General features: G+C 37.6%; 97 protein-coding genes, 1 tRNA gene, 1 other RNA gene and 3 pseudogenes. 23 read left to right on the top strand and 79 right to left on the bottom strand.

The genetic code is table 11. From position 1 onward, the window contains the following. From ssrA to JFL43_RS14320, 15 genes are all read right to left on the bottom strand, one after another. Positions 1-287: a transfer-messenger RNA gene (ssrA, locus tag JFL43_RS14390) on the bottom strand; the annotation flags it as partial. Positions 288-471: 184 nt separating this feature from the next. After that, positions 472-939 (bottom strand): SsrA-binding protein SmpB, encoded by a 468-nt coding sequence (gene smpB / locus JFL43_RS14385; RefSeq protein ID WP_200749568.1) that lies wholly within the window; start codon positions 937-939, stop codon positions 472-474. 46 nt (positions 940-985) lie between these two features. Continuing rightward, positions 986-3,379 (bottom strand): ribonuclease R, encoded by a 2,394-nt coding sequence (gene rnr / locus JFL43_RS14380; protein WP_200749567.1) that lies wholly within the window; start codon positions 3,377-3,379, stop codon positions 986-988. A 43-nt stretch (positions 3,380-3,422) separates the two neighbouring features. Then, positions 3,423-4,169 (bottom strand): alpha/beta hydrolase, encoded by a 747-nt coding sequence (locus JFL43_RS14375; RefSeq protein ID WP_200749566.1) that lies wholly within the window; start codon positions 4,167-4,169, stop codon positions 3,423-3,425. Positions 4,170-4,286: 117 nt separating this feature from the next. After that, positions 4,287-4,514 (bottom strand): preprotein translocase subunit SecG, encoded by a 228-nt coding sequence (secG, locus tag JFL43_RS14370; RefSeq protein WP_100796036.1) that lies wholly within the window; start codon positions 4,512-4,514, stop codon positions 4,287-4,289. A gap of 246 nt (positions 4,515-4,760) precedes the next feature. Continuing rightward, positions 4,761-6,056: a phosphopyruvate hydratase gene (eno, locus tag JFL43_RS14365; RefSeq protein ID WP_200749565.1), complete on the bottom strand. Its 1,296-nt coding sequence runs from the start codon at positions 6,054-6,056 to the stop codon at positions 4,761-4,763. 20 nt (positions 6,057-6,076) lie between these two features. Further along, positions 6,077-7,603: a 2,3-bisphosphoglycerate-independent phosphoglycerate mutase gene (gpmI, locus tag JFL43_RS14360; RefSeq protein WP_200749564.1), complete on the bottom strand. Its 1,527-nt coding sequence runs from the start codon at positions 7,601-7,603 to the stop codon at positions 6,077-6,079. Continuing rightward, positions 7,596-8,357: a triose-phosphate isomerase gene (tpiA, locus tag JFL43_RS14355; protein WP_200749563.1), complete on the bottom strand. Its 762-nt coding sequence runs from the start codon at positions 8,355-8,357 to the stop codon at positions 7,596-7,598. The genes gpmI and tpiA overlap by 8 nt, the downstream gene beginning before the upstream one ends. A gap of 15 nt (positions 8,358-8,372) precedes the next feature. Beyond that, positions 8,373-9,557, bottom strand: coding sequence for a phosphoglycerate kinase (locus tag JFL43_RS14350; RefSeq protein ID WP_200749562.1), 1,185 nt, complete (start codon positions 9,555-9,557; stop codon positions 8,373-8,375). Positions 9,558-9,800: 243 nt separating this feature from the next. After that, a complete protein-coding gene (gene gap, locus JFL43_RS14345) occupies positions 9,801-10,808 on the bottom strand; it encodes a type I glyceraldehyde-3-phosphate dehydrogenase (protein ID WP_200749561.1) in 1,008 nt (335 codons plus the stop codon). A 25-nt stretch (positions 10,809-10,833) separates the two neighbouring features. Further along, positions 10,834-11,862, bottom strand: coding sequence for a sugar-binding transcriptional regulator (locus JFL43_RS14340; RefSeq protein WP_200749560.1), 1,029 nt, complete (start codon positions 11,860-11,862; stop codon positions 10,834-10,836). 193 nt (positions 11,863-12,055) lie between these two features. Continuing rightward, entirely contained in the window at positions 12,056-12,289 is a 234-nt protein-coding gene (locus JFL43_RS14335; RefSeq protein WP_100796029.1) for a glutaredoxin family protein, read from the bottom strand. Between the two features lie 12 nt (positions 12,290-12,301). Continuing rightward, complete coding sequence (rpoN, locus tag JFL43_RS14330; RefSeq protein WP_200749559.1) at positions 12,302-13,576, bottom strand: RNA polymerase factor sigma-54; 1,275 nt, start codon at positions 13,574-13,576, stop codon at positions 12,302-12,304. A 103-nt stretch (positions 13,577-13,679) separates the two neighbouring features. After that, positions 13,680-14,489 (bottom strand): TPM domain-containing protein, encoded by an 810-nt coding sequence (locus JFL43_RS14325; protein ID WP_200749558.1) that lies wholly within the window; start codon positions 14,487-14,489, stop codon positions 13,680-13,682. Beyond that, positions 14,486-15,067: a LemA family protein gene (locus JFL43_RS14320; RefSeq protein ID WP_200749557.1), complete on the bottom strand. Its 582-nt coding sequence runs from the start codon at positions 15,065-15,067 to the stop codon at positions 14,486-14,488. The genes JFL43_RS14325 and JFL43_RS14320 overlap by 4 nt, the downstream gene beginning before the upstream one ends. 213 nt (positions 15,068-15,280) lie before the next feature. On the opposite strand from JFL43_RS14320, the gene JFL43_RS14315 reads away from it, so the two are divergent. Then, the gene (locus JFL43_RS14315; protein WP_100798133.1) at positions 15,281-15,862 is read left to right on the top strand and encodes a spore coat protein; all 582 of its coding nucleotides are present in this window, start codon (positions 15,281-15,283) and stop codon (positions 15,860-15,862) included. A gap of 61 nt (positions 15,863-15,923) precedes the next feature. On the opposite strand, the gene JFL43_RS14310 is transcribed toward JFL43_RS14315, so the two are convergent. Continuing rightward, on the bottom strand, positions 15,924-17,435 hold the full coding sequence (locus tag JFL43_RS14310; RefSeq protein WP_200749556.1) for a DHA2 family efflux MFS transporter permease subunit: 1,512 nt from the start codon (positions 17,433-17,435) through the stop codon (positions 15,924-15,926). Between the two features lie 171 nt (positions 17,436-17,606). Here JFL43_RS14310 and JFL43_RS14305 point away from each other — a divergent pair, with 171 nt between their 5' ends. Continuing rightward, a complete protein-coding gene (locus JFL43_RS14305) occupies positions 17,607-18,494 on the top strand; it encodes a TetR/AcrR family transcriptional regulator (RefSeq protein WP_200749555.1) in 888 nt (295 codons plus the stop codon). 130 nt (positions 18,495-18,624) lie between these two features. Here JFL43_RS14305 and JFL43_RS14300 read toward each other — a convergent pair whose 3' ends face one another. Together JFL43_RS14300 and JFL43_RS14295 are read right to left on the bottom strand one after the other, a co-directional pair. After that, positions 18,625-19,446, bottom strand: a complete 822-nt coding sequence (locus JFL43_RS14300; RefSeq protein ID WP_325166685.1) for a DUF2935 domain-containing protein — start codon at positions 19,444-19,446, stop codon at positions 18,625-18,627. 1,458 nt (positions 19,447-20,904) lie between these two features. Next, a tRNA-Arg gene (locus JFL43_RS14295) sits at positions 20,905-20,976 on the bottom strand. Positions 20,977-21,153: 177 nt separating this feature from the next. On the opposite strand from JFL43_RS14295, the gene clpP reads away from it, so the two are divergent. Next, on the top strand, positions 21,154-21,744 hold the full coding sequence (gene clpP, locus JFL43_RS14290; protein WP_100798131.1) for an ATP-dependent Clp endopeptidase proteolytic subunit ClpP: 591 nt from the start codon (positions 21,154-21,156) through the stop codon (positions 21,742-21,744). A gap of 56 nt (positions 21,745-21,800) precedes the next feature. Here clpP and JFL43_RS14285 read toward each other — a convergent pair whose 3' ends face one another. From JFL43_RS14285 to JFL43_RS14180, 22 genes and pseudogenes are all read right to left on the bottom strand, one after another. Then, positions 21,801-22,058, bottom strand: coding sequence for an HPr family phosphocarrier protein (locus tag JFL43_RS14285; RefSeq protein ID WP_100796023.1), 258 nt, complete (start codon positions 22,056-22,058; stop codon positions 21,801-21,803). A gap of 35 nt (positions 22,059-22,093) precedes the next feature. Beyond that, positions 22,094-23,041 (bottom strand): DNA-binding protein WhiA, encoded by a 948-nt coding sequence (gene whiA, locus JFL43_RS14280; RefSeq protein ID WP_100796022.1) that lies wholly within the window; start codon positions 23,039-23,041, stop codon positions 22,094-22,096. A gap of 46 nt (positions 23,042-23,087) precedes the next feature. After that, positions 23,088-24,068 carry a gluconeogenesis factor YvcK family protein gene (locus tag JFL43_RS14275; RefSeq protein WP_200749553.1) on the bottom strand — a complete coding sequence of 327 codons (981 nt, stop codon included), beginning with the start codon at positions 24,066-24,068 and terminating at the stop codon, positions 23,088-23,090. A gap of 4 nt (positions 24,069-24,072) precedes the next feature. Next, a complete protein-coding gene (gene rapZ / locus JFL43_RS14270) occupies positions 24,073-24,957 on the bottom strand; it encodes an RNase adapter RapZ (protein WP_100796020.1) in 885 nt (294 codons plus the stop codon). Continuing rightward, positions 24,950-25,432: an NUDIX hydrolase gene (locus JFL43_RS14265; RefSeq protein WP_200749552.1), complete on the bottom strand. Its 483-nt coding sequence runs from the start codon at positions 25,430-25,432 to the stop codon at positions 24,950-24,952. The genes rapZ and JFL43_RS14265 overlap by 8 nt, the downstream gene beginning before the upstream one ends. A 294-nt stretch (positions 25,433-25,726) precedes the next feature. After that, positions 25,727-26,671, bottom strand: a complete 945-nt coding sequence (gene trxB / locus JFL43_RS14260) for a thioredoxin-disulfide reductase (protein ID WP_200749551.1) — start codon at positions 26,669-26,671, stop codon at positions 25,727-25,729. A gap of 102 nt (positions 26,672-26,773) precedes the next feature. Further along, complete coding sequence (locus JFL43_RS14255; protein ID WP_200749550.1) at positions 26,774-28,300, bottom strand: tetratricopeptide repeat protein; 1,527 nt, start codon at positions 28,298-28,300, stop codon at positions 26,774-26,776. A 74-nt stretch (positions 28,301-28,374) separates the two neighbouring features. Then, positions 28,375-28,995 carry a bifunctional phosphoribosyl-AMP cyclohydrolase/phosphoribosyl-ATP diphosphatase HisIE gene (gene hisIE / locus JFL43_RS14250; protein WP_200749549.1) on the bottom strand — a complete coding sequence of 207 codons (621 nt, stop codon included), beginning with the start codon at positions 28,993-28,995 and terminating at the stop codon, positions 28,375-28,377. Beyond that, entirely contained in the window at positions 28,992-29,750 is a 759-nt protein-coding gene (gene hisF, locus JFL43_RS14245; protein WP_200749548.1) for an imidazole glycerol phosphate synthase subunit HisF, read from the bottom strand. Before hisF ends, hisIE begins: the two co-directional genes overlap by 4 nt. Then, entirely contained in the window at positions 29,750-30,487 is a 738-nt protein-coding gene (gene hisA, locus JFL43_RS14240; RefSeq protein WP_200749547.1) for a 1-(5-phosphoribosyl)-5-[(5-phosphoribosylamino)methylideneamino]imidazole-4-carboxamide isomerase, read from the bottom strand. Before hisA ends, hisF begins: the two co-directional genes overlap by 1 nt. Next, complete coding sequence (hisH, locus tag JFL43_RS14235; protein WP_200749546.1) at positions 30,484-31,137, bottom strand: imidazole glycerol phosphate synthase subunit HisH; 654 nt, start codon at positions 31,135-31,137, stop codon at positions 30,484-30,486. Before hisH ends, hisA begins: the two co-directional genes overlap by 4 nt. Further along, entirely contained in the window at positions 31,134-31,745 is a 612-nt protein-coding gene (gene hisB / locus JFL43_RS14230) for an imidazoleglycerol-phosphate dehydratase HisB (RefSeq protein ID WP_100796012.1), read from the bottom strand. The genes hisH and hisB overlap by 4 nt, the downstream gene beginning before the upstream one ends. Beyond that, positions 31,723-33,018, bottom strand: coding sequence for a histidinol dehydrogenase (hisD, locus tag JFL43_RS14225; protein ID WP_200749545.1), 1,296 nt, complete (start codon positions 33,016-33,018; stop codon positions 31,723-31,725). The genes hisB and hisD overlap by 23 nt, the downstream gene beginning before the upstream one ends. A gap of 15 nt (positions 33,019-33,033) precedes the next feature. Next, the gene (gene hisG / locus JFL43_RS14220) at positions 33,034-33,657 is read right to left on the bottom strand and encodes an ATP phosphoribosyltransferase (protein ID WP_200749544.1); all 624 of its coding nucleotides are present in this window, start codon (positions 33,655-33,657) and stop codon (positions 33,034-33,036) included. After that, positions 33,650-34,819 carry an ATP phosphoribosyltransferase regulatory subunit gene (locus tag JFL43_RS14215; RefSeq protein WP_200749543.1) on the bottom strand — a complete coding sequence of 390 codons (1,170 nt, stop codon included), beginning with the start codon at positions 34,817-34,819 and terminating at the stop codon, positions 33,650-33,652. Before JFL43_RS14215 ends, hisG begins: the two co-directional genes overlap by 8 nt. Before the next feature lie 119 nt (positions 34,820-34,938). Continuing rightward, the gene (locus tag JFL43_RS14210; protein WP_200749542.1) at positions 34,939-35,463 is read right to left on the bottom strand and encodes an acyltransferase; all 525 of its coding nucleotides are present in this window, start codon (positions 35,461-35,463) and stop codon (positions 34,939-34,941) included. Then, positions 35,450-36,115, bottom strand: coding sequence for a pyrophosphatase PpaX (gene ppaX / locus JFL43_RS14205; RefSeq protein ID WP_200749541.1), 666 nt, complete (start codon positions 36,113-36,115; stop codon positions 35,450-35,452). The genes JFL43_RS14210 and ppaX overlap by 14 nt, the downstream gene beginning before the upstream one ends. Positions 36,116-36,156: 41 nt before the next feature. Beyond that, a pseudogene (locus JFL43_RS14200) lies at positions 36,157-36,892 on the bottom strand (nucleoside recognition domain-containing protein). Positions 36,893-36,911: 19 nt separating this feature from the next. Further along, positions 36,912-37,721: a prolipoprotein diacylglyceryl transferase gene (gene lgt, locus JFL43_RS14195; protein WP_200749540.1), complete on the bottom strand. Its 810-nt coding sequence runs from the start codon at positions 37,719-37,721 to the stop codon at positions 36,912-36,914. A gap of 35 nt (positions 37,722-37,756) precedes the next feature. Further along, positions 37,757-38,683, bottom strand: coding sequence for an HPr(Ser) kinase/phosphatase (gene hprK / locus JFL43_RS14190; protein WP_100798130.1), 927 nt, complete (start codon positions 38,681-38,683; stop codon positions 37,757-37,759). Between the two features lie 442 nt (positions 38,684-39,125). Next, a complete protein-coding gene (gene cccB / locus JFL43_RS14185) occupies positions 39,126-39,455 on the bottom strand; it encodes a cytochrome c551 (protein ID WP_100796005.1) in 330 nt (109 codons plus the stop codon). 267 nt (positions 39,456-39,722) lie between these two features. Further along, the gene (locus JFL43_RS14180) at positions 39,723-40,955 is read right to left on the bottom strand and encodes an EAL and HDOD domain-containing protein (RefSeq protein WP_200749539.1); all 1,233 of its coding nucleotides are present in this window, start codon (positions 40,953-40,955) and stop codon (positions 39,723-39,725) included. Positions 40,956-41,229: 274 nt separating this feature from the next. On the opposite strand from JFL43_RS14180, the gene JFL43_RS14175 reads away from it, so the two are divergent. Then, positions 41,230-42,006, top strand: a complete 777-nt coding sequence (locus tag JFL43_RS14175; RefSeq protein ID WP_200749538.1) for an enoyl-CoA hydratase-related protein — start codon at positions 41,230-41,232, stop codon at positions 42,004-42,006. A 42-nt stretch (positions 42,007-42,048) separates the two neighbouring features. Here the strand turns inward: JFL43_RS14175 and JFL43_RS14170 are convergent, their stop codons facing one another. From JFL43_RS14170 to JFL43_RS14155, 4 genes are all read right to left on the bottom strand, one after another. Continuing rightward, on the bottom strand, positions 42,049-42,516 hold the full coding sequence (locus tag JFL43_RS14170; RefSeq protein ID WP_200749537.1) for an S-ribosylhomocysteine lyase: 468 nt from the start codon (positions 42,514-42,516) through the stop codon (positions 42,049-42,051). 157 nt (positions 42,517-42,673) lie between these two features. Next, on the bottom strand, positions 42,674-43,315 hold the full coding sequence (locus JFL43_RS14165; protein ID WP_407701986.1) for a DedA family protein: 642 nt from the start codon (positions 43,313-43,315) through the stop codon (positions 42,674-42,676). Positions 43,316-43,659: 344 nt separating this feature from the next. After that, entirely contained in the window at positions 43,660-44,154 is a 495-nt protein-coding gene (locus tag JFL43_RS14160) for a GNAT family N-acetyltransferase (RefSeq protein WP_234447796.1), read from the bottom strand. Between the two features lie 68 nt (positions 44,155-44,222). Further along, positions 44,223-46,199, bottom strand: a complete 1,977-nt coding sequence (locus JFL43_RS14155) for a S9 family peptidase (RefSeq protein ID WP_200749535.1) — start codon at positions 46,197-46,199, stop codon at positions 44,223-44,225. 217 nt (positions 46,200-46,416) lie between these two features. On the opposite strand from JFL43_RS14155, the gene JFL43_RS14150 reads away from it, so the two are divergent. Beyond that, positions 46,417-47,766: an amino acid permease gene (locus JFL43_RS14150; protein WP_200749534.1), complete on the top strand. Its 1,350-nt coding sequence runs from the start codon at positions 46,417-46,419 to the stop codon at positions 47,764-47,766. Positions 47,767-47,810: 44 nt separating this feature from the next. Here JFL43_RS14150 and JFL43_RS14145 read toward each other — a convergent pair whose 3' ends face one another. The 6 genes from JFL43_RS14145 to JFL43_RS14120 all read right to left on the bottom strand — a co-directional run bounded on the left by JFL43_RS14145 (position 47,811) and on the right by JFL43_RS14120 (position 55,649). Beyond that, positions 47,811-49,364: a fatty acid--CoA ligase family protein gene (locus JFL43_RS14145; RefSeq protein WP_200749533.1), complete on the bottom strand. Its 1,554-nt coding sequence runs from the start codon at positions 49,362-49,364 to the stop codon at positions 47,811-47,813. A 385-nt stretch (positions 49,365-49,749) separates the two neighbouring features. Next, on the bottom strand, positions 49,750-51,687 hold the full coding sequence (locus tag JFL43_RS14140) for an ABC transporter permease (protein WP_234447791.1): 1,938 nt from the start codon (positions 51,685-51,687) through the stop codon (positions 49,750-49,752). Then, on the bottom strand, positions 51,653-52,426 hold the full coding sequence (locus JFL43_RS14135) for an ABC transporter ATP-binding protein (protein ID WP_200749531.1): 774 nt from the start codon (positions 52,424-52,426) through the stop codon (positions 51,653-51,655). The genes JFL43_RS14140 and JFL43_RS14135 overlap by 35 nt, the downstream gene beginning before the upstream one ends. A 479-nt stretch (positions 52,427-52,905) precedes the next feature. Beyond that, the gene (locus JFL43_RS14130; protein WP_200749571.1) at positions 52,906-53,895 is read right to left on the bottom strand and encodes a sensor histidine kinase; all 990 of its coding nucleotides are present in this window, start codon (positions 53,893-53,895) and stop codon (positions 52,906-52,908) included. Positions 53,896-53,897: 2 nt separating this feature from the next. Beyond that, entirely contained in the window at positions 53,898-54,602 is a 705-nt protein-coding gene (locus tag JFL43_RS14125; protein WP_100795994.1) for a response regulator transcription factor, read from the bottom strand. 54 nt (positions 54,603-54,656) lie between these two features. Then, positions 54,657-55,649, bottom strand: coding sequence for a lipoate--protein ligase (locus tag JFL43_RS14120; protein WP_100795993.1), 993 nt, complete (start codon positions 55,647-55,649; stop codon positions 54,657-54,659). A gap of 139 nt (positions 55,650-55,788) precedes the next feature. Between JFL43_RS14120 and yhfH the strand changes: the two genes are divergently transcribed. After that, positions 55,789-55,914, top strand: coding sequence for a protein YhfH (gene yhfH / locus JFL43_RS14115; RefSeq protein ID WP_076034471.1), 126 nt, complete (start codon positions 55,789-55,791; stop codon positions 55,912-55,914). A 207-nt stretch (positions 55,915-56,121) separates the two neighbouring features. On the opposite strand, the gene JFL43_RS14110 is transcribed toward yhfH, so the two are convergent. The 10 genes from JFL43_RS14110 to hemE all read right to left on the bottom strand — a co-directional run bounded on the left by JFL43_RS14110 (position 56,122) and on the right by hemE (position 66,846). Further along, positions 56,122-58,596 carry a YhgE/Pip domain-containing protein gene (locus tag JFL43_RS14110; RefSeq protein WP_200749530.1) on the bottom strand — a complete coding sequence of 825 codons (2,475 nt, stop codon included), beginning with the start codon at positions 58,594-58,596 and terminating at the stop codon, positions 56,122-56,124. Positions 58,597-58,665: 69 nt separating this feature from the next. Further along, positions 58,666-59,235: a TetR/AcrR family transcriptional regulator gene (locus JFL43_RS14105; protein ID WP_100795990.1), complete on the bottom strand. Its 570-nt coding sequence runs from the start codon at positions 59,233-59,235 to the stop codon at positions 58,666-58,668. A 132-nt stretch (positions 59,236-59,367) separates the two neighbouring features. Beyond that, positions 59,368-59,877, bottom strand: coding sequence for a FixH family protein (locus tag JFL43_RS14100; RefSeq protein WP_200749529.1), 510 nt, complete (start codon positions 59,875-59,877; stop codon positions 59,368-59,370). Between the two features lie 2 nt (positions 59,878-59,879). Then, complete coding sequence (locus JFL43_RS14095) at positions 59,880-61,271, bottom strand: sensor histidine kinase (protein ID WP_200749528.1); 1,392 nt, start codon at positions 61,269-61,271, stop codon at positions 59,880-59,882. Next, positions 61,268-61,951 (bottom strand): response regulator transcription factor, encoded by a 684-nt coding sequence (locus tag JFL43_RS14090; RefSeq protein WP_200749527.1) that lies wholly within the window; start codon positions 61,949-61,951, stop codon positions 61,268-61,270. The genes JFL43_RS14095 and JFL43_RS14090 overlap by 4 nt, the downstream gene beginning before the upstream one ends. Next, positions 61,948-62,913: a YncE family protein gene (locus JFL43_RS14085; RefSeq protein ID WP_100795986.1), complete on the bottom strand. Its 966-nt coding sequence runs from the start codon at positions 62,911-62,913 to the stop codon at positions 61,948-61,950. The genes JFL43_RS14090 and JFL43_RS14085 overlap by 4 nt, the downstream gene beginning before the upstream one ends. Positions 62,914-63,023: 110 nt before the next feature. Then, complete coding sequence (locus JFL43_RS14080; RefSeq protein WP_200749526.1) at positions 63,024-63,215, bottom strand: hypothetical protein; 192 nt, start codon at positions 63,213-63,215, stop codon at positions 63,024-63,026. Between the two features lie 179 nt (positions 63,216-63,394). Then, the gene (hemY, locus tag JFL43_RS14075; RefSeq protein ID WP_200749525.1) at positions 63,395-64,819 is read right to left on the bottom strand and encodes a protoporphyrinogen oxidase; all 1,425 of its coding nucleotides are present in this window, start codon (positions 64,817-64,819) and stop codon (positions 63,395-63,397) included. A 6-nt stretch (positions 64,820-64,825) separates the two neighbouring features. Beyond that, on the bottom strand, positions 64,826-65,761 hold the full coding sequence (gene hemH / locus JFL43_RS14070) for a ferrochelatase (protein WP_100795983.1): 936 nt from the start codon (positions 65,759-65,761) through the stop codon (positions 64,826-64,828). A gap of 35 nt (positions 65,762-65,796) precedes the next feature. Beyond that, complete coding sequence (gene hemE / locus JFL43_RS14065; RefSeq protein WP_100795982.1) at positions 65,797-66,846, bottom strand: uroporphyrinogen decarboxylase; 1,050 nt, start codon at positions 66,844-66,846, stop codon at positions 65,797-65,799. A gap of 719 nt (positions 66,847-67,565) precedes the next feature. On the opposite strand from hemE, the gene JFL43_RS14060 reads away from it, so the two are divergent. Both JFL43_RS14060 and JFL43_RS14055 read left to right on the top strand, forming a co-directional pair. Beyond that, positions 67,566-68,084 (top strand): antibiotic biosynthesis monooxygenase family protein, encoded by a 519-nt coding sequence (locus JFL43_RS14060; RefSeq protein WP_100795981.1) that lies wholly within the window; start codon positions 67,566-67,568, stop codon positions 68,082-68,084. Positions 68,085-68,168: 84 nt separating this feature from the next. Next, complete coding sequence (locus JFL43_RS14055) at positions 68,169-69,338, top strand: M20 metallopeptidase family protein (RefSeq protein WP_200749524.1); 1,170 nt, start codon at positions 68,169-68,171, stop codon at positions 69,336-69,338. A 40-nt stretch (positions 69,339-69,378) separates the two neighbouring features. On the opposite strand, the gene JFL43_RS14050 is transcribed toward JFL43_RS14055, so the two are convergent. Together JFL43_RS14050 and JFL43_RS14045 are read right to left on the bottom strand one after the other, a co-directional pair. Further along, positions 69,379-70,560 carry an ABC transporter permease gene (locus JFL43_RS14050; RefSeq protein WP_200749523.1) on the bottom strand — a complete coding sequence of 394 codons (1,182 nt, stop codon included), beginning with the start codon at positions 70,558-70,560 and terminating at the stop codon, positions 69,379-69,381. After that, the gene (locus JFL43_RS14045; RefSeq protein ID WP_200749522.1) at positions 70,553-71,293 is read right to left on the bottom strand and encodes an ABC transporter ATP-binding protein; all 741 of its coding nucleotides are present in this window, start codon (positions 71,291-71,293) and stop codon (positions 70,553-70,555) included. Before JFL43_RS14045 ends, JFL43_RS14050 begins: the two co-directional genes overlap by 8 nt. A 103-nt stretch (positions 71,294-71,396) precedes the next feature. Between JFL43_RS14045 and JFL43_RS14040 the strand changes: the two genes are divergently transcribed. The 6 genes from JFL43_RS14040 to JFL43_RS14015 all read left to right on the top strand — a co-directional run bounded on the left by JFL43_RS14040 (position 71,397) and on the right by JFL43_RS14015 (position 74,614). Continuing rightward, positions 71,397-71,822 (top strand): HIT family protein, encoded by a 426-nt coding sequence (locus tag JFL43_RS14040; protein WP_100795977.1) that lies wholly within the window; start codon positions 71,397-71,399, stop codon positions 71,820-71,822. Positions 71,823-71,972: 150 nt separating this feature from the next. After that, positions 71,973-72,500 carry a tryptophan transporter gene (locus JFL43_RS14035; protein WP_200749521.1) on the top strand — a complete coding sequence of 176 codons (528 nt, stop codon included), beginning with the start codon at positions 71,973-71,975 and terminating at the stop codon, positions 72,498-72,500. 104 nt (positions 72,501-72,604) lie between these two features. Beyond that, positions 72,605-72,988 (top strand): YtxH domain-containing protein, encoded by a 384-nt coding sequence (locus tag JFL43_RS14030; protein ID WP_200749520.1) that lies wholly within the window; start codon positions 72,605-72,607, stop codon positions 72,986-72,988. 144 nt (positions 72,989-73,132) lie between these two features. After that, a complete protein-coding gene (locus JFL43_RS14025) occupies positions 73,133-73,651 on the top strand; it encodes an HTH-type transcriptional regulator Hpr (protein ID WP_100798127.1) in 519 nt (172 codons plus the stop codon). Positions 73,652-73,815: 164 nt separating this feature from the next. Next, the gene (locus JFL43_RS14020) at positions 73,816-74,364 is read left to right on the top strand and encodes a DUF3267 domain-containing protein (protein WP_100795974.1); all 549 of its coding nucleotides are present in this window, start codon (positions 73,816-73,818) and stop codon (positions 74,362-74,364) included. A gap of 67 nt (positions 74,365-74,431) precedes the next feature. Then, on the top strand, positions 74,432-74,614 hold the full coding sequence (locus JFL43_RS14015; protein ID WP_407701985.1) for a hypothetical protein: 183 nt from the start codon (positions 74,432-74,434) through the stop codon (positions 74,612-74,614). A 153-nt stretch (positions 74,615-74,767) separates the two neighbouring features. Here JFL43_RS14015 and JFL43_RS14010 read toward each other — a convergent pair whose 3' ends face one another. Then, complete coding sequence (locus JFL43_RS14010) at positions 74,768-74,866, bottom strand: YjcZ family sporulation protein (protein ID WP_100795972.1); 99 nt, start codon at positions 74,864-74,866, stop codon at positions 74,768-74,770. Positions 74,867-75,017: 151 nt separating this feature from the next. Here JFL43_RS14010 and JFL43_RS14005 point away from each other — a divergent pair, with 151 nt between their 5' ends. Beyond that, a complete protein-coding gene (locus JFL43_RS14005) occupies positions 75,018-75,905 on the top strand; it encodes a peptidylprolyl isomerase (RefSeq protein ID WP_200749519.1) in 888 nt (295 codons plus the stop codon). A gap of 71 nt (positions 75,906-75,976) precedes the next feature. On the opposite strand, the gene JFL43_RS14000 is transcribed toward JFL43_RS14005, so the two are convergent. The 4 genes from JFL43_RS14000 to JFL43_RS13985 form a co-directional block, all read right to left on the bottom strand. Continuing rightward, positions 75,977-76,141: a hypothetical protein gene (locus JFL43_RS14000; protein WP_200749518.1), complete on the bottom strand. Its 165-nt coding sequence runs from the start codon at positions 76,139-76,141 to the stop codon at positions 75,977-75,979. Between the two features lie 290 nt (positions 76,142-76,431). Further along, a complete protein-coding gene (yhaM, locus tag JFL43_RS13995; RefSeq protein ID WP_200749517.1) occupies positions 76,432-77,370 on the bottom strand; it encodes a 3'-5' exoribonuclease YhaM in 939 nt (312 codons plus the stop codon). Beyond that, positions 77,367-80,270: an ATP-binding protein gene (locus JFL43_RS13990; protein ID WP_200749516.1), complete on the bottom strand. Its 2,904-nt coding sequence runs from the start codon at positions 80,268-80,270 to the stop codon at positions 77,367-77,369. The genes yhaM and JFL43_RS13990 overlap by 4 nt, the downstream gene beginning before the upstream one ends. Positions 80,271-80,297: 27 nt before the next feature. Beyond that, positions 80,298-81,518, bottom strand: coding sequence for a metallophosphoesterase (locus JFL43_RS13985; protein ID WP_200749515.1), 1,221 nt, complete (start codon positions 81,516-81,518; stop codon positions 80,298-80,300). 156 nt (positions 81,519-81,674) lie between these two features. Here JFL43_RS13985 and JFL43_RS13980 point away from each other — a divergent pair, with 156 nt between their 5' ends. Then, positions 81,675-81,860: a YhzD family protein gene (locus JFL43_RS13980; protein ID WP_200749514.1), complete on the top strand. Its 186-nt coding sequence runs from the start codon at positions 81,675-81,677 to the stop codon at positions 81,858-81,860. Positions 81,861-81,902: 42 nt separating this feature from the next. Here the strand turns inward: JFL43_RS13980 and JFL43_RS13975 are convergent, their stop codons facing one another. After that, positions 81,903-82,685 carry an enoyl-CoA hydratase gene (locus JFL43_RS13975; protein WP_200749570.1) on the bottom strand — a complete coding sequence of 261 codons (783 nt, stop codon included), beginning with the start codon at positions 82,683-82,685 and terminating at the stop codon, positions 81,903-81,905. Between the two features lie 188 nt (positions 82,686-82,873). Next, positions 82,874-83,121 (bottom strand): annotated as a pseudogene (locus JFL43_RS22625) (FAD-binding protein); the annotation flags it as partial. A 155-nt stretch (positions 83,122-83,276) separates the two neighbouring features. Between JFL43_RS22625 and JFL43_RS13970 the strand changes: the two are divergent. Continuing rightward, positions 83,277-83,675 (top strand): RNA polymerase sigma factor, encoded by a 399-nt coding sequence (locus tag JFL43_RS13970; RefSeq protein WP_200749513.1) that lies wholly within the window; start codon positions 83,277-83,279, stop codon positions 83,673-83,675. Between the two features lie 51 nt (positions 83,676-83,726). Here the strand turns inward: JFL43_RS13970 and JFL43_RS13965 are convergent, their stop codons facing one another. Together JFL43_RS13965 and JFL43_RS13960 are read right to left on the bottom strand one after the other, a co-directional pair. Further along, positions 83,727-86,318, bottom strand: a complete 2,592-nt coding sequence (locus tag JFL43_RS13965; protein ID WP_200749512.1) for a polynucleotide kinase-phosphatase — start codon at positions 86,316-86,318, stop codon at positions 83,727-83,729. Beyond that, positions 86,315-87,661: a 3' terminal RNA ribose 2'-O-methyltransferase Hen1 gene (locus JFL43_RS13960; protein ID WP_200749511.1), complete on the bottom strand. Its 1,347-nt coding sequence runs from the start codon at positions 87,659-87,661 to the stop codon at positions 86,315-86,317. The genes JFL43_RS13965 and JFL43_RS13960 overlap by 4 nt, the downstream gene beginning before the upstream one ends. Positions 87,662-88,226: 565 nt before the next feature. Between JFL43_RS13960 and JFL43_RS13955 the strand changes: the two genes are divergently transcribed. The 3 genes from JFL43_RS13955 (at position 88,227) to JFL43_RS13945 (ending at position 91,739) form a co-directional block, all read left to right on the top strand. Then, the gene (locus JFL43_RS13955; protein WP_200749510.1) at positions 88,227-89,384 is read left to right on the top strand and encodes a pyridoxal-phosphate-dependent aminotransferase family protein; all 1,158 of its coding nucleotides are present in this window, start codon (positions 88,227-88,229) and stop codon (positions 89,382-89,384) included. Between the two features lies 1 nt (position 89,385). Next, entirely contained in the window at positions 89,386-90,972 is a 1,587-nt protein-coding gene (gene serA / locus JFL43_RS13950; RefSeq protein ID WP_200749509.1) for a phosphoglycerate dehydrogenase, read from the top strand. A gap of 407 nt (positions 90,973-91,379) precedes the next feature. Next, positions 91,380-91,739, top strand: coding sequence for a CHASE3 domain-containing protein (locus JFL43_RS13945; RefSeq protein WP_200749508.1), 360 nt, complete (start codon positions 91,380-91,382; stop codon positions 91,737-91,739). 990 nt (positions 91,740-92,729) lie between these two features. Here JFL43_RS13945 and JFL43_RS13940 read toward each other — a convergent pair. The 5 genes and pseudogenes from JFL43_RS13940 to JFL43_RS13920 all read right to left on the bottom strand — a co-directional run bounded on the left by JFL43_RS13940 (position 92,730) and on the right by JFL43_RS13920 (position 97,185). After that, positions 92,730-93,518, bottom strand: a complete 789-nt coding sequence (locus tag JFL43_RS13940; protein WP_200749507.1) for an HAD family hydrolase — start codon at positions 93,516-93,518, stop codon at positions 92,730-92,732. A gap of 166 nt (positions 93,519-93,684) precedes the next feature. Continuing rightward, positions 93,685-94,293, bottom strand: coding sequence for a hypothetical protein (locus JFL43_RS13935; protein ID WP_200749506.1), 609 nt, complete (start codon positions 94,291-94,293; stop codon positions 93,685-93,687). 157 nt (positions 94,294-94,450) lie between these two features. Then, positions 94,451-95,269 carry a DUF2785 domain-containing protein gene (locus JFL43_RS13930; protein ID WP_234447794.1) on the bottom strand — a complete coding sequence of 273 codons (819 nt, stop codon included), beginning with the start codon at positions 95,267-95,269 and terminating at the stop codon, positions 94,451-94,453. Positions 95,270-95,602: 333 nt separating this feature from the next. Beyond that, positions 95,603-96,042, bottom strand: a pseudogene (locus tag JFL43_RS13925) (GntT/GntP/DsdX family permease); the annotation flags it as partial. Positions 96,043-96,048: 6 nt separating this feature from the next. Beyond that, a complete protein-coding gene (locus JFL43_RS13920) occupies positions 96,049-97,185 on the bottom strand; it encodes a glycerate kinase (protein WP_200749504.1) in 1,137 nt (378 codons plus the stop codon). 126 nt (positions 97,186-97,311) lie between these two features. Between JFL43_RS13920 and JFL43_RS13915 the strand changes: the two genes are divergently transcribed. Beyond that, a complete protein-coding gene (locus JFL43_RS13915; protein WP_200749503.1) occupies positions 97,312-98,391 on the top strand; it encodes a CdaR family transcriptional regulator in 1,080 nt (359 codons plus the stop codon). A 339-nt stretch (positions 98,392-98,730) separates the two neighbouring features. Continuing rightward, positions 98,731-100,026 carry a protoglobin domain-containing protein gene (locus JFL43_RS23215; RefSeq protein ID WP_200749502.1) on the top strand — a complete coding sequence of 432 codons (1,296 nt, stop codon included), beginning with the start codon at positions 98,731-98,733 and terminating at the stop codon, positions 100,024-100,026. Positions 100,027-100,094: 68 nt separating this feature from the next. Here JFL43_RS23215 and JFL43_RS13905 read toward each other — a convergent pair whose 3' ends face one another. The 3 genes from JFL43_RS13905 to JFL43_RS13895 all read right to left on the bottom strand — a co-directional run bounded on the left by JFL43_RS13905 (position 100,095) and on the right by JFL43_RS13895 (position 102,089). Then, entirely contained in the window at positions 100,095-100,439 is a 345-nt protein-coding gene (locus JFL43_RS13905; protein ID WP_100795954.1) for a YlbF family regulator, read from the bottom strand. A gap of 21 nt (positions 100,440-100,460) precedes the next feature. Next, positions 100,461-101,603, bottom strand: coding sequence for a DUF445 domain-containing protein (locus JFL43_RS13900; RefSeq protein ID WP_200749569.1), 1,143 nt, complete (start codon positions 101,601-101,603; stop codon positions 100,461-100,463). A 96-nt stretch (positions 101,604-101,699) separates the two neighbouring features. Further along, positions 101,700-102,089, bottom strand: coding sequence for a ferritin-like domain-containing protein (locus JFL43_RS13895; protein WP_200749501.1), 390 nt, complete (start codon positions 102,087-102,089; stop codon positions 101,700-101,702). 69 nt (positions 102,090-102,158) lie between these two features. Between JFL43_RS13895 and JFL43_RS13890 the strand changes: the two genes are divergently transcribed. Then, positions 102,159-102,362: a YheE family protein gene (locus tag JFL43_RS13890; protein ID WP_100795951.1), complete on the top strand. Its 204-nt coding sequence runs from the start codon at positions 102,159-102,161 to the stop codon at positions 102,360-102,362. Positions 102,363-102,767 lie beyond the last annotated feature (405 nt).

The following is a 102,767-nucleotide window of genomic DNA, read 5'->3' as shown; positions in this document are numbered from 1 at the left end:
ATTTAGGATTCACGCAGCAATAGCCAGCAAGCAGGCATCCTGTGCGCTAACTTGGGAATCTCTTGTTACTAGCTCAAGTGGCACTAGTAACCGTATCCCACTATAAGTGAGCCTGAACTATTCTACATGGGCGATAGAGTAGACAGGCAGTTTCAACAGCTTACGCTGCGAAAGCTAAGTTTTGTTGTTGTTTGCCAGTTATTATATAACTTCCGTTGATGACGAAGCCGAGACCTCCGACGCGCAACTCAAGCTCAGACCATCCCTGTCGAATCCGTAACGTCCCCTTAATAGCGGCTAAATCTCTACAAGGTATTTCTACTGCTTGTAGCTAAATGCCTTAGGGAGCCTTATGGCAACAAGTGCCTTTAGGGCCGTTCGGAAATACTTTAGAAAAAGTATTTATACTGGCTTGTTTACTTTATAAATTATAATGCAAGATTGATCAAACTTCAAGTTTGAGCATCTCAATTAGAATTGGTTTTTTGCCTTGAAAGTACGTTCCATATCACGTTTTGCTTCTTTTTTGCGTAGGTCATCACGTTTATCGTAGGTTTTCTTACCTTTACCGACACCGATTAATAATTTTGCATAACCGTCTTTTATGTACATTTTCAGCGGTACGATAGTATAACCGTCACGTTTAACTCTACCAATTAGCTCAGCAATTTGTCTTTTATGAAGCAATAATTTACGAGCACGTAATGGGTCATGGTTAAAGCGGTTTCCTTGTTCATATGGACTGACGTGCATATTCGAAACCCACGCTTCATTGCCACTAATACGGATGAAAGAGTCTCTCAATTGGACTTTACCATGACGGATAGATTTGATTTCTGTACCTTGCAGTACCATTCCAGCTTCAATTGTTTCCTCTATAAAGAAATCATGTCCTGCCTTTTTATTTTGTGCAAGTACCTTTCCTGATCCTTTAGCCATTAACATTCACCTCATTGAATAGAGGAGAAGCGACTAGCGCTTCTCTTTATTTTTTCTTGTTGCTATTACGACCTTTTTTCTTTTTGGCAACGCCTTCGTAGAATCTTTTCTTTTGACTACCGCCTTTGCCAGATGCTTTACGCTCATCCTTACGTGTTTTACCATTCACTTTTGGACCACTAGGTTTTCGAGTTCCGCTTTCACTTTCGCTTTTGCCTTTCCCTCTGCCACCTCTAGAGCCGTCCTTTTTCTTTGCATGAATAACACGTGGTGCGTCTTTACGGGTACGATTAAATTCGCGTTTCATACCGACGATTTCAAAGTCAACTGCAGACTCTTCAACATTGACAGCTTTGACACGAATTTCTACGCCATCCCCGATACGGAAAATACGCCCAGTACGTTCCCCGATCATAACCATTTGGCGATCGTCGAAACGATAATAATCGTCCGTCATATTACTAATATGGACAAGACCTTCAATAGTATTTTCCAATTCGATGAACATACCGAAGTTTGTAATTGAACTAACGATACCTTCGAATTCTTCGCCAATTTTATCAGCCATAAATTGTGCTTTTTTCAGTGCATCTGTATCACGCTCTGCATCAACTGCACGACGTTCACGTTCAGAAGTGTGCTGTGCAATTTCATCCATATTTGCATTCCAATGTGCAATTGTAGCTGTTGAAACGTCTCCATTGATCAAATACGTACGGAGTAGACGATGCACGATTAAGTCGGGGTAACGACGAATTGGCGACGTAAAGTGTGTATAAAACTCTGTAGATAAACCAAAGTGACCTAAACAATTCGCGCTATATTTTGCTTGTTGCATTGAACGTAACATCATTGTAGAAATTACTGGTTGCTCAGGTAAACCTTCAACCGATTCTAAAATTTCTTGTAATGCACGCGGATGAACTTCATTGCCCGTACCTTTTACGACCAATCCGAAGTTTGTTACGAATTCAAAGAAACGTTGTAATTTCTCTGGCTTTGGATCTTCGTGAATACGGTAAATGAATGGTAAATCCATATGATTGATATGCTCTGCAACTGTTTCATTGGCAGCTAACATAAATTCCTCAATTAGACGTTCAGCCACTGTACGTTCACGTAATACAACTTCAGTTGGCCAACCATTTTGATCTACAAGCACTTGAGATTCTTTAAAGTCAAAATCTACAGCACCACGGTCCATACGTCTAGTACGTAGAATTTGAGCTAAGTCAGCCATATCCTTGAACATCGGCACAAGATTTGCATAGCGTTCTTTCAGCTCTGTATCATCTTCTTCTAAAATCTTATATACGTCTGTATAAGTCATACGCTCTGTCGTTTTAATGACACTTTGGAAAATATCATGTGCTACAACATCACCGTTACCATTAATCGTCATTTCACAAGATAACGTTAAACGATTAACTTGTGGATTTAATGAACAAATACCGTTTGATAAACGATGTGGAATCATCGGAATTACACGGTCCGTTAAATAGACACTTGTGGCGCGGTCATACGCTTCTGTATCAAGCTCTGAGCCTTCCGTTACATAATAACTAACATCTGCAATATGCACGCCTAATTTATACGTACCATCACTATTTTTCGTTACCGTAACAGCATCATCTAAATCCTTCGCTGTTTCGCCATCAATGGTGACGATCATTTGGTCACGTAAATCTCTGCGGCCTTCTAAATCAGCTTCAGGTACTTCTTCCGGTACAGCTGCTGCAGCATCGATGACCTCTTGCGGGAAATCGATTGCAATACCATGCTTATGAATAATCGATAAAATATCGACACCTGGGTCATTTTTGTGTCCTAAGATTTGCGTTACAATTCCTGTTGCTGAGCGACTATCCTCAGGCCATCCAGTAATTTCAATTACTACTTTATGACCATCCATTGCACCGAGTGTATTCCCTTTTGCAATGAAGAAATCGATTGGCAATTTTTTATCATCGGGTACGACAAAACCGAAGCCACGATTTGCTTGAAAGACGCCGACAACCTTCGTAGTTCCTCTTTCAACGACTTGTATAATTTTACCTTCTCTTCTGTCACCGGAAGATATTTTGGATACACGGATTAATACTGTATCTCCATTTATCGCACCATTTATCGCATCTGGTGGAATGAAAACATCATCCATGCCTTCCTCCTCAGGTGCAACAAAGCCGAAGCCTTTTGCATTACCAATGAAACGACCTTGTAATAAATTCATACGATCAGGCGTACCATAACGATTCGTATTAGAACGAACAACTTGACCTTGCTGCTCCATACGGACAAGTGTTTTCACTAATTCTTTAAATTCATCTGCATCCTTAAAACCAAATTGTTGCTCCAATTCGGCAACAGTTAGCGATTTATACTGTTCTTGTTTCATAAAAGTTAATAAACGTTCTTGTAACGTTAGTTCTTGATTGTTCATCTTTCTTCCCTCCTCCTCCTAGCGTTTGCGAAGACTGCCCTTTTTACTCATACCAATCGAGTTTTTCTAAAAAAGCATATATATCTTCATGTAATTGTTTTTTCTCTTTGTCGAGAGTAATGACGTGTCCGGACTCTTTATACCACTTAATATCTTTGTCATTCGATTCTACTTGGTCAAAAATAAATTGTGCTGATTTTGGATCAATTACGTCGTCTAATAACCCTTGCGCGACGAAAACTGGAGCATATATATGATCAATTTGCTCACGAACCTGATAAATGAGTTCACGTAATTCTGAGAGTGAAGGCATTCCTTGTTGCTTCAGTACTCCGATTTCCTGCTCAATTTCCTCAGTCGTTTTACCGGCTAGCTTTTTAAAATCCCGAGCATATTGCAACACGCCTTCGAACATTAAATCCGTTGTACGCATTGACATGGGTGCACACATTGTTGCAATTCCCTTAATAGGTAGTGTATACCCTAAACGCAATGAAAATACACCACCTAAAGATAATCCAGCAACTGCAATTTCCTCATAGCCAGCTTCTTTTAAATAATTATAACCTTGTAGAACATCCTCCCACCAATCAGTTGGTCCCGAACGGACTAATTCCTCTGGTGGTACACCATGTCCTTTATAATGAGGGGCATATGTAGTATATCCCTTTTTCTCCAAAAACCTTCCGAGTATTCGCACGTCTGAAGAATTTCCAGTAAAGCCATGCAACAGTAGAACTGCACGTGACCCAGCTTGAAAAAAGAAAGGCTGTGACTTTAATACTTGCATGAAACAAACCTCCATAAAAAATACATTTCATATATGTAAGTGTCATATTTAAAGTATATCCTTTTATATAAGAAAACGCCTAACCATATGGTGGTCAGGCGGTTCAAATATCGCTCATTAAATTTTCGCAATAGCAAGAGCTAACACAAAAAATAAAATTGATAATACTACCGTAATGCGGTGCAAAATTAGGTCCATGCCTCGAGCTTTTTGCTTACCAAAAAGTTGCTCAGCTCCACCAGAGATGGCTCCCGAAAGACCTGCACTGTTACTTGATTGTAATAATACTAAGACAACTAATGCAAGAGAGACAATTAGCAATAATACCATAACCACTGTATGCATACGTTCCACCTCCTGATTCGATACATCACAACAGTCTTATCTTACCAAAAACTGTACGTAATGACAACGCTGTTCTAATTAAATCATACTATGTAGTCTATAGATAGACCAACGCTTAAGTTTTATTCTAACATTTCCAAACAATTTTGACGACTATCTGAAGCAAAAAATAGAGCTATTTCGTCCGTCCATTTTGTGACACCGAAATAGCTCTATTATTTTCATAGCTTATGCAACTTTTAAAACTTATTTATTTAAGTTGTAGAAAGATTTTAAGCCATTATATGTTGCAGTTGTGTTTAGTTGATCTTCAATGCGAAGTAATTGGTTATATTTCGCAACGCGGTCAGTACGTGAAGGTGCACCTGTTTTGATTTGACCAGCATTTACAGCTACAGCGATATCAGCAATTGTTGCATCTTCTGATTCACCAGAACGGTGAGAGATAACAGCTGTGTAGCCTGCTTGTTTAGCCATTTCAATAGCATCTAAAGTTTCAGTTAAAGTCCCAATTTGGTTAACTTTAATAAGGATTGAGTTACCAACGCCCTCTTCGATACCACGAGATAATTTTTTCGTATTTGTTACGAATAAGTCATCACCAACAAGTTGTACTTTATTGCCGATGCGTTCTGTTAATAATTTATGACCAGCCCAGTCGTTTTCATCTAAGCCGTCTTCAATTGAGATGATTGGATATTTAGTAGTCATTTCTTCGTACCAAGCAACCATTTCTTCAGAAGTTTTCACAACGCCTTCACCATCTAAGTGGTATTTACCATCTTCTTTGCTAAAAAGTTCAGAAGAAGCAACGTCCATTGCTAAAAATACTTCTTCGCCTGGTTTGTAACCAGCGCGTTCGATTGCTGTAATAATTGTAGAAAGTGCTTCTTCATTCGAAGAAAGGTTTGGCGCAAAGCCGCCTTCATCACCTACTGCAGTGTTATGACCAGCTTCTTTTAATACAGCTTTTAAGCTATGGAAGATTTCAGTACCCATACGTAAACCGTGCTTGAAAGATTCAGCACCTACAGGCATTACCATAAATTCTTGAATATCTACGTTATTATCAGCGTGTTCTCCACCGTTTAAGATATTCATCATCGGTACTGGAAGTTGTTTTGCATTTACTCCACCGATATATTGATAAAGCGGAACACCTAAAAGGTCTGCTGCTGCATGTGCAACTGCTAGAGATACACCTAGAATAGCATTAGCTCCAAGGTTACCTTTGTTTTCAGTGCCATCTAATTCGATCATGCTGTTGTCAATTGATACTTGATCAAGTACAGCATAGTTACCGATTAATTTAGGCGCAATGACGTTATTTACATTATCAACTGCTTTTAAAACACCTTTACCAAGGTAGCGACCTTTATCGCCATCGCGCAATTCTACTGCTTCATATTCCCCAGTAGATGCACCAGATGGTACGATTGCACGTCCAAATGCACCACTTTCTGTGAATACTTCTACTTCTACTGTTGGGTTACCACGTGAATCTAATACTTCACGAGCTTGTACGTCTGTAATAATTGGCATTGTTTTAACTCTCCTCAGTTTTAAAATAATGGTTTTCCTGTCATTTCAAGTGGTTGCTCCACTCCAATTAATTTTAACATGGTCGGAGCCAAATCGGCTAGAATTCCACCATTTCGTAGAACGATATTTTCTTTTGTGACGATTACTGGTACTGGATTCGTAGTATGAGCGGTCATCGGTTGGCCTTCCAACGTCATCACCTCATCAGAATTCCCGTGATCAGCAGTGACAATCGCAGCTCCACCCTTAGCAAGTAAAGCAGCCACCACTTTACCTAAACATTCATCAACTGCTTCAATCGCTTTTATAGTTGGTTCTAACATACCACTATGCCCAACCATATCAGGATTCGCAAAGTTTAAAATGATTCCATCATATTTATCGGCTGCAATTGCAGCTAACAATGCATCGGTCACTTCGTAAGCGCTCATTTCTGGTTTCAAATCGTAAGTTGCAACTTTAGGTGAGTTGATCAAAATACGCTCTTCTCCAGCAAATTTCTCTTCACGACCACCACTCATAAAGAATGTCACATGTGGGTATTTTTCAGTTTCAGCAATACGTAACTGAGCTAAACCTTCATTTGCTAATACTTCACCAATGGTGTTCACTAAATTATCATTCTCATACGCTACTACAGCCTTTACTTCATCGCTATAATGCTTGAACGTTACATATTTTAAATTTGATGGATGTTTCGCACTTAGTGCAAAGCCATCAAATGACTCATTAGTAAATACTTTTGAAAGCTCAATTGCTCGATCCGGACGGAAGTTAAAGAAAATAACGGCGTCATTAGAGTCAATTGTTGCAACAGGTTTGCCATCTTCCTTTACGGCAAATGGCATGACGAATTCGTCTGTTATATCTTTTGCATAAGAATTTTGCACGCCTGTTTTTGCAGAAGTTGCTTCATCGCCTGTAGCATCTACAAGAACTTTATACACTTTTTCTATACGATCCCAGCGATTGTCACGGTCCATTGCGTAGTAACGACCACTAATAGATGCGAATTGCCCGACACCAATCTCAGCCATTTGACGTTCTGTTTCCTCTATATAATCGACAGCTGATTTCGGAGCGACATCACGACCATCGAGGAAACCATGAACAAAAACATCTTCTAGATCATAATTCTTCGCTAGTTTTAATAGGGCAAATAAATGCTCATAATGGCTATGAACGCCACCATCGGAAAGTAAACCCATCAAATGTAGCTTCGTATTATTATCTTTTGCATGTTTTACAGCCTGTACTAATGCATCGTTTTCAAAGAAATCGCCGTCTTTAATCGATTTTTGAATTCTTGTTAAGCTTTGATAGACAACGCGACCTGCACCGATATTTAAATGGCCAACTTCAGAGTTCCCCATTTGACCTTCAGGCAACCCTACTGCTTCACCTGAAGCAAGTAGAGTTGAATGAGGGTACGTATTCCATAAACGATCAATAGTAGGTTTTTTCGCTTGTGCTACGGCATTACCGAACACTTCGTTACGTAAACCTAAACCGTCTAAAATAATTAGAGCTACTGGCTTTTTAGGCATTTGCGCCCGCCTCCAAAAGTTGCAAGTATGAGTCTGGTTTCAAGCTTGCTCCTCCAACTAGAGCACCGTCAATGTGTTCCATTGTCAGTAATTCTACAATATTTTCTGGTTTCACGCTTCCACCATACTGAATACGAATCGCTGCTGCAGCTTCTACACCAGCTACTTCTGCAACAGTTGCACGAATTGCGCCACAAACTTCATTCGCGTCTTCGGCAGTTGCTGTTTTACCTGTACCAATTGCCCAGATTGGTTCGTAAGCAATGACGGATTGTTTTACTTGCTCTGTTGATAAATCTTGAAGTGCTGCACGGACTTGACCAGCTACTTTTGCAACAGTGTTACCAGATTCACGTTCTTCTAATGTTTCACCAACACATACAATTGGAATTAAGTTGTATTCAAACGCTGCATGGGCTTTTTTATTAACTGCTTCGTCTGTTTCGTTATAATATTCACGACGCTCAGAGTGCCCTAAAACTACATATGAAACAGCGATATCTGCTAGTTGTGATGGACTTACTTCACCTGTAAAAGCACCCTCTTTTTCAAAATGCATTGTTTGTGCACCAATTGCTAAATTAGAACCTTCCGCTTGTTGTACAAGCGTTGGCAAAAATAATGCCGGAGCACAGATGACAGACTCCACTTGTTCTTTGTTTGGGACTGATGATTTTACTGCCTCTACGAATTCTACCGCTTCGCTTAAGTGCTTATACATTTTCCAGTTACCTGCAATAATTGGTTTACGCATTTGTATCATCCTCCATTATTTATCATTCAAAGCGACAACGCCTGGTAAAGCTTTGCCTTCCATAAATTCAAGTGATGCACCGCCACCCGTTGAGATGTGGTTCATTTTATCTGCTACTTGGAATTTTTCGACTGCAGCAGCTGAATCGCCACCACCGATAATTGTATATGCATCTGTTACTGCCATTGCTTCTGCTACACCTTTAGTACCGTTTGCAAAAGTATCCATTTCGAATACCCCCATAGGTCCATTCCAAATAACTAATTTAGAGTTTTTAATAACTTCTGCATATTCTGCAGTTGTTTTTGGTCCAATATCAAGTCCCATCCAGTCAGAAGGGATTTGGTCGATATCAACTTCTTTTGTATTAGCATCCTTAGAAAATGCATCTGCTACAATTACATCAATAGGCATATGCATTTTCACACCTTTAGCTTGCGCTTTTTCGATGAAAGATTTCGCTAATTCAATTTTATCTTCTTCTAATAATGATTTACCGATGTCATGACCTTGTGCTTTAGAGAATGTGTATGACAGACCGCCACCAATGATTAAGTGATCAACTTTATCTAAAAGATTTTCGATTACGCCGATTTTATCTTTTACTTTCGCTCCACCAATAATCGCTGTGAATGGACGTTCTGGATTAGATAAAGCTTTACCTAATACATCTAGCTCTTTCTCCATTAATAGACCTGAAACAGCTGGAATATGCTCAGCAATACCTGCAGTTGTTGCGTGTGCACGGTGTGCTGCACCAAATGCATCATTCACATAAAGATCTGCTAATTTCGCAAAGCTTAAGGCAAGTTCTGGGTCATTTTTTTCTTCTCCAGCATGGAAACGAACGTTTTCTAGTAATACAATGTCCCCATTTTTCATGTCTGCTATTGCTTTTCCAACTGTTTCACCGATTGATTCGTCTAATTTCGTTACCGGTTGTCCTAGCAATTCAGCAAGGTGTTTACCTACTGCAGTTAAACGTAATTCTTCTTTTACTTCGCCTTTTGGACGTCCAAGGTGACTTGCTAAGATCACTTTAGCGTCTTTTTCGACTAAGTTAGAAATTGTGGGAAGTGCTGCTCGAATACGAGTATCGTCGGTGATTTCCCCATTTTCCATAGGTACATTAAAATCGACACGTACAAATACGCGCTTTCCGTTTACTTCTACATCATTCATCGTCTTCTTCTGATACATGAAGAAAGCCCCCTCCAATTGTTTATATCGCTCTTTTTTAGTTTCCCAGAAAATGAGCATTGTATTTGTTATTTTTATAATAAAATAGGCCTTCCGATAATTACTTCGAAAAGCTTATTCCCATACTACAAATAAGCAAGCGCTTTCTATTTGTGATTATAAAAGAAGGAGAAGGGTAATCCCTTCTCCTTTTACCCTAATACATTATAAACGCTTGTGTTCATAAAGGCTATGGTTTTCCGATTACAAACCTTGTTTCTGCATGTAAAGCGCTAAGTCGATACAACGTGCAGAGTATCCTGATTCGTTGTCATACCAAGAAAGTACTTTTACCAAGTTATCTTCAAGTACCATTGTTGATAAGCTGTCAACTGTTGATGATGCTTTGTTACCATTATAATCAATTGATACTAATGGTAAATCTGTATAGTCTAGAATACCTTTTAGTTCGTTTTCAGATGCTTCTTTTAAAGCTGCATTAATATCTTCTGCCGTAACTGACTTATCTAATTCAGCAACTAAGTCTACTAATGATACGTTTGGTGTTGGTACACGTACTGCCATACCATCTAATTTACCTTTTAAATTCGGTAACACTTTTGCCACTGCAGCTGCTGCACCTGTAGTTGTAGGAATCATAGATTGGCTAGCTGCACGTGCACGACGATAGTCAGAGTGCGGTAAATCTAAAATACGTTGGTCATTTGTGAATGAGTGAATAGTTGTCATCATGCCACGTTTAATACCAAACTTCTCATCTAATACTTTCGCGACTGGCGCTAAGCAGTTTGTTGTACATGATGCATTTGATACGACATGATCTTCAGCTGCATTGTATTCTTCATGGTTTACACCCATAACAAATGTTGGCATGCCATCTTTACCTGGAGCAGAAACGATAACTTTTTTAGCACCTGCTTCAATATGTTTATGAGCTGCTTCTGGTTTAACGAAAAGTCCAGTAGATTCAATAACGATATCTACACCAAGTTCTTTCCATGGTAGTGCTGCAGGATCTTTTTCAGCATAGACACGTACTTGTTTACCGTTTACAATTAAATATTCGCCTTCAGAAGAAACCTCTGCATCTAAAACGCCGTGTACTGAGTCATACTTTAACAAATGTGCTAGCATTGCTGCATCTGTTAAATCGTTTACTGCTACCACTTCAATTTCTTCGTTCTGAATCGCATTTCTAAATACGACACGTCCAATACGTCCAAATCCATTAATCGCTATTTTTAAAGTCATGTTCTATTCCTCCATTTGTTTGTGATTACTTTAGTAATTGAATCATTTCTTCTGCCGCACCTAAATCCGTTATAAGGATTGTTTGAGGGGCTGCATTTTTGAAGTAAGAAAGAATTGCCTTAGCTTTTGATGTTCCACCAGCCACTGCTAAAATAGACTGGCATTTACCAACTTGCTCTAATTGGATACCAACAGTGCGAATCCTGTGTACTGCGTTGCCTGTTTCATCAAAATAATAACCAAATGCTTCACTAACTGCTCCGCAATTTTGTAACGCTTGAAGATCTTCTGGAGATGATTTTCTGCGAACCGCCATTTCCTCTGCAGAACCAATGCCATGTATGACAATATCGGTTTGCTCGTAAAGGTCCATCATCTCTTTCACAATCGGCTCTTTCATCATTGCAGAATAGGCATTTTCACTTAAATGTTCTGGTAAATAAAGTGTGCGATATGTGCCGCCCGTTTTAGTGGCAAATATCGATGCAATGGTATTTGCTTGTAGCTGCATTTCTTCACCAATGCTACCTCTTGCTGCAATAAACTGTAGTTGTGAAAGTTTCTTTGTTGGCGTCAGACTTTCAGCAATTGAACTAATTGTACTGCCTCCAGTGACCGCAACGTTTTTCTGACTGTTTGCTAAACGCTCTAACTCGTTTGCGGCTTCTGTGCCCATTAAAATTTTGACAGAAGGTTCGACATCATTATTACCTGGTACAATGATGACTTTTTGAATTTTGAAATGCTTCGTCAATCTAGTTTCTAATGACGATATCCCCGACCATTCATAAACTAGGGGTTTCAATATACCAAGTATGTGTAGACCACTGTCCGAAATACTCATACCTATACGATTTGTAATAATTAAACCTTGTTCATTCAACAAATCAGTTTCCTTACGTACTTCACGCTCAGTTACTGATAGTTGCTCTGCTAATGCTCTGCGACCAATAGGGCCCATCATCTGAATCATTTGAAGAAGTCGGTATCTGATTTGAAGGATGTCTGACATTTCGGGTAGTATTTTCAATTGTGCTTCCGATAATGTATACATGCTAATCTTCCTTCCATCAGATAGGGATAAATTATGTCCCACCTTAAAAATTATTGTCCCACGTAAAGCAAAAAAATATATTTCCTATTTTCAGTATACGTTTCCCTTTTAATTTTCGCAACTAAAAAGGAGTTATAATTTTTAAATTTCTACATTTTCTGCAACGAGAAAGGAGGATTACTCCCCCCTTACATTAAATCGCTATACCATCTAATAATGTTACATAATCAAGTGCTCCGTACTGAATGATTTCTCCGTCCTTTTCAACGACTGGAATCATCAGCATAAAGCGTTCATGTAATAAATCGTCCTTTTCTATATTTATTTCTTCTATTGTAAAAGGCACATCCTCCTGTACGAGCTTCAACATTAATATCCCTTCTTCACAAAGCCCACAACCTGGACGGCTATAATATTTAATATTCATCTTTTCACCTCACTAATCGAATCTTTTACGTTTTGATGAGGCCGGTATACCCAGCTGCTCACGATATTTTGCAATGACACGTCTAGATAAAAACAACCCTTGTTGATCGAGTGAATCTTTTAATGCTTGATCAGATAATGGCTTACTTTTGTCCTCTGATTGGATCATTTGCTGTAGCTGCGTTTTAACGCGGTCCACGGAAACACCTTCATCTTGCACCATCGTTGAACGTTGCGAGAAAAACCTACGTAGTGGTAGCGTACCAAATGCCGTATGAATATATTTCCCTTTTATAGTACGGCTAATGGTCGACTCATGCAGCTCTAGCTTTGCTGCTAATTCTGTCATAGTAAATGGTGTAATCGCGTCAAAACCTTTTGTGAAAAAAGTCGATTGTATTTTAACAATTTCTTGAATGACTAAACGTAACGTTTCTTTTCTTTGCAACAATTGCTTATCAATTAAACGCACTTGTTCCTTCATTGCAGTAATATACGTTTGTAATTCATCATCTGCTTGAATTTGCATAATATACTCTTCATCTAATTCAACAGCAGGGAACGCTTCCTTAATATAGCGGATTAACAGTTTTCCCTGTTCTACAAAAACATCTGCTTCTGGGTGTACATATTCTGTTTTAGTTGTTCTTAAATGATTCATAGGAGATGGATTTAATGTGCTAATCTTATCTGCTGCTTGCTGGATTTGTTTTAATGAATATGTAGAAACACGTGCAAGATCCTGCCATTTTTTCTCTATAAATAATGTGTAATAATTGGACAAAATATTACGAACAATTTCATCCATTTCCTTTTTTTCTGCTTGTAAAAATAAACAATGTGACATAGAGCTTGCACCAATACCTATAGGTTCACATTGTAATATGTATTGCCTTGCCTGTTGTATCGCTTGCGTATTCACACCAATCCACATAGCGTATTCTTCATCTGAACTTGTTAAGAAACCAAAATCATCTAAGTCATTAATAAGCCATGTAATTGCCTTTTTACATTCTATTGATAATGGTTGATCTAACAATTGATCCATAATCGAAAGTTGAACGGAATCTGCTTCTGCTGATGCTGTCCATTCTACCCAATCCTTAGTAGGTTGACGCTTTAACGGTTTAACTTTTATCTTCAAAAAAGGATTTTCCACTTGTTTCTCTTGTAAAAAAGCATATAGCTCTTCAGAGGAATATTGCAGTAAATCTAATGATTGGCGCATTTCCTGAGTTAAAGCTAGCTTTTGAATTTGTATTTGCGATTGTTCGAAACGAAATGTCATTCCCCTACACCCCCACATCAATTATAAAGTTTATGAGATGAGCATGCTAGCTGAAAACTCGCTCACAAAAAAAGGTTTCGCAAATTCTACGAAACCGTTGCATCTACCATTTACGACCTGCGCCTCCACCTGCTGATGAACCTCCGCCACCTGTGAAACCACCAAAGCCACTTCCACCAGAACGACCTCGGCCACTAGAGTTAAAACTACCCCAACCAGAACCCATTCCGCCATAATCATATGTTCTTCTACGACGGCCACCTGAGCCACCGCTTCCGCCACCACCTTTGGAAATCATGCTATAGACTATTAAAACAGCAATCACAATAAGAATAATCATAAGCGGGGAAAAGCCTTCTTCCTCCGGCTTTTCAGGATTTTCTACTGTTCCATCCCAGTTATATTCTTCGGCAACGATATTATAAATAAGCTTATACGCAGAGCTAAAAGCTGCATCATAATTGCCCTCTCTTAAATTCGGCACCATATATTCATCTAAAATACGGCCTATTTTCCCATCGGGCAATGCACCTTCCAAACCTTGGCCAACTGTAATATGTAAATCACGGTCGCCTTCAGCATCACCAAAGCTAGCTAGAATAAGAACACCGTTATTCTTTTCTTTGCCACCAATTCCCCACTTACGAATAATTTTCGTGCCATAGGAAGCTGCATCCATACCATCTAAAGTATCTACCGTTAAAACGACGATTTGAGCTCCTGTTCCTTGTTCTAATTTTTTTGATAGCTCATTCAATTCATTTTTCGTATCCGTTGATAAAACACCTGCGAAATCCTGCACATATCCACCTTGCTCAGGCTTCGGCAAAGTTGCCGCTTGTGTCGTCGCAGATGTTATAAAAACTAGCATCCAAGCAAATAATAACCCTATCACAAGATGAATTTTTTTCATTTAGTATCATTCCCACCAAAATCCACTGCTGGTGCATCCGCGGCATTTGGATTTGCTTTGAAGTATTCCTTTTTCTCAAAATTGAACATACCCGCAATAATATTCCCTGGGAATGAACGTCTTAATTTATTATAACCTTGTACTTCTTCATTATAATCTTCACGTGCTACAGCAATTCGATTTTCCGTTCCAGAAAGTTCATCCATTAATTGGCGGAAATTCGCATCAGCCTTTAAATCTGGATATTTTTCAACAACGACTAATAATCGACTTAATGCACCTGTTAACTCATCATTTGCCGCGGCTTGATCTTGCGGAGTTTTAGCTCCAGCTAATTTCGAGCGTGACTCGGCGATCTCGGTCATAATTTCCTTTTCATGACTTGCATACCCTTTTACCGTATTCACTAAATTTGGTATTAAATCTAAGCGTCTTTGTAATTGGTTTTCAATTTGAGCATACTTTGAGTCTACTTGCTCATCTGCATTGACTAGACTATTGTATTTTGGCACAATCATTAATGCTAAAAAAACAATAATCGCCACTATTACTATTATAGGTGTCATTAACTTTTTCATAAGAAAAACCTCCTCATTTTCTCTCTAATTCTTTCCCTTTTTTCATTTGAAATAAAACATCCGACTTAGTATATGCCTAAATCACCCGGAAGTTTCATTTTCATCGTATAATGCTTTGCATTGAATCCATACTACAGTTGCGGTAACACGCTAATTTAAAAGGAGGCTAAACAATTGAACCAACAACCATTCGGACAAACAGGGACAGGTAATATGCATCAAGCACCCAACGCGATGATGAATCACGGTGGTCATGAAGTTATAAGTATGCGTGAAACACTATCTGCATCGATTGGCATGCTTAATCATGCCATCATTTTACGTGAGCATGTACAGGACCCCGAGTTACTCGACATTTTGGACCGTCAGTACAAATTCAGCTTGGATGAGTACAATATTACGGTCGAAGCTTTTAGATCAGGACTTGACCCTTCTCATCCAACTGGGAGCTACCAGATGAAACTCAACCATAATTTCACCTATGGATTACAGCCATCACAGCCTAAAAAGCCAATGACGAATGCATCTGAACTCAATGATGAAATGATTTCAGGCTACCTCTTAGGTGGGCACAAGACTATCGCGTCGGGTAAAACAATGACCGCTCTTGAAACGACAAATCCAGTCGTTAGACGGGTGCTTGCGGATTCAATACCGAACTGTATAGAAATGGCTTACGAATTATCACTGTATCAAAACAAACATCAATATTATCAAGTTGAACAGTTAAATGGCCAGGATATGCAAACGCTCTTAAATTCGTTTGCACCTGGTCAAAACCAACCTATGCAATAACAAAAAAACGCTCTGTCATGATTTCTCATCATGCAGAGCGTTTTCTATTTTTACATATTGTTTACGCTTGTGCTTCTTTTTGTTGTTCTTGAGATTTTTTTTCAGACGGATTCTGTGGACTTCCAGTAACCGGAACACGTTTAACAAAGAACGCCAAGATAAGAGCAACGATTGTAATAAACATTGCTATTAAGAATGAAAAGTTAATACCATCAATTAAAGCTTGTTGACCTATTTGTTTAATTTCAGCTGCACTTGGTTTTTGTCCAGATTGAGCTACTGCAGTCATCGCCGCTTCATAACGACTTTCTTTATGCTTAGTCATAATTGTAATTAATATAGCTGAACCAATCGCGCCAGATACTTGTTGTAATGTATTATTCATTGCAGTACCATGCGGGTTCATTTTCATTGGTAATTGGTTTAAACCATTTGTCATGATAGGCATCATCACCATAGAAATACCTAGCATACGGATCGTATAAGTAAACATCAAATATCCGTAACTTGTATCAGCAGATAGTTTTGTTAATTCGTAAGTTGCAAGTGTAGTAATCATTAATCCAATAATGGCCAACACTTTAGGTCCGAATTTATCAAATAATTTACCCGTAATTGGTGACATGAATCCCATCACAAGTGCACCTGGTAACATTAATAACCCAGCATCAATTGGCGAAATACCACGAACTAATTGAACATATACTGGTGTAATAATCATACCTGAGAACAACGCCATTGAAACAACGATTGAAATAACCGATGATAATGCAAACATCGGGTATTTATAAATACGAACTTCAAGCATAGGTTGATCCATTGTTAATTGTCTAATAGTAAAGAACACAATACCTAGAACTCCAACAATAATTGTACCTACTACGATTGGAGCATCCCACCCTTTGTCCCCCGCTGAGCTGAAGCCATAAAGTAGTCCTCCAAAACCAATTGTAGATAAGCTTAGAGAAAGTACATCTAAAGTAACTTTTCTTGTTTCCATCACATTACGTAACTTGAAGATTGCTAATAATAATGTAAGAATTGCGAATGGCAAGATGATTTTAAATAGCATACGCCAGTCATAGTGCTCTACAATCCAACCTGATAATGTAGGTCCAATAGCTGGTGCAGAGATCATTACTAGACCAAACATCCCCATAACCGTTCCACGTTTCTCAATTGGGAAACTTGTAAGCATAACGTTCATTAATAATGGGCTAAGTGCTGCTGCCCCAGCTGCTTGAATCATACGCGCTGCAACTAGTACCCAGAACTGTGGTGCCATGGCCGCTAAAAGAGTACCGATTGAGAATAATGTCATTGCTGTAATAAACAAATGACGATTTTTAAATCTTGTAATAAAGAATGCACTTGCCGGTACTAATACCCCACCAACAAGCATGTAACCCGTAGTTAACCATTGTACTTGAGATTCTTTCACATCAAATTCTTTCATAATAGTCGGTAACGCTACATTTAATAATGTGTTGTTTAAAAAAGCAACAAAAGCACCTACAAACAAAATTGCAATCATTGCATAAGGAGGCTTTTTCTGTAATTCATTAATATCCATCTAATATCATCACTACTTTCATTATATTTCGTGTTTAGAAATTCACTTTCTTCATTTTATACTCATGGTACATTATTTTCAACCATTAAATTTAAATAGGCTTTAAACATTGATATTTAAGCGTTTTCAATATAGAATGATAGTACATAAAATTAAAAATAAGGTGGACATATGAATAATCGTAAACGTCAAGTAATTATCGCCTCTCAAAAACTCTTTATCAAAAAAGGCTTCCAAAATACATCCATCCAAGATATTTTAGATGAATCGCATATTTCCAAAGGCACTTTCTATAATTATTTTGCTTCAAAAAATGAATGTTTAATCGCCATTTTAGCTATGGGACGCGAACAAGCAGATGTTCGTAAGCATGAACTACTAATTGGTCAAGATCCAACAGACAAAGACATACTAGCAAAACAAATAGCTGTATTGATGCAAGTAAATCGAGAGCAAAATTTAATACCCATTTTCGAATCCATTTTTCATTCAGGTGAGCCAGAGCTGAAAGAAGTGGTCATGAAATTCCATTTGAATGAATTGAAATGGCTAACAAAACGTATTGTTGATGTTTATGGTGAAGCTTCTAAGCCACACTGTTTTGATGCGACTATTCTACTGTTTGGTATGATCCAACATATGTTACATATTTGGAAGCTTACACGTGAAGATGCACTTGATCCAGTACAAGTAGTAAAGTATGCTATTTGCCAACTAGATGCTATTCTACCCATTCAAATTGCAAATGGAGACACTTTCCTCGGTTGTGATTTAGCAAAGTATTTACAACGTAATTTCAATAATAAAGTGGTTACGAAAGAATATTTATTAGAACAGTTAGAAGGCTTTTCTGAGGGTCTTAGTGAAGATAATTTACAAGCAGGTAAAGAATATACGAACTGCCTTTTAACATCCTTACAAGAAGAAATACCACATTACTACATTATTGAAGCTATCGTATTACCTTTTAATAGCAGCTTTAAAGGAACTATTCATGCTGCTGAGGCGCAAGAGATAGCCAATCATTTGTGGCTGTATATAAGACAACAAAACGTCTAAGCAACATAAGCAAATTTGAAATCACTTTTATCCTATAAAGGTGATTTTTTTACATAACAATTTCTAATTTTACAAAATTAAAAACGGCTGCCATAAAGTCGGTTTTATCGACTTTTGTGACAGCCATTTTTTAGGTTTGTTGTGCACTAAGATGCTCATCAAATGCATCAATAATATGAAGAAAATGATCCGCTTCTCGAAATACGTGATCTGCAAGAAGTGTGGGGATATTACTTTTAATTTTACAAGCTTCAATTAAATCTCTAGCCGTTTTCTTGAATTCACGTAGCGATACCACTGATACACGATTTTGATCAAGAAAGTGGTCCAATAATGGCACCGTTTCTGACTGCGGGCGCATATGATCCAAATCTTGCGCTTGGAAAAGTAATTGATCAAAATCATTACTGAACTCTCTTGCCTGGTCGACGAGTTTTCTTTCAGAAGGATCTAACAAATGACCTATAAACTTTGAATGGTCCGCCATTATCTTAAGGAAAAATACATTTTCTTTTATAATAGCTTCTGGTAATGGTTTCAGCTTTCCTTCATTTAATTCCTTTAATCGTTTAGCAAAATAAGCCGCTTCTCTGCTCGTATGGTCAACGAGTAACGGAATATTATTGGACACAATTTCACAGCGCAATATTAATCCTAGAACTTTTCGTTTATATGCCCAAACGGAAACAGCTGCCTGGTATACTTGGACGTTCAGTAGTCTAATCACTTCAGGATCTGTCTTTTCATTGTAGACGCTAATTTGTTCTTCAATCCGTTGAAACAGACCAACATATTGTCTTGCTTCTTGTATAAGTTGCGTTTGATCTGCGGTAAATCCTAAACTTAAAAAATAAACGTGTTCTTTCATTATCCTAGACCAAAAACGTATTTCTTCCAATGATTGCGTAACGAAGGTAGTAATCGCCTTTTCGCCCCTTATACATTTTTCAATCTTTTCATTCTATGCGATGCGGGCGGTGCTAATGATAAGTTTCAGTCCTTTTTCCATTTGTGTTTATTTTTGATATAAATCAGATAATTGATATAGTAATATTATTTTAAGTCGGTGTTTAACAAACGCTTTGAGTTTATTAGGGGGAACAATTGTGAAAAAGAGACCATATGAAAAATTAGAATTTGGTGCTTGTCTATTTATAGGTCTAGGGCTTTTTTCTCATTTTATAATGAAATTAATTTATTTCATTCTTTAATTCTAGTCACAGGAATAATTTTATTTATTGTGTTGTTTTTAAAAAAAAGGAAAATGCACAGGTAATCAAAGATGGAAGTTTTTCTAACAAAGTTGTCGATTAACCAAAATTGTACAGCTTTCAAATGATTCATTTCCCCATAAAAAACGAGCAAAAGAATACTGAATCTACGGCAAGATTTTGGACTCACAAAATTCAAGTTTTTCTGCGCAACACCATTTATGGAGTATTCCACAATTGGAGTAGCCCATCAAATTAAAAAGAGCCTTTGACCACCTGCTCTGATTGTAGATTAAGAAAATTTATAGAAGTTGTGCCGGTAAAAGGATTCGTAACAGACACGATATTAATTATCTACCCCATTAAAATGGGCAAATGGCGTATTTATCCTATGTTAAAGATGTCGCTACTCTTGAAAGTGTCGCATACGATGTCTTAAGTAGCTGGCATTACGAAACGAACATTAGTTGAAGCTAGCGGAAGCCTACCAAAACCATCACAACCTACCACTACCAACTACCTTTTTATTAAACTGTCTACTTTATAGGGCTCGGTTCATTTTTAAGGTAATCCTTCTCTATATTAAGAATCTTCGCTAGTATCAAAATATATATTTATATAAAACCCCTCAAACTCCCTATTATCTCGTCCATATCTAAATCTAAATACTGCTTCGTAACTTCTAAATTGGAGTGTCCTAATGACTTAGAAATCAGCGCTATACTAGCTGCTTTGTATATTTGTGAAGTTTCTTAGTTATCCCATTGGTTGAACAGTTATTGCTTTTATCGTCTTGCCTTGTGAATTGATGAAAACAAAAGAATTATTTTGCTTATTGCGTTTCTTGGCAATTTCATATAATTATGCTGCCATCTAAGTTCAAAGTCTTATTAGTAGTTTCTACTCGTCTAACATCACCAGTGTATTTATTCTGATGCCAGTCCTGTATAGGATAAGTATAGCAATATAATTCATTAATCCTACAAATGTATTAACATCAAGTTATGTCGGTAATGTTTGCGGGCTTTACTGTTACGCCTTACTTGTAGTCATAAAAAAACTCCTAATCAAAAAAGTGATTAGAAGATGATTTACCAAGGGTATAATTGGGTATAATTAGTTATAGTTCTATTACCCGTTCTATTGACTTATATGAGGTAAACCCTTGTGTAGTAAGGGTTTACCCTCTCTTTCTTGTATGCCCTCGGAGGGAATCGAACCCCCAGCCTAAGAACCGGAATCTTATGTGTTATCCATTACACTACGAGGGCTATGTAACAATTGAGACTTTACTATTATACAAAGGAAATCAAAACAATTCAACTATAGGTTTATTGGATTCGAATTATTTGACCTTCCTTGACCATCATGTGTATGATAAAGGTACAGTAAAAGCAATTTGCTTTTACATACGAAAATTGAATTTATCCTTTGAGGAGGCTATTCTTATGAACTTAATTCCTACAGTTATTGAACAAACAAACCGCGGTGAACGTGCTTATGACATTTACTCACGCTTATTGAAAGACCGTATTATTTTACTAGGAAGCGCAATCGATGATAACGTTGCAAACTCTATCGTTGCTCAACTTCTATTTTTAGAAGCAGAGGATCCTGAAAAAGATATCTCTTTATACATTAACAGCCCTGGTGGTAGCATTACAGCTGGTATGGCAATCTACGATACTATGCAATTCATCAAACCTAATGTCCAAACAATTTGTATCGGTATGGCTGCATCTATGGGTGCTTTCTTACTCGCTGCTGGTGAAAAAGGCAAACGCTTTGCATTACCAAATGCTGAAGTAATGATTCACCAACCACTTGGTGGCGCTCAAGGTCAAGCGACTGAAATTGAAATTGCTGCAAAACGCATTTTATTCCTTCGCGAAAAATTAAACGGCATTTTAGCTGAACGTACAGGTCAACCAATTGAAGTGTTAGCAAGAGATACTGATCGTGATAATTTCATGACTGCTGAACGCGCAAAAGAATATGGTTTAATCGACGACATTTTCGTACGTAACGAAAATAAATAAGTAGCATAAAAAAGCGCTATTCTCTTATACTGAGAATAGCGCTTTTTATGTTTACATCAATCTTCTGCTTGAATTAGCTTTGTGAGGCCTGCTATAGCATGCTCTTCATCTGAACCATCTGCACTTAAAATAACTTCAGATCCTTTTGCAATAGCTAAACTCATAATACCCATAATACTTTTTGCATTTACCTTTTTATCATCTTTTGTTAAAAATATATCTGCAGAGTAGCGGTTCGCTTCTTGTACGAATAATGCCGCTTGTCTTGCCTGTAATCCTGATTTTAATTTAACTTCTACTTGTTGTTCTGCCATTGGTTCTACTCCCCCTATAAGTACTTGCAGTTTCGTTAAAGTTTCACCGTTTCGCCTCGACGTAATGTATCTGCAATATCGTCAATTTTACGAAGGCGATGATTAACACCTGATTTACTAACGGTACCTGCTGATACCATTTCACCTAGCTCCTTTAAAGTCACTTCTTGATATTCAACGCGTAATCGTGCAATTTCCCGAAGTTTTTCAGGTAGCTGGTCAATGCCTATACTAGTATCGATATATCGAATATTTTCCACTTGGCGAACCGCTGCACCAATTGTTTTATTTAAATTTGCTGTTTCACAGTTCACAAGACGATTCACACTATTTCGCATATCACGTACGATGCGCACATCTTCAAACTTCATCATCGCCTGATGTGCACCTACTAAACTTAAAAAGTCTGAAATTTTCTCTGCTTCCTTTAAGTATGTGACAAATCCCTTTTTTCTTTCGATTGTTTTAGCATTTAATTCGAATTTATTCATTAAATCCGCAAGTGCCTCGCCATGTTCTTTATAAAGCGAATACACCTCTAAATGGTACGCCGACGTTTCAGGATTATTAACAGAGCCACTAGCTAAAAAGGCACCTCTTAAATAAGAACGCTTACTACTTGTTGTTTTTACTAACTCATCTGAAATCGTATGATTGAACAAAAAGTTACCTGAAACAATCTCTAGATCATCCAGAATTTCTTTTGCTCCCTCTCTCACACGACAGATATAAACATTGTTCTTCTTTAGCCGCATCTTCTTTCTTACAAGAAGCTCTATTCGATAATTATAAAACTTTTTCATTACCGTATAAATCCTTCGTGCAATTGCTGCATTTTCAGTTTGAATATCTAAACTTAATTGACGATTTGCAAATGACAGAGAGCCATTCATTCGAATGAGGGCTGATAGTTCTGCTTTTAAGCTTTCATCGTCTGCTTCAACTTGAGTAAGCTCTTTTTTTGTTTCTGAAGCAAATGACATAGTAATCCCCCTCTCTATCATAATTTATATATAATTTAATGATATGTTATTCCGCTTTTGTATCTTTGTTAAAGGAACATGCATACTCCACTAACCATTCAGCAACCATTGATGCTTCATGACGAACGACACCATTATGAACAGTAGCGATTTCCTTTTTCACGACGTGAATGCCCATATTTTCCAATCGACCGACATCAAATTTAACTGGCTCAGCCTCTTCCTCTTTATAAGCTGCACGAATAGATGCAGGTACTTCTTCTTTATTAATTAAAATCGTTTGAATAAAGGGTTGCCCCACATGATCATATAAAGCCTGCACATGGTCAGATGCCGAGAAATGCTGTGTCTCGCCTGCTTGTGTCATCAAATTGCAAATATAAACTTTCTTACCTTTTGCGTTAATGATTGCTTTTTGTATATCCTCTACTAACAAATTCGGTAATATGCTCGTATATAAGCTTCCCGGGCCAATAATAATTATATCAGCTCTATTAATCGCACTAACTGCCTCTGGTAGCGGTTTCACATCCTCAGGTGATAAGAACACCCTTTTAATACCTGTATTGAAGGTAGGAATTTTAGATTCGCCTTGTACAATTGTACCATCAATTAGCTCAGCAAAAAGTGTAATTCTCTGATTTGCTGCAGGTAAAACTTTACCATGCACATTTAAGACACGACTCATTTCTCGAATGGCATGAGAAAAATCCCCAGTAATTTCCGTTAATGCGGTTAACATTAAATTACCAAGTGAATGACCACCCAAATCATCAGAAGCTGAAAATCGATATTGGAACATTTCTTCTACTAAAGGCTCCACTCCCGATAATGCTGCGATGACATTTCGCACATCTCCTGGTGGCGGAATATCATAGTCATCTCGTAACCTACCTGAGCTTCCCCCATCATCCGCTACCGTCACAATCGCAGTTAAGTCGATAGGAAACTTTTTTAAACCGCGTAAAAGCGTTGATAATCCCGTCCCCCCGCCAAGGATGACGATTCGCGTATTTCTTTTCTCCATAGAATTAGCCCTTTCTTTTAGCAATATCGCGATGCGTAATAACTGTTGGCACATCTTTATTCAAATAGTCACCAAAATATTCCGCTAATGTAACTGAGCGATGCTGTCCCCCAGTGCAACCAAATGCAATAATGAGTTGTGTTTTGCCCTCTTTTTTATATAGTGGCACCATAAATTCAAATAGATCTACTAGTTTATTAATTAACGTTTGTGTTTCATCATATTTTAGGACATACGATGAAACTTCTGTCTCTAATCCTGTTTTAGCCCGTAATTTTTCTATATAATATGGGTTCGGTAAAAATCGAACATCAAATACTAAGTCTGCATCAATCGGCATGCCATGCTTAAATCCGAATGACATAACGTTGACAGTAAATCTACGAGAATCAGCGCCTGAAAATTGTGCAATAATTCGTTCGCGTAACTCACGGGGTTTCATGCTAGATGTATTATAAATAAATTGCGCTTTTTCCTTCACTTCAGCAAGTAGCTCCCTCTCATGATGGATACCTTCTAATGGCAAGCCGCCAGCTGGTGCAAGTGGGTGTGATCGACGTGTTTCTTTATAGCGTCTCACAAGCGTTTCATTATCTGCGTCTAAAAATAATATTTTTGTAACGACTAAATCTTGCTTTTCAATTTGCTCTAAGGCTTCGATTAGTGAAGAAAAGAAATCTCCTCCACGTAAATCCATTACAGCCGCTATACGAGAAAATTCTTTTTTCGATTCTTTCATTAATGTTAAAAAAGTAGGTAATAATGCAGGCGGTAAATTATCGATGCAGTAAAAACCTAAATCTTCAAAACTTTGGATTACGACAGTTTTCCCTGCTCCAGACATTCCCGTAATAATTATTAATTCATTAACTGGTTGTGTGCTAGGCATTGATGCCATCTCCTTCAGTTGATATTTGAATTGTTTCATGCAATAGTTCAAAGTCTTCTGTATAAGTAAAGGTACCGTACTGCATGCCTTTTTCACATACCGCAAACAATAAATTTGTACGGTCTCCTTCAGCCATCGGTAAATGGTGCAAGCTTTCGATTGGATGCCATTCTAATACACCTTCAACTGTATCTTCATAAGGGATGCCTTCTAATCCATCTGCAACAAATGTAAAGAGCATCCACTCATTAACGACTTCTTGGTCATTTTTAATGACCATTGTATATATACCCTTTAAATGTGGGTTTAAAGGAATTGTTCCTGTTTCTTCTCCAAATTCACGATTAGCAGCTGTATAAATTGACTCGCCACTCTCTATTTTACCACCCGGCGCAACGTACCAGCCTCGTCGTGGTTTTTTCAGTAAAAGAACTTTGTCATCTTTTTTAACAATCAAATTCGCTATTCTCTGCACACACGACACTCCATATCTTATTAATCTTCTACTCATTATTATACATTGTTACACCATTAGCGTACAAAATTATGTACGGAAACACATGTATTCATACGATTGAGCTTGACAGCGGCATAATGTAAAACGAATTGTCATCTATCCATAAAAAAGAGGCTGCTTCTAACGGCGAATTACCGCGAAACAGCCTTACCAATATATCTATTTCAAAAGGGGGTTATTGCACTTATAACTATACCCTTAAAATATTGCAAATGGGTTACAGCATTGTTAAAAACCTGTTAAATCCATCCATTAATTATTAATTTTTTCTTGTAACATTTCAACATAATGTTGCACTGCTTGCGCTGCGATACTACCATCACCAGTTGCTGTAACGATTTGACGTAATGTTTTTTCTCGTACGTCACCAGCAGCGAAGATACCAGGAATTGTCGTTTCCATCTCTTCATTTGTTGGGATATATCCAGCTTCATTTAAAATACCTAAGCTCTCAAATGGTTTTGTTAATGGCAGCATACCGATATAAACGAATACACCATCAGCAGCAAATTCTTGTTCACCACCATCTACTGTAGAAACAAGTGTTACACTACCTACTTTACCATTTTCGTCATTCACTTGTTTGACAGTATTGTTCCAAATGAAGTCAATTTTTTCATTTGCAAATGCACGGTCTTGAATGATTTTTTGAGCACGTAATTTATCACGACGATGAACAATTGTTACCTTTTCGGCAAATCGAGTTAAGTAAATACCTTCTTCAACAGCAGAGTCTCCTCCACCAACAACAACTAATTTTTTGTTTTTAAAGAAAGCACCGTCACATACTGCGCAATAACTTACGCCACGGCCCCCAAGTTCTTTTTCCCCAGGTACACCCATTTTTTTGTATTCTGCACCTGTAGTAATAATAATAGCGCGTGTTTTAAACTCTTTCGCACCCGCTTTAATTGTTTTATAATCTTCGCCATCGGTAATTTCAGTAACATCGCCATAAGCGTATTCAGCACCAAATTTTTTCGCATGGTCGAACATTTTAGTAGATAATTCAGGTCCTAAAATAGAATCGAATCCTGGATAGTTTTCGATTTCTTCAGTGTTAGCCATTTGTCCACCTGGGATACCGCGTTCTAGCATTAATGTAGAAAGGTTAGCGCGAGATGTATAAACCGCAGCTGTCATACCTGCTGGACCTGCTCCTATAATAACTACATCATAAATTCTCTCTTCTGACATATCTGTTCCTCCTAGATCTGTATAAAGCATTTCTTTATATTCAATATCCATGGTAGAGGATAACTGGTGTTGGTTCAAACTTTCTGCTTAGCATTTCAGCAATTACGCATCAAATACAGGTAAAAATTTTATCAATTCGTTCACATACTTCGATAAAGTGGCTGTAGTAATGCCATACACCGTGGCAATAGACGTTTTCGTTATACTGCTCATACGTGAAGATTTATACATATAATCTGCTGCAGCTGCAAGCGCTTTTGGATTTTTGAACGGATAACTGGCATCTAATGCTCTTTCACAAAGAACGAACCACATTTGGAACAAAAATGTATTAGGCATTGTAATGGGCATTGTTTGCATATATAAAATATCGGCTACTTCCATCGCTCTTAAAAACGGGGCGATGCTTTTATCATTTGCATCAAATTCATGCTCTAGTGCATACGCTAAAAAAAGCTTTTCCATAGATGAATATTCATCCACATCAATCCAGCTAGGATGTGCAATTATTTCCTGTTTATGAATTGTCTTGCCAACTAAATAGAGTCCAAATAGACGATCGCTACGATATTTACTTTCAAGCTTTTCTACGATATATTCACGGTTTTGCTCGATGGCATTTGGGTTCGTTACACGACTCTCATATGCCCATGGCTCAAAGCCTTCCTTCTCAGGATCAATTTCTAACAACTTTTTCCAAGCGCTTTTTCCTACAGTCTTTTTACCAGAAAAGTAAGCTGCATGAGATAGCCAAAAGTAAAATCCAGGATCGCCCTCAAATCCACGTTTTTGTAAACTACGTAGCCATTTATAAGCTTCTCCGTAGCGTCCGACAAGCGCCAAAGTAGCGCCTAGTTTATAGCGATGTTCAAATGAGTATGGTTGGATTTTCACTAATAATTCAAGTAACTCTTCTAATTCTTCTTTATTTTTTTCGTAATAAGCCATGACCGTTAAATTACACAGTGCATGTAAATTACCAAAGTTCCCTTTTAACACTTGATGCAATAACGCTCTTGCTTGTTCTGTTTCACCGAGATAAAAATAAGCAAGCGATAGATTATTATGAGCTGCCCAGAAATCCGGGTTTTCTTCAATAATTTTTTCAAATAGCTCGATAGCATCTTTAAAATTACCCTCTTCCATCATTCGGCGGGCTTTTTCCTGTAAATATACAACTTCGGCATCTTGAGGCTCCTCAGCTGTAGGTTGCTCCTGCATTTGCTCTGCAAAATCGATAATTTCTAGCGCCTCTTCTGAATATACGCCTTGAGTATCTAATTCTAAATAACGCTTTGCATATTTCCCTGCTTCCACAGTCATGCCAAGATGTGCAGAAACTTCAGCTAAGAATAGTACAATTTCAGGTTCATCCGGGTCAATAGAATGCGCTTTCCTTAAAAGCTCTAATGCATGGTCATGCTGATCAAGTTCCATTTTAGTAATAGCATATTGCATTAAAATAAGTGAATCTTCTGGACTAAGCTCTGCTGCTCTTTGTAAATATTTATGCGCCTTATCAAATTGCTCACGATCTAACGCTTGCAATGCTTTATTATAATAAAAATCCCCAGTCGGGATAAAAGATACAACGTTTTCTCGCGGTTTTAGTTTACGTTTTTTCTCCAAAAAAATTCCTCCGAAAAAAATAAGGAACGTATAAAAACGCTCCTTATGCTCTAGTATCCTTCATTATAACATATTTAGTGTTGTACATGGCGTTTTTGAAGTACACCAAGCACTTCAAATACGTCTAATTTTTGCTCTTGTAACAGCACTAATAAGTGATAAATTAAATCCGCAGTTTCCCACTTCAACTCTTCTGTATCACGGTTTTTTGAAGCAATTACAACTTCTGTTGCTTCCTCTCCGACTTTCTTACAAATTTTATCGACACCCTCGTTAAATAGATAAGTTGTGTAAGCACCCTCTGGCATTTCCTTTTCACGTTTTTGAATGACACTACGAAGCTCTGTAATAATATCTAAAGAACCAACATTAGCTGATTTTTCTTTAATGATTTCTGTAAAGCAGCTTGTCGTACCGTTATGACATGCAGGCCCTGCTGGTAATACTTCTACAACTAGCGCATCTTTGTCACAGTCAGCACGTATAGCGATTACTTTTTGAGTGTTACCACTTGTTGCCCCTTTATGCCAAAGCTCTTGGCGAGAACGGCTGTAAAACCATGTTTCACCAGTTGCTAACGTTTTTTCTAAAGATTCTTTGTTCATATAGGCAACCGTTAAAACTTCTTTCGTTTGCGCATCTTGCACTACTGCTGTGATTAAACCGTTTTCGTCGAATTGCAGATCCTCTATCATCTTACTAGCACTCCTTTTTGTCGCAGCTTACTTTTAACTTCGGCGACACTCGTTTCTTTATAGTGAAATATAGAAGCTGCCAGTGCAGCATCTGCATCTACATTTTGTAAAACCTCGTAAAAGTGCTCCGCATTTCCTGCTCCACCACTCGCAATAATTGGGACATTTACAGCTTCACGGATTGCTTTTGTCAACGGTAGATCAAAGCCATTTTTCTCTCCGTCTTGATCCATACTTGTAACAAGTAATTCACCAGCACCAAGCTTTACTGCTTCTCTAGCCCAAGCAACCGCTTGCCATTCTGTTTTGGTGCGACCGCCATGCGTGTAAACCATCCAAGTACCTTCTTCATCACTCCATTTTGCATCAATGGCAACAACGATACATTGTGCTCCGAAATAATCTGAGCCTTCTTTAATGAGTTCTGGACGTTGCAAAGCGGAAGAGTTTACAGACACTTTATCAGCTCCTGCACGGAGTAAACGTTTCATATCCTCAAGCGTTCGAATACCGCCACCAACTGTAAATGGGATAGCCAGTGCAGAAGCTGTTTGTCGTACAACATCAACCATCGTTTCACGACCTTCATGCGATGCGGAAATATCTAAAAAAACAAGTTCGTCTGCACCTTGTTCATTATAAAACTTCGCAAGCTCAACAGGATCTCCAGCATCTCGTAATGATACGAATTGAACACCTTTTACAACACGTCCTTCCAACACATCAAGACACGGAATAATTCGTTTCGTAAGCATTATTCCGCCTCCTTAAGTGCCTCTGGTAATGTAAATCGACCTGCGTAAAGGGCTTTGCCAATAATGACGCCACCGACTGTTGAATTTTGTGCTGCTTCTTTCACTTGCTTAATATCATCGAGTGAACTAATCCCACCAGATACAATAATTTCAGCGTTTGTTGCCTCAGCAAGCTTTACGTTCGCTGCAATATTTGGACCAGCTAAAGTACCGTCTGTGGCAATATCAGTGAAGATGAAATATTTTGCTCCTGCTTGTGCAAAATATTGACCTACTTCAATTGCAGATTTATTTGACGTTTCAACCCAACCATGTGTCGCTACCATACCATCCTTTGCATCTAATCCGATGATGATCCGCTCTGCCCCAAATTCCTTGATAAAGCCCGCTACAAGCTCCGGCTCACGAATAGCTAGACTACCAATAATGACTCGGTACACGCCATTTTCAAGATAGAAGCGTACGTCCTCTTCAGAACGTATACCTCCACCAATCTGCACTTTTAATGGTAATTCTTGTGCAACACGTACAACTTCAGCTGCATGTGTACGTTCGCCATCTTTTGCACCGTCTAAGTCGACCATATGTATAAAGCTTGCACCTGATTCTGCAAAGCTTTTCGCCATGTCAAAAGGAGAATCGGCATAAACTGTTTCTTGTTCGTAATCTCCTTTAAAAAGACGTACACATTTGCCACCTCTCATATCAATTGCTGGAAAAATTTGAATTGAACTCATTTCGCTACAACTCCTTTTTCTACACCATCTAACCATTTCTTCAATAAAAATACGCCGAACTCGCCAGATTTTTCAGGGTGAAATTGCATACCTGTAATAGAGCCTCTTTGTACAATCCCAGGTACATCGACATTACCGTAATTGGCGAAAGCAACTAAATCTGCTTGATCCACATTAGCTGCAAAATAAGAATGGACGAAATATACGTAGTGCTCGTCCGGAAACTCAATTTCGCCTAGCCAATCTGGTCGCTGTACAAATTGTAATTCATTCCACCCCATATGTGGCACACGGTACGCTTTACCATCTTCATCAAGCCCTGCGAAGCACTCTATTCTCCCTTTGAAAATCCCAAGTCCCCTGCCATATCCATTTTCTTCACTTTCTTCGAATAATAATTGCATACCTAAACAAATGCCGAGCAATGGTTTATTACTTTTTACTACTTCATCTATAAGTGATACTAAATTCATTTCTTGTAATCTTTTCATAGCATCTTGAAATGCACCGACACCCGGTAAAATAAGGGCGTCTGCTGCCAGTAGCACTTCTTTATCATCTGATACTAAAACATTGCAGCCAAGGCGTTTAATAGCCTGTTCTACGCTAAATAAATTCCCCATTCCATAATCGATTATGCCAATTTTCATGTTAACAGCCCCTTAGTAGACGGTACACCTTTCACACGTGGGTCAATCGAAATTGCTTCATCAATTGCTCTAGCTAGCGCCTTGAAAATCGCTTCGACAATATGATGTGCATTGTGGCCATAAGGTACGATGACATGGACATTCATACGCGCCTCTAATGCAAACTTCCATAAGAATTCATGCACTAACTCCGTATCGAAGGTACCCACCTTGTCAGTTGGAATTTCTACTCGGAATTCTAAATGTGGACGATTTGAACAATCAATGACAACTTGCGCTAAAGCATCATCCATCGGTACAAATGCATTACCGTAACGCCTAATTCCTTTTTTATCGCCTAATGCCTCTTTGATTGCCTGACCTAAAACGATACCAAGATCTTCCGTCGTATGGTGGTCATCAATATATGTATCACCATTAGCAGTAATAGCACCATCAAATAAACCATGCTTCATGAATAGATCTAACATATGGTCCATAAAAGGAACACCTGTTGAAATGGTTGATTTCCCTTCACCATCTAAATTAATTTCTACTGCAATTTGAGTTTCGTTTGTCTTCCGTTCAATTTTCGCAAAACGTTTGTTAGTTTTTTCCACTTGATTCATCTCCTTTATCCCAACCTCTAGATTCCACAGCTCTAGCATGGGCTTCTAAGCCTTCTAGTCTTGCAAGTCTAGCTATTTTCGCCGAATTTTGTGCCCAAGTTTCTTTTGTATAATAAACAACGCTCGTTTTTTTAATAAAATCATCGACATTTAAGCCACTAGCAAATCGTGCTGTACTATTTGTTGGTAATACGTGATTTGTACCTGCAAAATAATCACCTATTGGCTCTGAGCTATAACGGCCGATAAATATAGCGCCAGCATTACGAATTTGCTCTGCAACAGCTTCTGCATTGTCAGTGACAATTTCTAAATGCTCTGGTGCTAATTGATTGATTGCTTGCACTGCATCTGCCATTGTTTCAGCTATATAAATACTGCCAAAGTTTTCAATAGATTTACGTGCAATGGTCTCACGTGGTAATGTTTGCAGCTGATTTTCAACCTCATCAGCTACTTCTTCTGCAAGCCTTTCACTCGTTGTTACTAATATTGTACAAGCCATTGGATCATGCTCTGCTTGGGATAATAAATCTGCAGCAATTTCATCTGCATAAGCATTTTCATCTGCAATAATAGCAATTTCACTTGGCCCTGCAATCATATCAATAGCTACTTCACCAAATACTTCACGTTTCGCTAATGCGACGAAAATATTACCTGGCCCTGTAATTTTATCTACTGCTTGAATTGATTCAGTACCATAAGCTAGTGCGCCAATTGCTTGTGCACCACCAATTTTATATATCTCTGTAATGCCTAAAATGGATGCAGCAGTTAAAACAGCAGCAGGTAACTTACCGTCCTTCCCTGGAGGTGATACTATAACGATGCGTTCAACACCAGCAACTTGCGCTGGAATAACATTCATTAAAACAGATGATGGGTATGCAGCAGAACCACCTGGTACGTATAAACCAACAGCCGCTAACGCTGTAATACGTTGCCCTAACCAAGAGTCATTTTTTAAATCGAGGCGATAGCCTTGACGCTTTTGCTTATCATGGTAAGCTCGAATATTCGCAGCAGCTTCCTTTAAATCTTCCACTAATTGTGGATCCATTCCGCTTACCGCTTCTGCCATTTCTTCGGGTGATACGAGCAATACATCAAGCTCAACATCGTCCCATTTAACACTGTATTCTTTGATAGCAGCATCACCATTTTGACGTACATTGGCAAGCACTTCTCTTACTGTTTTTAATTGCTCCTCATTACCGCTTTCTAAAGGGCGCTGTAAGGAAATATCTTTTGTTAAAGCTTGAATATTCATCGTTTAACCCTTCTCTCACTTCACACATTTTTTTAAGCGTTTGACGAGATCCTGAATACGCTCATTTTTCATTCGATAGCTTACCGGATTGGCGATTAATCGAGATGATACATCTGTAATGTACTCATATTCAACCAGGCCATTTTCCTTTAATGTTTGACCAGTTGATACGATATCAACAATACGGTCCGCAAGCCCAATCATTGGCGCTAGCTCAATGGAACCATTTAAACCAATAATTTCTACTTGTTCACCTTTTTCTCGGTAATAATTAGAAGCTACTGTTGGATATTTTGTCGCAATACGTGGCGCAATATCACCTAGTTTCGTATTTGGTAATCCCGCTGATGCAATATAACATTTACTAATTTTCAAATCGAGTAGCTCATGCACTGCTCTTCCTTGTTCTAATAAGACATCTTTACCCGCGATCCCAATATCAGCAACTCCATGCTCTACATATGTAGGTACGTCCATCGGTTTTGCTAAAATGAAACGAATCTTTTCAGATGGAACTTCTATCATTAATTTACGTGATATTTCAACATCCGCTGGCAAATCAAAACCAGCTTGGATGAGCATTTCATATGCTTCTTCGAAAATACGCCCTTTAGGCATTGCGATTGTTAAGTCAGTCATGGACGATTCCTCCCTGTCCAATACATACAACTTCTGAAAATAGTTGTTCAAATGCTTCTTTGTTTTCTAAACCTTCGATTGATTGTAAAGTTGTGCGTTTGCCTTCTTTACGTAAAACAGCGGCTTGTGCTAATGCTGTTGGGAAATCATCTTGTGCAAATAATACAAGTACGTCTGTAGTTTCCTCATGAATAGCTGGCATTACCTCTAGTAGATGATCTACGCGCATTCCGAAACCAATTGCTCCGACCTGCGCTCCAAATTCATCAAGCAAACCGTCGTAACGGCCTCCATTTCCTAATGGGAAACCGGTTCCTATTGCAAATACTTCAAATAACATACCTGTGTAGTAATTCATATGGCTTGCTAATGTAAATTCGAAATCGATGTATTCTTCTACTTCTGATATTGTTAAAATCCTTTGGAGTCTTTCCATATATTTAAAAGCGTCTTTTTCTACTAAATATTTATCGAGTTGAGCAATGCTTTTTAGCTCAGCAGCTTCCTCTATAAATGCTATTAACGTTTCTTTGTTACTCTCTGGTAAGTCAAACTTCTTTATTGCTTCTTCAAAGCCTACAATATTTTTGTGGACAAGCAATTTATGTAATTCTCTGAATTGCTCTTTTGTTCTGACATTTTGAGTTAGAATAGCCTTTAAAATGCCTGCATGCCCGATTGTTATTTTAAATTGCGTTACGCCTAATGCCTTTAATAACTCGATTGCTGTCAGTAGTATTTCAGCGTCAGCATAAACGGAAGAATCCCCAATAATTTCTACGCCCATTTGTTCGAATTCTGCCGGGCGACCACCTTCTGTTTCTTGAGCACGGAAAACATTCGCAAAATAAGCTAAACGCAATGGGATTTTCTCTTTTAATAGTTTCGATGTTGCAACTCGTGCAATTGGAGTTGTCATATCCGGGCGAAGTACTAATGTATTTCCTTGACTATCTACTAGCTTAAATAAAGATGATTCAACAATTGCAGAGGCTTTACCAACTGTATCGTAATATTCAAGCGTTGGCGTTTTAATAAAGTCGAATCCTCTTAATCGTAGAAAATCTCGACCGGCCTGTCTAACAACTTCTTTTTTTTCAAAAATCTTTGGAAATGTATCGCGCATTCCCAGTGGTTTTTCAAACTTTCGAATTGGTGACATTGTGACACTTCCTAACTTATATACTTTAGTTCACTAGAGTGCTAGAGCGCTAATACATGAAAGTATTTTATCTCAATTACATTGCTACGTCAATAGAAAAACCCATAAAGTTATAACCTTCATGAGTTTTTTGAATTAATAGACTTTTTAGCCTCCATTTGTTCCTTCGTGTATATGATTTGCATCGGATTACCACCAACAAATGCTCCAGCAGGAACATCTCGATTCACTAACGTTGCCGCAGAAACAATGGCATCATCACCAATGATAACGCCTGGTAAAATCGTTGAGTTCGCACCGATCATAACACGATCACCAATAATGACATCGCCTAATCGATATTCTTCTATTAAATATTCATGCGCCAAGATCGTTGTATTATAACCAATGATTGTATTACTACCAACTTGAATACGCTCAGGAAACATCGTATCTGGCATTACCATTAAAGCAAATGCCGTCTTGTCTCCTATTTTCATTTTCAAAAATGTACGAAACAGCCAGTTTTTCATCGATAAAAACGGCGTATAACGCGCCGTTTGTATAACGATGAATGTTTTTGCTACCTTCCAAAAGGAAACCGTTTTATATATTTGCCAAAGCGAGCTAGCCCCTTTAACTGGATATCTCTCAGTTCTTCTCATGATCGGCTTCCTCAACAATCGCTAATAAATCGCTTAAATGTTGCAACATATAATCCGGTTTGAACTGCTCTAAGAATGCCTCACCTTTCACAGACCAAGCAACACCTGCTGTTTTCACACCAGCATTTTGTCCACCTTCAATATCATGTGAGTTATCACCTATCATAATAACTTCATCTTTCTGTAACCCCATCTTCTGAAGCGCTAATAAAATCGGCTCCGGATCTGGTTTTACATTTTTCACATCATCTAAGCCAATAATGACTTCAAACATTCCTTCAGCTTTTAAGACACGAATTCCTTTTGCTAGCATATCTTGTCGCTTTGTCGAAACAATCGCAAGTCGAATCCCGGCAGCTTTCAATGCATGTAATGTTTCTAAAATACCATCAAATTCTGTTACAAGCTCATCATGATGAGCAATGTTCCATTTACGATAATCTTGTACTAATTCGTCTACATGCTCTAAATCGACAATTGAAAATGTTTCTTTTAAAGAAGGTCCTAAAAAAGGTAGAACATCTTCTCTGCTATATTTCCCGGGGAATTTCGTATCTAATACACGTAAAAAAGTTTGAATGATAAGTTCATTTGTATCTAGTAAAGTACCGTCAAAGTCGAATAATAGTGCTTTAATTTTTCTAGTTGTCATACGAATGCAGCTCCTTTTTCTTTCTTTTCTTCAGCTCGTCGTCAAAGTGTCGGTACAACAATGGTCAAAGCAAATGCTGTCGTAACACAGATTAAAAACAAAGGCAGTATCGAAATTCCTAACGGATCAAAGATGAGTGTATCTTCGACTACTGTATACCGCCTGAATCATAACGCCTGCACCATAAGCAAGCCCAATAACTAAACCAACTACTAATGTCATTGAGGCGTTTGGTTGAATACCTAATACTTTTGTAAATGGTGCTATACCATTTGACAACTTTTTCAAGTAGTTATGATCCTTCAATATTTGTACAATCATCATTAATGGAATCACAATCATCATTAATGGAATCACAATCATTGCTAATTGCAATAAAGCCGATGATTAACGCCGAACTAATCGCTAAACCAAAACGAACGGCCAATACAATCCAAAGCTTCACGCCCACCTTTAATGCAACACCTGTTTCAATAAATAAATTATGTGAAAACGAGAGCATAACAGCTAAAATGAACACTTCTTTAACCGTTAAATCTAAAGATAATATCCCTGCAATCCCCGCATATAAGTTCAAGCAATTTCCTAATACGAGCGGAATTGCCGCATCGCCACTGAATCCTAAAATTCCCATATAAGGAGAAATCAAATTGATCACCCAAGGTAGAATGGGGTATGCTGTAATACTGTTAACAATAACGTAATTGGAAAAATAATTTTACTTAATGTCCAAGTAGTTTTTAACCCGGCCATTAACCCCTTTTTCAACGACGCCATCCATCGCTACTCTCTGTAATTATTTATCTAAATACTTCACAACTGGCGTCACTTTCATTTTTCTATAAATGAAAAGTACAACTCCAATGACTAAACCTACTAATGACACAATTTGTGCCATACGTAAATCTCCAATTAATAAACTATCCGTACGTAACCCCTCAACGAAGAAACGACCGAATGAATACCATATAATATATGTCAAAAAAAGTTCCCCACGTCGCAAATTCACTTTGCGCAAAGCGATTAACAATACAAAACCGACTATATTCCAAAGTGATTCATATAAAAAAGTTGGATGATGATAAATACCGTTCACATTCATCTGCTCAATGATCCAATTTGGCAAATACAAACTTTCTAAAAAGTCTCGTGTGACAGCGCCACCATAAGCCTCCTGGTTCATAAAGTTACCCCAACGACCAATAATCTGTCCTACAATTAAACTTGGTGCTAATACATCCGCAATCTTCCAAAAGTTTTCTCCATTCTTTTTGGCAAAAATATATGTAGTAATAAATGCACCAATTAACGCGCCATGAATAGCTATTCCACCATGCCAAATTTGAATAATTTCAACTGGGTTTGCACTATAGTAATCCCATTTAAAAATAACGTAATAAATACGAGCACTAATAATAGAAATAGGTACTGCCCAAATCAATAAATCCGTTAAAAAGTCATCATGAAATCCACGTTTCACCATTTCACGTTGTCCGATTAGAAAGGCAATAATAATACCTGTTGCGATAATGACACCATACCATCGGACTGAAATGGGCCCCAGCTCAAATGCGACTGGATTGATTGCTAATAATATTGAATCCATATTGTTCTCCTTCCAATTTACAAAGTGTTCTTTCATCAATTTTCATTCGATTCAATCACACTATCAAGTCTTCTTGAAAATTCTTCTGCAGCATTGACACCAAGTTTTTTCAAACGATAATTCATCGCTGCTACTTCGATGATAACGGATAGATTTCGACCAGGTTTAACGGGAATCGTTAGCTTAGTCAATTCCGTATCAATTATTTTCATAGTCTCTTCTTCTAAACCTAAACGATCATATATTTTATCAGAATCCCATACTTCTAAATCTATCACAAACGAAATGCGTTTATGTGTTCTAACTGCACTTGCTCCGAATAGCGTCATAATATCAATAATACCGATTCCTCGAATTTCCAATAAATGTTCAATCAAAGCAGGTGCATTACCAATTAAAGTATTTTCACCTTCTTGGCGAATCTCTACACAATCATCTGCAACAAGACGATGGCCTTTTTTTACAAGTTCTAGCGCAGTTTCACTTTTACCAACACCGCTTTTACCTGTAATTAATACACCAATACCATAAATATCCACTAACACACCATGAACTGCTGTTGTCGGTGCTAACTGACTTTCTAGATAATTGGTTAACCTACCTGAAAAACGCGTCGTCGACATTTTCGTCGATAACACCGGCACATTATGCTCATTCGAAGCGACATATAAAGCTTCCGGCACTTCCATATCATGCGAAATAATAATAGCAGGTGTATCTTGTGAACAAAGCTTATTCATTCGATCAAACTGCACATCTCTCGGTAACAGATCGAAAAATGACAATTCCGTTTTCCCTAACAACTGCACCCGCTTAGCTGGATAATGTGTAAAATAGCCTGCCATCTCAAGTCCAGGTCTAGAAATATCACTCGTCAATATATGTCGACCAATTCCCTCATGACCACTAATAATCTTCAACTCAAACGTCTCTATAACATCCTTCGTACAAACTTGATCCACATCTAACACACCCTTCCAAAAACTACACATTAAAAACATAACCACTTGGAATATATTTTAACATATATTTAAATGCTGAGGACGCCGTTTAGCTCCGACTGGCACTGGAGGGCTCGAAAAGACTCGAGCATATTTTTTGATGATTGAGAGTCCTACTTTTATGACTCGAGCTCCAGCTTTTATTACTGAGGGTTCAACTTCAATAACTCAAACTCATTCTTCTATAACTCAACTGACCCTCTCTACAGAACAAGTTTATCCCTTAAATAAATAAGTAAATCAATCGATTGTATTATTAATGGTTTCCGTTAAAAACTTAAAGTTAAAGTTTAAAGCCATACAAAAAAGCAATCCATAAACTTCACAGATTGCCCTTATCCATTCCATATTTCTCCACAAAAAAACTAGCTCCCCCCTCAGAAAGCTAGCTGTTAAATCATACTTATTTTTTTTCAGACAACCATTTAGCAACTGCTTCTGCTTCGTCACTAGAAATGTTTATTTTTGGCATATTACCTTTACCATTTTTAACAACATCTAAAATTTCATCTTTAGAAAGAGTCGCACCGATTTTAGAGATGTTAGGGAAGTTACCTCGTCCTTCTAGGGTTTCACCATGACAAGAAATACAATTAGCTTGTGCAATTTTTTCCGCATCAATTTTTACTGTCTCTGTACCGGCCGTACCTTCTTCTTTTACTTTTTCCTTGCCGCCACAAGCGCCAAGAACTAGAGCTGAACCTAATAACAAAGCAAGTAGAGTTTTTTTCATTTGTATACCCTCCCGAAAATTTTGTATTGCTTACAAAGTAAGTATACCAAATCAAAGTATATTTGAAACCTTATCCTGCCAGGATTACCAATTGAAATACGTTGAAAACACAGGCATGTCAACGCTTTCATCTAGTTGTTTCATCTTTGTGAATTTCACTATTTCAGCATCCCCCGAAAAGAAAAACCTATTCAGATAGTTCTCATGTGATGAATTGATTATTTCGGCATTTTCACTATGACAATAGTCAAAATTGATGAGATACAATTACACAATACTATTCGACCATTTATTTGCTTCTTGATAAATTGTATACAAGTCGCTTTCGCTAATTCCTATTGCATTAACTAATTGGCCGACCTTTTCCCAATTTAATTTGTCCAAGGCAATTGCCAATTGTAAATATGGTGTCATCTCCGTCTCGCTACCCGATATTGTTTCAATAATATTATCCGATAAAGGAAGCTGTAATAATATCCCCTTCATAGGTTGCTGTAAAATTGCATCGATTAATGAAAACATACCTACTAAAAAATATTCAGAGTAATTCACTTTAAATTTATTACGCGCTACCATTTCGCACACTTTTGCTCGGCATAATGATGCTTTCATCAACTCATCATACATATCATCTCGCTCATTCTTTTCAGATTCACGATACGCTAGAATATAAACCCATTTACGTAAATCAGCTAAGCCTAACAACAAAATAGCTTGCTTAATCGAACCGATTTTAGACTTTCTACGCTTTGACGATGAATTAATCAATTTTAATAATTTGAAAGACATTGCGACATCATGCTCAATTTGCTTAGCAATATCATCAATATCCGGATCTTCATCACCTAATGATGTGATGACGCGATAATATTGTAAAAGGTTTGCAGGTATATCATTCCCGCGGATAATTTGGGGTTGCTTAAAAAAATATCCTTGGAATAACTCATATCCATTGTTCTTAGCTTTATGAAATTGGGCGCGTGTTTCTACCTTTTCTGCTAACAAAGTAATATGTGGAAAGTCATTTTTCACGCGTTCCTCAATCTCTTTGCGCTCAATCTCGGAGGAAAGAAGGAAATCTACTTTTATATAATCAGTATATGTAAATAATTCATTATAAAACTTCACATCATCTTGTAACACAAAATCATCCAAAGCAATTTTATAACCTTGGCCTTTCAATTGTTTTACTCTATACACAAGTTTTTCTGTAATTGGAACATCTTCTAAAATTTCGATTACGACCTGGTTGGGTTGCAAATGATCAAATATATTACTCATTAATAAATTTTCAGTAAAGTTAATAAAACATGGTTTCCCATTTGCAAGCTCTTCAAAGCCAATTGAAAATAATGAATTAATCAAAATTTCAACAGTTGCCTTGTCCGCATCAATAGCTGGAAACTTATTTACTGTAGCACCATTTCGATATAATAATTCATAAGCAAAAACTTGTTCATATCTATTAAATATAGGTTGACGCCCAATAAATACTTCCATATGGTTTCTCCTTTAATATCTTTTTCCACTTCATTATATCAGCAATTATTCATATTGTATTTAGTGAATAATCATTATATAAATATCCAATAATCCCCTATATATATATATCATTAATGGTTGCATATTTAGCGATTTTTTTATTTTCATAACTAATTATTCAAATAAATAAAAAATGAAAAAATGGATATTATTTATTCAAAGATGACGAAAAACCATAGAAATGCTATCGTTTAAATTGGGAGTTAATTTTTCACATGAGGGGGATTTTCTATTGGATACACTAATTTATAAACAACAGGAACATTTAGCATTCATTTCGTTAAATCGACCGAATGCGATGAATGCATTCAATTATGATTTACTGGCCGACTTAGGACAAGTCGTTGAATCTATTCGTATTAATCCAGATATTCGTGTTGTCATTTTTACTGGCATGGGTGACAAAGCATTTAGCGTCGGTGCTGACTTAAAAGAACGAAAAACATTAACAGAACAACAAGTTAAACGTAATATCTATAAAATTGGGGAGGTTTTTTCAGCTATTGAAAACTTACCACAGCCGACAATTGCTATGATTAACGGTTATGCTTTCGGTGGGGGTACCGAATTAGCACTAGCTTGTGACTTCCGCTTCGCAGCAGATGACATTTCACTCGGCTTAACTGAAACGAGCCTTGGCATTATTCCTGGAGCAGGTGGCACACAACGACTCCCAAGACTCATAGGAGAAGCAAAAGCACTTGAACTCATTTTAACAGCTAAAAGATTACAGGCAGCAGAAGCGCTAGCGTATGGTCTTTTGACAAAAGTTGAAAAACGTGATGAACTTCATGCAAAAACAGTAGCCTTTGCAGAATTGATGCTAGCAAATGGTCCAATTGCCTTGCAGCAAGCGAAATTTGCCATTAAACATGGTATGAATACCGACTTGCAAACAGGTCTTCATATAGAACGCAAAGCTTATGAAATCACCATTCCTACAGAAGATCGCATTGAAGCACTCAATGCATTCGCTGAAAAACGTAAACCCAACTTCAAAGGTAAATAATAATAAAGAGGCTGCTATTATTAACTGCAGCCTCTTTTCTATCTATTCTTCTATGAAAATTTGTGCCCATTCAGTACGCTTTGCTAACATTTCTTTAGCAAGCTCTTTGGCACCTTCTAAACTATGACTTGCAGCCCAACCACATTGGACTTCATTACAAGCAGGTACTTCAGTAGCAGCTACTACGTCATTAAATGTTTTTTCTAATATTTCCAAAACTTCATCATAGTTGTCATGGTTAATCATTGATAAGTAGAAACCTGTTTGACAGCCCATTGGACTAAGATCTACAACATGATCAGTATGATTTCGGATATTCTCAGCCATTAAATGCTCGATTGAATGTAGTGCTGCCATTTCCATATGCTCTTTATTCGGCTGTTTAAAGCGAATATCGTATTTATATACTTCATCCCCGTTTACACCTTTTTTAAGTCCTGCTAAGCGGACAAATGGTGCAGCCACTTTTGTGTGATCTAAATTAAAGCTTTCAACATTCAATTTCCCCATAATTTCTAACTCCTTTAACAAATATTTTTTTGTACAAATTCAATATTACCATTATATGTTCAATGTTTCATTAATTATCCCTATAATACCTACAAGTTAAATAGGTTTTTATAAAAAATAGACACTCTAGCCATATAACTAGAGTGTTCAATGTCTTTTATTTTTTTACTTTCGCCTTCATAAATCCAATCACCGCTGGTAAAACCGAAACGAAAATAATAATTAAAATAACCTTTGAGAAGTTATCTTTAATTATTGGAATATTACCGAAGTAGTAACCAGCAAATGTACAAATCGTAACCCATAATACCGCTCCAATAATATTGTACATAATAAAATGACGATAATGCATTCGGCTAGCACCCGCTACGAACGGAATAAACGTCCGAATGAATGGCATAAAGCGGGCGAAAATAATCGTTTTACCACCATGCTTATTAAAGAAATCCTGCGCTTTTTGCATACGTTCCTGATTAATGATGCGCCCTAAAAAGCTTTTTGGAGAAATAGAAGTTCCTACCTTATGACCAATCTCATAATTTACTGTATCACCAAACACAGCTGCAACGAAAAATACAAGTAGAAGAATCGGTAAATTAAATGCACCAAGCGCCGCAAATGCACCACTGGCAAATAGCAAGGAATCACCGGGTAAAAATGGGAATATCACAACACCCGTTTCTACAAAAACAATGGTAAAGAGAATACCATATGACCAAATTCCAAATTTTTGAATAATATCGACAAGATGCTGGTCTATATGCATAATAAAGCTAAATAAGCTCTGTATAAGTTCAATCATTTTATCCACTCGCAATCTTTTTTTCTCACTTGTTCATCATACTGTTTTCTCACTATACTGTCACGGATTTATAAATATGTATGCCTTTTAATGAACGTAGTGAAAAATGAAAGGTTCCGTAAATTATACAGAACCTTTTGTTATTTTATTTGCAATGGATGTCACCACCACTTATATCTGAATGAGATATTTCATAAATATGAAAGGGCTTCCCCTTTCCATCAATCATCTCACTAAATGGGTGTACTAGTTGCTACTTTCTATAAGTCAGACTACAATTCCAGTAAAAAATTTCACAATTTTAAAAACCTCCTTCGTTTTTTACAAAGGAGGCTTATCAGTTATTTTACTTTAAATTCTTCCCACTCTTCTCTCAATATGCCCATTCGAATGGAGTCATAGTAAATTCCATTATAATAGCGACATTTGCGAAGGCGTGCTTCTAATGTCATGCCGAGTCTCTCACCAACTTTGATCATACGCTCATTGCCTGACCAAGTAGTGTAACCGACACGCACGAGAGGCATTGTGGTAAATAGGTGTTCAATCCACGCTGTAATTACCTTCGTGCCAATGCCACCACCCCAAAAAGCCGGATCATAAATGCCGATACCTATTTCAAGCCATAGGGAAGGCTCATGCTCCCAGTAGTAGCATACTGTACCTATTAATGTTTCATCCGAGAAAATGCCGAAAAAGTCTTTTTGCAATGTATATTGACCCGTCTTCTTCAGAAATTCTTCATATGGTATTGCCTTATGTGGATAGTAAGGTGCATCCCACTTTTTCCACTCTGGATTCTCTTCCTTAGCGATTAACTCCCAAAGTCTTGGCATATCCACATCTGTTAATTGTCTTAAAATTAACTTCTCATTAATTCTTATCAAATATTATTCCCCTTAATTCATAAATATTTCTCGAACCAGCCAGTAATTTGCGCAAGTCTTTCTATACGAAGACTTGGCAAGCCTGTTCTAGATAAGTTATGGTCTGCGTCTGGGAAGCGTACAAACTGCGTTTCCTTTCCCATCGATTTTAGCGTAATGTATAGCTGCTCAGCTTGTTCAATTGGACAGCGGAAATCCTTTTCACTGTGCAGTATTAATAAAGGCGTCTCTACATTTTCTGCGTATTTTAGCGGTGAATGTTGCCATAATTTTTCTACATCCTTCATATCTGTACCCATTTGCCAATCAGTGAAATAGTAACCTATGTCTGACACACCAAAGAAGCTAATCCAATTTGAAATAGAACGCTGTGTGACTGCTGCCTTAAAGCGATTTGTATGCCCTACAATCCAGTTTGTCATAAAGCCACCATAGCTCCCACCAGTAACACCAAGTCGCTCTTTATCAATCCATGAATGCTCAGCAAGAACCGCATCTATACCGGCCATAACGTCTTCATAATCACCACCACCATAATCACTGCGGACTGCATCGACAAATTCTTGGCTATACCCATGACTTCCTCTAGGATTAACATATAGAACGCCGTAACCTTGCGCCGCAAGTAACTGTAATTCATGGAAAAACGAATTAGCATACATCGTATGAGGACCACCATGAATTTCAACGATTAATGGATATTTTTTACCTTCTTCATATTGAGCAGGCTTCATCAACCAGCCATATACATCAAGACTATCTGAACTTTTATACGAAATCGCTTCTGGTTGAACAAGCTCGACCTCCTCTACAAAGTCATCATTAAAATGTGTCACTTGTTCACTTGCACCTGTTGTCACATCGTATTTGAAAATTTCACCTGGCAATACCGGATTACTAATTGCTAACAACGCAAATGCACCATTACGCTCTACATCATAGCCATATACATGCTCACCTTCAGGGCTCGCAGGATAAATCGCACCGTCTAATGTTGCATAATATAATCGAATATCGCCCATTGTAGACACTTGGAAATACAGATCATTTGCTTCTGTCCACACTACAGTTGGTGCAGTGGCTCCTTGCTGATGATCTGCTACAGCAGCATCTCCAACTGGCGCATCAAAATCCTGCGTTAAGTTCCAGTAACGCTGCTCTTCTGTATCGTAAATATAAACCGCTCCGTGAGACGCATTTTTATATTTACGGTCGCTACCATAAAACGCAATATAGCGATCATCATATGAAAAATAAGCATCGCCGTAATGGCCTTCTTCATGAAAAATTGTCGTCTCTTCTTTCGTTTCGATATCAACTAAAATGATTTGCTGACTGAAATCAAAGTCTTTATTTTCGGCACGATTCACTGACATAACTAATTTTCCACCGTCATGTGATACTGCTTCTAAGCTATAATGATGATTCCCTTCTGAAAACAATTGAACATCACCGGTTGCTACGTCGATTTTACCAATTTGATTGTAGATACCTTGTGGCAATAACCCTTTACCATCTGCTTTGTATTTCATGCCATCTACTATATAGGCAGTTGGCTTTTTCTTTTCTTCTTTTTCAACTAGATCAGTAAATTTTTTGCCTTCTTTTAGACGGCCGCTAAACCAAATATTCTTGCCACACGGTGACCAACGGAATTGTGAAACGCCATTTGCTAATGTTGTTAGTTGACGTGCCTCTCCCCCATTTGTCGCAATAATATAGATTTGGTTTTGTTCATTGCGGTTCGATAAAAATGCTACGCTTTTACCGTCTGCTGACCAACTAGGTGAAGACACGCGATTCTCCCCATACGTCCATTGCGTAACTGCACCACTTTCAACATCTAAATGAAACAGATGCGCTACGTATTTATTTTTTTCCTCATCAATGTATGTACGAGTGAAAACAGCTTCTTCACCATTTGGAGATAATTGTGGATTTGTAATAGAATGCAATGCATATAAATCCTCTGCTTTTAACAAACGTTTCGTCATGGTAACCCCCCCTTTTTCTTTTAAGCGAAAATCTCTTTATCCTTCAATATATTTATATTTTACAATACATATATATGTATTGTAACCATTAATTACATATAAAAACAAAGCGTTTTCATTATTTTTGTCAATCCCTTTGCATGTGCGTGCTTATTCATGGAATTTTGTGATAATATAGGGAAGTTATTATCTACTAGCATCGAAGGAGTCTAACGTTATGAACAAAAAACCAGAGCTTCAACGCGGATTGGAGCAACGACATATTACGTTAATGTCGCTAGGTGCTGCCATAGGTGTAGGTCTATTTTTAGGTTCTGCTGGAGCTATTAAATTAGCTGGGCCAGCTATATTAATTGCTTATGCGCTTGGTGGTGCTGTTATTTTCATTATTATGCGTTCACTTGGTGAAATGGCAGTTAACAATCCAGTTGCCGGTTCATTTAGTCGCTATGCCCAGGATTATTTAGGTCCACTGGCCGGGTTTATCACTGGCTGGAATTATTGGTTCTTGTGGACAGTCACCTGTATGGCTGAAATTACAGCTGTTGGTGTTTATATGCAGCTGTGGTTCCCAGATTCTCCAAAATGGTTATGGGCACTGGCCGCATTATTAATCATGGTAATGGTGAATTTAATTGCTGTAAAAGCTTATGGAGAATTTGAATTTTGGTTTGCACTGATTAAAGTTCTAGCCATTATTTCGATGATAGTACTCGGCTTAGGTGTCATTTTATTTGGTTTTGGAAATGGTGGCCTTGCTGTTGGCTTCAGCAATTTATGGAGCCATGGTGGATTTTTCCCGAATGGTATAAAAGGCATTTTCATGGCATTACCAATTGTAATGTTCGCTTATTTAGGCATCGAAATGATCGGGATTGCTGCTGGAGAAGCAAAAAATCCTGAAAAAGTTATTCCAAAAGCAATTGATACTGTACTTTGGCGTATTTTATTATTTTACGTAGGTGCATTACTTGTCATCATGGCGATTTATCCTTGGAATGAAGTTGGAGCTGAAGGTAGTCCTTTCGTTTTAATGTTCGATAAAATCGGTCTACGTTATGCTGCTGGTATTATTAACTTTGTTGTATTAACAGCTGCCTTATCAAGCTGTAACAGCGGTATCTTCAGTACCGGACGGATGCTCTTTAACTTAGCTGAACAAAAACAAGCACCAAAAGCATTTGCGAAAGTAAATAAGGGTGGCGTACCAGCTGTAGCCATTTTGGCATCTGGTTTCGTTTTATTAATCGGAGTTGCATTAAACTATTTTGTCGCTGAAAAAGTATTCGTTTGGGTTACAAGCATTTCTACGTTCGGTGCAATTTGGACATGGTCGATTATTTTAATTACGCAATTAAAATTCCGTAAAACATTAACGAAGGCGCAAGTATCCAAACTAAAATATAAAGCCTTCATGTACCCTTTTGGCTCATATTTAGCTCTTGCCTTTTTAGCACTAGTCATGATTTTAATGGCATACTTCCCAGATACACGAATCGCACTTATTGTCGGTCCGATTTGGATATTATCTATATTCAGTATCTATCATTTATTTTATAAAAAATAGTATAAAAAAAGGAGATTCCATATTCAAATGGACTCTCCTTTTTATTAGTTTTTCAGAGCATGTTCCTTCAACGAACGACGCAAAATTTTACCTGTCATATTTTTAGGTAGCTCTTTAATAATTTCAAATTGCTTTGGTATTTTATATTTCACTAGCTTTTCTTTACAGTATTCATATAAATCTTCAGTAGTTAATTGCTCGTCTTTCAACACGACATACGCAAAAACTTCTTCACCAAAATTCAAATCTGGTAAACCTATAACTGCCGCTTCCATGATACCTGGATGTGCATATAATACTTCTTCCACTTCACGTGGATACACATTATAACCACCAACAATAATCAGGTCCTTCTTACGGTCGACAATATAGAAATAGCCTTCCTCGTCCATTTTTGCTAAATCTCCTGTATATAACCATCCATCACGAATTGCCGCAGCCGTTTCTTCAGGCATCTTATAATAACCTTTCATAACGTTCGGCCCTTTAACAACAAGCTCTCCTACTTCACCAACTGGCACTTCTTCACCTAACCCGTTGAATACTTTGTTTTCAACATTAACGATGTTCGTACCGATTGAACCGGGCTTACGCTCACGATCGAGTGGGTTAAAGCTAGTAACAGGTGATGCTTCAGATAAGCCATAACCTTCAGAAACACGTACATTAAACTTGTCCTCAAAATTATGTAGCAATGCAACTGGCAACGAAGAGCCCCCAGATATTGCTAAGCGCAATGTTGAGAAATCCTCCGGGTTGCCATCTGGAAATTGATATAGGAAATTGTACATCGTTGGCACTCCTGCAAAAACAGTAGCCTTATGCTCTCGTGCAAGATCAAAGACGTCTTTTGGACTAAATCTAGGTACAATTAATAGTGTCGCAGCATTTAATAGCGGTGCATTCACTACTACCGTTAAAGCAAACACATGGAACACAGGTAAGGCTGTAATGACACGATCTTCCGGTGAAATCGTCAAATATTCTGCTACATCGCGTGCATTTGAATATAAATTTTTATGCGTAAGCATTGCACCCTTTGGTTGACCTGTTGTACCTGAAGTATACAAAATAATAGCCGTATCCTCTGGCTCTAATTCAGTTGGCTCAAAGCTTGCAGTAGACGCTGCTAGTAACATCGAAAACGATCTTACTTTTTCTTTCACAGGACTTTCTAACTTCGCTAACTCGGCAGCTGTATCCGGCGTTGTTTCGCACACGATAAATGCCTCAACATTTGGAAAAGTAGTTACACCTACTTTCACTAATGGTAGCAGTGCATCTAATGCAATAACTACTTTCGCATCTCCATTACGTACAATATACGAAATTTCATCCGGTGTATAAATTGGATTTATCGGAATAGCTGTAGCTCCTACTCGCATTGTTGCATATAAAGAAATTAAAAAATGAGGTGTATTGCCGAGTAAAAACGCAACATTATCCCCATTTCCTACCCCTAACCCCTTTAAAGCTGAAGCAAAGCGCGCAACCGATTCTTCAAATTCACCATAAGTCGTATCTTTCCCCATAAAATGATAAGCAATCTTTTCAGGCTGCTCTAATGATGTTTTATGAACTGCCGAAACTAAATTCATATATCCATCCCCCTTTGTTAGAATAGAATGAATGTTCATTCACTTCTTTGTTTATTATATAAAAATTTACAAAATAAAACAACTAACACCCTTATATTACAAGGAATAAACAATAGGGATAGACATTAGCACTACTTGAGCCGCGATTTAACCTACTCGTGATCTCATTTGCATCACTCACGCCATCTTTTAACCCACTCAGCTCTCCATTTAACCTACTCACTTGGTTTCGCGCTAATCTCACGCCTAACTCTCCAACGCAAAGAATATATTTCAATAAATTTTCTTCAAAAAACAAGATTTCATCTAAATAAAGCCTACCTATCACCTTTATAAATCGGCAACTGGTAGGCTTTTCTTATATATGTTTTAACAGCAACTATACTTAGCGAATATGTGATAAATAGCGCCAGCGAATTAAATAGAAATAGAAAACTTGAACACACGTAATAGCACCTAAAACGATTAATATTTCCTTCAATATCGAAAGCTCGGCAATCCCTTGCCAAAATGCCTGCAATGACATAAATGCAAATGTGCTATGCAGCATTGCTAAACCCCAAGGTAAAAAGAATTGTGGGATTAGCTGTCTATTCACAATCTTCCGTAGCTCTCTATCCGTGATTCCCATTCTCCTTAGGGCATTAAATTGTAGCTTATCTCGTTCCAAACCGGTATACAATTTAAAGTAAATAAAGCTGCCGGATGCTAAAAAAAACACCGAAGCTGCTAATAAGCCGATAAAAAGCAACAAAGCGAAGGTAGAACGAATAAATGAATAATCCAGGCCTGAATTCTCAAAGTAAAACGGTAATTCCTCCGAGTGTTCATTCATATAAGCCTCTGTCATCATCGAATCGAGCTCTAGCCCAATATCCTTTGTAGCCGTCCACTGTGGCACATGAAAGACAAATATATGATTCGTGGACTGTGCAGCATTCGCGCCCACCATTGCCTCATCGATTAAATTAAAATCATCATCGTTAATGACAATGACATTCGTTCCAAGCTCAGTAGGTGAGAAAAGTACTCGTGGATAAACTGAATTAATAAAAAGTGGAATACTATTTTCCTGCAAAACGGTCCAAACCTTTTTCGTCTTTAACTCCTCTAAAGACTTCTCAGAATAAGCTAAAAAGATTGCACCTCCCTGCTCCAAATTAACAACAGGATAGCCAAACACTAGCGCCAGTCGATTAATATCCGATTGTCGAACAATTTTTACCGGCTTTTGTGTACTAGAAGACGTTTGACGTTTTACAGTAAATTTATTTAAATGATACGAAAGCCCTTTATCTTCTAACTCCTTCGTCAAACTATTAATATGTGCTTCTTCAAAAGGGTTATCTATTTTACTTGAATATACGAGACCTAGTGGATTTAGACGATGAAACTGATGTGTAAATGTCGACATGGAAATGAGCGTACCTAGTGCTAAAAAGGCCAATGTAGAAACCATACATGATATGAAAAACATCCGTGCATTTTCACGCATAATAACGGACACTTCTGAAACAGTTAGTAATTGGTATTTATGCCAATACCATCTTTTACGCGCACGTACAAACGACATTAACCACTGCAATGAATCGGTAAAAAACAAATACGTACCGAGCGCAGCTAGGGGTGGTAATATGGCTGATAAAAAGATTAATCGCTCTTGTGTTGTAGAGGAAGCCAATGCATAAGAGACAACCAACAGTAGCAATCCTAAAATAGCTCGCCATAATGAATACGAAGCCGTTTGCTCATTACGCCAATAACCTTTCAACAAATCAATAACATCACGATCTCGTATGAACATCACACTAATGAATGAAATAATGACAAACAAACTTGTAAATGTTCCAATCGTTAAAGCAAAAGGTTCCCATGAAAAATACAAAGGTAAGCTATCAATTTGCAAAATTTCGCGTACAATCATGAAAAAGAATTTCGCAAAAGCATAACCAAACACAATACCAAAAATAATAGCGGCTGTCCCGATAATCATCGTTTCAAGTAATACAAGCTTATTTAACTGACGTTTCTCCATTCCAAGATGCATAAGTAAGCCAAATTCCTTTGAACGGGCCTCTAAAAATGCACGCATTGAATAAAATAAGAAGAACATCATAAATAATACTAAGACAACTTCAGCGACGAACATCCCTTGAAACGCAATTTCTCGTAAAAATTCATCTTCTACCTTTGGATGAAACATTAGCATTGAATAAATAAAAAACACCATTACGGATGATACGCTCGACATAAAAAACGCCGCATATACACGGTGATTCCTTATGACATTACGGTAGGCGAACTGTCGAAAAGTCACCGACATGACCTCCCAATAGACTGAGCACATTCAAAATCCGTTGGAAAAACGTCTGACGGTGATCATCTTTATAAATCTCGTTGAAATACTCACCATCTTTAATAAACAACACACGATCACAATAACTTGCAGCAATTGGATCATGCGTCACCATAACGATTGTCGTACGCTCTTTCTTATTAATACGACCTAATAGCTCTAACACATCTCTTGATGAATTTGAATCTAAATTCCCAGTCGGCTCATCTGCTAAAATGAGCGATGGCTTATGAATTAATGCGCGTCCAATTGCAGTCTTTTGAGCCTGTCCACCCGAAATTTCATTTGGGCGTTTCCCTAAAATAGATTGGATTCCTAACTGCTCTGACACAGATTGCACGCGCTCCTCCATCTTCTCAACATTCATATTATCTAAAGTCAATGGCAGTACCATATTTTCTTCAACAGTTAACATTGGTAATAAGTTAAAATCTTGGAATACAAAGCCCAGTTGACGACGTCGAAAATAAGCCAACTCATTCTTTTTTAATTCATGAGGCTTAATGCCATCTACAGTTATTTCACCTGATGTAGGCGAATCAATCGTCGAAACAACATTCAATAACGTCGTTTTCCCACTACCAGATGGACCCATAACCGCTAAAAAATCGCCTTTCTCTACTTCAAAACTGAGCTGATTAAGTGCCCTATGTGTCACCTTTCCTTCATAAACCTTTGTCACTTCATCAATTTTCAAGATGGACATTTATACTACCTCACTTTCCCGAATTGCTGAGGACGCCCGTTTAGACTCGACAAGCGCCGAAACCTTCGAATCGAAAACATCTTTTCAGTTTTCGTCCGAGAAGGTGTAGGTGACCTCGAGAGTCTGGCGTCCGAAGCTGGACTCCCGAATTGCTGAGGACGCCCGTTTAGACTCGACAAGCGCCGAAACCTTCGAATCGAAAACATCTTTTCAGTTTTCGTCCGAGAAGGTGTAGGTGACCTCGAGAGTCTGGCGTCCGAAGCTGGACTCCCGAATTGCTGAGGACGCCCGTTTAGACTCGACAAGCGCCGAAACCTTCGAATCGAAAACATCTTTTCAGTTTTCGTCCGAGAAGGTGTAGGTGACCTCGAGAGTCAGGCGTCCGAAGCTGGACTCCCGAATTGCTGAGGACGCCCGTTTAGCTCCGACAAGCACTTGAACCTTTGAAGCAAAAACTCCTTTGAATAAAGGAATGCATCCTAAGAATGATGGAACAAAACTGTCATCTTTGTTCCTTTTCCAACTTCAGATTCAATTATTAACTGGTGACCTAATTTATCACAAATTTCTTGTGCTAAATATAAGCCCATTCCAGTTGATTCGCCTGTTTTACGTCCATTTTCACCTGTGAAAAATGCACGTGTCACACGCTTCAAATCAGATGCCGGTATGCCAATTCCCTCATCCCGAATTATCAATACAATATGAGCATCCGTTAATTCTGCAGACAGATAAACCTTCTTACCTTCTTCAAACGTATACTTCACCGCATTCGTTATAAATTGCCCAATAATAAATTTCATCCATTTTGAATCAGTCGGTACCATAAGCGTTTCATCTATCGCAATATTAGGATAAACACGATGTGCAATAAATAATCGCTTATGCTCATTAACTGCCTCAACAATCAATTGACGCAGTGAAACCTGTTCAATTTTCATATCTTCTTCAAACGTATCGATTCTTGCATTCATCAATACTGTCTCAAGACCACGCTTCATACGATCAACTTCTTCTTGCACACTCTTTTTATCCAACTCACCATTATCTTGTAGTAGCAATTCTAAAACAGCAAGTGGCGTTTTCATTTGGTGTACCCATTGATTCATAAATTGTAAATGACGATTTTGCTTCGCATATAAAGCCTGTACTTCAAGCTGATAAATTTTATAAAGTATATGAATGAATTCCTCTGTTTGCATATGCTCAGGTGTTTTGGCGTTTTTTTGTAGTGCATCTTCCATCGTTTTTGGCATTCGAGTGACTTTTTTATAAAATGATTGACGCATAATATAACGCGCACATAAATACGTACACGTTAATATTAGCGTTATAACAATTGAATATACGGCAGTATCGACATTACGAAAGCCATCTAACCAATACAATACTAAGATAAACAATACTAATAAGATTTCAAAAAAGACTATTGAAATATTATCTTTCAAATATAATCGAACGCTTGCCATCATTAAGATTCCTCGGAACTTAATACAAAACGATAACCTGCGCCTCGAACTGTTTCAATCGTCGACTTTACTTCATAATCTGACAGTTTTTTTCGAACACGCGTCATATTTACATTCAGCGTATTTTCATCCACAAATGCCTGGTCATCCCACAGTTGTTCCAGTAATTGCTCTCGTGATACTACTTTAGGTGCTTGTCCCATCAACAATTCTAAAATAACCGATTCCTTCTTTTGCAATGGAATTTGATCCTGTTTCGTATGCAATTCCATACGTTCCAAAAACAAATGAAGCTGACCTAGCTTTACAGTCCTCTCTTCTTGCTTAGTCGCATATTCTCCATATGAACGACGTAAATGACTCTTTATTTTTGCTAGAACGATTTCGTAATGGAAAGGTTTCGTAATAAAATCATCTCCACCATTCTCAAGCGCAAAAATTTGATCCATTTCGCCAGAACGAGCCGATATAAAAATAATTGGACAAGTCGTCATCTGCCTTAGCTGACGACACCAATAATATCCATCATATGAAGGTAAGTTAATATCAAGCAAAACAAGATGAGGATTGAACGCCGTAAACTCTTCAAGGATGCTATCAAAAGATTCGACTGTTTTCACTTCATAATGATATTTGCGCAAAGTATCAGCAAGTAACGAAGCAATCTTCAAATCATCCTCCACGATTAATATACGATGTGTATTCATCCCACTCTCCCCTTTATCTCGACCGCACTTCTAAACATAATGCTGTCAAAATTTTCAATACATTAATTGTATAAATTGTTCTTTCGTAACGCCACCAAAGTATGTTGGTACATCGATTGCATTTAATGCTTCTTCAATTATGTTGCGTTCATATTTTTTACCTATTAAAGCTTTTTCTACATCTACCATATCACCAACGCCGAAGAAATCGCCGAAAATATTTACTTCTTCCATAACACCCTTTTTAACTTCTAAACGAATATCAATGCTACCTGATGGGAAACGTTGAGAGCGTTGTACATTGAATTTTGGTGATTGGCCATAGTTCCAATCCCATTTTTGGTAACGCTCCTCGGATAATTTATGGATGTTAGCCCAATCTTCATCTGTTAACTCGTAAAATTGAATATTCTCTTCGCCACCGAAAATTGATTTTAATATTTCCATACGAAATTCTTCTACTGTCATTGGTTCTTCCATAAACTCAACAATATTTGCAACACGTGAGCGAATCGATTTAATGCCTTTTGATTCTATTTTTTCTTTTTTCACTTTTAACGCAGAGACAACAGCATCAATTTCTGTATCAAACAGTAAAGTACCATGACTGAACATACGACCTTTTGTAGAGAATTGAGCGTTACCAGAAATTTTGCGCCCTTCAGCCATAATATCATTACGACCTGACAATTCAGAGTTAATGCCCATATTTTTCAATGCATCTACTACTGGCTGCGTGAATTTCTTAAAGTTTTGGAAGCTTTCTCCATCATCCTTTGTTAAGAAGCTGAAATTCAAATTACCTAGATCATGATACACAGCACCACCACCCGATAAACGGCGAACAACGATAATCCCATTGTCTTCTACATAATCTGTATTAATTTCTTCTACTGTATTTTGGTTACGGCCAATAATGATCGATGGTTGGTTGATATAGAACAATAAGAAAGAATCTTTCTCCACATCCATCGTTTTTAACGCATATTCCTCAATTGCTAAGTTAATGCGTGGATCTGTAATACCCTTATTATCTATAAAGTACATTCATTTCACTCCTCTAAAGTCTCTCATGAATTATTTTAACTCAAATTTGGGTTTTTGTATTGACATAAACATATCTGTTATAATACAATAAATTATATCGAATCAGTATTATAACAGATTACTTAGGAGGCGGAACACAATGTTAGAAAATGTCGTTGAATTTTTCAAGAATTTACCTGCTAAACAATGCACTGTATGCGGTGAGAAAATAGAAGAACAAAGCGAGTGCTATTCAAACACTTGTGAACATTGCAATTCTCTTTAATCGTTATTTATTGATCAACCGAACTCCACATTCGATTGATTGTACTTTTTCATCACTATTTGAACCATAGAGATGAACCTATATTAAGTCGCTTACATTAGAAAAAGCGAAGAGAGCCTGAACCACTCTCTTCGCTTTTTCTCTTTTTATAAACATTTAATGTAAAAAGGTTAGAGAGCATACTTAGCTCTCTAACCTTTTTCTATATTATGCTTCTGCTGTATCCGTTTTTGAATGACGCTTTTTGAAGATTAATGCAAAATACCCTAAAGTAATTGCTAAACAGCCAGCCATAAAGCCGAATAGAATACCGCTATTTGTCCAGAAGAAGCTCATATCTCCAGTAGAGATTGCTGCTTTAAAGCCTTGAACAGAATATGTCATTGGAAGCAGTGTATTAAAGATGTGCAATGGTTGTGGTACTAATTCTAATGGGAATGTACCTGCACTTGTAGTCAATTGTAAAATCAGGATTAAGATTGCCACGAATCGACCTGGATCTGCAAGAATTGATACTAACATTTGAGTCAATGCTAGGAATGTGTAACTTGTCAAGATCGTCATTAATATAAATGCGCCTGTATTCATTGGCTCAAGCTTTAAGCCCCATATAACAATTGCAACTGCAGTTAATGATTGAACTAAACCAACAACAGCCAATACTGCAACTTTACTTGCGAACCACGAAACGCCATTAATTGGTTTAATCGCTGGTTCCACTAGTGGGAAGACGATTGTAATTAATAAAGCACCGACAAATAAACCAAGTGATAAGAAGTATGGTGCAAAACCGGTACCGTAGTTAGGTACTGCATTGATTTCTTTTTTATCAACTGCTACTGGTTCACCGACCATATCATATGTTTTTTGAGTTGCTCTCACTTCAGCGGCTTTTTCATTCGCTTCTTTTAATTTCCCTTGTAATGTGTTAGTACCGTCTTTTAATTCAGATGTACCGTCTTTTAATTTACCTGAACCATCTTGTAATTTATCTAGGCCCGTTACAAGTGATGATGTACCACCACTTAATGTACCTAGACCTGTTGAAAGTTTACCCGAACCGTCTTGTAATTGCCCAAGACCACTTGTTAATGATTGAGTACCATCAGCAAGTTTTGATGAACCGTCAGCTAATTGAGATGATCCTGATTGTAATTTACTCATACCGCCAGTTAGATCTGTTAAACCACCTTGTAATTGACCTGCTCCAGCATCTAATTTTTTAGCGCCTGTAATTGAAGAACTCCAGTTAGAAGCTAATTGATTAGTACCTCCAGCTAATTGTTTTGTACCAGGTGCCAATTCTCCACTAACGGTTTTATTCATTTTATCCAAACCTGCTGCTACAGTTGCTGCACCTTGTTTTAGTGAAGCTGCTTTTTCAGATGTTGGGACTGGAATAGTAGAAACTTGTTTGTTTAATTCTGCTGTACCTGAGCTTAGCTTACCTGCAACCGCATTTGCTTTGTTAGCAGTTGCATCTATTGTTCCTGCTTTTTCAAGTAAAGCTTGTTTTTGTTCTTTAGAAATATCCATCTTATTAATTTGCTCAACTAGCTGTTTTGTATCGGCTGCTAATGTTTGCGAAATTGCACTTAAGCCTGCAGCTCCATCATTTGTATCACTAACACCTTTTTGCAAGGCTGGGACTTTTTCAGTCATAGCCCCAAGACCGTCTACAAGTTGTGTAACTCCTGCAGAAACTTGTTGTGCACCAGGTGCTAATTGACCTAAACCAGCACTTAAAGTTCCAACGCCTGTATTCACTTTTTGTGCGCCGTCATTTAATGCGTTAATGTTTGATGTATTACCTTCTAAACCTTTTACTAAAGTAGCGGTACCTTTTTTCAATTCTGTTGAACCAGATTGTAATTGGCTTGAACCATCTTTAGCAGAAAGAATACCTGTATTTAATTCAGATGTACCTTTTGCTAAGGTTTGAGCTCCATTATTTAAAGTGCCTGCACCTTCTGCCGCTGAATCAATACCATTTTTTAAATCGGTTGAACCTTTTGCTGCTGTTTTAGCACCATCATTTAGCTGAGTAGCACCATCTGTAGCAGTCCCGATACCATCTTTTAATTGACTAGCACCGTTTTTTAATTTTTTAGAGCCTTTTTCAAGTTTAACAGCACCATCTGCTGCATCCCCAAAACCGTCTCCTAATTTTGCAATATTATCAAATAACGTTTCAGCATAAGTTGCAGAAACCTTTTTATTTACTTCAGCACGCACAAGCTCCATTGCTGTATTACCGATTTGTCCACTCAAGAAGTTGAAGCCTTCATTTGGACGGTAAATAATTTTCATTTGTTCAGGACTATCTTCTAATAAAGTACCCGCATTTTTTGAGAAGTTTTCAGGGATTTCAATTAAAATATAATAATCGCGACCTTCTAATCCTTCTTCACCTTTTGCTTCTGATACTTCCACGAATTTAAATTCTTTACTATCTACTAAATTTTCGACTAGGTCATCACCTAATGTCTTTTTTTCACCATCTATTTCAGCGCCTTTGTCATTGTTGACAAGTGCAACCGGCATATCCTGTAAATTTGCATATGGATCCCAGAAAGCCCATAGGAACATACCTGCATATAAAACAGGGACGAAAAGAACTGCGATAACTGCAATCAGCATTTTTTTCGTACGGAGAATTTTCGCAAATTCTGCCTTAATCATTCTTCATTCCTCCTATAAAACTGATTGACCAAATATCTCAGTTGGTCATTTTTATTTAAAAAAAGAATCTCATGGTAAGAGACCTCGGAAAATTGTATCTTGAAACAGTGAAGCTATTTTTTCCTCTGATAGTTCAAAGTCATGTGTTGCTCCCCAATCCGCAACAAATCCGAAATAAGCTTTTAATAATAAATAAGCGATTAGTTCTGGTTCGCACTCTCGAATTTCACCTTTGTCTACTGCAATCGTAATTTTCTCTGCAACATAACTGATAATTTCCTGTTCAATTCGAATGAGCATATGCTTCACAGCGGGTGTTCTAAGTTCCTTTTCTTCCTCAAGCAATTTCGCATATAGAAGATGTACTTCTCTGAACTCTAAAACCTTCATTAACACCGCATGTGCATTTTCTTGGAATGGTTGATCAACTGCTATCACTTTGTCTGCAGCAGTCTTCATCTCTTGAATCATTTTCACGACGATCTCTTGAAAAAGGATTTCCTTATTACTAAAGAACGTATAAATTGTTCCTTTTCCGACGTTCGCGATTTTCGCTACCTGATCCATTGTCGTAGCTTTATATCCAAAAAAAGAAAATGACTTCGAAGCCGCTTCTAGTATTTCTTGTCTGCGGTCCATTTTGTTTCTCACCAACTTCCGTTTCAAATAAAAATGACCAGAAAACCATTTTGGTCATCTGGTCATTTATTCTACACTCAACAATTAAAAGATGCAAGTGTTTTTCATAAAAAACAATTTACTATTTTATTTTCATTTATGATCATGTGATTTCGAGTCAGAATCATCGTCCATATCCATTTTTTCCATTCCTTTTGAACTGCCATTTGATTCTTCTTTGACAGTACTCATATCCGGATCACCGACAATGATTTTTTGTTTCGGCATTACATGCAGACCTCGTGCATTTGTATGCGCAAACATATAGTAAACACCATCATGGTCTAAAGTTATAGTCGTTTTATACACGCCTTTTCCATCAAGTTTACCTTCAATCATTTGTCCATCTTCACGCATACCAGATTCCCATACTTCAAATTTCACATCATTTGCATCATCAACGTCTTCTCCACCTTGTGTCACATGAGCAGCCAACTCAATTTCTTTATTAGCCTCTGCTTTTTCTGGTGTTAAAATATCGACTTTTACTTCCACAGACGTACCTTCATTATTTGATACATGGTCCTCTTTCTTTGCATCATCGTTATTACATCCTGCAAGTAAACCTGAAATAACTAATAAACCAATCATCCATTTCTTCATTTTTAAAACTCCTCTACTACTGGTATTTGTATTGTAATCGTAGTACCTTTTCCAAGCACACTGTCAATTTGCCAAGTACCCTCATGCAATTTAACGAGCTGGTCAACGATTGAAAGACCTAATCCACTTCCGCCATCACTACGACTTCTTGCTTTATTCACTCGGTAAAAACGCTCTGTTATATGAGGTAAATCATCCGCCGGAATTCCGATTCCATGATCTTTTATTTGAATGGTAGCTATTTGCCCCGTCTCTTTTGCAATTATTTGCATCGACGTATGCTCGTTTGAATATCGTAACGCATTTTCGATTAGGTTGATGAAAATTTGTTTCAACTTCTCTTCATCGGCATTAACAATAATATCCTCACTCACATCTACATTTACCGTAATATCCTTTTTATATGCCTGCTGCTCAGTTAACAATACGACCTCACGAATCGTTTCGGCGAGCGGCAATGGATATAACATAATAGGCTCTGATACATTCGCTGATCTTGATAATTGTAATAATTCATTTGTCAGCTTTTCCATACGATTTGCTTCTCGGACAATCAAGGCAATTGTTTCATGTTGCTCTTTATCAGGTATAAAACCCTCTTGTATTGCTTCACCATAACCTTTTACATAACTAATTGGTGTGCGTAATTCATGTGACACCGTAGCTAAAAAGTTCCTTTGCGCCTCATCTTCTTGTTGAATCGCAGTCGCCATTTTATTGAATGTTACAGACAACCGCCCTATCTCATCTTTGGACGAAACTTGTACCCGCGTCTCATAATTTCCATCTGCCATTTTCTCTGCCGCGTTTTGCAAAGCATTTAGTGGCTTCATAATATGACCTATACCTTTATAAATACCTAGACCTATGAGTAATAAAAAAACCGCCGCACTGCCTAATAAAAAAATGACTTCTTTAGATGCCAATTCTGTAATTTTTGCTAACGGGAAATATAAATAAATAATGCCTTCTAAACGATTTTGATCAGTCAGTGGTATGATCACCGAAATGATTTGCCGATTAAAACGTTCTTCGTACCCCATCTTCGTGACAGCGTGTCCTTTTAAAAGCTGTTGTCGCTCATCCGATCCAATTAATGTTTTATAGTCGATATCAAATGGTACACAGGCACTCAATTCACGCGGGTTCCTCACTGCAAATATATCCACTTCTGAATACATATTATAATTATCAATTTGCATAATAAAGTCGTCGGTCACTTGCCCACCTTCATAAATTGTCGCTAATTTTTCACCGACTTCAATCATCGACTGCTCTGCATCTTTGACATATAATCTTTCATATAAAAAATTCGTCAGTACATACATAAAAAGCACCGTCAGCGTAAGAAAGATTAGAATCATTGCCCAAATACGTGTGGACAGCTTTTTCATATTACCGCCTCAAAACGATAACCTAGCCCCCATACGGTGTGAATGTATTGCCCTGCTTCTTTCCCAAGTTTCAGACGAAGTGTTTTAATATGCGTATCTACTGTTCTAGTTCCACCTGCATAGTCTAAGCCCCATAAGCTTTCAAGTAATTGTTCACGTGTATATACAGCATTTTCCTTCGACATAAATAAATGTAGCAAATCAAATTCCTTTAATGTTAACGGAATCACGTTACCTACTACTAATACTTTTCTTGATACTTCATCTAGCTCGATTATTCCTTTACATAAATGCTTTGTATGCATTTCCATCGGTACATTTCCCATACGACGTAACACCGCCACAATACGGGCTACAAGCTCTGTTGATGTAAATGGTTTTACAATATAATCATCCGCACCAATCGTTAAGCCCTTTACTTTATCCTCATTAGCATCTTTTGCTGTTAGGAAAATTATCGGTACATTCGAAGTCATACGGATTTCTTCACATACTTGAAAGCCATCCATACCCGGCATCATGACATCAAGCAGCACTAAATCGACTTTCACTTGAGAGAGCACTTCTAAAGCAATATGACCGTTTTCAGCTTGTAGTGTTTGAAAGCCCGACTTTTTGAGCATCATATCGATTAAATTTCTCATATCTTGTTCATCATCGACAATTAGAATGGATGTCATTCACTCATCTCCCTTACAATCAATTGAAACGGTCCTTTATCGACTTTAATTTTATGTGCAATTTTGTTATTTTTCATAAAGTATAATGTTTGATCATCATACCCTGCAACAACGACATATTGCCCAAATACCTGTACCGCAAATGGATTCGCACCAATTTCTTGTTTATTAATTACCTTACCATCATAATCTACTTCATATAATTGACTTTGCCCATGACTCACGACAAATATTCGGTCATCATCTAATGCAAAACCGATTGGCATCATAGGCAGCGAAAGCTCACTATTCTTCTGTCCCTTATCTATATTAAAAATATCGACAGTCGTATTCGGTTTCATACCTTCACCATGCCCGCCTAGCCACAACTCATCTCGATCATTTACAATAACCATACCATGCGAGGACTTGGGAATCCGCCATTTATCCATAACATCTAATGACTTTGCATCCAGAACCGAAAGTTTCGTATCTTTATAATTGACTACATACAATTTCTGCTCATGAATGAGCATCGACATCGGATAATTACCAACCTTCTTCTCAGCGATTTGCTCCCCATGATCCGTGTAAGCTGTAACGCGATTTGTTTTACCATTTGCAATATAGAGCATTTTTTCATTTGGCGAATATATGGCATTCGTCACTCCAACACCTGTTGCAATGGAATACGCCTCTTCGCCCGTACTTAAATTATATACTTCTGCACTCTCCAACTGATTGCCATATAAGAGTAAATACTGCTGACCAATCAAAGTAGCGCCTGTATAAGCTTTCTTTAGCTGCCAAGTTGCAAAAACCTTACTATCTTCATTCACAAAAGTCACTGAAGGCTGCTGTATATTCACGGCTGCAATAAAAGAAGCATCCCCAGGAATCGCCGTATACGCATCTTCCCCACAACCAGAAAGTAACAGCACAACAAACAGCGCGATGATAGTAACTAACCTTCTCAAATCCATCACCCCTACCTCTTATAATACTTTATAAATGTGAAATAATAGTGAAAGAAAGCCAAGCAAATTGTGAATTTATTGAAATGCTGAAGCGGCCTGTTCAGCTGCGTTTCTAGTTATAAAAGTTGGTTCCCAGTCACAATAGCTCCCCCTCCAGTCATAGAAGCTGTGCTCTCAGTCATAATAGCTTCCTCCCCAGTCATAGAAGCTGTGCTCTCAGTCATAATAGCTTCCTCCCCAGTCATAGAAGCTATGCTCTCAGTCATAATAGCTCCCCCTCCAGTCATAGAAGCTATGCTCTCAGTCATAATAGCTCCCCCTCCAGTCATAGAAGCTATGCTCTCAGTCATAATAGTTTCCTCTACAGTCATAGAAGCTGTCCTTGCTGATCCGTTCACCAACTTCTAACTAAAACATTACGGCTCCTAGCCGCAAAAAAGCCGCCCTTCTGTAGGTTACTTTCTACCCAATCAAAAGAACGACTTATTTATTCAAATAAATTTATTAAAATTTCAGCTGCAGCATTACGAGCTTGATCGACACAGTCGGGTAAGCTTGTACCTTCATATGAACTACCAATTAACTTCAAAGTCGGATAGTGTTCATTCAATTCTTGTTTTGCTGCTTCCAAACGCCGAGCATGTCCAACTGTATATTGAGGCATGGCTTCTTTCCATCTTGAAACGACTGTAAAAATAGGATTTCCTTCTACAGGGGTTACTCTATTTAAATCTTGTAATACGACCTTTTCGATTTCGCTATCTGATAAATCAACGATCGCTTCATCACCGGAACGCCCTACATAGGATTTTAATAATGCATAGCCTTCAGGTGCTGCAAGCGGCCATTTTCGATGTGTCCACGAGCACGCTGTAATAGAAAAGTCACTATTACGTGCAACGACTAACTCAGTTCCGGTAAAATTCTCATCAATTGCATGAATAGGAAATGCCATCGTTACAGTCGCAACAGTAGTTAGTGGAATTTGCTGCAAGCTTTGTAGTAATTGTTGTTTGGCAAACATTTTTTGTGTTATTAGATGTGGTGTTGCAATTATTACTGCATCTGCAGCAATCGAGGACTTATTATTCAAGGATAATGTTACTTGATGAGCTGTCTTAGCAATCGATTCTACTTTGACACTTTTTAAAATCGTTGTATCTACTAATCTGGCTTCCAATGCCTCGATCAACGTTTCAAGACCATTCTTAAATGTTCGGAAAGGACGATTTTTATTCCCCACTGATTCTTTAATAATTAAATCAGTAGGTGTATTTTTCATTCCTGTTATTAGACTTCTATATTCTTTTTCCATCTTCATAAACTTTGGAAAAGTTGATTGTAAGCTAAGCTGATCTATATCTCCGGCAACAACACCTGATAACAGTGGTTCGATTATGTTTTCAACAGTTTCTTTACCGAAGCGTCTACGTATAAACTTTCCTAATGGCTGATCCTCTTCTCGAACACGAGAACGTGGAATCCAAAGATCACATAAAGCACGTATTTTGCCGCTCCATGATACAATTTCGGATGTCAAAAATGAAGATAACTGTGTTGGAATGCCTAAAACAGAACCTGCTGGCACTGGATATAGTTTTTCATTAGCAGTAATGAATGTTTGACCTGCTTCATTCCTGATAAGCTGGTCTTCAATTCCTAAATCTTTTACTAACTTGGCCATACTATTATTGTTATCAATATATGAATCTGGACCGCGTTCAACGATAAAATTTTCCTTACGTACAGTTTGAATCTTCCCACCTATACGATGAGAGGATTCAATTAGTACAATTTCTAACGGAAGTTTTTTCTCTTTAGCCTCTTGTTGCAAATAGAACGCAGCAGTTAAGCCTGTAATCCCACCACCGATAACGGCTACCCTTTGCTTTTGTTCAGTCACATCAATCATCACTTTCTATTTAGCTGAAGATAATGTTTTATGAATTATATCGACCATTGCATCGATGAATAGAGGATCGTCATTTGGCATAGCCGGGCGACGATAGTTAGCGCCTAGCTCTTCACAAACAACGCGGCATTCGTAGTCATTATCAAATAAAACTTCTAAATGTTCCGCTACGAAACCTACTGGCGTGTAGACGAATGAACGGAAGCCTTTTTCATTGTATAGTTCACGAGTTAAATCTTGTACATCTGGTCCAAGCCAAGGTTCTGGTGTTTGTCCAGCACTTTGCCAACCTACTGCCATATGTTCTACACCAGTTTCTTTTTGAAGAATATCTGCTGTTTCTTGTAATTGATCCGCATATGGGTCGCCCATTTCAACAATTTTCTCCGGTAATGAGTGGTTTGAAACGATTAGGCAAGCTGTTTTACGTTCTTCTTCAGGCATATCATCAAACGCTTCGGTAATTTTCTCTGTCCAGTATTGGATGAATTTTGATTCTTTGTACCAACTCTCAACTGAAGTAATTGTTAAGCCACCTAGCTCAGCTGCTTTTTCTTTTGCACGACCATTGTACGATTTAATAGAGAATGTTGAGAAGTGAGGTGCAAGTACGATTGAAACAGCTTCTGTAATACCGTCCTTATGCATCGCTTCCACTGCATCTTCTACGAATGGTGCAATATGTTTTAGACCTATATATAATTTGTACTCTACTTCATCTTGTACTTCATTTAAACGAGCACATAAAGCTGCCGCTTGTTTACGTGTTGTTTCTGCGAGAGGTGAAATACCACCGATTGCTTGATAACGACTACGTAGGTCTTCGATTAGTTCTTCGCTCGGTTTGCGACCGTGACGAATATGTGTATAATATGCTTCAATTTCATCTTCGTTGTTGGGAGTACCATAAGCCATTACCAATAAGCCCATTGTTTTTTTCATTGTATTTTTCACCTCAAAAGATTTTTTCCTACCTATTAAAAACGCGCTTTCACTTGATCTGCGCTATATTCATGAATAAGTGTTGTTAAACGTTTTAAAACATCTGGATCTACTGAAGGGAAGACACCGTGTCCAAGGTTGAAAATATGACCTGGTATTTCTAAACCTTGGTCAATAATTGCCTTTGTACGCTCTTCAATAACAGACCAATCAGCTAATAATAGAGTTGGATCTAAGTTTCCTTGTACTGGTTTTGTCATGCCCATTGCACGTGCTTCTTTAATTGGTAATCGCCAATCTAAACCGATAACATCTACTGGTAGATCATGCCAATCCATTGCTAAGTGGCTTGCACCTACACCGAATGTAATCATTGGTACATCTAACTCTTTTAGCTCAGTAAAGATTCTTGTCATTACTGGTTTAATAAAGATTCGGTAATCTTCTTTGTCTAATGCGCCAACCCATGAATCGAAAATTTGGAATGCTTTTGCACCTGCTCCAACTTGCGCTTTAATATCAACAATAATCATATCAGCTAACTTATCCATTAACATAAACCAAGCTTGTGGCTCTGATACCATAAATGATTTTGTTAAGCTATAATTTCTAGAAGGACCGCCTTCAATCATATAGCTAGCAAGTGTAAATGGTGCTCCCGCAAAACCGATTAATGGTACATCTAGTTGTTCTTCAGTTAAAATTTTAATAGTATCAAGCACGAATGGTACATGTTCTTCAGGATTAAATTCGCGTAAAGCTTCTACATCTTTTGTAGAGCGAATTGGGTTTGAAATCACTGGACCAATTCCTGCTTTTATCTTCACATCAACACCCATACCTGGTAGTGGTGTTACGATGTCTTTATATAAAATGGCAGCATCGACATTATAATTTTGCACTGGTAAATGTGTTACATACGCACACAGTTCCGGTTGATGTGTAATCTCCTCTAGTGAGTACTTCTCTTTAATCTTACGGTATTCAGGCTGTGAACGCCCTGCTTGACGCATATACCAAACAGGCGTATAGGCTGTCCTCTCTCCACGTGCTGCGCGTAAAAGCGTATCATTAATCTTTCTCATGAATAGATTCATTCCCTTCATATATATAAGTTATTCGTTTCGACTTTCGTATCCGTTTTCACTATAGTCGTTTCCCATGTTATTGTATAGTTTTCAGCCCGAAATGTCATAAAATTGTTTGTAATGTTGACAACTTTTTGACAAAGATGTCAGACAATCAAAAAATCCGCTAATCCTTTTACTATATTTTGCTTTTTAATCTATATATCAAACATGCAATTATTAATTTTGCACACTATAATGTTTAATTAATACAAGCTATTGCTAACTATATTATATAAAGCCTTATTGAAGTGTGGAAGGCGCTCGTTCAGCTGCGACATGCGCTGTAGGGCTCGAACACAAGACGCTCTACCAGTCTTGTGCCGAGAGACCGAAGCGACCTCGAGCAGCTAGCGCCTGGAACTGGACATCCCGAAGTGTGGAAGGCGCTCGTTCAGCTGCGACATGCGCTGGAGGACTCGAACACAAGACGCTCTACCAGTCTTGTGCCGAGAGACCGAAGCGACCTCGAGCAGCTAGCGCCTGGAACTGGACATTCCGAAGTGTGAAAGGCGCTCGTTTAGCTGCGACATGCGCTGGAGGACTCGAACACAAGACGCTCTACCAGTCTTGTGCCGAGAGACCGAAGCGACCTCGAGCAGCTAGCGCCTGGAACTGGACATTCCGAATTGCTGTAGACACTTAAGAACATTCGAATTAAACAGGAGGCGGTATTGATGAATATTTATTTAACATCTGGAACACCTGAATTCATGGAAAGCCTACGAAAAAAATACCCTAATGAAAAAATGATTGTGCTACACGGTGCAGGTAACTCTGTGTTGCTTCATGAGACAGCAGGAAAGTCGGTATTCCAAACACCTCGTCGCTACGAAGTATTGGATTCAACGAACGAATTAGAGGAGCAAGGATTTTTTGTCTTCAACAATATTCCGGTTTCTGATGAAGGACGGCCAATATTCGAACATCGCTTTTTAAGTCGCTCACGCGCTATTGAGGATGAGCCCGGCTTCAAAGCATATCGCTTACTTAAACCGCTAAATTCTGAAACTTATATTGTCGCATCAGAATGGTCTGGTCCTGCTTCATTTGAAGCGTGGAAAACATCAAAGGCATTTAAAGAAGCTCATGAAAATCAGAGTACTTCAGATGGTACTGATAATCGCAACATTTTCACAAGTAAACCTTATGTAACAACTTATACAACTGCCAAAATTGAAGAAAATGAAGATTAATCATTTAAGTCGAGTCCAGCGCTCGGCTTTTTTTGTTATAATAAATGCAAAGCAAACTTAATATCATATTAGTGAGGTATAAAAATGAAGCTACAATTATTCGAAAAATTAGATAATTCTTATCAAGACATGGTGCAAATTCGTCGTTATTTACATATGCATCCTGAGGTTTCATTTGAAGAAACTGAAACTGCTAAGTATATACAACAATTTTACGATCAATTAGGTGTTTCTTATGAAGCGAATGTTGGTGGCAACGGTGTTGTTGCTCGTATCAAAGGCACAAAGCCAGGTAAAACAATTGCTTTGCGAGCAGATTTTGATGCACTCCCTATTCAAGAAATGAATGATATTTCTTATAAATCAACTATTGCTGGTGCTATGCATGCTTGCGGCCATGATGGTCATACAGCCACATTGCTACAATTAGCAAAATCACTTCATGAAATGCGCGATCATCTAGCTGGTGAATACGTCATTATACATCAGCATGCCGAAGAGATGGCGCCAGGCGGAGCAAAACCTATGGTAGAAGCTGGTTGCTTAAATGGTGTAGATGCTATTTTTGGCACACATCTATGGTCACAAACGCCATTCGGCACTATTGAACATCGTCCAGGACCAATGATGGCTTCAGCAGATCGCTTTGAAATTACAATACAAGGTCGCGGTGGGCATGGTGCAATGCCACAAGATACGATTGATGCCGTAACAATTGGGGCTCAGCTTATTACATATATACAGCAAATCGTCTCCCGTCGAGTAGATCCTATTAAATCAGCAGTTGTAACAATTGGTTCCTTCAACGCAGGTGACGCTTTTAATGTTATTGCAGGAGAAGCTAAAATGTCAGGCACTGTACGCACATTTTCACCTGAAGTTCGTGATATAGTGGAAGCTGAAATTGAGCGTATTGTAAAAGGTACTTGCCTTGCCGCTAACTGTTCATACACATTCAATTTCTTAAGAGGCTATCCACCTGTTGTCAATCATGAGAAAGAAGCCGCTTTCTTATCCGATATTGCAAAGGATATTCCTGGCGTAAATGCATCGTTAGAATGTGCTCCTCTTATGGTTGGAGAAGATTTTTCATACTATCTAGAAAAAGTACCCGGTGTATTTTTCTTCACAGGAGCAATGCCTGAAGGTACAGCTTATCCACATCACCATCCAAAATTTAATTTTCGTGAAGAAGCTATGTTAATTGCTGCTAAAACTTTAGGTGCAGCTGTACTTGATTATCAAAATCTATAAAAAAATCCTGAGACATTTTCTTTGTCTCAGGATTTTCGTTTTATTTTGTCATTCTTAAGGTTAGCTCGCCAACGACTAACATTATGATTGGCCCTACATAAAATAACGGATTGCCTATACCGCAAATTAAGACGATTACTGCTTGTACAATATTCGCAACACGGACCATTTTATGTACCGCTAATTTACGGTAGGCTGCTGGCAGTGGATAAAGCATATACATGCTGAAATCTGTTGCAGAAATTAATGCTTGCTTCAGCTGAATTGCAGTTGCAAATGCAAGTGCTGCTAAAAAGATTACGACAGCTACAGGCATGTTTATGAAAAATGCACCTAGTGCTGAAATTGCCGTTAAACGCACCCATAAATAGAAATGGTCATCCGTCCGGACAAAGGTGCGGAACACTAAATATGCTTGTGTATTTTCCTTATTGAAAGGTACCATTTTATATAGTGCATCCAACCACTGACGACGTTTAATGCTGCCGTGAATATGCGGCACATCTGTAAAGTAATTAGCGAAACGATAAAGGCGTAACATACGATTTTGCTCAAGCTTCACAAAATGCTCATACGGGAATGGATACAACGTCTTTTGCTTCATCCAAGTAAAACCATAATAGACTACTGGAATGGCAACAATGAGCATCATCCACACATTCATATGTAAGACGGATGTAATCACTGTAATGGATATTAACGCACGAACAAGGCGATCTCCCCATACTGCATGTCCTCGATTCGCCCAACGAAATGCAAAATCCACTTGTACATTCCACCATTTCATCAACACAACAAATATAAATGTTAAACCAATTGTTGAAGTAGACACTTGTCCTAACTGTTTTAGCATCGGAAGCGCTACGATAAACGGAATAACAACGACAAGAATTTGTGACCAAAATGTCCAATTGAGAGCCTTCTTTAAATAAATCGGAAGCTTTGTCTCAAGTGGCAATAAATACACTTGGTCAGGTTCACGAATTAAAGTTGTCGGACTACTAAACGCTAATAGCAAACCTACTACGATAGCTGTCACTAAAATTGCTGGAAAATTTGTTGGATTCGTTTTTAACCACTCACTATATTGGTACCCACCTGCACCGATTATGAACACAAACACAATTGCCATATGTCCCGTGAACACATATTTCATATACTTTTGCACTTCATTTATATAATGAAAGAAGCGTGTACGCCACACATCATACAAGTTATTCATCGTCTTGCTCCTTCGTCATGGCGATATATAAATCATCTAATGTCGCACCTGGCATATGGAAAGCATGGCGTAAATCATTCATTGTCCCTTGTGCGCGAAGTCGGCCATTATGTAACAGTAAAATACGGTCACAATGTTTTTCAGCCGTCGATAAAATATGTGTAGACATTAAAATCGATGATCCGTTCCTTTTTTTCTCATCCATTTGATCTAATAATGATTGAATACCAAGCGGATCAAGTCCTAAAAAAGGCTCATCAATAATATACAGTGATGGATTTACTAAAAAGGCACACATAATCATCACCTTTTGACGCATCCCTTTTGAAAAATGCGACGGAAACCAGTTTAATCGTTTTTCCATACGGAATTCTTTTAATAAAGGTTCTGAACGTTCTTTTAATGTCTCTTCATCTAAACCGTATGCCATTGCCGTTAGTTCTAAATGTTCTTTTAACGTTAACTCATTATATAGTACAGGTGTTTCTGGAATATATGAAAATGAAGAACGATATTGATCCATATTTCCCTTTAAAGATACCCCATTCAAAAGAATGTCCCCACTTTTAGGCGTCATTAATCCGATAATGTGTTTTATTGTCGTACTTTTCCCTGCTCCATTCAGTCCGATTAGTCCGACTAGTTCTCCAGGTTGAATTGCAAAAGATAGATCATGGATAACAGGCTTTCTCGTATAACCACCTGTTACGGATTGTAATTCTAATACTGTCATTCCTCGTCACTCCTATTCTTCTTACAGTTTATCAAAATTTTCGCAATCTAGCAGTTATCAATATGGTAAAATGAAAAACAAAATGATGAAAGGTGTGTTTTTAATGAGCGATTGTTTATTTTGTAAAATTATCGATGGTTCAATCCCTAGCACGAAAGTTTATGAAGACGAATTTGTCTATGCCTTTATGGATATCGGCCCTTTATCGAAAGGTCATACATTACTAATTCCTAAAGAGCATGTGGCAAATGTTTTTGAAATGTCTTCTGAAGTAGCTGCAAATCTATTTTCAGTCGCACCTAGAATTGCTAACGCTATCAAAGATACATTCGATCCTGCTGGTATGAACTTATTAAATAATAATGGTGAAGCTGCTGGACAAACTATTTTCCACTTCCATTTGCACTTCATACCAAGATATGATGAAACAGATGGATTTAAACCTACATGGAATACAAAACAAGATGAATATACACCAGCAATTTTAGCTGACTTAGCGGAGAAAATTAAAGAACATCTAAACAAGTAAAATTGTACTTACCATCAATACTATTAAATAATAGTGTTGATTTTCAGAATATTTACATGTAAAATCATGTGTAAGTTTCGCTTCCGATCACGAGGATACGGAAGGAAATAACAAAAGTTGAGCTCAGTGTAGCTATAGGAGAGATGAGAAATGAATACGAAGAATTTAGTTTTAATGGCCCTTTTAGTTGGTGTAGGTGCGGCATTATATGTCGTAATCCCGGGATTTAATGGTGGTATGAAGCCAGACTTCATGCTAACGATGATGTTCATCGGCATTTTATTATTCCCAGGTGTTAAGGAAGTTTTTTTGCTAGCAGTAACAACAGGCGTGATTTCAGGTCTATTTTCAACATTCCCTGCTGGATTTGTACCGAATATCATCGATAAATTTGTCACAGCATTTATTTTCTATGCAGCGGTTGTATTATTACGAAGATTCGCTCAGAAAATTGCTGTTTCAGCGGTTCTTGCTGGTGCAGGTACAATCATTTCAGGAAGTGTGTTCTTAGGTTCTGCGATACTAATCGTTGGTGCGAAGATTCCATTTACAGCTTTATTCTTAACAGTTGTACTACCCGCTGTTGCCATTAACGTCGTAGCATTTATTATTATTTATCCAATCATCATTAATTTAGTTAAACGTTCGAAATTCGATACATCTTTAACACATGCTTAATTGAAGAGCCCTCCAATTCTAAGGAGGGCTCTTCATTTTTTTTAAATCATGTTTTATTATAGTAAGAAAAGGTTATAGTTAAGAGAGGAAGGAGAAGATTTATTATGAAAGCATCTACATTTTTTATTGGCTTAACAACTGGTGTTATAGGCGGTGTAGTAACCGTTCTATTATCTACACCACAATCAGGCAAAGACTTCAGATCCTCATTGCAAGTTACTAAAGAGGATTATCAAAATAAGCTAGCGGATATTAAAGATCAAATGCAAAATATTAAAGGGTCTATTGACGACATAAAACACGAAGCCAAACAAACAATTCCTAAATTCGTTGAAGATACAAAGGAATCCATCGCCTCTTGGCAAACTGAAACCTCTCCAATTCAGGATAACTTGCAACAAGAAATTGCTTCCCTACAAAACACTGTAGAAGAAATTGAAAAGCATTTATCTGAGTTCCAAAATCGTAAAAGAGGTAAAAACACTTAATATTTTTTTGCGATAAAAGTATATTTTTATTTAGAAATAATTAAACTGATTGAAATCATCTACTTTGTCTTATTTTATCTCGAATAATGATTGTTTATTATTTACAAATAATGTTATAATATTAGAAAATTGCGAAAGTTGGTGATAGCTATGTCTGAAGACTTGTATACGGTTCGTGAAGCTATGCTTTACAGCCAGAGAATCGCCCAGCTATCGAAGGCCCTTTGGAAAGCTGTTGAGAAGGACTGGCAAGCATGGCTCAAACCATATGATTTGAATATCAATGAGCACCATGTATTATGGATTGCCTCCAATCTTGAAGGCGCATCGATCTCTGATATAGCAAAATTTGGTGTGATGCATGTTTCAACAGCATTCAATTTCTCTAAAAATTTAGAGGAACGTGGTTTGCTCGTATTTTCTAAACGTAATGACGATAAGAGAAATACATATGTGGAGCTCACCGAAAAAGGTCAGTCATTACTAGTAGAATTAATGGAGAATTATAGCCAATCGAAGCATAGTGTTCTTGACGGCTCACTTCCATTAAAAGAAATGTACGGTAAATTTCCTGAATTATTAGATTTAATGGCTATTATTCGTAATATCTACGGTGATAATTTCATGGATATTTTTGAGGATTCTTTACGTAATATCGAATAATAATCGACACAATTTCATGCCTGATTATAGCTTCAATAAGTCTATGATTAGGTATGAAAACGCTATCTTTTTTTTAATATTAAATTACTTGATTTTCCTATTAAAAAGCTTTAATGTTAGGTTTCGAAGATTATCATTTTTATTGAAATTGGAGATGCTGTAACATGCATTGCTGGAAAACCATTAATGTACAGAAACAATACGGCCACGATCGTATTTTTTTATTGTCTACCATTATCGTCATTAGCGTATTTTCTGTTTTTTATATAGCATTGAATATATATAAAGAAAGTCCGTTATCCGATCATTTATTCCCATTATTTTTATTTGTTTTATTGATGATTTATCCGGCTCATAAGCTACTGCATTTTATGCCACTTTTTAGATATCGTAAATGTTTGCGTTTCTCTATTGAAAAGCAATACGGTTTCTTGCCCGTTTTACAAATGCGTATTCATGAGCCGATTTTAAAGAACCGCTATGTATTTGCTTTGCTTGTACCTTTTATAGCGCTTAATCTTGCTTTAGTGATTGGAGCTATTATGTTTCCATCCTTTAGACATTATTTTTCGATTTTACTGGCTTATCACTGTGGACTTTGCTTAATTGATCTGTTGTATGTCAAACATCTCATGCATTCACCTAAAGCGGCATTGATTGAAGAAACAGACAAGGGCTTTGAAATCTTAATTCCATCGTCCAACCATTTATGACTAACTTGTCTTTTCTGTTCTTTTTTTGTTATGCTTATGATAGAGATAGAGAGGAGGAAAAGACTTGATGATTGCCATTGTCGTCCTATTCTCGGTGTTTTATTTGTTTCAAATTAACCGGATGACGTATGCTCTTTGTGAGCAAAAGGAAATTCCCGAAGAAAAACAACCTAAAATATACCGAACTATAAATGTACTTATTACCATTTTGTTAATCTCTTTTTATTTGGAGATTCTGTTTACTGTGTAATATGAGTTCATTTTATGATATTAGAGACAGCTAGTTGCATGAGTAAAATTGGCATTTAGCTAGTCCTTCCATCCTCAAATCAGTGGAGTGAAAATTCATAAATAAAAAAGTCCATTCGCATCACTGCAAATGGACTTTCTTATTGCCGAGAGCTTAGCACATAAATGCCGCTCCCACAATAATTAACAAAATAAATAGCACGACAACTAGAGCAAAGCCAGAACCATGCGAAAATCCGCCACCGTTACCCATAATTAGCCCCCCCCTCTCTTTGCTATCTTATGCAGGCGTGTTTTTCAGTTTTAGGCTAAATGAATATGGAACCTTTTTCTTTTTTTTTCGTTTTGTGTTATAGTTACAATTGCATTATTTGTAAGTGACTAAGTTGGGAGAGATTTTGAAGATGAAAAAAACCGTATTAACATTAACACTCGCAGCATCTGTTCTTGCTCTTGCTGCATGTGGAAATAATTCTAGTGATGAAATAGTTGCTGAATCGAAAGCTGGAGACATTACAAAAGAGCAACTTTATCAAGAAATGAAAAGTTCAGCTGGTACTCAAACGCTACAAACATTAGTTATCAAAAGCGTTTTAGCTGATAAATACAAAGTAACTGATAAAGAAGTAGAAGCAGAATTCAAAAAGCAAAAAGATCTTATGGGTGAAAGCTATGAACAAACTATAGCTACTCAAGGCTGGACAGAAAAAGAATTTAAAGAAAATTACATCCGCATCCTTTTATTACAAGAAAAAGCAATCGATATTTCTGATAAAGACATCGAAGCATACTACGAACGTATGAAAAAAGAAGTTAAAGCAAGCCATATTCTAGTTGCTGACGAAGCAACAGCTAAAGAAGTTAAAGCGAAATTAAATAAAGGCGAAGATTTTGCTAAACTTGCTAAAAAATATTCAACTGACCCTGGTTCAAAAGAAGCTGGCGGCGAACTTGGTTGGTACGGACCAGATAAAATGGTTGCTGAATTTACAGATGCCTCTTACTCACTTAAAAAAGGTGAAATTAGTGAACCAATTAAAACAACTCACGGTTATCACATCATTAAATTAGAAGACACACGTGAAGTTAAAGACGTTGCTTCTCTAAAAGATAGCAAAGATGAAATTAAACAAAAACTTGCTGGAACTGAAGAATCTCAAAATAAATTCATGGAAAAAGCTAAAGAATTAATCAAAGCTGCTGACGTGAAAATTAAAGATAAAGACTTAAAAGATGCGCTAAAACAATTTTTAACTGATGATACAGCTGAAGGAAAAACTGAAGGAAAATAATTAGCCTCTTGAAAATACCTAATCCATTACGTTGGATTAGGTATTTTTTTATTATACGGGCCTCTGTCCCCTCAAACTTTCAACTTGTCGCATGTTATAGTATCAACACCATTGAATGGAGGTGATTCTTTTGAGATGCTACAACAACTGCCAGGGTCAGTGTCGCTGTCATGGCCACCATCATGGCCACCATCACGGCCACCATCACGGTCACCATCACGGTCACGTACAGCCAATCGTCTGCCCTACACAAGTCCAATTCAATGATTGCTTTGTTGAGCGAGAAATTCCCGTTATTCATCCTACAGTTACTATAAACAGACAACACATCGTTAATGTTCCACGCCATTACGTTACTAATTCCACTGAAAATATGATAGTTGATCCAGGTATTCCTACACACTGCCCTATGCCATCACCATGTCACAGACCATGTCACGGAGCATTTAAAGGTCTTTTTGGCAGACACTAAAACTAAAGTAAAAGGCCCTCTCAGCATGTCTGAAAGGGCCTTTTAATCTTTTTCTTATTCAATCGTAGGTTTATAGAATGAACGATTATCTAATGGGAATAAACGTTCAGTAAATTCGCCTGGTGCCGTTTTGCCTAACGCACGTTTTAGCATATTCATTTTCGCATCGATATTATCAATATAGTGAAGCATTTCCGCCTCTTGTAACATAGGCTTTTTCGGGCTCCCCCACTCTTCTTTACCGTGGTGAGATAATACCATATGTTGCAGCAACATAACTTCTTCACTATCGATTTGAAGTGTATCCGCAGCTTTTGCAATTTCTGTTACCATAATTGATATATGGCCAAGCATATTACCAGTAACTGTGTATGAAGTTGCTACTGGTCCTGATAATTCAACAACTTTACCGATATCGTGTAAAATAATTCCGGCATACAATAAGTCTTTATTTAAAGTTGGGTATAAGTCAGCAATTGCCTGACCTAATTTCAACATGGATACGACGTGATCAAGTAAGCCAGATGCATAATCATGGTGATTTTTTGTTGCAGCTGGGAACGTCATAACAGCGTCTTGATTTTCTTTTACAATATGTCTAGTAATACGTGAAATTTGTGGATTTTTAATTTCGAAGAAGAACTGCATTAACTGTTCAAATAATTCTTCTTTAGGTGTTTCTGATGAAGGTACTAAATCGTCTACTGAAATGCCTTCATCGTTTGTTACAGGACGGATTGCTTTAATACGTAGTTGGTTTTTCCCACGGTAATCATGGATTTCTCCACCAACTTGCACAATACCTTCAGCTTGATATAGTCTTTCATGTTCTTCGCCTGTATCCCATAATTTAGCTTCAATACTACCGCTTTTGTCTTGTAAAATAAGCGTCATAAATGGTTTTCCCATTGTTGTAACACCTTTTGTAGCTTGTTTAATTAATAAATAATGATCGACTGGCTCTCCTGCTTGAAGTGATGCAATACCATTCATATGGAAGTCAATCCCCTTTCACTTTTTAAATTTGAGACATGAATGACTGATGATTCTGACCATTGATCTATCATATTCTCATGACATGTAAAATAGAGTATTTGATGTTTCTTTTGAATACTATCAACTAATTGTACCATGTTCGCAATGCGCAAACGATCAAAATGAACAAAAGGGTCATCCATAATAATTGGAAATGGTGCAGATTGTTGTAGTGAATCTGCCAATGCAAAACGCAGTGCTACATAAGCCTGTTCCTTCGTCGCTTGGCTCAGTTCAGCAATTGTATAACGCATCCCATCTATTGCTACCGCCTCAAAAACACCTTCGTGATTAATCGCCAATGTATCATAACTACCACCTGTTAGCTGTTCAAAATAGCGCTCTGCTCTCTGCAACACAGCTGGCAATCTTTTCTCTTTTAAATTGTGCATCGTTTCCTGTATTGCTGTAGAAATCGCTTTATTAATAGCCCATTCATGCGCTTGTTCTGCTAATGTTGCTTTTTGCTGTTCAAACCATTGAAGGTGTATACCGTATTTCTCATCAGTTAATAAACCGACTGTTTTCGATTGTAGCCCTGCTTGTTCACGGAGTAAGGCATCCTTTTTTTCTTGCAAAGATGCTAGAGTAGCCGTAATCTGTACAAGCAAGTTCTGAGATTCGATATCGTTTAAACGAACTGTAATTGTCGCCTCATCGAACATCGCTAATTGCTCCTCGACTTGTTTTAATGACTGGCTTCTGTCTTTATACAACTCGAATTGCTCATTTGCTTTATAAAAATCCTCAGCCGACTCAGCATCAGCTTCTTCGAATAAGTTTAAAATTTCAGCGGTATAAGATTTATGCAAATTTGTCTTTTCAACAATGGTAATGTCTAACTGCAGCAGTTTTTCTTGTGCTGTTAAAACAAAATGTTGCTGCTCAGTCATTTGGAAATACGCTGATTGAATGGTAGTGGATAAAGTTTCCTTCGTACAAAGCATTTCGCAAGCTTCTGAAGCTTCCCTTATTCGCTTCGTCATTTGGGTAGAAAGAATGTCTAATTGGCTTTCCTTCATTATAATACTTGCGCTTTTTTGCTGAATCTCACGAACGTGTCGGAATAACTCAGTTAAAAGTTTCGGTTGTAAAGAACTGCTAATTTGGAAGCGGTTCAAAAATAATTGAAGCTGCTGCTGACTTTGCTCTGTGTACATATTAAATTTAGAGATAGCTTGCTGTACTTCTTTATATTGTTCATTTTTTTCATCGTACTGTTCTTGTAAAAGGACGACACGATCATCCAACTGGCGAATGTTCGTCAGTAGTTGTTCCATCTCAGATTGCTGTGATTCCACTTCATGAATCACACGATGAAGCGCTTCTTTATTTGCAGGGTCTTCCTCATTTTGAAGAGCACTATTGTTACCAAAGATAAACCAAATAGCGGCCGCTACAATAACTCCTACAGCTACAATGAGCCAGTTGGATTGGCTAACGCCAAATAAAATAGCCATTACTGCAATCGCAATGCTAAAAAGTTTTGCTGATTTTGCATTATTAGAAGGCTTTTCACGTTGCTTTAATATTGCTCTTGCTTCAGCTGCCCGTTGTAATTGCGCTGGCCATTTTGCTGCTCGATCTAAATCATAGTCAGATGGTTGCTGATCGTATAGTTTGTCTAACTTTTGCTCAGTTACTACTAACTCTTTTTGAAGTTGCTCAGCTGTACGTTGGCCAAATCGATATTGTTCTTCATTTTCTTCCAGTTGCTTTACAAGTTGACGGAAAAAATCTTCCTGTTCAAGCGTCGCCTCTGCCTGTTCTAAAGCTAATTGCTGCTGCTCATCTGTAATGCCTAGTAAGCGGTATTGAGCCATTTTTTCTTGTTGCAGTATGTCGATATCATTTTGTAGATTCTTTTCTTGAGAGCGCCATTCACGCCATTCGCTATCTTGGTCATTGAGATTTTTTAATTGCTGATAACGTGCTTCATTAAAATCTGCTTGTAACTGTTGTTGTATTGCTTCTTTCTCCTGCTGAGCTTGGCTTAATGTTACTTGAACTTCAAGCTTCTTATCCTTATATAGTTCATAACGATGGATACCATTTGTCGGGAATACCTTTTGCAAAATAGACAGAAGATCTAGTTCTAGTTGTTCTTTCTTTTGCAATAACGGGTATATCTGGCGGAATGTATTAAGCTTTTGCTGTTCTTGTAATTGCTTAGCTTCAGTTGATTTAATATCGCCTAATGCTGATGCAATTTGCTGCAACCTTATTATAGCCGGTTCATATTCTTCTATCTTTTTACGCTCTTCTTTTAGAGCGATGCCATTTGCACGGAGATCTTCAATTTGTTTATTAATCACCGGGTTTTTACCGGACTTCTTAAAGAGCTCTCCAATTTTCTTATCGAGCTCCTTTTCAAGCTGAGTGAGCTGATCGATACCGGTCGTTCCAGAAGCTAATAACACTCTACTAAGATCGTCCTCGGACATATGCTCTAACTGCTGTAATTGGTGAACGGAGAAGGAAAAAATTGATTCAAACCCTTGTCGATTATAGCCATGAACGATTTTCGCCAACGCCTCTTCATTGCCTCTTGTACCGTCTCCAAAATAGACCCGAACATCCCCTATTGCTTTGCCCTTTACACGTTCAATAACGCAATCACCATATTCATCGTCTGTAATATGCAATTGACCGCCGTATTTCCCTCCAGCTTTCGGTTCATAGCGGAGTTGTTGCGCATTCTTTTGAGGAAAACCAAATAATATATGCAAAATAAATTGCTGAATCGTCGTTTTCCCTGCTTCATTGAGGCCATAGATTACGTTGATGCCTTTTTTTAAATCAATCGTCACATTTTCATGCTGACCGAAGCCAAAAATAACGAGTTTACGAATATACACTTTGTTCACTTCCTTCTAATTTAGAAGTTAATCTTTCTGTGATACATAATTTTTAAATAAATTCTTTGTCTGCTTTGAGATTTGTTCTAATTCTGCTTTTGATAGAGGCTCTAGATAGCGCCCACCTCTTGGATGCTGATACAAATCTTTTAATGTCTCTTTCCATTGCATATCATCCCAGTTGTCAATGACATGAAGCACTGCCTCTGTTGCAACAGTTGGCTCATATTCCTGGAAATCCTGCCAATTGATGTGGACAGACTGTATCCAAATAGCAGGCGATTTCTGCTCTTCTCTTTCACGAATCAATTCAAGCCACTCTTCTATTGTAGAATCTTCAAATAATGTTTTAGCACCCGACTCCAAATGCTCAAGCCTAAGTTCAATAACACCTGCTCCAAATTGATCACGAAATTGTTGTACTGTATTTTCACATGCCTGTAGAATTTCGTTGGCATGAACAAGACCTTCACAATTTACTATAAGTTCATCATAAACAATAACTGAAGTCGGTACAAAATCTAGGTTTGCATGATGATTGTCAATCGTCACATCATAAAAACCTTTTACACCACGCTCTTTTCGATGGCGACTTTGGATATTGCCTGAATAAACAATCGGTGGCTCCTCGTTTAATATTTGGCGCATATGAATATGCCCAAGCGCCCAATAATCATATTGTTTTGCAAGTAGATCTTCTTTCGCAAATGGTGCATAAACATCATGTGTTGTATTGCCCATTAGGCTACCATGGAGCATGCCAATATGAATGGCATCCTTATTTGTAGCAACTGGGTATGTATTAATCATGGGCTCTTTTACATGCCGATCGGAATAACTAAAACCATAAACATGAACAGCTGTCTCTCGAATTTGCAATGTTACCTGCTCCGTTTTCTTTGGCAATACATGGACATTAGGCGGTAGCTCAAAACGTGTCCATTTTCCATTTAGATGATCATGGTTGCCATAACTCAAAATAACTGGGATATTCTTTTCATAAAGCTGTTCCATGCCGTTTTGAAAATGAGCTTGCGCTCGCAAACTACGATCTTCCCCGTCATATATATCACCTACTATGACAATAAAATCTGGTAGTTCCTGTACCGCATATTGAATGAATCGATCAAACGCTGCAAATGTACTATGGCGGAGCTCCTGCAAACGCTCCTTGGGAAGTGCAGACATCCCTTTAAAAGGACTATCTAAATGCAAATCTGCCGTATGAAAAAATCGAATTATAGACATGATTTCCCCCTATTATTTAATACGAATATTTGTTCTTATTTTATCACAAAATTGCGATAATAAATATTAAAAATTGGAACGGAAATAGCCTGTTTGTATGTTTTTCCTGAATCTTCTAGTATAATGAATGTATATTCATAAAAAAGGGTGATGGGCATGAAAACGTATCGATTTACGGCATTCGACAAAACGGGGAAAACACTTTTTGATGAAACATGGGAGTTTGCAGACGATGCGACTGCCAAACTACAAGGGCAACAACAAATTGAAGATAAAGGCTTAGCAGAACAAACACATCGTTTAGTGAACCCTGCTGGCAAATTAATTCTGTTCCATTCATAATAAAAATGCCTTTCACAACTATTTCATTGTGAAAGGCATTTTTTATTGTCCGTTAAAAGCTGGCGTTCTCTTCTGTACAAATGCTTGAATACCTTCTAAATGATCCACCGTTTTACGCATTTTTGATTGCGCAACAGTCTCCATTTTCAATACATTCGATAGCTCAGCACACTTTTGCGTATGCAATATTTCTTTCGTTGCAATCATAGCCGCAATTGGAGACTGCAATAATTTTTGCGCTAATAAATTAGCCTGATCAGCCGCCTTCCCATCAGGTACGACTTCATCCACTAGCCCTATTTTCTTTGCTGCAGTTCCAGTTAATATATCCCCTGACCAAATCATCTGCTTCGCAAGTGGCGTTCCTAGACGCTCCTTCATAAAGAAATGCCCCGCCCCGTCCGGAATGAGCCCAATTCCGATGAAATTCATCGCTAGTTTACTATTTTCTTCTGCAATAATAATGTCACAGCCAAGCGCTAAACTAAATCCTAGACCAGCAGAAGCACCATGTACCGCAGCAATCGTTACCATTGGCAACATATACATTGCCTTCACAAAGCGCGTAATATCAACCATCACAGCATCAATTTCCATCGGGCTTTCATCATCTAGCATCGCTTTAATATCTCCGCCAGCTGAAAACACCTTGCCCGCCCCTTTAATGATGAGTACCTGCACTTCCGCTTCATCATTCAATGCTTCAAAGCAATCCGCTAATTCTTTCATCAATACTTCATTCATCGAGTTCATCGCTGCCGGTCTATTCAAAGTCAACGTCGCCAGCCTACCATTTTTCTCAAAATCTAATGTTTCATAAGCCATTAAAAACACCCCTTTGTTTAAAAATGAACTACCATTCATAATAGTAATATTCTCCATTTATCCAATAAACCCTTTTTTCAAATACAATATTATTTTATTAATCTTTCGTCACGCCACGACCCGCCTGTCTACCACTGAATAAGCTTTCTCCTAAAAACGTCCCTTCTAGTGCTCTATAACCATGAACTCTTCCTGTCAAAATTCGCAATCCAAAGCCAGTCTCGCCAAGCGAATTCTTTTGAGCCTTTCACACCAGAACGTCTTTGATCTGATGAGTCGACGAGAAATAAGCCTCCGATCGATCACTATGTCTGTCCACCAAGAGATGCTTCTAGCTCTTGATCAAGTAATAATACTTTCTTTCCCAGATTCGTCAATTCTTCTGTACAACTAATCCGGCCAAACCCGCATCTAAGACAATTGCATCATACTCCATAGCCCGCCTCTTTTAACGCCTATCAAAACGAATACTCATTCACTCCAACAAATTTCTTCACTTAACGTTTAATCACCTTTATTTATAATAAAAATAAGTGATACACTGCGATAAACCAACTCGAGCGACGTCTAATGTAGTGAAAGTGGGATATTATGACTATTCAACAGCAAATCACCAACTGGTTTGATCAATATAAAAATGATATCTATCAGTTTTTACACTATAGAATAGGAACAAATGAGGCTGAAGATTGTGTACAGGAAGTATTCATAAAAGCGTACCGCTCTTATGAAACCTTTCAGCAAAAGTCGAGTCCCAAAACTTGGCTGTTCTCTATCGCACATCATGTCGCCATAGATACTTTACGAAAAAAGCAACGTCATAAATGGAAAGGCATTTTACTTATGCAACAGCCTGAAAAAGCAACCAACATTACGCCCGAACATTTATTGCAAGCCGATGAATCCATGAAGGAACTTATTCAGATGGTTCAATCATTAAAATCACCATACACTAACATAAAAAAGCTATCTCTCGTCACTTTAAACTGAGAGATAGCCTTTAATTTTGACATACATACTTAAATTTTCATTATCTTAATATTATAATCTCGGATCCACCGGTGTCGATTCCATCGCTAAAGTTGCGAGTACACTTTCATGAATACGCTCTAATGATTCATTGTTCACGAAGCGGCGAATTCCTTCTATACCTAAGGTGAATTCCTGTAGAGCCATACGTTGTTTCTTCCCAGTATTGCGTTGTTTTAAACGTTCTAAATTAGCTGGCTCTGTATAATCCATACCATAAATGATATTCAAATATTTACGACCACGCACCTTTAATGCGGGTTGAATCAACTGGCCTTTATATTTTGTAATAAAGTACTCCGGTTTAATGACAATACCTTCGTGACCTTGTTCGGTAATAGTAGTCCACCAATCAACAACCTCCTGCTCAGAAGTTTTATCCGTTATGATTCTATAATCTGTACGTACAAACCATTTTGAGCTTTCGGCAAAAGCTTCATTTTGTTTCATATGCCATGTGTGAGGTTCACCAAAGAAGGTTTGTTTACTATGCGCTAAAACATGGAATGGTGCTATTTGAATAGCATCTACATCATCTACATTCCAACAGTATTTTTGGAATACCTCTTTGAAAATTTCAGCATGCTCTAGCTTTTCTTCCATCTGTGAGAGCCACGGAGCCAAATCTCCCCTTGCTGCCATACCTTGTGTCAGTGATTCAAGTAGCTTAGAACGATCTAAAATGGCCTGTTCTGCAATATGTGCATATTGACTTCGAATTAGTTCCTTCGCCTTCAAATTCCAAGGCATTATTTCCGCATCTAATAGTACAAAGTCGGTATCATTCTTTGTGAAATACCCTTTTGCTGTTAGTTCTTCATTCAACGACTGTACTACTTGTTGTTCCGTTTCACGCTCAAAGAAGCGGCGGCCTGTGCGACTGTAAATAATACCGAGTGTTGCGAAGCCTATTTTTTGTAATGCGACTTCTTTATTTTTAAATAAAAGTAGTACTGCTCGACTTCCCATGTGCTTTTTCTCCGCTACCAAGGTCGTTACACCCTTACTTTTAAAATAATCGATCGCCTCTTGTGGATGCTCTAAATAATCGTCCAGCTGTGAAGGCTTTGGGGTGGGGCTCATAGTAGGTGGAATATAAACAAGCTGCTCAAGTGGTACTGTAAAATGTGATGTCGTATCAATTGCTGCTTGAACATAATCTGCAAGCACCTCTACCTCACCTAAATCAGCAGTGAGTACTGTATAGCCATTCACAAGCTTCGTTATATTTGGTGGATCTAAACGTTTCTTTTCCCATTCGTTTAAAGGGTTAGTTGGATCTTCTGCATAATCTTGCTTCGCATTGACTGCTATAAATGTTTTTTCTGGGTACCGTAATGCTGTTAACTGTCCCCCAAAAACAACTCCTTGGTCAATATTAACTGTACGATTAGCAATGAGTGGCTGCGGTTTAGGATCATGACCCCAAATAACGAGTAGACTATTGTGATGATGTACCGTCCAATCTAAACGAATCGGTCTACCATTACTAGCAATTCCTGCTGTTTCACCGTAGCGACTAAAATCTTTTATATCGCGTGATTCTTTCCCTATCATCTCATCCTTTATGCCAGCATGCACACAAACCGCCGTTGGAATATCATTTTGAGTAAGGATGTAATGTGATGGTGCCGCTATTAAAAAGTTCTCAAGCTGTTGTTTTAATAACGTCGTCGCCTCTTCACTATTTTGCTGCTCATACAATTCCATTTCTTCAACAAACTTCTCATCACCATACGCCATTTTCACAGTTTTTCCACGTAACCATCTAGCTATTTTCCATCCATGATTACTATCAACCATATAAGCGAGGTCAGTATTCACATGCTGCATCCAAAATTGCATCGTTTTCAGTGATTCTGGTCCACGGCTCATAATATCGCCAAGTGATAATAGTTTTCGACCTTCAGGATGTACATAAAGTCCATCCTCATTTGTTGTATAACCAAGCTGCTCTATTAACGTTATCATTTCATCATAGCAAGCATGAATATCACCGATGATGTCGATGCCTTGCGCTACATCTATTAATAGAGGATTGGACATTCTCTCTATAGTTACCTCCTCACCCTCTTTTAGTACATATATACGAGCATACTCTTCTTTTTTAATAAAACGCTTTTCCTTTTTCAACTGATTATATTGTTTCTTTACTTTATTTTTCCCCCGCGGTTTTTCTCTTTCTAAATCGCGACTTAGCAATGTTTCTAGAGCTGTATCAAGTAACAATGCAGTAATTGGTACCCCTACTCTTTTTGCCATTTGAATATATTTCCCTCGGTCATCAGGGTGTATATGTGTTGCGTCAATAAAGGTTACTTTATTTAAACGACATCTTGCTTCCACCGTTTCTTCCATCATATGAAAAGCCTCTGATGAAATTTTTTGATACGTCTCATATAGGCTGTCAACTTCTTCTACTGAACGACCAATCGTCCAGTCAATAAAGTCCGTATCACCAAGCATTTGACGGAAGTGATCCGAACTAACAACTTCACTTGGCAATAAAAGACCATCTGCAATCCATTTTCTTAGCAATGTCGATTTACCACTATTCGAAGCACCGATCATTATTACAATACCGGCATGCGGAATTTTAATCATTGTGATTCCTCCTCTCTTGTGAAAATACACATTTGTGTAGAATGACCAAACTGAGGATGTTCTTCACCTATACCATCAAACTTAAAGTTATAATGAATATTTTCCATCCTATTAGCACACCATTGTTGAAACTCACGCCTTGTCCATTCGAACCGGTGATCATTATGACGTTTTTTATCATCCATATCATAGACGCTATTATATTCCCGATTTGGTGTTGTAATAATAACTGTTTTTGGTTGATAATCATTGAATATAACAGACATTGCGCGTGGTAACCGTTCAGGATCAATATGTTCAATGACTTCACAAAGAATTATGACATCCTTACCTTTTAATCTCTCATCTTTATAAAATAATGAGCCAAAATGATTTGTTGGCATAACAAATTGACTATCACCGACTAACTTTTCAAAGCGTCTATTAGCCTTCTGTACTTCTATTTGAGAAGGTTCTACAGCTAATATTTCTTGTACACCATCAACAAACCCAAGCTGTTCTGACAACTTACCTTCCCCAGAACCAAAATCAACAACTGTTTTTTTATGTGATAGATTTTCCACAGCATCAATTATTTTGCTATAACGTAAATCATTTAAACGAACTTTCTTTTGTGGTAATGTCGTCAAACCGGTCTTTTCTAGCGGTGAATATAATTCTTTGAAGCGTAGCGCCCTCTTAAATATCAATTCTCGTTCTGGATGTTCATCTAGCCAGCCTTCTCCGTAGCGTTCTAACTTCTCAACTTCAGTTTCATCTATAAAATAATGCTTATAATTATCAATTACAGGAATCAAAACAAAAATTTGACGCAATCCTGTTTGTAGTGTGACATTGCCTTCGATGTTGATAAAGCGTGCCGTACTACGTTCTTTCATGTTAAATTGATAATTTGTTTCGCCATATTCAATTTGTACTTTATAGCCAAGCGGTTCAAATAGTGATTGAATTTGTGCATCTGATAATTCAGAAGCAATCGGGCCAAAACTAAATTCAAAATCGTAACGATGTGACACCCATTCTATATATTCTTCTTTAGGCTGACCATTTAAAGCAGTTCCAAAAGCATTTCGAATAAATGAAGTGAAAATACTGCTAACTGCAAATTCTCGATCATTAATATAATGTGTAATATCGTAGGTATTGTTCGTGTTTTTGACAAGTGCGAGCGAATCTGGCACAACATATGTCGTCATTTTTAACTCCGAATGATTAAATGTTTCATAAAAAATACGAACGATATGTTCTTTTTGCTTTCTCTCATATAAATTATTTGGATTTTTCGCTAACAAATGCGAGAGCTCTGTTATATGGTTCCCCGTTGCTTTAATCGTTAATTGCACGATGCATTCACTTCCTTATTTTGTAGTTAACAATAAATAAACACCTATTATTCATTTTATATTAGATCATAACACGTGAAAATGAAGCGTATATTGTACACTCCAAAAACACGAATTATAATTCCGTTTCAGTTGAATTTATTCGTATTTCGAGCAGTATTATCTTCTTCTAACTTGTTTTCTGTTATTTTTTCAAAACAATGTTGACATTAACCGAATATAGCATTAATATTGATTTAAATTTAAAACATAGTAAAAATATGATGACGGAGACATGCTTCCCGATTTTGAAATCTTTAGAGAGCTAATGGTTGGTGAAAATTAGCGGTTTCAGCGGCAAGTTCCACTCCCGAATAGATAGGTTGAACATTCCAAAGTATGCCTATACGAATCATGCACGTTACGCATATAGCAAAGTCTGTCCGTTTTAGTGGGCAGTAACCCAAGGGTGGTACCGCGTCTGTTAATTTAGCCTTTCGCCCCTTACATTTATTTTATGTAAGGGACGGAAGGCTTTTTATATTTTATTAAAACATTTTTTTCCAAATAAGAGAGGAGATTTAACATGTTACAAGATTATCAACTATTACGAATTCCAGGTCCAACTCCAATTCCACCAAGCGTAGAGCGCGCTATGGCACAACCAATGATTGGCCACCGAGGATCAGAAACATCTAAAATGATTCAAAATATTAAACCGGGCTTGAAAAAAGTATTCGGTACAGAACAAGATGTTCTAATGATTACAGGTAGTGGTACATCAGGTTTAGAAGCTGCAATCGTCAATGTTGTAAAACCTGGCGATAAAGTGTTAGTTGTAGCAACTGGTGTATTCGGTCAACGTTTCACAAAAATTTGCCAAGCGTATCAAATTGACGTTGAAGAATTTGCAGTTGAATGGGGTACAGCGTTAAATCCAACAGCGGTACAAGATTACTTAAAAGAGCATCAAGATATTACTGCTGTATTCTCAACTTATTGCGAAACTTCAACAGGTGTTATTAACCCAGTTGGCGATTTAGCGAAAGCCGTTCATGAAGTATCTGAAGCACTAGTTATTGTTGATGGCGTATCTTGCATGGGTGGCATTGAAACGAAAATGGACGAGTGGGGTATTGATGTTCTAGTAACTGGTTCACAAAAAGCATTCATGCTTCCTGCAGGCTTAAACTTTATCGGTGTAAGTGATCGCGCTTGGAAAGTTATCGAAACTAATCCTAAAAAAGGATTCTACTTAGACTTAACAAAATACCGTGACAACTTAGAAAAAGATACAACACCATTCACACCTGCACTATCTTTACTATTCGGACTTGAACAAGTTCTTAAAAACCTTGAAGCTGAAGGATTTGAAGAAGCATACAAACGACATGCTTTAATGCGTGATATGACACGTGCAGCATTTAAAGCACTAGACATTCCATTATTCACAACAGATGCTGATGCTTCTCCAACAGTAACAGCAGTTAAACCAGCTGATTTTGATGCTGAAGCGTTCCGAAAAGTACTAAAAACCGACTTCAACCTATCTGTAGCTGGCGGTCAACAACACTTAAAAGGACAAATTTTCCGCGTTGGTCACATGGGCTACTGCGCACCAACTGATGTTTTACAAACTTTAGCTGCAATCGAAATAGCACTAGTGAAAATTGGCAAAGATATCGAACTTGGTAAAGGCTTAGCAGCAGCACAAAAAGTGTATCTTGAAGGAGCGAACAACTAATATGGCTATCAATATTTTAATCAGCGATCCACTAAGCGAAGATGGTATTTACCCTCTTCGCCAAGAGAAAGAATTAGATTTAAACATCGTCATTGAAACTGGTTTAACACCGGATGCATTAAAAGCTAAAATTAAGGACTTCGACGTTTTATTAGTACGTAGCCAAACGAAGGTTACTCGTGACATTATTGAAGCTGCTGACAATTTAAAATTAATTGGCCGCGCTGGTGTTGGTGTAGATAACATCGACCTTGATGCTGCTACTGAAAAAGGAATTATCGTAGTTAATGCACCAGACGGTAACACAAACTCTGCTGCTGAGCATACAACTGCAATGATTATGTCTCTTGCTCGTCATATTCCACATGCACATATGTCATTACAAGAAGGCCGTTGGGATCGTAAAAAATTCGTCGGTGTTGAATTAAAAAACAAAACATTAGGTGTCATCGGTTTCGGACGTATTGGACAAGAAGTGGCTCACCGTGCAAAAGGTAACCGCATGAACGTTATTGCATACGATCCATTCTTAACTGCTGAAAAAGCTGAAAAACTAGGTGTCGACTTCGGATCAGTTGAAGACGTAGTAAAAGTCGCTGATTTCATCACAGTGCATACACCTCTTTTAAAAGAAACAAAGCATATGATCAACAAAGACATCTTCGCATTAATGAAAGACGATGTTCGCATTATCAACTGTGCACGAGGCGGAATCATCGATGAAGAAGCATTATACGATGCAATCGTTGCTGGTAAAGTAGCTGGTGCAGCTCTTGACGTAATGGAAGAAGAACCATTCGTAGGCAACCGTCTATTAGACTTACCACAAGTAATTGCAACACCACACTTAGGTGCTTCTACAATTGAAGCTCAAGAATCTGTTGCTGTTGACGTAAGTAATGATATCCTTAGCTACTTCAACATTGGAACAGTTCGCAACCCTGTGAACATGCCTTCTATTCCAAAAGACATCATCGCAAAAATCGAACCATTCTTCGATCTTGGTGAAAAATTAGGCGCCTTCGTTTCTCGCCTATCTGATGAAGCAGTAGAAGAAATCAACCTTTACTTCGCTGGTGAACTAGCTAGTTTCGACGTTCGTCCATTAACGAACAACACTGTTAAAGGTTTGTTAAAACGTAATCTAGGTAACCACGTAAACAACGTGAACGCACGCTTCTTAGCAGAACGCAACACAATTAAAATCAACGAACACAAAACAACAACATCAAAAGGTTTCTTAAACTCTATCGCTGTTGAATTAGTGACTGCTAGCGAAACACATAAAGTAACAGGAACTCTATTAAACGGCCTTGGCGCTCGTATCGTAAAAGTAGACGACTACGTAATCGATGTAGTACCAGAAGGTCACTTACTATTTATCAAACATACCGATAAACCAGGTGCAATCGGCCGTGTTGGTACACTTCTAGCACAAAAAGATATCAACATCGCAACAATGCAGGTTGGTCGTTCTAACCAAGGTGGAGAAGCAATCATGATGTTATCAGTAGATAACCACATCGAAAACGTCGACTTCCTAAAAGAACAAGAAAATATCTTTGATGCGAAAACTATTGATCTATAATAAATGCTGAAGCGGCCCGTTCAGCCCCGACAAGCACTGGAAAAAAGAACACAGTCTAAGACGCCACATCCTGTGGCAACGACTGCGTGACCCGCATCGTGCGGGCCTGAAACAAAAGCATCTTTTCAGCTTTTGATCGAGAAAATGGAAGTGACCTCGAGGGGCTGGCCGCTGAAGCTGGATATCTTATTTAAATGCTGAAGGCCCGTTCAACGGCGACAAGCGTTGGAGGGCTCGATCTACTAAACTACACCACACCAAAAAGTGTGGCGTAGTTTTTTTTTAGAAAAATAATCCTAAATGAGCAAAGACTCTTGAAATTCAAGCTGAGCAGATCACTTTTGGGTGCAAATCATTTGTACGTGTCCACTCCTTAAATTCTCGTCCTTTGGTCTTGTGATTTACCGTTGAAACTTCCCCATATATTTTTTGTTTTAAATGACTTTTATTTATATCTCATACATATTAATTACTATAGTCGTCACAAAGGAGGAATAAATATAAAAAAGACAAAAATAATATTTTTTGTTTTATCTCTTCTATTAATTACAGGAGGCATCGTTATTTTTTATAATCATTCTTATGCAAAAGAAACTCCTAAAGCTACCCAAGTTACCCAAGAAGAATTAAAAGAAATTGAAGAAATTAATGAGAAAATAACTGAAACTGAGTTATCCGAAAAAATTATAAATGCACTAAAAGAAAATGGATACGATCCTCATGGAGGTATTGCATACACAATCTATTCGGTAGACAAAAAAACCTAACACTTCCAATGTATGGTGTTGATATAAAAGATAAAAAACAAAAGAAGATATAGAAAATATTGTTAATACTATCTCAGAAGATAACAATTTCAATCCATTTACAATTGAGTTACAAGAAAGTAAAAAATAAAAATAAGCTTTACCTGAGCTGTCAACAAACGGATTAGCATCTATTTTCGTAAAACAAAAGTCTGGAAATTCTGTAGTGCCATTTGTATTATCAATAGTGCTTGGATACATAGCACCAGTTTTAGTATTATAAAACTGGAAACTAACCTTATTACCGGCATTAACTCCACCTAGCCCAAGTCTTATATCCCCTCCAGAGTACGCTACCCCATATTCACAAAAAAAAAATTAACTGTTATGAGCTTAAAATTCAAAAAATAGAATTAGCCTAGAAAGACTATCTACTAAAGCTGATGAGTAAGCGCCTAACTTTTGTGACTCACGCTCTAACTTCTATAACTCAACCTCCAGTTTCTATGACTCACGCTCCACCTTCTATGACTCAGCACAGCTTCTATGACTCACGCTCCACCTTCCATGACTCAGCACCCAGCTTCTATGACTCAACCTCCTTCTTCTATGACTCAGCCTCCACCTTCTATGACTCAGCACCCAGCTTCTATGACTCACGCTCCACCTTCTATGACTCAGCCCAGCTTCTATAACTCAACCTCCTTCTTCTATGACTCAGCACCCAGCTTCTATGACTCAGCCTCCACCTTCTATGACTCAGCCTCCAATAATAAAAAAGACTACCCATGTCTCTAAAACCCCGACAATTAAGTAGCCTAAATCATCTATTTTAATGGAATCAAGTAGTGCGATACACAATAATAACAATGGTCAAAATACTAGCTATCAATAATAATGGATCCTTTAACCTCTTTTTCATTTACATTATTCTCCTCTCTCATAAACAACGCGTCTGCTCAAGAGAAAGTTTCAAAAAAAGCTTCCTAAATTAGGAAGCTCCCATAAATATTAGATTGTTTTAAGCAGTGGTAGCAATTCGAGTAATGATTCAATTTCATATGTTGGTGTAACGCCTTCAACTGGTGCTTTTTCTTCACGGTTGATCCAAGCTGAGCGCATGTTGATACGTGATGAACCTAAAATATCCGTCATCAAATTATCGCCAACCATAATTGCTTCATCTGCTTGGATGTCTGCAATTTTTAAAACATGTTCGAAAATAGAGGCATCTGGTTTGCCACGACCAAAATCACCTGAAATGACGATATGATCAAAGTAAGGTGCGATTTCTGGTGTGATTTCTAATTTCGTATGTTGTAAACTTGGCGAACCATTTGTTAATAAAATTAATTTATAGTTTCCTTTTAATGCATCCAATACTTCATATGTTTCTTCATAAACAAAAGGACTTTGCTTACGCGCTTCGATGAAATATTCACCTAATTCTGCACCAAGCTCTGCATTATCTATACCTAATTTAGCTAATCCTACTGTCCAAGAATTTTTGCGATATGCTGGAACGATAGCTTTTAACTGTTGAAATTCATTTGTTGGATCGTCAAATGTTCCCCATAACCCTTCAAAAGGATTAATACCGATCATTTGTGTGTAATCATATGTTGGGTAAGAGGCATATAAATTGCGAGCCGCTTCTCTCACTGTCACTTCAAGCTCGGAAGGATTTACCGCCACCTGCTCTGCGGCCTTTTTACAAGTAAGTTCAAATGCAGTCGCAATACTTTTCTTATCCCAAAGTAAAGTATCATCTAAGTCAAAAATTACCGTTCGAATCGTCAAAACAATCGTCTCCCTCATCACAATAAAAGTTTATGTATTATCATTATCCTAGCATATTTCCATCATCAAATTACAAAATTTGCTCAAATTAATACGACCATTTGAACCATACAATAATAAAAGTCATTAGCTTGTAATACTTCGCTAATGACCTCATATAAATCGCTTATTTCTCTTCACCAATTTCATCCAATGCATCGGGATAAATAGTTTCATCGAAAACTTTACCATTCTTGGCATCTTTCATTTTGACAGTCACTTTCATATCTTCCTCTGCGGTACCATCAAAGACTTGATATAACATACCTATAAAGCCTATAGAAAAGACCGCAGTGCTATCAAAGCTATTTTCAAACTCCTCTTTATCTACAACTACTGTAAACTCTGAGAAGTTATTATTATATTCGATTTTTTGAACAGAAGGAGTTTCAGAATCCTCTTCAATTTCTTTAACGTTCGAGGCTGTAGATTCTTTCTTTTTTATCATAAGAGCAGTGTGCTGCTTCCGTGACATAATGTATGTTACAGAGCCGTCACTGTTCTTTTTCACTTCTTTATATTCCTTATCTTCCTTTGCACTTGCAATAATTGCATCTATATCTTCACCTTCATAAAATGAAGCTGGGACTTTTATTTCGACATTCATTAAACCTTTATCTACTGCAACATCACTTTTGTCTTGTTGCTTATTCTCTATTTTGCCATCAGGTGAGCAACCTGCAACCACTAATGCACTAGCGATTAATCCACCTGCTAGTAACCTTTTGATATCCATAAATTCCTACCTTCCGTACACATTGTTCTTAATATTGTACCATAATAAAGGTAGGCATTTTAGTTTATTTATATAAGAAAAGATTAGTACTCACTCACTCTATTGCTGTCCAGTACTTCAGCTCTTCAACTATCAAATGGGCGATCCAAGCTATTTTTCATCGAATTTCAGTTAAACAACGCTCAATCTTCCGCTCAATAAAAGAATATTTTCTATCAGTAGATGCCATATAATAAAAGCTTTTCAAAAACGTCTTGCAGTTTGCTTGTAGAATAATAAATTTCTTAGTAGTCGCTTTCTCTTTTTGCTTTGACAAAAATGGAGGAATTCGCTCAAAAAGCCCCTTAGCTATATCAATAGATAAGCCATTTTCAATCATCGTAAATATAGGTGTGATGACCCGTTCGTCCTCGCCCGCAATATAAACCGCTTTAGAAGTAAATATTTTATTCACTAATGATTGGAATATATCATCATAGTCATCTACTTTTAACTTGGGATTCTTCACAAGTTCATCAATGGCATAAGCAGTGTGTGCAACGCTGTGTGCCCAGCCCTTGTCAGTAACATACCCCCTTATATCCTCCTCTAAATCTAAATACGCCACTAGTTTGTCCTTCACCTTTTCAATCATTTCATCTGTCAAAAATGAATGTTGTAAATCCTGATTTAATATTAATGCGATTAATAATGTTGTGAAGGAGCGTTTAAATACGCTATCCACTCCCTTTTCACCAATTTCATAAAATAAATACACATCACTAAGCGCAGTTTTCAACATATCATTCATGAGTTCATTCGATAAATGTCGGTCATGAATTAGTCGCCAAAACGCTTGATAAACCAATTCATCTCGAAGCTCACTATCCGTTGATCCAATATGCTCCATCATCGAAAAAACAAACTGTTGCTCAGCTACTTCAGCCCAATTTTTTTGATCATTTTGCAGCTCTAACAACAGATTTTTTAATTCCATTTCACTCACAGCTGCACCCCCTTTAGCGGTAATATCCCCTTATCGAACTACATATCTAATATATTCAATAGCACTGCTATTCATGATTAATCTTCTATGTCCTAATATGTATATATAAATTCATTTAAGAATTAACACCTGGTTAATAAAGCTTCTTCATAAAAATAGAAAAACCCTTAAGCAATTCCATCTGCATTTGCTTAAGAGCTATTTTTAATTATTATTCCATTTCACAGTTTCACATCAATCATTGTTTTTCCGCCTTTTTATATACACCTTTTGCAACGGACAAATCGTAGTAAGTAGCACCCACTTCATTGTTTTCTCTACTTTTTAGACTAATAGTAACCAAAGAATCATCGTTACCGCTAATGTTGTAATTCTTTGTAAAAGTGTTGCCATTGTTGTGCTTTGTAAGCATCTATTACTGACATGCCACTGAATTGTGTAACTCCCCAGAAGAAGCTGTCATTTACGTGGCTAACTGTCATTGCACCCGCCCATCACAACTAATGCTAATGGAAGTGCTCCTACAATACCTAGAGTTGGTAGCATCGGTGCAATTAAAGAAGATATAATAACTATTGCTGCAGTTGATGAACCTTGAGCTGATTTTAAAGCTGCTGCGATTAAGAATGGTACTAGTAAGAATAATGTACCGCTTTCGAAAACGCCAAGATCCATGCTTTGTAAAATTTCTGCTACACCTGTATTTTTAATAATTGTACCAAGAGCGCCACCCCACCTGTTACAGTAATTAACAGAACAGGTGCTTACCCCTATAATATTTTTTTGATAATGTTTTGGACCGCTTCATAAGTCCTTTTTCTTAAATGGATTGAGGCATGTTGGATCGATTCTTGTTGTGTAATATATTCATTTGCAACGCTTGCCATCGCCAAGAAATGTTCGGATAACTGCGCGCGACTACCTTCGTCTATGTAACCAGAAATTAATACGACTGGTATTTGCAGCTCTTTCGCTGCATTAGCAATACCGATTGGTGCTTTCCCTGAAAGTGTTTGTAAATCAGATTTCCCTTCCCCCGTTAAAATCAATGACGCTCCCTTAATTTGTCCGTGAAAATCAATTGCTGTCATAACGACTTCAATCCCTGGCTTTAATACGACTGGAAAATAAGCTAAAAATGCTCCACCTAGTCCTCCAGCTGCTCCTGCACCTGGTTTATTTTGTAATGCGACACTTGTCATTGCTTCGATTTTATTCGCTAAAACCGTTAAATTATCATCAATTTGTTGAACCATATCAGGTGTGACACCTTTTTGCGGCCCAAAAATCGCAGTTGCTCCATTTGTCCCCACAAATGGATTATCAACGTCACATGCAATAACAAATTGACATGCTTGAATCCGTTCATCAAATGCCGAAGCATCAATTCCATGAAGTGTACTTAGTGCACCTGCGCCAAGTTCTAAATCGTACCCATTAACATTTAAAAATTTCATACCTAGCGCATGAAGCATGCCAGTACCACCATCATTTGTAGCACTTCCCCCAATACCAATGACGAATTTACGGTAACCAGCATCTAGTGCATGACATATTAATTCCCCTGTTCCATAAGTCGAAGCAATCAGAGGATTTCTTTCATCGTTAGTCAAAAGCGTTAAACCAGACGCCTTCGCCATTTCAATAACACAAGTTTCTCCATCTCCTAAAACACCGTATTCAGCTTCAATAGGTCGACCTATCGGATCATGTACTTGCACAATAATAATTTGACCTTTTGTGGCTTCCACTAGCGGCTCTAGTGTACCTTCACCACCATCTGCTACAGGTAATAGTACAGTTTCAATTTCTGCATTTATATCTTGAATAGCTGCTGCCATTGCTCTAGCCGCTTCTGTAGCTGTAAGAGAACCTTTAAAAGAATCTGGACTGACAACGATTTTCATAGCAATCCCCCCTGTAAATAAAGCGCTTATACAAATTATAGTGATAAATCCAATGTTTTGCATTATACTTAATGTATAAATCCTTATATTATAATAGTTTTTTTTTATACACTGCGGAGGAAAAGTATGATATCAAAACAGTTAGCAAACCAAATTGTGGAACAGACGATGTTACGTTTACACCGCAATATAAACGTTGTGCATACAAACGGAATGATCTTGGCTTCCGGAGATCGGTTGCGTGTAGAAAGTATTCATGGAGGGGCCCGAATTGTTGCAAAAACAGAAAAAGCGCTCATTATTACAGAGGAAAACAACCATCTTTTCCAAAATGCAAAGCCTGGTATTAACTTACCTATCTTCTTTCAAAATGAGCTTGTAGGTGTAATTGGTATTACTGGAAACCCAGATGATATTGTGGAAGTAGCCACACTCGTTCAGTTAACAACTGAAATGATGGTACACCAAGCACTTATAGCCTCACAAAGCGAATGGAAACGTAAAATGCGTGAGACGATTTTCCAAGATTTGATGAATCAGCAGCCCTTGCAAAAAGTAATGGAAGAACGTTTATATAAAATAGGCTTCTTTTATGCACCACCCTTTTATGCGATTACGTTAGATGTTGAGGCAACATTAATGGCCTACCAATCTTTTGTCGAACATATGGAAGATTTTTTTATTCATGAATCTGTTATCTTTGGTAGATATCAATTGAACGAGCATTTTATTTTAGTATCTGGTATGGATACTAAAGCGATTAAACGTAAAATAACAATGTTGTTAACTCAACTAAAAAAATATTTTAACGTCAGAATCGGCATCGGTCAGCCTGTACAATCATTAGAAAAAGCATCTTACTCTTATGAAACTGCGAAAAACGCCATTGAGTACGGTGACAAGAAAAAGTCCATTATTTTTTTTGAAGAGGTTGAAATTTTTTCTTTACTGAAAAAAAGTGATTCCCAAGAAGCCTTGCATTTCACAAGCCGTGTATTAAAAGATTTAAATAATAAACTAATACATACGTTGGTTGTGTATTTTTCAAATAATCAACAGCTCACAATCTGTTCCGAAGAACTTGGGATTCACCGACATACACTTACTTATCGCTTAAATCAAATACATGAAACAACCGGTTATGACCCCGCCAATTTCCAGGACGCCATTATACTACAAATTGCACTATGGTTAAAAAATAAATAAAAATAGGTAAGCATCCTCTTAATCGGGGTTGCTTACCTATTTTTTTATATTAGTTCTAGTTCTTCTTTATAGAGTTCATCAAGAATTGTTAGCTTTTTATCGATAACGTCTCCAAATATTTTAATATAAACTACAGGATCTTCAGGGTGATGGAGTAGCGTAATCTTACCTGTTGATGCATTCACAAGTTTACATGAGACACCACAATTAAGCCCAACGCCCAGTCTCCATTAATACAAAGACTTGAATATAAGAATCTCCCCTTTTTCACATTTAACTATCAAATAAGTAAGAAAAACCTTATAATAAGCTTATTATACTAGAAAAGGAGAGATTACTGTGTCTTTTTTATCAAGAAACACTGTAACCAAAAACGAATCTCTAGACTCATTAATTTTACAAAAAATAGGAGGTGTTAAAATTTCTTCATCTCTCGATCGTTCCATTTATAATCAGATGGACATGATTCAATTAACAGAAAATGACTTAGCCATCCTACGCGTTATGAAACCTATTCTAATCGAAAACATTGAATCCATTGTAGCAAAGTTCTATGAAAATCTTGAGAAGGAAGATTCGCTTGGAAGAGTTATTGATCATAATAGCTCAATTGACCGTTTAAAAAAAGCATTGAAGAAACATATTTCAGAAATGTTTGATGGACAAATTGATGAAAGTTTTATGGAGAAACGTTATAGAATCGCCTTTATTCACGCTAAAATTGGGTTAGAGCCAAAATGGTATATGAGTGCGTTCCAAGATCTGCTTAATGGCTTTTTCTCAATTGTTCAACGAACTAAGTTTAATCATACTGAGCAATTCAAAATTTTAAATTCGATAGCCAAAACTTTAAATTTTGAGCAGCAAATTGTGTTAGAAGCATACGAAAAACAACATCAAGAGGAGCTTACAAAAGAAAATGAGCGAAAGTCAGAAATTATGGAGATTATCCACTCCAATTCAGTCTCCCTTAGTGCTGTTACATCTGAGACAGCAAATGATATTGTCGAAATGACGAAAGTTCTTAGCTCATTAGAGAAACTATCTAGTGATAATACTGATTTGACTTGTCAAGTTATGAATGGTGCACTCCAGGAACAACAACGCTTGAAAATGACAGAACAAAATAGCGAAAAGTTACAAGATACAATGATAGCAATCACACAGAATGTAGACGAGCTTCATAAGTTAAATAGTAAAATAACAAACATTTCTCAAATTATTACACAAATTGCCAATCAAACAAACCTGCTAGCACTTAACGCTTCAATTGAAGCAGCACGTGCGGGCGAACATGGTAATGGCTTTGCAGTAGTAGCAAGTGAGGTGCGAAAACTTGCTGAAAGCACTAAATCCTCTTTAGCAGAAGTTGATCTCATTTTAGCTGAAACAAATAGCAAAACAATTACAATTACTATGACTTCACAAGAATTACAGCTGCTTGTTAATGAATCTTGTACTCAAGTTTTAGCTACAGATACGTCCTTTACGCAAATCGTAAAACTCATGCACCAGCTAAAAAAGCGCAATAGCGATTTATTTACAGGTGTGTGTGATATTAATAAAAGCTTAAATTCTATTCAGCAAAATTCTAAACGCATCCATAGTGCATCCGAAAATCTAACTGCTATGTAATAATAAAACCTCGTACTGACAATTGTCAGTACGAGGTTTTAAATAACTTTCACATTTTGTATATATGATTAGATTTCTGCGTATAGTTCTTGAACTGGTTTGATAAGAATGCGATTTACTTCTTCAATTAAACCACTTAAGGCCATTTCTGTTTGTAGCATTTTCTCTATTTTTTCGTTTTGTTGAGCAAGTTGTGCCGTTTTCCCAGCATATGTTATCTCATCTTCTTCAATTTGCTCACCTTTTGCTTGCTTCTCTTGTAGGTTCAATTGCACTTTACGGAAGTTTTGGAACAATGAAAGTGCCTCTGAATCATTTTTCACTTCTGCAACAGCAGCCTTTAAAGCCTCAAATTCTGCTGTTTGACGGAATGTTGCTTCTAATTTGTTAATGTCATTATAAATATTAATCATTTTTTTATCCTACCTTCACTTTTAATTAAAAATTGTTACGACAATTCCTTGAACAACCCCGATGATGCCACCCAGAACAAAGCCTAGTACGGTAATCATTTTAAATTCACGTTTTGAAATGCCCAGCACTAAATCCTCAAGTACCTCCACAGGGAAAGTGTCCACTTGTTCGCGTACAACTTCTTCTAAATTCAATCGTTTTAAAACATCTTCTAACTTTACTTCTGCTTGTACAAAAGCGTTTTCCACTATCTGTGGTACAACATTTTGTTGCATCCACTCGGCACCATTTGCCCAATAATGTACGATCGGCTGATCTAAACGTTCCTGAATTTGTAATTCATTCTTCACATAGCCTTGAAGCGCTTTTGTTGTTGAATTGAAATCTAATTCGCCAATGAGTTGGGGAATCGTTTGATCTTGTAATTTAACCCACTCATTCGTTAGCATATTCGATACTAGCACAAATGTGCCTTCAGCATTAAGAAATTTCTTTATTTCCTTTTGCCCTTTGTTAACAAGTGATGATGAATCACCTAAGAACATTTGAATCATGCCACCAAGCGTTCCTTTTGTATCAAGGAAATCGTCCATTAATCGTTTGATCGTTTGATAACCTTCATCTGATTCAAAATAAACATCGCCTTTGTTTAAAATATAACGTGCGATATCTGGAATTTTTGTATTTGCCTTGTCTTGCCATCTTTCAGGTAAAAGCTCTCGAACCGTTTTTGTAGATAACACATTTTTCACTTTATCTACTTGATCTACGATTAATTCGTCTACTTTGTCTTCCACGGTAATATGGAAATTTTCAACACCAGCTTGTTGTAGCCAGTCATTAATCGTTTTATCATTTGTAAATACGCTTGTTGCAATTTTATCATTTAACCATTGTTCAATTTTCAAACGAATATCATTTGAAAAGAACTTTTTGCGGAATGTTTCAGGTGTGAGTAAATAATTCACAACTGTTTTCCCTAATTGTCTTGCCAAATCATCTCGACGTTTTGGTATTAAGCCCGGTGTAAAAGGTAATCGCCAAGAACCAATATAAATTGCTTTATAAGGTCTAAATAGCATTTTAATTGCTAAATGATTCGTAAATCCACCAATGACTGCTCCAATTGCTGCCATAAATAGTATTGTTACGAAAGCACCCATATACTTCACCCATTTCTTCAAAAACTCTCCTACATTATAACAGACAGTCCAGTAGGTGAGAATTAATAGCTATTGAAGTTAGGGATTTCATCCTATTTATAGTGCATTGTAAATCGTTGAAAAGCGGATTGCATGCTCCATTCCATCCTGCATCGCAATAAACAATGGATATTGCCCTTGCTCAATCGGCACGTTTAAGAACATTTCCTTGTATAAATCCGTTGCCTCCAGCTCTTTCCCAAGCGCCTCTTTTACACACGCCTTAAAATCCTTGCATGGTGGCTTCTTTGTTAATTTTTGAACATATTTCTCCGTCAGCATATAATAAAGCTGTTGGAACATTTCGTAATGGCACTTCTGATCCGTGATCATGCGCTCGAGATAGGACCTCCATGTCGGGTCTTTCGTTAATTCGAGCATCGATTTGTACCAATAATATGACTGATATTCATCTTGAATCGCTTTCTTCAACTGTTCTTCAAACATAACGCCATCTCCCATACGCTTTTTCACACTATATGCGTAGAGGGCCAGCACTATGAAAGGGGTATGCATATGATTCAACATTTCAGCTTTAAATCATTGTTCGAAAATAAACAACTACCGGGCTGGCAAATTTCCTTCTTCTACAAGCACCAACGCTACGAAGGAGAATACCAAAAAAACGGCACTATCATCTGGACAAGCCTAGTACCGCAAGATGAAGAAACCGTTAAGAAAATGGTACACGAGTTGATGCTTTATCATGTATATGACTAACTAAATGCTGAAGGCGCTCGTTCAACGGCGACAAGCGTTGGAATTCTCGAATCGAAAACGTCTTTTCAGTTTTCGACCGAGAGAATGGAAACGACCTCGAGCCGTTAGCGCCTGAAGCTGGATATCTTATCTAAATGCTGAAGCGGCCCGTCTAGCCCCGACAAGCGTTGGACAATGGAACAGCCACATCCTGTGGCAACGACTGCGTGACCCGCATCGTGCGGGCCTGAAACAAAAGCATCACTTCAGCTTTTGTCCGAGGAGACGGAAACGACCTCGAGGGGCTGGCCGCTGAAGCTGGATACACTTAATACTGAAGGCGCTCTTCCAACGGCGAAACACGTTGGAAGACGGAAGCCAAAGTCACTCTTTGACTTTGAGCGCCCGGCTGAAACGTCGCGAGCA

Origin of the sequence: Viridibacillus soli, assembly GCF_016612995.1 — a bacterium.
In the GTDB taxonomy this organism is placed as follows: Bacteria; Bacillota; Bacilli; order Bacillales_A; family Planococcaceae; genus Viridibacillus; species Viridibacillus soli.
This window is presented reverse-complemented; position numbering and strand designations above follow the sequence as displayed.

Bases quoted from the DNA above. Each gene is read 5' to 3' on its own strand.
- gpmI (WP_200749564.1), bottom strand. From the start codon at position 7,603: ATGCCTAAAAAGCCAGTAGCTCTAATTATTTTAGACGGTTTAGGTTTA.
- JFL43_RS14080 (WP_200749526.1), bottom strand. From the start codon at position 63,215: ATGACTGAGAGCATAGCTTCTATGACTGGAGGGGGAGCTATTATGACT.
- JFL43_RS14095 (WP_200749528.1), bottom strand. From the start codon at position 61,271: ATGAAAAAGCTGTCCACACGTATTTGGGCAATGATTCTAATCTTTCTT.
- JFL43_RS13890 (WP_100795951.1), top strand. From the start codon at position 102,159: ATGATTCAACATTTCAGCTTTAAATCATTGTTCGAAAATAAACAACTA.
- hemY (WP_200749525.1), bottom strand. From the start codon at position 64,819: ATGATTGATGTGACTGAACAAAAGCAAAGGGTAGCCGTTATCGGTGGT.
- JFL43_RS14150 (WP_200749534.1), top strand. From the start codon at position 46,417: ATGAACAAAAAACCAGAGCTTCAACGCGGATTGGAGCAACGACATATT.
- hisB (WP_100796012.1), bottom strand. From the start codon at position 31,745: ATGAATCAAGTGGAAAAAACTAACAAACGTTTTGCGAAAATTGAACGG.
- yhfH (WP_076034471.1), top strand. From the start codon at position 55,789: ATGTTAGAAAATGTCGTTGAATTTTTCAAGAATTTACCTGCTAAACAA.
- hisA (WP_200749547.1), bottom strand. From the start codon at position 30,487: ATGAGTTCAATTCAAATTTTTCCAGCAATTGATATGAGAGGTGGCAAA.
- JFL43_RS14135 (WP_200749531.1), bottom strand. From the start codon at position 52,426: ATGTCCATCTTGAAAATTGATGAAGTGACAAAGGTTTATGAAGGAAAG.
- JFL43_RS13970 (WP_200749513.1), top strand. From the start codon at position 83,277: ATGACTATTCAACAGCAAATCACCAACTGGTTTGATCAATATAAAAAT.
- JFL43_RS14315 (WP_100798133.1), top strand. From the start codon at position 15,281: ATGCATCAAGCACCCAACGCGATGATGAATCACGGTGGTCATGAAGTT.
- gap (WP_200749561.1), bottom strand. From the start codon at position 10,808: ATGACTTTAAAAATAGCGATTAATGGATTTGGACGTATTGGACGTGTC.
- hisIE (WP_200749549.1), bottom strand. From the start codon at position 28,995: ATGATAGAGGATCTGCAATTCGACGAAAACGGTTTAATCACAGCAGTA.
- JFL43_RS14215 (WP_200749543.1), bottom strand. From the start codon at position 34,819: ATGTCACCAATTCGAAAGTTTGAAAAACCACTGGGAATGCGCGATACA.
- JFL43_RS14130 (WP_200749571.1), bottom strand. From the start codon at position 53,895: ATGGCAAGCGTTCGATTATATTTGAAAGATAATATTTCAATAGTCTTT.
- JFL43_RS14375 (WP_200749566.1), bottom strand. From the start codon at position 4,169: ATGCAAGTATTAAAGTCACAGCCTTTCTTTTTTCAAGCTGGGTCACGT.
- lgt (WP_200749540.1), bottom strand. From the start codon at position 37,721: ATGGATTCAATATTATTAGCAATCAATCCAGTCGCATTTGAGCTGGGG.
- hisG (WP_200749544.1), bottom strand. From the start codon at position 33,657: ATGACTGACTTAACAATCGCAATGCCTAAAGGGCGTATTTTCGAAGAA.
- JFL43_RS14125 (WP_100795994.1), bottom strand. From the start codon at position 54,602: ATGAATACACATCGTATATTAATCGTGGAGGATGATTTGAAGATTGCT.
- JFL43_RS14285 (WP_100796023.1), bottom strand. From the start codon at position 22,058: ATGGCAGAACAACAAGTAGAAGTTAAATTAAAATCAGGATTACAGGCA.
- cccB (WP_100796005.1), bottom strand. From the start codon at position 39,455: ATGAAAAAAACTCTACTTGCTTTGTTATTAGGTTCAGCTCTAGTTCTT.
- JFL43_RS14140 (WP_234447791.1), bottom strand. From the start codon at position 51,687: ATGTCGGTGACTTTTCGACAGTTCGCCTACCGTAATGTCATAAGGAAT.
- JFL43_RS13965 (WP_200749512.1), bottom strand. From the start codon at position 86,318: ATGATTAAAATTCCGCATGCCGGTATTGTAATAATGATCGGTGCTTCG.
- JFL43_RS14035 (WP_200749521.1), top strand. From the start codon at position 71,973: ATGAATACGAAGAATTTAGTTTTAATGGCCCTTTTAGTTGGTGTAGGT.
- JFL43_RS13920 (WP_200749504.1), bottom strand. From the start codon at position 97,185: ATGAAAATCGTTGTCAGTCCAGATTCTTTTAAAGGTTCTCTTACAGCT.
- JFL43_RS14055 (WP_200749524.1), top strand. From the start codon at position 68,169: ATGAAGCTACAATTATTCGAAAAATTAGATAATTCTTATCAAGACATG.
- JFL43_RS14160 (WP_234447796.1), bottom strand. From the start codon at position 44,154: ATGCCAAGACTTTGGGAGTTAATCGCTAAGGAAGAGAATCCAGAGTGG.
- JFL43_RS14320 (WP_200749557.1), bottom strand. From the start codon at position 15,067: ATGAAAAAGTTAATGACACCTATAATAGTAATAGTGGCGATTATTGTT.
- hisF (WP_200749548.1), bottom strand. From the start codon at position 29,750: ATGCTTACGAAACGAATTATTCCGTGTCTTGATGTGTTGGAAGGACGT.
- JFL43_RS13985 (WP_200749515.1), bottom strand. From the start codon at position 81,518: ATGTCTATAATTCGATTTTTTCATACGGCAGATTTGCATTTAGATAGT.
- JFL43_RS13975 (WP_200749570.1), bottom strand. From the start codon at position 82,685: ATGGCTTATGAAACATTAGATTTTGAGAAAAATGGTAGGCTGGCGACG.
- JFL43_RS13915 (WP_200749503.1), top strand. From the start codon at position 97,312: ATGATATCAAAACAGTTAGCAAACCAAATTGTGGAACAGACGATGTTA.
- JFL43_RS14155 (WP_200749535.1), bottom strand. From the start codon at position 46,199: ATGACGAAACGTTTGTTAAAAGCAGAGGATTTATATGCATTGCATTCT.
- JFL43_RS14325 (WP_200749558.1), bottom strand. From the start codon at position 14,489: ATGAAAAAAATTCATCTTGTGATAGGGTTATTATTTGCTTGGATGCTA.
- JFL43_RS14170 (WP_200749537.1), bottom strand. From the start codon at position 42,516: ATGGGGAAATTGAATGTTGAAAGCTTTAATTTAGATCACACAAAAGTG.
- JFL43_RS14030 (WP_200749520.1), top strand. From the start codon at position 72,605: ATGAAAGCATCTACATTTTTTATTGGCTTAACAACTGGTGTTATAGGC.
- JFL43_RS13905 (WP_100795954.1), bottom strand. From the start codon at position 100,439: ATGATTAATATTTATAATGACATTAACAAATTAGAAGCAACATTCCGT.
- JFL43_RS14110 (WP_200749530.1), bottom strand. From the start codon at position 58,596: ATGATTAAGGCAGAATTTGCGAAAATTCTCCGTACGAAAAAAATGCTG.
- JFL43_RS13980 (WP_200749514.1), top strand. From the start codon at position 81,675: ATGAAAACGTATCGATTTACGGCATTCGACAAAACGGGGAAAACACTT.
- trxB (WP_200749551.1), bottom strand. From the start codon at position 26,671: ATGTCAGAAGAGAGAATTTATGATGTAGTTATTATAGGAGCAGGTCCA.
- whiA (WP_100796022.1), bottom strand. From the start codon at position 23,041: ATGTCATTTGCTTCAGAAACAAAAAAAGAGCTTACTCAAGTTGAAGCA.
- JFL43_RS14060 (WP_100795981.1), top strand. From the start codon at position 67,566: ATGAATATTTATTTAACATCTGGAACACCTGAATTCATGGAAAGCCTA.
- yhaM (WP_200749517.1), bottom strand. From the start codon at position 77,370: ATGAATGGTATTGCATCACTTCAAGCAGGAGAGCCAGTCGATCATTAT.
- JFL43_RS14335 (WP_100796029.1), bottom strand. From the start codon at position 12,289: ATGAATATTAAATATTATAGCCGTCCAGGTTGTGGGCTTTGTGAAGAA.
- JFL43_RS14105 (WP_100795990.1), bottom strand. From the start codon at position 59,235: ATGGACCGCAGACAAGAAATACTAGAAGCGGCTTCGAAGTCATTTTCT.
- JFL43_RS14275 (WP_200749553.1), bottom strand. From the start codon at position 24,068: ATGGAGAAAAGAAATACGCGAATCGTCATCCTTGGCGGGGGGACGGGA.
- clpP (WP_100798131.1), top strand. From the start codon at position 21,154: ATGAACTTAATTCCTACAGTTATTGAACAAACAAACCGCGGTGAACGT.
- JFL43_RS14050 (WP_200749523.1), bottom strand. From the start codon at position 70,560: ATGAATAACTTGTATGATGTGTGGCGTACACGCTTCTTTCATTATATA.
- JFL43_RS14350 (WP_200749562.1), bottom strand. From the start codon at position 9,557: ATGTATCAGAAGAAGACGATGAATGATGTAGAAGTAAACGGAAAGCGC.
- serA (WP_200749509.1), top strand. From the start codon at position 89,386: ATGGCTATCAATATTTTAATCAGCGATCCACTAAGCGAAGATGGTATT.
- eno (WP_200749565.1), bottom strand. From the start codon at position 6,056: ATGCCAATTATTACAGACGTACAAGCTCGTGAAGTATTAGATTCACGT.
- tpiA (WP_200749563.1), bottom strand. From the start codon at position 8,357: ATGCGTAAACCAATTATTGCAGGTAACTGGAAAATGTATAAGCACTTA.
- smpB (WP_200749568.1), bottom strand. From the start codon at position 939: ATGGCTAAAGGATCAGGAAAGGTACTTGCACAAAATAAAAAGGCAGGA.
- JFL43_RS13895 (WP_200749501.1), bottom strand. From the start codon at position 102,089: ATGTTTGAAGAACAGTTGAAGAAAGCGATTCAAGATGAATATCAGTCA.
- rapZ (WP_100796020.1), bottom strand. From the start codon at position 24,957: ATGCCTAGCACACAACCAGTTAATGAATTAATAATTATTACGGGAATG.
- JFL43_RS14045 (WP_200749522.1), bottom strand. From the start codon at position 71,293: ATGACAGTATTAGAATTACAATCCGTAACAGGTGGTTATACGAGAAAG.
- JFL43_RS13935 (WP_200749506.1), bottom strand. From the start codon at position 94,293: ATGGATATCAAAAGGTTACTAGCAGGTGGATTAATCGCTAGTGCATTA.
- JFL43_RS14310 (WP_200749556.1), bottom strand. From the start codon at position 17,435: ATGGATATTAATGAATTACAGAAAAAGCCTCCTTATGCAATGATTGCA.
- JFL43_RS14180 (WP_200749539.1), bottom strand. From the start codon at position 40,955: ATGGAAGTATTTATTGGGCGTCAACCTATATTTAATAGATATGAACAA.
- ppaX (WP_200749541.1), bottom strand. From the start codon at position 36,115: ATGACAACTAGAAAAATTAAAGCACTATTATTCGACTTTGACGGTACT.
- JFL43_RS14305 (WP_200749555.1), top strand. From the start codon at position 17,607: ATGAATAATCGTAAACGTCAAGTAATTATCGCCTCTCAAAAACTCTTT.
- hisD (WP_200749545.1), bottom strand. From the start codon at position 33,018: ATGAATATTCAAGCTTTAACAAAAGATATTTCCTTACAGCGCCCTTTA.
- JFL43_RS14085 (WP_100795986.1), bottom strand. From the start codon at position 62,913: ATGGATTTGAGAAGGTTAGTTACTATCATCGCGCTGTTTGTTGTGCTG.
- JFL43_RS14100 (WP_200749529.1), bottom strand. From the start codon at position 59,877: ATGAAGAAATGGATGATTGGTTTATTAGTTATTTCAGGTTTACTTGCA.
- JFL43_RS14210 (WP_200749542.1), bottom strand. From the start codon at position 35,463: ATGAGAAGAACTGAGAGATATCCAGTTAAAGGGGCTAGCTCGCTTTGG.
- JFL43_RS14040 (WP_100795977.1), top strand. From the start codon at position 71,397: ATGAGCGATTGTTTATTTTGTAAAATTATCGATGGTTCAATCCCTAGC.
- hemH (WP_100795983.1), bottom strand. From the start codon at position 65,761: ATGAAAAAAACAATGGGCTTATTGGTAATGGCTTATGGTACTCCCAAC.
- hemE (WP_100795982.1), bottom strand. From the start codon at position 66,846: ATGAGAAAGATTAATGATACGCTTTTACGCGCAGCACGTGGAGAGAGG.
- secG (WP_100796036.1), bottom strand. From the start codon at position 4,514: ATGCATACAGTGGTTATGGTATTATTGCTAATTGTCTCTCTTGCATTA.
- JFL43_RS13930 (WP_234447794.1), bottom strand. From the start codon at position 95,269: ATGGAATTAAAAAATCTGTTGTTAGAGCTGCAAAATGATCAAAAAAAT.
- JFL43_RS14145 (WP_200749533.1), bottom strand. From the start codon at position 49,364: ATGAATTTAGTTTCGGCAGTTCATAAAACATCATTAGAGCAGCCTGAA.
- rpoN (WP_200749559.1), bottom strand. From the start codon at position 13,576: ATGACATTTCGTTTCGAACAATCGCAAATACAAATTCAAAAGCTAGCT.
- JFL43_RS14090 (WP_200749527.1), bottom strand. From the start codon at position 61,951: ATGACATCCATTCTAATTGTCGATGATGAACAAGATATGAGAAATTTA.
- JFL43_RS14020 (WP_100795974.1), top strand. From the start codon at position 73,816: ATGCATTGCTGGAAAACCATTAATGTACAGAAACAATACGGCCACGAT.
- rnr (WP_200749567.1), bottom strand. From the start codon at position 3,379: ATGAACAATCAAGAACTAACGTTACAAGAACGTTTATTAACTTTTATG.
- JFL43_RS14120 (WP_100795993.1), bottom strand. From the start codon at position 55,649: ATGTACTTTATAGATAATAAGGGTATTACAGATCCACGCATTAACTTA.
- hisH (WP_200749546.1), bottom strand. From the start codon at position 31,137: ATGAAAATTGGCATAATCGATTATGGAATGGGGAATTTATTTAGCGTA.
- JFL43_RS14010 (WP_100795972.1), bottom strand. From the start codon at position 74,866: ATGGGTAACGGTGGCGGATTTTCGCATGGTTCTGGCTTTGCTCTAGTT.
- JFL43_RS13955 (WP_200749510.1), top strand. From the start codon at position 88,227: ATGTTACAAGATTATCAACTATTACGAATTCCAGGTCCAACTCCAATT.
- JFL43_RS14005 (WP_200749519.1), top strand. From the start codon at position 75,018: ATGAAAAAAACCGTATTAACATTAACACTCGCAGCATCTGTTCTTGCT.
- JFL43_RS14340 (WP_200749560.1), bottom strand. From the start codon at position 11,862: ATGTATACATTATCGGAAGCACAATTGAAAATACTACCCGAAATGTCA.
- JFL43_RS14015 (WP_407701985.1), top strand. From the start codon at position 74,432: ATGATTGCCATTGTCGTCCTATTCTCGGTGTTTTATTTGTTTCAAATT.
- JFL43_RS13900 (WP_200749569.1), bottom strand. From the start codon at position 101,603: ATGGGTGCTTTCGTAACAATACTATTTATGGCAGCAATTGGAGCAGTC.